This window comes from Pseudomonas sp. Z3-8, assembly GCF_051131975.1.
Classification (GTDB): domain Bacteria; phylum Pseudomonadota; class Gammaproteobacteria; order Pseudomonadales; family Pseudomonadaceae; genus Aquipseudomonas.
The window spans coordinates 3,790,809-3,903,192 of the sequence record NZ_CP071643.1 but is presented as its reverse complement, the minus strand read 5'-3'; the positions used below and the strand labels follow the sequence as shown (position 1 = coordinate 3,903,192).

Genomic DNA, 112,384 nt, shown 5'->3' with positions numbered 1-112,384 from the left:
ATGCCGAGGATTTCGCCGATGGCATAGAGCGCGCCATCGGGCACCCAGCCACGTTCCTTCTGGACGATCTTCAGGGCTTCGATCGACGCCGCGCGCGGGTCTTCGTAGTGATGCAGCTCGTGCTCGATGGCCGAGCGCTCGGTTTCGCTCAGGGCGAAACGGTCTGTCTGGATAAGCGTGCTGTTCATGCTTAGCGGTCCACGTCGGCCATAACGAAATCGATACTACCCAGGTACGCGATCAAGTCCGCGACCATGCTGCCTTTGATCACCGAAGGGATCTGCTGCAGGTGCGGGTAGCTTGGGGTGCGAATCCGGGTGCGGTAGCTCATGGTGCCGCCATCGCTCGTCAGGTAATAACTGTTGATGCCCTTGGTCGCTTCGATCATCTGGAAGGATTCGTTGGCCGGCATGACCGGGCCCCACGAAACCTGCAGGAAGTGCGTGATCAGGGTCTCGATGTGTTGCAGCGTGCGCTCTTTTGGCGGCGGCGTGGTCAGCGGGTGGTCCGCCTTGTACGGGCCTTCCGGCATGTTGCGCATGCATTGCTCGATGATCTTGACGCTCTGGCGCATTTCCTCGACGCGAACCAGGCAGCGGTCATAGGCATCGCCGCTGGACGCCAGCGGGACTTCGAACTCGAAGTTCTCGTAGCCAGAGTACGGGCGCGCCTTTCGCAGGTCGAAATCAAGGCCGGTGGCGCGCAGGCTCGGTCCGGTGACGCCCCATTCCAGCGCTTCCTTGGTGTTGTACGCGGCGACGCCGACGGTACGCCCCTTGAGGATGCTGTTCTGCAACGCAGCCTTGGTGTATTCGTCCAGGCGCTTGGGCATCCACTCGACGAAATCCTTGACCAGTTTTTCCCAGCCGCGCGGCAGGTCGTGGGCAACGCCACCGATGCGGTACCACGCCGGGTGCAGGCGGAAACCGGTGATGGCTTCGATCACGGTGTAGGCTTTCTGGCGGTCGGTGAAGGTGAAGAACACCGGCGTCATGGCGCCCACGTCCTGGATATAGGTACCCAGGAACAGCAGGTGGCTGGTGATGCGGAAGAACTCGGCCATCATGATGCGGATCACGTTGACTCGGTCCGGCACCGTGATGCCCGCCAGTTTTTCCACCGACAGGACGTACGGCAGGTTGTTCATAACACCGCCGAGGTAATCGATGCGGTCGGTGTACGGAATATAGCTGTGCCAGGACTGACGCTCGCCCATCTTCTCGGCGCCACGGTGGTGGTAGCCGATGTCCGGGACGCAATCGACGATCTCTTCACCGTCCAGTTGCAGGATGATACGGAACGCACCGTGGGCCGAAGGGTGGTTCGGGCCCAGGTTGAGGAACATGTAGTCCTCGTTGGCGCCGGAACGCTTCATGCCCCAGTCTTCCGGCTTGAAGCGCGCGGATTCTTCCTCGAGCTGCTGTTTGGCCAGGGTCAGGCTGTACGGGTCGAACTCGGTGGCGCGGGCCGGGAAATCCTTGCGCAACGGGTGACCTTCCCAGGTCGGCGGCATCATGATGCGGGTCAGGTGCGGGTGGCCGGGGAAGTCGATGCCGAACATGTCCCAGACTTCACGCTCGTACCAGTTGGCGTTCGGCCAGATGCCGGTCACGGTCGGCACGCTGAGGTCGCTCTCGGACAAGGCGACCTTGATCATTACGTCACTATTACGCTCGATCGACAGCAGGTGGTAGAACACGGTGAAGTCGGCGCCCGGCAGCCCCTGGCGCTTGGTGCGCAGGCGCTCGTCCACGCCGTGCAGGTCATAGAGCATGACGTACGGCTTGGGCAGGTTGCGCAGGAAAGTCAGGACTTCGATGAGCCTGGCGCGGGCAACCCAAAGCACCGGCATGCCGGTGCGGGTGGCCTGGGCGGTGAACGCCTCGGCGCCAAAGCGGTTGTTCAGTTCGACGACCACATCCTGGTCGTCTGCCTTGTAAGGCGGGATGTACAGAGCACTGCCTGTAGTCATGGTTATTTATCGCTTTCGGTCAACGTAAAGAATGAAGCCAGGTTCTCGTTTCTTCTACAGAACAGAGCTGGATCAGACTTCGTCGGGGCTGCGCAGGTTGGTGACTGCGATTCGCTGTTCGCGGCGCTGTTCCTTTTGCGACGGCATGTCGGCGCGATAGACGCCTTGATCACCGACGACCCAGGACAGTGGGCGACGCTCCTGGCCGATGGATTCCTGCAGCAGCATCAGGCCTTGCAGGAACGCTTCGGGGCGGGGCGGGCAGCCGGGCACGTAGACATCCACCGGGAGGAACTTGTCGACTCCCTGGACCACGGAATAAATGTCGTACATGCCGCCGGAGTTGGCACACGCGCCCATGGAAATGACCCACTTGGGTTCCAGCATCTGTTCGTACAGGCGCTGGATGATGGGAGCCATTTTCAGGAACGGCGTACCGGCGATAACCATGAAGTCCGCCTGGCGCGGCGATGCCCGGATCACCTCGGCGCCAAAGCGCGCGATGTCGTGGGGCGCCGTGAAGGCGGTGGTCATTTCCACGTAGCAGCACGAAAGGCCGAAGTTGTACGGCCACAGGGAGTTCTTGCGACCCCAGTTGACCGTGCTGTTCAGCACGTCTTCGAGCTTGCCCATGAAGATGTTCTTGTGAACTTGATCCTCTAACGGATCGGAAACGGTTTCCCGCTTGCCGATCGGATATTGCTCGTTAGGAGCATCGGGGTCGATCCTGGTGAGATTGTATTGCATTGCCAAAGCCTCATTGTTTCAGCTTCGCCTGCCGCTTGCGCCGAGCTTCCGGAGCCCAATCAAGAGCCCCCACCCGGTAAAGGTAGACAAGACCTGCCAACAGAATTGCTATGAAAACGAGAGCTTCGACGAATCCGGTCCAGCCGCTTTCGCGGACGGACACAGACCATGCAAAGAGAAAAAGGGCTTCGATATCGAAGATCACGAAGAGCATCGCGACCAGATAGAATTTGGCTGAGAGCCGCAAGCGGGCGCCACCGGTAGGCAGCATGCCGGACTCGAACGGTTCATTCTTGCTGCGGCCCCAGGCTTTTGACCCGAGCAGGCTCGACACGCCGAGCATGAAGGCACACAGGCCGACAACACCCAGAAGGAAAATGGCAAAGCCCCAGTTGTGGGCCATGAGTCCTGTCGCTTCGGGCATGCTGGAAATCCTTAACAGAGAGCAAAGGCCTCTGAGCTTGAAAAGAAATAACGCAGTGACGATATGTCGCAGCAATCAATCGCGGTGATTTTATGGCTAAACACCGGGCAAGTAAAATTCCTATAGCGAAATTATTTATTGGAATAAGGACATAGCGCGCCTCCACGACCTCGCGAGCCCGGCCCCGTGGGGATTGGCCGTCGAATGCACAATGGAATTTCGTTTTGGATGTAACAATGAAAACGCCCTTCAAATGATAATTATTATTGTTTGGCCTGTGATCGCCGTATGGGCTCGATGCAACAACTGAGAACATGTCTTATATAGCGGAGACCGCAGTTGTCAGCGCCGGCCGTTTTACTCTTTTTCAGACTGCCCGTTACTGCGTTCGATCAATTTTTCTGCGTATGCACTCATTTCCCTGTGGGAGCGAGCTTGCTCGCGATAGCGGTGTGTCAGTCATCTGCATTTCAACTGGCCTGACGCTATCGCGAGCAAGCTCGCTCCCACAAAGGTAGGGGGCAGTCTGCGAAGCATAGGCAAAAAAAAGCCCCGAACCAGTCGGGGCTTCAAATCGTCGGCTTTGCGGTTAGCTTTTATTCGGTCCGCAAGGGCCGTTTACGCGTGCAATCAGTGGAACTGTTCTTCTTCGGTCGAGCCGGTCAGTGCGGTCACCGACGAGGTACCGCCCTGGATCACCGTGGTCATGTCGTCGAAGTAACCGGTGCCGACTTCCTGCTGGTGGGCCACGAAGGTGTAGCCTTTGGCGGCGTCAGCGAACTCCTGCTCTTGCAGCTTCACGTAGGCGGTCATGTCGTTGCGGGCGTAGTCGTGCGCCAGGTTGAACATGCTGTGCCACATGTTGTGGATACCGGCCAGGGTGATGAACTGGTGCTTGTAGCCCATGGCGGACAGTTCGCGCTGGAACTTGGCGATGGTCGCGTCGTCCAGGTTCTTCTTCCAGTTGAAGGAAGGCGAGCAGTTGTACGACAGCAGTTGGTCCGGGTATTCCTTCTTGATCGCTTCGGCGAAGCGACGAGCCTCGTCCAGGTCCGGCTTGGCGGTTTCGCACCAGATCAGGTCGGCGTACGGGGCGTAGGCCAGGCCACGGGCGATGGCCTGGTCGAGACCGGCGCGCACCTTGTAGAAGCCTTCCTGGGTACGGGTGCCGGTGACGAACGGCTGGTCGTACGGATCGCAGTCGGAAGTCAGCAGGTCAGCGGCGTTGGCGTCGGTACGGGCCAGAATGATGGTCGGTACGCCGGCAACGTCGGCGGCCAGGCGCGCGGCGGTCAGCTTCTGTACGGCTTCCTGGGTAGGAACCAGTACCTTGCCGCCCATGTGGCCGCATTTCTTGACCGAGGCCAGTTGGTCTTCGAAGTGCACGCCGGCGGCGCCTGCCTCGATCATGCTTTTCATCAGTTCGTAGGCGTTCAGTACACCGCCGAAACCGGCTTCGGCGTCAGCCACGATTGGCGCGAAGTAGTCGATGTAGCCTTCGTCGCCCGGGTTCTTGCCGGCTTTCCACTGGATCTGGTCGGCGCGACGGAACGAGTTGTTGATGCGCTTGACCACGGTCGGAACCGAATCCACCGGGTACAGCGATTGGTCGGGGTACATGGACTCGGCGGAGTTGTTGTCCGCGGCCACTTGCCAGCCCGACAGGTAGATGGCCTGGATACCGGCCTTGACCTGCTGCACAGCCTGGCCGCCGGTCAGGGCGCCCATGCAGTTGACGAAGTCTTTCTCGGGACGGAAGGCTGGCTTGGCGCCCTGGGTGACCAGGTTCCACAGCTTCTCGGCGCCCATTTTCGCGAAGGTGTGCTCAGGTTGCACCGAGCCACGCAGACGGACGACGTCAGCAGCCGAATAATTGCGCTTCACGCCTTTCCAGCGCGGGTTTTCAGCCCAGTCTTTTTCAAGGGCTGCAATTTGCTGTTCGCGTGTCAGTGCCATGGAAATAAACCTCGTCGCGTCTTGTATGGATGGTCGTTCCGGGCTGGAAGGTTCCAGCTCGTCAATCGCACCAATCATTGGTGTGAAGGGCTGCTCGCTGACCAGGAGGCTGGCGTACAAGTCGGTTGAGGCGGGGAGGCGACGGGATGAACGATGGGCTCGAGGGGAAAGTGAGCAGGTAGGGGCGAGCTGCGGGCGCATTCGGGCGTCGTGGGCCTTCATACGAACTCAGAGTGATGCCGGGTTACCTAGTTACGCTTCCGTCCCTCGGGACAACTTCGTTCCAGTCGCAACCTCGTCAAACACACCTTGTGGGCGGTACAGACACGAATCGGCTCGCAGGGTAGTTGCAAGCGTCGACCCGAAGGCCCTTGCCAGGGCCCCTGATTAGCGGGAGCGAGGCCATCATGCCTTCGGTTTTTTGGCTCGTCAAACGTTTTGTAGTGCTTTTTTTCAGGCACTACATCTTTGGTCTAATACGACTTATCAGTCAGTTTCTGGTGCTTCAGTTCAGCGTATCGACCTTGACCCGCAAAATCATGTCATCCCGGCCTTGGGTCGAGTAGCTGCGGGTCAGGCCTTGTTTATCGGCCTGATTCTGCCGATTCACCCCGGCCAAGGTGATCCACTCGCCCAGGCGCCCGCTGACGGTTGTGTCGGTGCTTTGCACGTTCACTACATCGGGACGTTCCTGGCTCATGCGGTCACGGTTGGTGCTGATGCTCAGATGAACGGTCTCGCCGGTGACGCTGGCCGTTACGTAAAAACCCTGGGTGACGTTGCGGTATTCGGTCTGGCTTTGCATGCGCCCATAGCCGTCGGTCTGGTTGCTGGTGAAGGGCACGCTCTGGCCCACCTGGATCAGCGCCGGCTGGCCCTCGCTGGCCTGGATCTGCTGCACGCCGCCGTCACGGCTGGCGGTGCTGCGGTTGATGATGCGGGTCTGGCTGGGTGCGGCTCCGTTGATCGAGTAACCCTGGTCGCCTTGCAGGTTGTTTTCATTGGTGTCGACCGTGATCAGCAAGCGCTTGGGAGCCACGTCGAGCTGCGCCAGGAATTGTCGAAGTTCTTCGATCTTGCCGGGTTCGGCGTTGACGATCAGTTGGTTGCCGTAAGCGCTGACCTGGCCATCCTTGCCGATGAAGTTCTGCGCCACCGGCAGCAAGTCCGCGCTGGTGCGGTAGTTCAGCGGCACGATTTCGGTAGCCGCCATGACTGACAGGCTGCAACCGAGCAGCAGGGTGGTCAGCAGGGTACGTAGGGACATGTCCATTTCTCCGCGAGACAAAAGCTGGATATTGCCAGTTTGTCGGCCCCGGGTGGGGCAAGTTGAATGGTAGACGGCAAAACGCCCCGGCATCGGTGGATGGCGGGGCGTTTTGGGCGTTGCAGGATGTTGTTGCAGGCTGCCTTTGTGGCGAGGGAGCTTGCTCCCGCTGGGTCGCGAAGCGACCCCAAAAAGCGGGGGCCGCTGCGCAGCCCAGCGGGAGCAAGCTCCCTCGCCACAGGGGTATTAGGTCGAATGACGGACCATGTCCACATGAGGAATCCCCGCTTCGAGGAACTCCTCGCTGACCACCGCAAACCCCAGTCGCTCGTAGAACGGCGTGGCGTGCACCTGGGCGCTGAGCATCTGCTGCTTGAGCCCGCGCTTCTCGGCCTCGGCGATTGCTGCGTGCATCAGCGCATCGCCGACTTTCAGGCCGCGCCAATCCTTCAGGACCGAGACGCGGCCGATATGGCCATCGGTCAGCAGGCGCGCGGTGCCGATGGGGAAGTCGCCTTCGAAGGCCAGGAAATGCACGGCGTCCTGGTCATCCGAATCCCACTCCAACTCCGGCGGCACGGATTGCTCGGCAATGAATACCGCTTCACGAATGCGCCGGATCTCGGCGTTATCCTTTTGCCAGTCTGCGACACTAACGTGAATTTTATTCATCGGCGAACCCCAGGCTACCTTGCTTGACCAATTCATGAATGAGGCCGCGACCGTCCTCGTCGGCCAGCCATGGGCCGAGGTTTTCGATGTGCAGCGCGTCGGCGGCACAGATCATCTTCAACAGGTCGCGCAATTTGCCCGGCAAATAACGGCTCTGGCCGCTGGCGAACAGCAACAGGTCTTCATCGACTTCCGACCAGGCCAGGCGAGCGCTCGGGTTGCGAATGATCACTGCGCCCTGTTCCAGGCCGGCCAGCAGATCGTCCTCTTCCAGCTCCGGGCCGACGACCAGTTCCGGATAGCGCGGCTCGGTCATGAACTGGCCGAACCAGGTCAGCAGCAGGCGCTCGTCGCTCATGTGCTCGGCCAGCAGGCCCTTGAGTCGGTCCAGGGCGTCATGCTGGATCTGATGCGGATCGGCGACAGGCCGCGCATCGGCGTCGGTGTAGCGCTCTTCGTCCGGCAGGAACTGGCTGAGGAAATCGGTGAAATGGGTCAGCACCTCGGCGGCGCTCGGTGCGCGGAAACCCACCGAATAGGTCATGCAGTCATCCACGGCGACGCCGCAGTGGGCCAGGCGCGGCGGCAGGTAGAGCATGTCGCCAGGTTCCAGGACCCATTCCTCGGTCGCCTCGAAATCGGCGAGGATGCGCAGGTCTGCATGGGGCAGCAGCGGGCTTTCGGAGTTGCACATCTGGCCGATTTTCCAGTTGCGCTTGCCGTGGCCCTGCAGCAGGAACACATCGTAGTTGTCGAAATGCGGGCCGACGCCGCCACCTGGGGCAGCGAAGCTGATCATCACATCGTCGATGCGCCAGCTCGGCAAAAAGCGGAAATGCTCCAGCAGCTCGCTGACTTCCGGTACGAACTGGTCGACCGCCTGCACCAGCAGGGTCCACTCGCGCTCCGGCAGTTTGCTGAATTCGTCTTCGGCGAACGGGCCGCGACGCAATTCCCAGGGACGCTCGCCGTGTTCGATCACCAGGCGTGACTCGATCTCTTCCTCAAGCGCAAGGCCGGCCAGTTCGTCGGCGTCGATCGGGCTTTCGAAGTCAGGAATGGCCTGGCGGATCAGCAGGGGTTTCTTCTGCCAGTAGTCGCGCAGGAACTCCCGTGCCGTGATACCGCCCAGGAGTTGCAGTGGAATGTCAGAATTCATGTGTAACCTATTGAAAAAATATACTTTTCAGACGCGAATAAAAACGCCCGGCGCGGCCGGGCGTCTCAAAGGTGAAGCGATGTGTCAGATGCGCTTGGCTTGTGCCGCCGCGTTGCCGATGTAGCTGGCCGGGGTCAGTTTCTTCAGCTCTGCCTTGGCCTCGGCAGGCATGTCCAGGCCCTCGATGAAAGTCTGCAACGCGTCCGGGCTGATGCCCTTGCCACGGGTCAGTTCTTTCAGCTTTTCATAGGGGTTTTCGATGTTGTAGCGACGCATCACGGTCTGGATCGGCTCGGCCAGGACTTCCCAGCAGGCATCCAGGTCGGCGGCGATTTTCTGCTCGTTCAGTTCCAGCTTGCTGATGCCCTTGAGGCTGGCCTCGTAGGCGATGACGCTGTGGGCAAAACCTACGCCCAGGTTGCGCAGCACGGTGGAGTCGGTCAGGTCGCGCTGCCAGCGGGAAATCGGCAGCTTGCTCGCCAGGTGCTGGAACAGCGCGTTGGCGATGCCCAGGTTGCCTTCGGAGTTTTCGAAGTCGATCGGATTGACCTTGTGCGGCATGGTCGAGGAACCGATTTCGCCGGCGATGGTGCGCTGCTTGAAGTAACCCAGGGAGATGTAGCCCCAGATGTCACGGTCGAAGTCGATCAGGATGGTGTTGAAGCGCGCGATCGCGTCGAACAGCTCGGCGATGTAGTCATGCGGTTCGATCTGGGTGGTGTACGGGTTGAAGCTCAGGCCCAGCTCGTCTTCGATGAAGGCGCGGGCGTTGGCTTCCCAGTCGATGTCCGGGTAGGCCGACAGGTGGGCGTTGTAGTTGCCCACGGCGCCGTTGATCTTGCCCAGCAGTGGCACGGCGGCCACCTGGGCGATCTGGCGCTCCAGGCGATACACCACGTTTGCCAGTTCCTTGCCCAGGGTGGTCGGCGAAGCCGGTTGACCGTGGGTGCGCGACAGCATCGGCACGTCGGCGAAGCGGATCGCCAGTTCGCGGATGGCCTGGGCGGTCTGGCGCATCAGGGGCAGCATCACCTCGTCACGGCCTTCGCGCAACATCAGAGCGTGGGACAGATTGTTGATGTCCTCGCTGGTGCAGGCAAAGTGGATGAACTCGCTGACGTTGGCCAGTTCCGGCAGCTTGGCCGCCTGCTCCTTGAGCAGGTATTCAATGGCCTTGACGTCGTGGTTGGTGGTGCGCTCGATCTCTTTGACGCGCTCGGCGTGCTCCAGCGCGAAATCGTCGGCCAGGGCGTTCAGTACCGCGTTGGCTTCGGCGGAAAAGGCCGGTACTTCGCCAATGCCAGGGTGAGCGGCCAGGCGCTGGAGCCAGCGCACTTCAACCAGAACGCGGGCACGGATCAGGCCGTACTCGCTGAAAATAGGGCGCAGGGCCTGGGTTTTGCCGGCGTAGCGGCCGTCTACAGGGGAAACCGCAGTGAGCGAAGAGAGCTGCATGGGGTGTTCTCGGACAGTCGGGCAACGAAATGGGGCGCGTATCATACATGAAATCCAGCGCCGGTCCGTTGCCAACTGACCGACGTGTTGCGCGTATCGAGATAAAACTGTTCATTACCTGTGGCGAGGGCGCTTGCTCCCGCTGGGCTGCAAAGCAGCCCCTCAATGTCCACAAGCAGGTCGAGGCGACTTATTCGTTGCGCATCAACGGGTAAAGCTCTTTCAGCAATTTGCGCCGGCTGATCACCAGTTGCCAGCGATGCCCGCCCAGTTGTCGCCACAGCCGCGCCGAGCGAATCCCGGCCAGCAACAGGGCGCGGATCTTTGAAGCGTTACTAGGCTGCTGCAGGTTACGCATGTCGCCATGCACCTGGATGCGCTGGCGCAGGGTACTCAAGGTGTCCTGGTACAGCGCGCCGCAAGCAGCGATCACGTTTTCGTGGGACGGGCCGAAGTGTTCGACCTGGGACTGGATCTGCGGCAGGCGTTTGCCGATGGTCTCCAGCAGGTCGTCGCGCTTGGCCAGCTGACGCTCGAGGCCCAGCATCGACAGGGCGTAGCGCAGCGGCTCGCGTTGCAGGGCACTGGGGTCGCGCTCCAGGGCGCCGATCAGCGCACGATAGCCTTCGCGCAGGTTCAGGTCATCGCCCCCGTAGACTTCCAGGGTGTCCTTGGGGTCGCGCACCAGCAGGCTGCCGAGCATGCAGCCCAGGCCAGCTTCGGTGGCCTGGCCGGTCTTGGCGATCCGGTCCACCAGCACCGCGGCGAGAAACACCCCGCCGAGTGCCGTCAGTTGTTCCTGGATCGGCGTCATGCCTGGCTGCTCCATGGCTCGGCGACTTCTATCACGCCGCCGCCGAGGCAGACTTCACCGTCGTAGAACACCACGGACTGGCCGGGCGTGACCGCGCGCTGCGGATCATCGAACGTGGCGCGATAGCCGCTGGCGGTTTTTTCCAGGGTGCAGGGCTGGTCGCTCTGGCGGTAGCGAACCTTGGCGGTCAGGCGGCGCGGTTCGCTGAGGTCGATCGGGTTGACCCAATAGATGTCGGAGGCGAGCAGGGCGCGGGAAAACAGCCATGGATGGTCATTGCCCTGGCCAACGATCAGCTCGTTGTGCTCCAGGTCCTTGACCAGCACGTACCAGGGCTCTTCACCGGCATCTTTCAAGCCGCCGATGCCCAGGCCCTGGCGCTGGCCGATGGTGTGGTACATCAGACCGTGGTGGCGGCCGATGACTTCGCCTTCGGTGGTCTTGATCTCGCCCGGCTGGGCCGGCAGGTATTGCTTGAGGAAATCGCTGAAGCGCCGTTCGCCAATGAAGCAGATCCCGGTGGAATCCTTCTTCTTGGCGGTGGCCAGGTCATGTTTCTCGGCAATTGCGCGCACTTCGGGTTTTTCCAGCTCGCCCACCGGGAACAGGGTCTTGGCGATCTGTTCACCGCCGACGGCGTGCAGGAAATAACTCTGGTCCTTGTTCGGGTCCAGGCCCTTGAGCAGCTCGGTACGACCGTCGATGTCGCGGCGGCGCACGTAGTGACCGGTGGCGATCAGGTCGGCGCCGAGCATCATGGCGTAGTCGAGGAACGCCTTGAACTTGATTTCGCGGTTGCAGAGAATGTCCGGGTTCGGCGTGCGACCGGCCTTGTATTCGGCGAGGAAGTGCTCGAACACGTTGTCCCAGTATTCCGCGGCGAAGTTGGCGGTGTGCAGCTTGATGCCGATCCGGTCGCAGACGGCCTGGGCGTCCGCCAGGTCGTCCATGGCGGTGCAGTATTCGGTTCCGTCGTCTTCTTCCCAGTTCTTCATGAACAGGCCTTCCACCTCGTAACCCTGCTCGATCAGCAGAAGGGCGGAAACGGAAGAGTCCACGCCGCCGGACATGCCGACTATGACGCGTTGCTTGGGGGTGTTCGAAGAGGCTGGATCACGCATAGGAATTCAATGAGTGTCTTGAAAAAGGACGCGATTCTATCAGGCCCGGGCGTGCAAGGCTAAAGAGAAGGGCGGATAAGCTCCAGGCTGTGGCGATGGCCGGCCAGGTAATCGTCGATGCAGCGGATGACCAGCTCGCTGCGCCAGCGGTCGCGCTGTGCCAGCAATTCGTCGCAGGTCAGCCACTTGGCGCCGAGGATGCCGTCGTCCAGTTGATAGTCCGGGTGGTGTTTCAGGGCTTTGGCGGCGAAGCAGACCCGCTGGTAGGTCACGCCGTTGCTCGGGGCGGTGTAGAGGTAGATGCCGGTGATGCTGGTGGGTTCGACGTCCCAGCCGGTTTCTTCGAGGGTTTCACGTATGGCGGCTTGGATCAGTGTTTCGTTCGGGTCCAGGTGGCCGGCGGGCTGGTTGAGCACTGCTCGTCCGCCCTTGGATTCTTCGACCATCAGGAAGCGGCCGTGGTCTTCGACGATGGTGGCGACGGTGATGTGGGGTTGCCAGTTCATGAGATTCCTCTATTTCTCGGATTTGGTTGGCTGAGTACATATCCATTGCTGCGGTCACGGCTGCTTAGGGTTCCGCCCTTACGGCGGGTCACTTTTTTCAGACGCCAAAAAAGTAACCAAAAAGGCTTTGCCCCACCACTCGGTGCCTCGCCTAGGCTCGGCATGCCCTCACTCCGGCATTGCTCCGTGGGCCGCCGCGAAGGGCCATCCATGGCCCAGCGCGGCTAACCCGGCATCCATGCCGGGTTGCCCACTGCGCAATGCCTGCGTTCGGCCATCGTGGTTAACGGGGCGCCCCAGATCAAGATCAAGATCAAGATCAAGATCAAGATCAAGATCAAGATCAAGATCAAGATAAAAGCGAGGCGGCCTGATAGCCGGCCTGGTTCTTGGTGAGAGCGCGTTTCTCCTGTGGGAGATTCTATGGTGCAGGACTAGCCCCTAAATGCCTTTTGGTAAGTATTCGCTCTGGTTCTTCAACAGAGCGAATACCACTCGGGCAAGCTTGCGGGCCAGCGCTACCAATGCCTCGGTTGTGCTGAGCCCTCGGGACCTCAAACCCTCGTAAAATCCCTTCCACGCCGCCGTGCGACTCGCCGACATCGCGGCGTTGTGCATCAATCGGCGTGCCTCCGGATCACCTCGCTTAGACAGGCAGCGGCGTCCCTTCTTTTTTCCCGAGTCCGATATGCGCAGGTCCAGACCCAGAAAAGCGATGAAGGCATCGGCATTTCTGAAATCTCCACGCTGGAACGACGTGAGCAAACGGGCACCGCTTAACAGACCGATGCCTTCGACTTTCATGCAGCGCTTGAGCTGACTGCCCAAACCGGCTGCATCCAACTGCGTCTGGATTGTTTTCTCAAGCAAAATTTCGAGTCTTTGCATGGCCTTTATCTGGTTCTCAAAGGCCGTTTTGAGCAACGGTTCGTTTGACCAGCTTTGCTTGAGGCTGACACGCGCCTGAACCAAGGCTGCCCGCCGCCGGAAAAGGCTTATAAGCCTGCAATACAGGGGCGATGGCGGGGACCAAGGGTGCAACTGGTGGCCTTCGTTGTTCAAGTAGCGAGCCAACAACCGAGCATCCAGCGCATCGGTTTTAGCGCGCATTTTCACACCTTTGCGGTAATGACTGAGTTCGTAACCGCCGATCATATAAATCACACAGCCATGCGCATAAGCCAGATCGGCGAAGTCCTGGTGATAGATATTCGTGGCTTCGATGGCGACATCCATTGGCGCAGGTAATGCCTTGAGCCACTTCTTGATATCAGCTTTGGTGTTGGGGATCGTTTCGAGTCGATCGGATTGGGCGTGATAAATCACCAACTCATCTTTGGCGACATCCACACCTACGATCGGCTGGGCGGTGGCGACGGGCATTGCCATTGAAAATCCTCCGGGCTAAGGTTTGAACACTTGAAGGGTTCACCCAGAGGCGCAGGCTTGTTCCTATCGTCGGTCTAGGCCAGATGCATTCTTTATCGGCGCTTGGGTGAAAGGAGGAGGGGTGAAATCTCCCACGGTCTGTACTGCGGCTAACAGTCAGAATCGAGCCTAGTCCCTCCTCCTCCCTTCAAGTCCTACCATACAAGCGAGCCTGCTCGCGAAGGCGGCCTGGCAGCCGACCTGTCTCTGGCGGCTGTACTCCAATCCAACTGTGGGAGCGAGCTTGCTCGCGATAGCGGTGGGTCAGTCAATATTTGAATTGAATGATGAATTGCAATCGCGAGCAAGCTCGCTCCCACAGGGTCGGGTGCTGTCTGACGGATAGTGTAAATGCCAGAAACACAAACCCCGGCACAGGGCCGGGGTTTGTGGTGTTTCCTTGCAACCTTATATCAGCGCAGCAATCGCCGCGTTGAAGGTGTTGCTCGGGCGCATGGCCTTGCTGGTCAGCTCGGGGTTGGCGAAGTAGTAGCCGCCGATGTCCACTGGCTTGCCTTGGACCGCGTTGAGCTCGGCAACGATTTTTTCTTCGTTGTCGGTCAGGGTCTTGGCCAGGGTGGTGAACTGCGCCTTGAGGGCTGCGTCGTCATCCTGGGCCGCCAGTGCCTGGGCCCAGAACAGGGTCAGGTAGAAGTGGCTGCCGCGGTTGTCGATGCCGCCGACCTTGCGCGAAGGCGACTTGTTGCGGTCCAGGAATTCGCCAGTCGCCTGGTCGAGAGTCTTGGCCAGCACCAGTGCTTTCGGATTGTTGTAGGTCACGCCCAGGTGTTCCAGGGATGCGGCCAGGGCCAGGAACTCGCCCAGGGAATCCCAACGCAGGAAGTTCTCTTCCAGCAATTGCTGCACGTGCTTGGGTGCCGAGCCGCCGGCGCCGGTTTCGAACAGGCCGCCACCGTTCATCAGTGGCACGATCGAGAGCATCTTGGCGCTGGTGCCCAGTTCCATGATCGGGAACAGGTCGGTCAGGTAGTCACGCAGTACGTTGCCGGTCACCGAGATGGTGTCCTTGCCTTCGCGGGTACGCGCCAGGGTGAACTTCATCGCGTCGACAGGCGACATGATGCGGATCTCCAGGCCGCTGGTGTCGTGATCCTTCAGGTAAGCCTGGACCTTCTCGATCATCACGCCATCGTGGGCGCGCATCGGGTCGAGCCAGAAGATTGCCGGGGTGCTGCTGGCGCGGGCGCGGTTGACGGCGAGCTTGACCCAATCCTGGATCGGCGCGTCCTTGGTCTGGCACATGCGGAAGATATCGCCAGCCTCGACGTTCTGCTCCAGCAGGGTGCGACCGTTGCTGTCCGAGACGCGGACCACACCGTCAGTCTTGATCTGGAAGGTCTTGTCGTGGGAGCCGTACTCTTCGGCTTTCTTGGCCATCAGGCCGACGTTCGGCACGCTGCCCATGGTGGTCGGATCGAAGGCGCCGTGTTGCTTGCAGTCTTCGATCACGGCCTGGTAGATGGTCGCGTAGCAGCGATCCGGGATCACGGCCTTGGTGTCGTGCAACTGGCCGTCGGTGCCCCACATCTTGCCGGAGTCACGGATCATGGCTGGCATCGAGGCGTCGACGATGACGTCGCTCGGCACGTGCAGGTTGGTGATGCCTTTGTCGGAGTTGACCATCGCCAGTGCCGGACGAACGGCATAGACCGCCTGGATGTCGGCTTCGATCTGCGCCTGCTGCTCGGCCGGCAGGGCCTTGATGCGGGCGTACAGGTCGCCGATGCCGTTGTTCAGGTTGAAGCCGATCTGCTCCAGTACCTGGGCGTGCTTGGCCAGCGCGTCCTTATAGTACTCAGCCACAATCTGGCCGAACATGATCGGGTCGGAGACCTTCATCATGGTCGCTTTGAGGTGAACCGACAGCAGCACGCCTTTCTGTTTGGCGTCTTCGATTTCGGCGGCGATGAAATTGCGCAGGGCATTTTTGCTCATGACCGCGCAATCGAGGATCTCACCGGCTTGGACGGTGGTTTTTTCCTTCAGGACGGTGGCAGTACCGTCCTTGGCGATCAACTCGATCTTCACGCTGCCCGCGGCGTCGATCAGGGCGGCTTTTTCGCTGCCGTAGAAATCGCCGGTGCTCATGTGGGCCACATGGGATTTGGAGTCGGCAGCCCAGGCGCCCATCTTGTGCGGGTGCTTGCGAGCGTAGTTCTTCACCGACAGCGGCGCGCGGCGGTCGGAGTTGCCTTCGCGCAGGACCGGGTTCACGGCGCTGCCCTTGACCTTGTCGTAACGGGCGCGGACTTCTTTCTCGGCGTCGGTGGTCACGGTTTCCGGGTAGTCCGGCAGTGCGTAGCCCTGGGCCTGCAATTCCTTGATCGCGGCCTGCAGTTGCGGCACCGAGGCGCTGATGTTCGGCAGCTTGATGATGTTGGCTTCAGGCGTGACGGCCAGGTCGCCCAGTTCGGCGAGGTGGTCGGCTACGGCTTTGTCACCCAGTTGCTCGGGGAAGCTGGCCAGGATGCGCCCTGCGAGGGAGATATCGCGGGTCTCCACGGCGATATCGGCCGAAGCGGTGAAAGCTTCGACGATCGGCAGCAGCGAATAGGTGGCGAGGGCAGGCGCTTCGTCGGTGAAGGTATAGATGATCTTCGAGCGGGTGGGCATATTCGGATTAACTCTCTTCTTTGCTAAAGCATGCGCAGAAACTCGAGGGGCGCCGGGTAAGCGCGTTCGTTCAAAGTCATCCGTGAGCCGAATGTCGAGGTTTCTTCGCGGTGATGTTGGGTGCATCAGTCGAGCGTCAAGCGGTCGGGCCGCGGTAACGGTCCGGCTTTCAAATTGGCGGAAAGTCTCGTGATAGAGCCGTCAGCCGTCGTGACCCTGTGGTCAGCGGCGGCATTATACATAGGTAGCTGGCGATCTGCCGACGGTTCATAGACTTCCGTACACGTCCATTGGTCTAAACGTCGCAGGCCGCGGGGCTGGACTATGCTCAAGTTTGGCGCTTTTCCCTTGGTTTTCAGGCTTGTACGCGGCGAACTCGGTTTATTTGCCGAGGATGGGCCGAACGTAGGGTTTGCGTGCCGATACAACTGGGGTACGCTCGAACGCAGCCAGATGTTCAATCCAAGCAATGGAGTTCAGCATGGGGTATCAAAAGATTCAGGTTCCAGCCGTCGGTGACAAAATCACCGTCAATGCAGACCATTCTCTTAATGTTCCCGACAATCCGATCATCCCTTTCATTGAAGGTGACGGCATTGGCGTTGATATCAGTCCGGTCATGATCAAGGTCGTCGACGCCGCGGTCGAGAAGGCTTATGGCGGCAAGCGCAAGATTTCCTGGATGGAAGTCTATGCCGGTGAAAAAGCCACCCAGGTCTACGACCAGGACACCTGGCTTCCCCAGGAAACCCTGGACGCGGTCAAGGACTACGTGGTTTCCATCAAGGGCCCGCTGACCACGCCGGTCGGTGGCGGTATCCGCTCGTTGAACGTCGCGCTGCGCCAGCAGCTGGACCTGTATGTCTGCCTGCGCCCGGTGCGCTGGTTCGAGGGTGTGCCAAGCCCGGTGAAGAAACCTGGCGATGTCGACATGACAATCTTCCGCGAGAACTCCGAAGACATCTATGCAGGCATCGAGTGGAAGGCTGGTTCGGCCGAGGCCACCAAGGTCATCAAGTTCCTCAAGGAGGAAATGGGTGTCACCAAGATCCGCTTCGACGAAGATTGCGGTATCGGCGTCAAGCCGGTTTCCAAGCAGGGCACCAAACGTCTGGCGCGCAAAGCCTTGCAATATGTTGTCGACAATGACCGCGATTCGCTGACCATCGTGCACAAAGGCAACATCATGAAGTTCACCGAAGGTGCCTTCAAGGAATGGGCCTACGAAGTGGCGGCCGAAGAGTTCGGCGCGACCCTGCTCGACGGCGGGCCCTGGATGCAGTTCAAGAATCCGCGGACCGGCAAGAATGTCGTGGTCAAGGATGCCATCGCCGACGCCATGCTCCAGCAGATCCTGCTGCGCCCGGCCGAGTACGACGTGATCGCGACCCTGAACCTCAACGGCGACTATCTCTCCGACGCCCTGGCGGCCGAAGTGGGCGGTATCGGTATCGCGCCGGGCGCCAACCTGTCGGACACCGTGGCGATGTTCGAGGCCACCCACGGCACCGCGCCCAAATATGCCGGCAAGGACCAGGTCAACCCGGGTTCGCTGATCCTGTCGGCGGAGATGATGCTGCGTCACATGGGCTGGACCGAAGCGGCCGACCTGATCATCAAGGGCACCAACGGCGCGATCTCGGCCAAGACCGTGACCTATGACTTCGAACGCCTGATGGACGGAGCCAAGCTGGTATCGTCTTCCGGCTTTGGTGATGCACTGATTTCGCACATGTAGGCGGATCGTTACGCAACTGAAAACGCCCGGCTCGAGTGATCGATCCGGGCGTTTTGCCTGAGGAGGGGCGGGTGTGTCAGCCTTTTTCAGAGGCGGTGACGTGCTCCAGGGCGTTGACGGATTCGGGCGTGGCGTCGGGGTTATCCTGCGCGACGGGCGTAATGGCGACTGCGTGGACGCCCTTGGGACCCTGGATCATGCTGAACGACACGGCTTGCCCGGCCTTCAAGGTCTTGTAGCCGTCCATCAGGATCGCCGAGTAGTGAGCGAACAGGTCTTCCTTATTCGGATCGCCATCGCGATTGATAAACCCGAAGCCCTTGGAGTTGTTGAACCATTTGACCTTGCCCTTGAATGTCATTCCGGTACCCGGCATACCAATATCCCTCTGCAACACACCCCGCCATGGGAGTATCATCCTGACCATCCGCCGTCGATCATTGAAATCGGATTGACTTCACGGACCTTTTTAACCCACGGTGGGCTCTATTGGTTGTAACACCGATTTGCCGATAGTCAAGGTGATCGGGCAGTAGCGGTTGAAATCGCCTGCAAGCGGCCCCATCACTGTATTCGCCAACTAAACGAACCTTTCTTTCCATGCATGCAATCAGCCAGATTCGACTAACATTCAATCAGGATCGCCCGGATCTACATGACGACGATTCAGCGGGTATTGCTGTTCAGGAATCAAAGCCCGCTTTACAGGCTCCACCGATGTACAAGGTGGTTTTGTTCAACGATGACTACACACCGATGGATTTCGTCGTCGAAGTGCTCGAGGTGTTTTTTAACCTGAATCGCGAGCTGGCGACCAAGGTCATGCTGGCCGTCCATACAGAGGGACGGGCAGTATGTGGAGTGTTTACCCGCGACATCGCCGAGACAAAGGCCATGCAGGTCAACCAGTACGCCCGGGAAAGCCAGCATCCGCTACTCTGTGAAATCGAGAAGGACGGTTAACGCCGACCACTTGGGTATGAGGTGAAGCTATGTTAAACCGCGAGCTCGAAGTCACCCTCAATCTTGCCTTCAAGGAGGCTCGTTCGAAGCGTCATGAATTCATGACCGTCGAACACCTGCTGCTGGCCCTATTGGATAATGAGGCTGCCGCCACCGTTTTGCGTGCCTGCGGCGCAAACCTCGATAAACTCAAGCATGATCTGCAGGAGTTCATCGACTCCACCACGCCATTGATCCCCGTTCATGACGAGGATCGCGAAACCCAGCCAACCCTGGGCTTCCAGCGTGTATTGCAGCGTGCTGTCTTTCACGTACAGAGCTCGGGCAAGCGCGAAGTCACCGGCGCCAATGTCCTGGTCGCGATCTTCAGCGAGCAGGAAAGCCAGGCGGTCTTCCTGCTCAAGCAGCAGAGCGTGGCGCGTATCGATGTCGTCAACTACATCGCCCATGGCATCTCCAAGGTGCCCGGGCATGGCGATCATTCCGAGGGTGAGCAGGATATGCAGGACGACGAGGGCGGTGAGTCTTCTTCTTCAGGCAATCCCCTGGATGCCTATGCCAGCAACCTGAACGAACTGGCGCGCCAGGGCCGTATCGACCCGCTGGTCGGGCGCGAGGCGGAAGTCGAACGCGTGGCGCAGATCCTGGCCCGGCGTCGCAAGAACAACCCGTTGCTGGTAGGCGAGGCGGGCGTGGGCAAGACCGCGATCGCCGAAGGCCTGGCCAAGCGCATCGTCGATAACCAGGTGCCGGACCTGCTGGCCAACAGTGTCGTCTATTCCCTCGACCTGGGTGCCTTGCTGGCCGGTACCAAATACCGCGGCGACTTCGAGAAACGCTTCAAGGCGCTGCTCGGCGAGCTGAAGAAACGTCCGCAGGCGATCCTGTTCATCGACGAGATCCACACCATTATCGGTGCTGGTGCTGCGTCGGGTGGCGTCATGGATGCCTCGAACCTGCTCAAGCCGTTGCTGTCCTCGGGTGATATCCGTTGCATCGGCTCGACCACGTTCCAGGAGTTCCGTGGCATTTTCGAGAAAGACCGTGCTTTGGCCCGGCGTTTCCAGAAAGTCGACGTCTCGGAGCCGTCGGTGGAAGACACCATCGGCATCCTGCGCGGCCTGAAAGGGCGTTTCGAGCTGCACCACAGCATCGAATACAGCGATGAAGCGTTGCGCGCCGCCGCCGAGCTGGCCTCGCGCTACATCAATGATCGGCACATGCCGGACAAAGCCATCGATGTCATCGACGAGGCGGGTGCCTACCAGCGCCTGCAACCGGTGGAGAACCGCGTCAAGCGCATCGACGTGCCACAGGTCGAGGACATCGTCGCGAAGATCGCGCGGATTCCCCCAAAACACGTCACCAGTTCCGACAAGGAGCTGCTGCGTAACCTGGAGCGCGACCTGAAGCTCACGGTGTTCGGCCAGGATGCGGCCATCGACTCGCTGTCGACCGCTATCAAGCTGTCGCGCGCCGGTCTCAAGTCGCCGGACAAACCGGTCGGTTCGTTCCTGTTCGCCGGGCCTACCGGTGTCGGTAAGACCGAGGCGGCACGGCAGTTGGCCAAGGCGATGGGGATCGAGCTGGTGCGCTTCGACATGTCCGAGTACATGGAGCGTCACACCGTATCGCGGCTGATCGGTGCGCCTCCAGGTTATGTCGGGTTCGACCAGGGCGGCCTGCTGACCGAGGCGATCACCAAGCAGCCGCACTGCGTGCTGTTGCTCGATGAGATCGAGAAGGCGCATCCGGAAGTCTTCAACCTGCTGTTGCAGGTCATGGACCACGGTACGCTGACCGACAATAACGGACGCAAGGCGGATTTCCGCAACGTGATCATCATCATGACCACCAACGCCGGCGCTGAAACCGCTGCGCGCGCTTCGATCGGTTTCACCCATCAGGACCACTCGTCCGATGCGATGGAAGTGATCAAGAAGAGCTTCACGCCTGAATTCCGTAACCGCCTGGACACTATCATCCAGTTTGGTCGCCTCAGCCATGAAGTCATCAAGAGCGTGGTGGACAAGTTCCTTACCGAACTTCAGGCGCAGCTCGAAGACAAGCGGGTGTTGCTGGAGGTTACCGATGCGGCCCGCAGCTGGCTCGCCGAAGGTGGCTACGATGTGACGATGGGAGCGCGGCCAATGGCTCGCCTGATCCAGGACAAGATCAAGCGTCCACTGGCGGAGGAAATCCTCTTTGGCGAACTGGCCGAGCATGGCGGTGTGGTCCACATCGACATCAAGGATGGCGAGCTGACGTTCGACTTCGAAACCACGGCAGAAATGGCCTGATCGTTAGTTGTAACAAAGTAAAAAGGCGCCGAAAGGCGCCTTATTGCTATATGCGACACCGCAATCCCATGTGGGAGCGAGCTTGCTCGCGATGGCTGCGGCACATTCGGCATCGATGCAAGCTGACCCACCGCTATCGCGAGCAAGCTCGCTCCCACAGTGTTTCGGGGCAGCCATCAAATCCCAGGCAAACAAAAACGCCCGACATGAGCCGGGCGTTTTGTATTGACTTGTTAGCGAGCGCGGTAAGTGATGCGCCCTTTGCTCAAGTCATAGGGCGTCAGCTCGACGCGCACTTTGTCACCGGTAAGAATACGAATGTAGTTCTTGCGCATCTTGCCGGAGATATGCGCGGTTACGACGTGCCCATTTTCCAACTCCACACGAAACATGGTGTTGGGCAGGGTGTCGACGACAGTGCCTTCCATTTCGAAGCTGTCTTCTTTCGACATGCAGTAAAGCCCTCGGTATCCAGTGAATGGCCCGGTGCAACTGCGCCAGGCAAAAGCGGCGTGCATTGTGCCCGAAAAAGGGGGGGCAAGCCAAGGGGTTCTTGGGATACTCGACGAGTCGGGTACTTGCATCGGGGCACTCATTGCGAGCGAGCCCTTAGTTCAGGACAACCCACCGCTGGTTGATCAGCAATTCAATGGGCCGATATTGGGTCTTGTAGTTCATTTTTTTGCAGTTCTTGATCCAGTAGCCCAAGTACACCGCATCCAGGCCCAGGCGCCGGCATTCGTTGATCTGCCAGAGAATCGCAAAACGCCCCAGGCTGCGTTTTTCTTCGTCGGGCTCATAGAAGGTGTACACCGCCGAAAGCCCATTGGGCAGCAGGTCGGTGACGGCGATGGCGACCAGTCGGTCATCGAGGCGGAACTCGTAGAAGCGCGAGAACGGCAGGTCGCGCACCAGGAACGTCGAGAATTGATCCCGGCTGGGCGGGTACATGTCGCCATCGGCGTGGCGTTGCTCGATATAGCGCTGGTACAGGTCAAAATATTCTTCGGTAAATTGCGGCTTGGCCGGGCGCACCTGCAAGTCGGCGTTGCGCTTGAAAATACGCTTTTGCTGGCGATTGGGTGTGAATCGCGCCACGGGAATGCGCGCCGGAACGCACGCATTGCAGTGCTGGCAATGGGGCCGGTAAAGATGATCGCCACTGCGCCGAAAGCCCATTTCCGACAGGTCTGCGTAAACATGCACATCCATGGGCTGGCTCGGGTCGAGGAACAGGGTCGTGGCCTGCTCCTCCGGCAGATAACTGCAAGAGTGAGGTTGAGTGGCATAGAACTTCAAGCGCGCCAACTCGGTCATGATCAACCCTCGGGATAAAACTTCAATTCAAGTGTAAGCCAGTCGCGCGAATATCGCTCAGCAAAGCCAAGTGGCCTGGTTGGGCTGGTCCAGGTGCGCCTTCAAGTAGTCGGCAAACGCTGCGCGGGGAATCGACCGGGCGCCCAGGCTGTGCAGGTGCTCGGTGGGCATCTGGCAGTCAATGAGCACGAAACCCGCTTCCTTGAGATGTTGGACCAGGGTTGCGAAGCCGAATTTCGACGCATTGTCGGCCCGGCTGAACATCGACTCACCGAAAAACAGCTGCCCCATCGCCAGGCCATACAAGCCGCCCACCAACTGGTCCTGGTCCCAGACCTCCACCGAATGGGCGAAGCCACGCCGGTGCAGTTCCAGATAAGCGGTCTGCATGGCGTCGGTGATCCAGGTGCCGTCGGCATAATCGCGGGGTGCGGCGCAGGCCTTGATGACCGCCGCGAAGTCCCGGTCGAACGTCACTTGATAGCGCTGCTTGCGCAACAGCTTGTTCAGGCTACGGGAAACATGCAGTTCGTCGGGAAACAGCACGGTGCGCGGGTCCGGTGACCACCACAGGATCGGCTGTCCTTCCGAGAACCATGGAAAGCAGCCGTGGCGATAGGCCTGGATCAACCGATCGGCGCAAAGATCTCCGCCGGCGGCCAGCAGGCCATTGGGGTCGCGCATGGCTTTTTCCAGCGGTGGGAAATCGAACGTGTTGCGTTGTAACCAGGTCAGCATCGTTATCCGGACTTGCAGAAGGGGAGGGGAGCGGGCCCTGTCATAGGCCCGCCCTAGAGGTTAACCGTCAAACGGCCGGGATGTCATCGAGATACTTCTCTGCATCCAGCGCGGCCATGCAACCGGCGCCAGCGGACGTAATGGCCTGGCGATAGACGTGGTCAGCCACGTCGCCGGCGGCAAAAACACCTTCGATGTCAGTGGCGGTGGCATTGCCTTCGCTGCCGCCACGCACAATCAGGTAGCCGTCGCGCATCTGCAACTGGCCCTGGAACAGATCGGTGTTGGGTTTATGCCCGATGGCGATGAACACCCCGGCCAGGGATAACGTGCTGGCATCGCCCGTCTCGCTGTGCCGCAGGCGCGCGCCGGTCACGCCGCTGGCGTCACCCAGCACTTCATCCAGGTTCTGGTTCCAGTGCAGGCGGATATTGCCGTTGGCTGCCTTTTCGAAGAGCTTGTCCTGCAATATCTTTTCCGCGCGCAGCTTGTCGCGGCGGTGAATCAGGTGAACTTCCCTGGCGATGTTCGACAGGTACAAGGCTTCTTCAACCGCCGTGTTACCGCCACCGATAACGGCCACCACCTGGTTTCGATAAAAGAAGCCATCGCAGGTCGCGCAGGCGGACACGCCTTTGCCGGCGAAGGTTTCCTCCGAAGGCAGGCCCAGGTATTGAGCCGAGGCGCCGGTTGCGATGATCAATGCGTCGCAGGTATAGGTGCCGCTGTCGCCGACCAGTTCGAACGGTCGCTGTTGCAACTTGGCGGTATGGATATGGTCGTAGACGATCTGCGTGTCGAAGCGCTCGGCGTGCCGCTGCATGCGCTCCATGAGTACGGGGCCGGTCAGGCCTTCGACATCGCCGGGCCAGTTATCGACTTCGACCGTGGTGGTGAGCTGGCCACCGGCCTGTATGCCGGTAATGACAACGGGTTTGAGGTTGGCGCGGGCCGCATAGACAGCCGCGCTGTACCCTGCAGGGCCGGAACCGAGAATGATCAGGCGTGAATGCTTCGCTTCGCTCATAAAAAACACCTCATAAGCCTTTGTCACAAAAGAGAATGCATGCTCAAATTGGCGCCCGATGACCCGTTTCTGGCCAGGTTGTCGCCGGGCGCACGGGCAATGCCTCGGGCAAGACAAACCCGTACAATGCTTGAGTTTTGAACGCAGGACGGGCAAAAGGTCAAATCTTCGGCAACACCTGCGGTTTTCCGGACGCATGCCACAGTGGTAAAACATGCCTCAGTGGTAAAAGTAGTACCGGTTGAGCACATTCACTTTTTTTACCTGCTCCCCGTGGGCAGTTTTTATAGTCATTCAACAGATGGACGCGCCATTGGCGCAGGAAAAGAAGCGTTTTGAAGAAATCCACCGCAGCACCCAAGACAGTCGTTCCGCTCTGGCGCCAACAATTGCACTACCGGCTCAAGGAAGGTGCGTTGATCGCCATTGGGGCCTTGTGCCTGTTCCTGATGATGGCCTTGCTGACCTACGGCAAGGACGATCCGGGCTGGAGCCACAACAGCAAGATCGAAGACGTGCAGAATTTCGGCGGGCCGGCCGGTTCCTACAGCGCTGACATCCTGTTCATGGTGCTGGGCTATTTCGCCTATATTTTCCCGCTGCTGCTGGCGATCAAGACCTATCAGATTTTCCGCCAGCGCCATGAGCCCTGGCAGTGGAGCGGCTGGCTGTTCTCCTGGCGCCTGATTGGCCTGGTGTTCCTGGTGTTGTCAGGCGCCGCGCTGGCGCATATCCATTTCCACGCACCCACCGGCCTGCCGGCCGGGGCGGGTGGTGCGCTGGGCGAGAGCCTTGGTGATCTGGCGCGCAATGCCCTGAATATCCAGGGCAGTACGCTGCTGTTCATCGCCCTGTTCCTCTTCGGCCTGACGGTGTTCACCGACCTGTCCTGGTTCAAAGTCATGGACGTGACCGGCAAGATCACGCTCGACCTCATCGAATTGATCCAGGGTGCGCTGAACCGCTGGTGGGCGGCGCGCAACGAACGCAAGCAACTGGTGGCGCAACTGCGTGAAGTGGACGATCGGGTCCATGACGTCGTGGCGCCCACCGTTCCGGACAAACGCGAGCAGGCCAAGGTCAAGGAACGCCTGATCGAGCGCGAGCAGGCCCTGAGCAAGCACATGTCCGAGCGCGAAAAGCAGGTGCCGCCGGTTATCACCATGGCCCCGGCCAAGCCGCCGGAGCAGAGCAAGCGCGTGCAGAAGGAAAAACAGGCGCCGCTGTTCGTCGACAGCGCGGTGGAAGGGACCTTGCCACCGATTTCGATCCTCGATCCTGCCGAAAAGAAACAACTCAATTATTCCCCCGAATCCCTGGCGGCCGTCGGTCACCTGCTGGAGATCAAGCTCAAGGAGTTCGGTGTCGAGGTATCGGTGGATTCGATCCATCCGGGTCCGGTCATTACCCGTTACGAAATCCAGCCGGCCGCCGGCGTCAAGGTCAGCCGTATCGCCAACCTCGCGAAGGACCTGGCGCGCTCCCTGGCGGTCACCAGCGTGCGGGTGGTGGAAGTGATCCCGGGCAAGACCACCGTGGGCATCGAGATCCCCAACGAGGATCGCCAGATCGTGCGCTTCTCCGAGGTGCTCTCGACCCCCGAGTACGATAATCACAAGTCACCGGTCACCCTGGCCCTGGGCCACGACATCGGTGGCAAGCCGGTCATCACCGACCTGGCGAAGATGCCTCACCTGCTGGTGGCCGGTACCACCGGTTCGGGTAAGTCGGTGGGGGTGAACGCGATGATTCTGTCGATCCTGTTCAAGTCCGGCCCGGAAGACGCCAAACTGATCATGATCGACCCGAAGATGCTCGAATTGTCGATCTACGAAGGTATCCCGCACCTGCTGTGCCCGGTGGTTACCGACATGAAGGACGCGGCCAACGCCCTGCGCTGGAGCGTTGCCGAGATGGAGCGCCGCTACAAGCTGATGGCGAAGATGGGCGTGCGCAATCTGTCGGGTTTCAACGCCAAGGTCAAGGAGGCGGAGGAAGCCGGCACGCCGTTGAGCGACCCGCTGTACCACCGCGAAAGCATCCACGACGAAGCGCCGCTGTTGCACAAGCTGCCGACCATCGTGGTGGTGGTGGACGAATTCGCCGACATGATGATGATCGTCGGCAAGAAGGTCGAAGAACTGATCGCCCGTATCGCCCAGAAAGCCCGTGCGGCCGGTATTCACCTGATCCTCGCCACCCAACGGCCGTCGGTAGACGTGATCACCGGTCTGATCAAGGCCAACATCCCGACCCGCATGGCGTTCCAGGTGTCGAGCAAGATCGACTCGCGGACCATCATCGACCAGGGCGGCGCCGAGCAATTGCTCGGCCACGGTGACATGCTCTACATGCCGCCCGGCACCAGCCTGCCGATCCGTGTCCACGGTGCGTTCGTCTCCGATGACGAAGTGCACCGCGTGGTCGAAGCCTGGAAGTTGCGTGGCGCGCCTGAATACAACGACGACATCCTCAACGGTGTCGAAGAGGCCGGCAGCGGTTTCGAGGGCAGCAGTGGCGGCGGTGACGACGATGCCGAGACCGATGCGCTCTATGACGAAGCAGTGCAGTTCGTCCTGGAGAGTCGCCGTGCCTCGATTTCCGCCGTACAGCGCAAGCTGAAGATCGGCTACAACCGCGCCGCACGCATGATCGAGGCCATGGAAATGGCCGGGGTCGTGACGGCCATGAACACCAACGGCTCGCGCGAAGTGCTGGCGCCGGGCCCGATGCGCGACTGACAACCCGGGCGGCGTAATGACGCGCCGCTCGCCCCCCACGAATTCATGAGGACTCCCATGCGCCTGATTCGCATGCTGTTGTTGCCCGTATTGGCTTTGTCTACCTTGTCGGCCCATGCCGGCGAGAAAGATGTGGCCCGCCTGACCCAGTTGCTGGGCGGCTCCCAGACCCTGACTGCGCGTTTCTCCCAGCTGACCCTCGACGGCAGCGGCACCCAGTTGCAGGAAACCGCTGGCGACATGGCCCTGCAGCGCCCTGGCCTGTTCTACTGGCACACCGATGCACCCGCCGAACAGCTGATGGTGTCCGATGGCAAGAAAGTCTCCCTGTGGGACCCGGACCTCGAACAAGTGACCATCAAGACCCTCGACCAGCGCCTGACCCAGACGCCGGCGCTGTTGCTTTCCGGCGATATCTCGGAGATCAGCCAGAGCTTCGACATCACCTCCAAGGAGGCCGGTGGCGTGATTGACTTCACTCTCAAGCCGAAGACCAAGGACAGCCTGTTCGACAGCCTGCGCCTGTCGTTCCGCAACGGCCTGGTCAACGACATGCAACTGATCGACAGTGTCGGCCAGCGCACCAACATCCTGTTCACCGGGGTCAAGGCCAACGAGCCGATCGCCGCGTCCAAGTTCAAGTTCGACATCCCCAAGGGTGCGGATGTGATCCAGGAATAAATAAAGGCAAGCCCCCCTGTAGGAGCGAGCTTGCTCGCGATGGCGTCATATCAGTCAACATTGATATTGAATGTAATGCCGCTATCGCGAGCAAGCTCGCTCCCACAGGGGGCGGTGTTCAACAGGACCCAGCGGAGGTTGTGTAAGTAATCATGGACCTGTTTCGAAGCGCCCCGATTGCCCAGCCATTGGCCGCCCGCCTGCGGGCCACCAACCTGGATGAGTACGTCGGCCAGGAACATGTACTCGCCCGCGGCAAGCCCCTGCGCGAAGCCCTGGAGCAGGGCGCCCTGCATTCTATGATCTTCTGGGGCCCGCCGGGGGTCGGCAAGACCACCCTGGCGCGGTTGCTGGCGGAAGTCTCGGACGCGCATTTCGAAACGGTGTCGGCCGTGCTGGCCGGCGTCAAGGAAATCCGCCAGGCGGTGGAAATCGCCAAGCAGCAGGCCGGCCAGTACGGCAAGCGCACCATCCTGTTCGTCGATGAAGTGCATCGCTTCAACAAGTCGCAGCAGGACGCCTTCTTGCCCTATGTCGAAGACGGCACGCTGATTTTCATCGGTGCCACCACCGAGAACCCTTCGTTCGAACTCAACAACGCCTTGCTGTCCCGCGCGCGGGTCTACGTGCTCAAGAGCCTCGACGAGGCGGCGATGCGCAAGCTGGTGCATCGCGCGCTCACCGAAGAGCGCGGCCTGGGCAAGCGCCACCTGAGCCTCAGCGACGAAGGTTTCCAGATATTGTTCAGCGCTGCCGACGGCGATGGCCGACGCCTGCTCAACCTGCTGGAAAACGCCTCGGACCTGGCCGAAGACGACAGCGAGATCGGTGTCGAACTGCTGCAAAGCCTGCTGGGCGATACCCGGCGCCGCTTCGACAAGGGCGGCGAGGCGTTCTACGACCAGATTTCGGCGCTGCACAAGTCGGTGCGCGGCTCCAACCCGGACGGCGCGTTGTACTGGTTTGCGCGGATGATCGATGGCGGTTGTGATCCGCTGTACCTCGCACGCCGTGTAGTACGCATGGCCAGCGAAGACATCGGCAATGCCGATCCGCGCGCGCTGAGCCTGTGCCTGGCAGCCTGGGACGTGCAGGAACGCCTCGGCAGCCCGGAAGGCGAGCTCGCCGTGGCCCAGGCCATTACCTACCTGGCCTGCGCGCCGAAAAGCAACGCCGTCTACATTGGCTTCAAGGCGGCGATGCGCAGCGCCGCCGAGCACGGCTCCCTCGAAGTGCCGTTGCACCTGCGCAACGCGCCGACCAAGCTCATGAAACAGTTGGGCTACGGCGAGGAATACCGTTACGCCCATGACGAGCCTGACGCTTACGCCGCCGGCGAAGACTATTTTCCCGAGGAACTCGACCCCCAACGGTTCTATCAGCCGGTGCCCCGTGGCCTGGAGCTGAAGATCGGCGAGAAGCTCAACCACTTGGCGCAATTGGACCGATTGAGTCCACGGCAGCGGAGAAAACCGTGATCCCCTTGATTCTTGCAGTCTCCGCCGGCGGCGTTGCCGGTACGTTGTTGCGTTTCGCCACGGGCAACTGGATCAGTGCAAATTGGCCGCGGCACTTCTATACCGCGACGCTGGCCGTTAATATCGTGGGCTGTCTGCTGATCGGCGTTCTTTACGGCCTGTTCCTGATTCGCCCCGAAGTGCCCATCGAGGTGCGCGCGGGGTTGATGGTCGGCTTTCTTGGCGGCCTGACGACTTTTTCATCCTTTTCACTGGATACGGTGCGCCTGCTGGAAAGCGGGCAGGTGCCGCTGGCCCTGGGCTATGCGGCCATCAGCGTGTTCGGCGGGCTGCTCGCCACCTGGGCCGGCCTGTCCCTGACCAAACTTTGATAACGAGAGACCGACATGCTCGATTCCAAACTGTTACGTAGCAACCTTCAGGACGTAGCGGACCGCCTGGCATCCCGTGGCTTTGCCCTGGATGTCGCGCGCATCGAAGCGCTGGAAGAACAGCGCAAGACCGTCCAGACCCGCACCGAAGCCCTGCAGGCTGAACGTAACGCGCGCTCCAAGTCCATCGGTCAGGCCAAGCAGCGCGGCGAAGACATCGCGCCGCTGATGGCCGATGTCGAGCGCATGGCGGGCGAGTTGAGTGCCGGCAAGACCGAACTGGACGCGATCCAGAGTGAGCTGGATTCGATCCTGCTGGGCATCCCGAACCTGCCTCACGAATCGGTGCCGGTGGGTGAAGACGAAGACGGCAACGTCGAAGTACGTCGCTGGGGCACGCCGAAAGCCTTCGATTTCCCGGTACAGGACCACGTCGCCCTGGGCGAGAAATTCGGTTGGCTGGACTTCGAAACCGCCGCCAAGCTGTCGGGCGCGCGTTTCGCCCTGCTGCGCGGGCCGATCGCCCGCCTGCATCGCGCACTGGCGCAGTTCATGATCAACCTGCACGTCACCGAGCACGGCTACGAAGAGGCCTACACGCCATACCTGGTCCAGGCGCCGGCGCTGCAAGGCACCGGTCAGTTGCCGAAGTTCGAGGAAGACCTGTTCAAGATCGCTCGCGACGGCGAAGCCGACCTGTACCTGATCCCGACCGCCGAAGTCTCGCTGACCAACATCGTTGCCGGCGAAATCGTCGACGCCAGGCAACTGCCGATCAAGTTTGTCGCCCACACGCCGTGCTTCCGCAGTGAAGCCGGCGCATCTGGCCGTGACACCCGCGGCATGATCCGCCAGCACCAGTTCGACAAGGTCGAGATGGTACAGATCGTCGAGCCGTCGAAATCCATGGAAGCCCTGGAAAGCCTGACCGCCAACGCCGAGAAAGTCCTGCAACTGCTCGAGCTGCCGTATCGCACCCTGGCGCTGTGCACCGGCGACATGGGCTTCAGCGCGGTCAAGACTTACGATCTGGAAGTCTGGATCCCGAGCCAGGACAAGTACCGCGAGATTTCGTCGTGCTCCAACTGCGGTGATTTCCAGGCCCGCCGCATGCAGGCGCGTTTCCGCAACCCGGAAACCGGCAAGCCGGAACTGGTCCACACCCTCAACGGCTCCGGCCTGGCGGTGGGTCGTACGCTGGTCGCCGTGTTGGAAAACTACCAGCAGGCCGACGGTTCGATCCGGGTGCCTGAAGTGCTGAAGCCGTACATGGGCGGCATCGAGGTCATCGGCTAAATGGACTATCTGCCACTGTTCCACAACCTGCGCGGCAGCCGCGTGCTGGTGGTCGGCGGCGGCGAGATTGCCCTGCGCAAGTCTCGCCTGCTGGCGGATGCCGGTGCCCTGCTACGGGTGGTCGCACCCGACATCGAACCGCAGTTGCGGGAACTGGTCAGTGGCAGCGGCGGCGAATGCGTGCTGCGTGGCTACGTCGAGGCGGATATGGACGGCTGCGGCCTGGTCATCGCCGCCACCGACGACGAGCCGCTCAATGCCCAGGTTTCGGCCGACGCCCACAAGCGCTGCGTGCCGGTCAACGTGGTGGACGCGCCTGCGCTGTGCAGCGTGATCTTCCCGGCGATCGTCGACCGCTCGCCGCTGGTTATTGCGGTGTCCAGCGGCGGCGACGCGCCGGTGCTGGCACGGCTGATCCGCGCCAAGCTGGAAACCTGGATTCCATCGACCTACGGGCAACTGGCCGGCCTGGCGGCGCGCTTTCGCAATCAGGTCAAGCAACTGTTTCCCGATGTGCAGCAACGGCGGGCATTCTGGGAAGAGGTTTTCCAGGGCCCGATCGCCGACCGTCAACTGGCCGGGCAGGGCGCCGAGGCCGAGCGGCTGCTGCGCGAGAAGATCGACGGCCAGGCGCCGAACGCGCCGGGGGAAGTCTACCTGGTAGGCGCCGGGCCGGGTGACCCGGACCTGCTGACCTTCCGCGCGCTGCGCCTGATGCAGCAGGCGGACGTGGTGCTTTACGACCGTCTGGTGGCCCCGGCGATCCTCGAGCTGTGCCGGCGCGACGCCGAGCGGGTTTACGTCGGCAAGCGCCGGTCCGAGCACGCGGTCCCCCAGGACCAGATCAACCAGCAATTGGTCGACCTGGCCCGGCAGGGCAAGCGTGTGGTGCGGTTGAAGGGCGGCGATCCGTTCATCTTCGGTCGTGGCGGCGAAGAAATCGAAGAACTGGCGGCCCATGGCATCCCGTTCCAGGTGGTCCCGGGCATCACCGCCGCCAGTGGTTGCGCGGCTTACGCCGGGATCCCGCTGACCCATCGCGACTACGCCCAGTCGGTGCGTTTCATCACCGGCCATCTCAAGGACGGCAGCAGCGATTTGCCCTGGGCGGACCTGGTATCGCCAGCGCAGACGCTGGTGTTCTACATGGGCCTGGTGGGGCTGCCGGTGATTTGCAACGAATTGATCAAGCACGGTCGAGCGGCGGACACGCCAGCGGCGCTCATCCAGCAAGGCACGACTTCAAACCAGCGGGTGTTTACCGGTACCTTGGCGGACCTACCGCGGCTGGTGGCCGAGCACGAGGTGCATGCGCCGACACTGGTGATCGTCGGGGAAGTGGTGCAGTTGCGCGAGAAGTTGGCTTGGTTTGAAGGGGCTCAGGGGCAGGTCTGAAGACCGCGCCGCGCCCTTCGCGAGCAGGCTCGCTCCCACAGGGATGAGTGTAACCATTGTGTTTCAACACTCATCAACTGTGGGAGCGAGCCTGCTCGCGAAGAGGCCCTCACCAATTACACAGATTCCAGATCAATCCCGCGCTCCGCGCCAGATCCCTTTCCCACTCAACCTCCCTCGATCATGCACCACCCTGAAGTCCTGCTTCGGCCCCTTGGGCACGATCCCATTGGGGTTGATGGTCTTGTGGCTGCCGTAGTAATGCCCCTGGATATGGGTGAAATCCACTGTCTCGGCAATGCCTGGCCACTGATACATCTCCCGCAGCCAGTTCGACAGGTTCGGATAATCGGCGATGCGTCGCAGGTTGCATTTGAAGTGGCCGAAGTACACCGCGTCGAAACGGATCATCGTCGTGAACAAGCGGATGTCGGCCTCGGTCAGGTACTCGCCAGCCAGGTAGCGGCGGGTGTCCAGCAGGGCTTCCAGATGGTCCAGCTCGGCAAACAGCTGATCAAAGGCTTCTTCGTAAGCCGCCTGGGTGGTGGCGAAGCCGGCGCGGTAGACGCCGTTGTTCACCGCCGGATAGATGCGCTCGTTCAACCCATCGATTTCGCCGCGCAGGTGCTCTGGATAGAGATCCAGGTCGTTGCCAGTCAAACCATCGAAGGCGCTGTTGAACATGCGGATGATTTCCGCTGATTCGTTGTTGACGATGCGCTGCTGCTGTTTATCCCACAGCGCGGGCACAGTGACACGGCCGGTGTAGTTCGGTGTATCGGCGGTGTAGCGCTGGTGCAGGAAGTCGAAGTGGTCGAGCTTGTCGCCCGTCGAGCCGTGAGCCTGATCGAAGGTCCAGCCGTTTTCCAGCATCAGGTAGCTGACCACTGAAACATCGATCAGCTCTTCCAGGCCCTTGAGCTTGCGCAAGATCAGCGTGCGGTGGGCCCAGGGGCAGGCGAGGGACACATAGAGATGATAACGACCGGCTTCGGCGGCGAAGCCGCTCTCGCCGGAAGGACCGGCGCTGCCGTCGGCGGTTATCCAGTGGCGGCGTTGCGCCTGTTCACGCTGGAAACTGCCGTCCTTGCTTTCATACCACTGGTCCTGCCAGCGGCCCTCGACCAACAAACCCATCTCGATCTCCTCAACCTGGTAAACGTTGGAGAAGAGTCTATGCCGATAGGTTCGAACAAAAAGCGCAAAGGTTGGTCGCTGATGATCGACTAAATCGATCTGTTCCGCGCGTCCCAATACTGCCGGGCTTTGTCGAACGCTTCTTCGCGAGACAAACCCAGGCCGCGCAAGGCCAAAGCCATCGTGGCGATCAACGCCAGTTGCGGGTAGCTGTCCTCGACGTCGCCGCGCCAGACGGCTTTCATATGCTCAGGGTCGAGGCGCTCCGGCTTGACGTGGCGCTGCTCCGACAGGCGTGGCCATTCTTCGTCCCAACTGGCGCCACCGGTGGTGCCGTACAGATGGCTGTCGGCGTCCGGATTGATTTCGATCTCGCCGCCGTCGCCCTTGATCACGATGGCGGTGTCGCCCAGCAACCCGCTGGCCTCGCGATGCACGGCCTGGTAGCCAGGATGGAAGATGCTTTGCAGACCGCAACGTGCGCCCAGTGGATTGAGGATCCGCGCCAGGGAATGGATCGGCGAGCGCAGGCCGAGGGTGTTGCGCAGGTCGATCATCCGTTGCATCTGCGGTGCCCAGTCCACCAGCGGCATGAAGGCCAGGCCGCCGGTGTCCAGCGCCGTGCCGACCTGTTGCCAGTCGCGGCACAAGGGAATATCCAGCAAACCCAGCAACTGTTCGGTGTAGAGCCGACCCGCCGTGTGGGCACCGCCGCCGTGCATGAAGATCCGCACGCCGTTTTGTCCCAGGCATTTGGCCGCCAGCAGATACCACGGCAGGTGGCGCTTCTTCCCGGCGTAGGTCGGCCAGTCGAGGTCTACCGCCAGTTGTGGAACCACCAGGCGTTGACGCAGGGCGTCGGTGAAGCCGGCCATTTCCTCGGCGCTTTCTTCCTTGTGCCGCAACAGCATCAGGAAGGCGCCGAGCTGGGTCTCTTCGACCTGCTCATCAAGCACCATGCCCATGGCCTCGCGGGCTTCTTCACGGGTGAGGTTGCGGGCGCCACGCTTGCCTTTGCCAAGGATGCGCACGAATTGGGCGAACGGATGTTCGGCCGGGGTCTCAAGGGTCAGCGAAGGAAAGTCGGTCATAAGCAATTCGTCGGTTTGGGCAGGCCCGCCAGTTTGGCGGCGAGTTTGGCGGGAGTGCCTTTGAACAATCGGTTCAGGTGCAGGCTGTTGCCCTTGTCCGCGCCGAGTTTCAGCGCGGTGTACTTGATCAGCGGCCGAGTGGCGGGGGACAGCTGGAATTCATCGTGGAAGGCCCGGAGCAGTTCGAGGATTTCCCAGTGCTCGGGGCTCAGCTCGATGTCTTCGGCGGCGGCCAGGGCTGTGGCCACTTCCGTTGACCAGTCATTGAGATCGGCCAGGTAGCCGTCCTTGTCCAGCGCGATGCTGCGCGCGCCCACGGTCAGCACGTTCATAGCCAGGAGTTGACCTTGTCATGCTCGATTGAAAGCTCGACGAAGGCCGGATAATCAATGGCTTCGGCCCAGTCCGGAATGTGCAGGGCACGGCCCTGGGCGTCTTCGGCAAGGACGAACACCTTGCGAGCGGCGGCCTGGAGTGCAGCGAACGGTTCGGTGCCAGGTTGCAGCGCGTAAGTCGCGTCGCCGCACAGCAGCAGCGCATCGTGGCTCCCCAGTATCCGCAGGCAACTGGCGAGGCGGTTATCACCGAACGGCGAATGGGACAACACATGCAGAGTCGACATCAGAGGGTGATCACCTGGTCGTAACGGTCAATGAGCGCGGCGATGTCCGCTGCACCCAGCACTTTCAAAGCGTCCAGTGCCAGGGCATCGGTGGCGATGCCACGCTCGGCGGCGCTGTCGGCGCAGACAAACAGGTCTTCGACGCCGAACATCGGCAATGCCTGCAAATTGGCGCTCAGGTCTTTTTGCTGGAGGGCCTTGGCGTTTTGCCCGGCGCTGAGCTGGAACACGCCGTCATCGAGAAACAGCAGGCCAATGGGCAGGTCGAACGCACCGCCGGCCAGCACGATGTCCAACGCTTCCCGGGCTCCGGGGCCAGACCACGGAGACTGACGGCTGATGAGCAATAACGACTTGGCCATCATGCGCCTCCAAAACAGATCAAGCGGTCGGCGTCCTGGATCGCATCGTGCAGCTGACCCAGTCCGGAAAGGGCCCAAGGCGCTTCGACGCTGATTGCCGAACGCTGATAGCGCTGGGCCTCTTCAGCGTCGAGCACACCACGGCGCAACGCCGCCGCGATGCAGACGACGCCGTCGAGCTGATGGTCGCTGACGAAGGTTCGCCATTGCCGGGGCAGATCCTGCTCATCCTGAGGCGTGACGATGCTGTTATCGGCGTTGTAGACGCCGTCCTGGTAGAAAAACAGCCGCACGATCTCATGCCCACCGGCCAGCGCGGCTTGCGCAAACAGCAAGGCGCGGCGCGAGGAGGGCGCATGGGCGGCGGAAAACAGCGCGATGGCGAACTTCATGACAGACCCGATCCGTAAAACTGCGGCCATGATAAAGCTTTATGGGCGTCGGGGCGATTCTCGGAACGGCTGGAGCTTTCGTGGCGAGGGAGCTTGCTCCCGCTGGGCTGCGAAGCGGCCCCTGGATCGTGCTGCTCGGTGTGTCAGGTGAGTTGAGTCGCCTTTTTGGGCCTGCTGCGCAGGCCAGCGGGAGCAAGCTCCCTCGCCACGGGGTTCACTTCAGTCCATGAGACCATGTAACTGGCAGTACTCAGCCCACTCCATTCCCGCCATCTCCGCGACCTCCCTGTGCACTTCCATGCGCTGGGCCTGGTAGTCCTCGGCGGAGGCCGCCGTCAGCGACAGCGTCAGCTCCCAGGCAAACAGACCCAGGCGCTCGGCCTCGGCTTCGAACGCCTCATGCAAGCGCTCGGCGCGATACTGCGCAGCGGTTTCGCCCTTGGCCTGGGCCAGCAGGGGGTTGAGGTTGTCCAGCTCGACACGCAACTGCGGGCGTTCGTCGAGAAAGATCTCCAGGGCTCGTTCGTGCTGCTGTCCGGTTGCCGCCATGGTTGCTCCTTGAGTCAATGTCCCGACAGGTTGCGTGAATCGATAGCCATTGTCGCGGGCAAATTTCAGTAAAGCCGCACGTAGGCGCGGATCGCAGTGCTAAAGTCGGTTTTTTTCTCGATGAGTGAACGCGATGCGAATGCTGATGGTGGCCGTGGCCGCAACCCTGCTGGCCGGCTGCGCGGGTTCGGCGATGGAACAGGCCCGGACCCAAGCCCCCTACAAGACCCTGGCCTCGGACAAGCCGGAGCAGAATGTCGCCCAATGCGTGAAGTTCGCCTGGGAAGACGAAGCGGTGTTCGGCGTCGATGCCGGTGCCTACCTGCAACCCGGCAAGCAGGGTGGCTCGACGGTGTACACCCGCTCGGCCGAATCGTTTGTCGATATACAAGCCAGTGCCACCGGCACGGCGTTGAACTACTACGCCAAACAGGATGATTTTGTCGCCAAGCGCCGGTTGGCGGCGTTGGCGACTTGCCTCTGAACACCTGATCCTGGTGTGGGAGGGTATGGGAGGTCAGTCAGCGTTCGGCAGGCGTTTCTGGAAAAAGAAACGCTGATGCCCCGGCGGGTAGTCGTCGATCTGCCCACACTCGGTAAAGCCATGCCGGCGGTAGAAGTCCGGGGCCTGGAAGTCGAAGGTGTCGAGCCAGATACCTACGCAATCCTTCTCCCTGGCCAGCTGTTCGGCCATCTGCATCAGTTGCGAACCCGTGCCTTGGCCCCGGGCCTGTTCAGGCACTACCAGCAGTTCGATATAGAGCCAACGAAAAAATACTCGGCCGTAGAGTCCGCCGACGATTTCGCCGTGCTCGTCCCGCACCAGCCAGGCGACCAGTTCCGGCGCGCTTCCACCGGTCTGAGCCGTGTTATAGGCGCGTAGTGGCGCGAGGATGGTCTGGCGTTGTTCATCGGTTGGAGCGTCCGTGCGTTCGATTCGCAGCGTCATCGGCGATGTCCTTGTGCGAGGATGATCAAGCACACGAGCCTACAGTAAACAGGCATATTGTTTAAACCGAGCCATACTCGTGTGTGCTTTTGAAGCGATCCCGACCCTAAAACAAGAAGAGACCGACTCATGAAGTTCGAATCCCTGGCCCGGACCCTCATCGCCACTTCGCTCTCCCTTTGCTGCCTGACTGCCCACGCTGCGTCCCAGGCCCCGGTTGCCGCCGAGAACGGCATGGTCGTCACCGCCCAGCACCTGGCGACCCACGTCGGCGTCGACGTGCTCAAGAACGGTGGCAACGCGGTGGATGCGGCAGTCGCGGTGGGCTACGCCCTGGCGGTAGTCTACCCGGCGGCGGGCAACCTTGGCGGTGGCGGCTTCATGACGCTGCAGATGGCGGATGGCCGCAAGACATTCCTGGATTTCCGCGAAAAAGCGCCATTGGCCGCCACCGCCGACATGTACCTGGACAAGGACGGCAACGTCATTCCCGAGCTCAGCACCCGCGGGCACCTGGCGGTGGGCGTGCCCGGCACCGTGTCCGGCATGGAACTGGCGCTGAAGAAATACGGCAGCAAGCCCCGGGAGGAACTGATCGCCCCGGCGATCAGGTTCGCCGAGGAGGGTTTTGTCCTTGAGCAAGGTGATGTCGACCTGCTGGAGACCGCCACGGACGTGTTCAAAAAGGACATGCGCGACTCCGGCGCGATCTTCCTGCACAACGGCGAGCCGATGCAGGCCGGCCAGAAACTGGTGCAGAAAGACCTCGCCAGGACCCTGCGGGAAATTTCCGCCAAAGGCGCCGACGGCTTCTACAAAGGCTGGGTGGCCGACGCCCTGGTGACTTCCAGCCAGACCAACAAGGGCATCATCACCCAGGCCGACCTGGACAAATACAAGACCCGCGAGCTGGCCCCGGTGGAATGCGACTATCGCGGTTATCACATTATTTCCGCACCACCGCCCAGTTCCGGTGGTGTGGTGCTGTGCCAGATCATGAATATCCTCGACGGGTATCCGATGAAAGACCTGGGCTTCCATTCGGCCCAGGGCATGCACTACCAGATCGAAGCCATGCGTCACGCCTATGTCGATCGCAACAGCTACCTGGGCGACCCGGACTTTGTGCAGAACCCCATCGACCATCTGCTGGACAATAACTATGCGGCAAAACTGCGCGCCGCGATCGAGCCGCAAAAGGCCGGCGATTCGCACAAGATCAAACCCGGCGTGGCGCCTCACGAGGGCAGCAACACCACCCACTATTCGATCGTCGACCAATGGGGCAACGCCGTCTCTGTCACCTACACCCTCAACGACTGGTTCGGCGCCGGCGTGATGGCGAGCAAGACCGGGGTGATCCTCAACGATGAAATGGACGATTTCACCGCCAAGGTCGGCGTGCCCAACATGTACGGCCTGGTACAGGGCGAGGCCAACGCCATCGCACCGGGCAAGGCGCCGCTGTCGTCCATGAGCCCGACCATCGTCACCAAGGACGGCAAGACCGTGATGGTCGTCGGCACGCCGGGCGGCAGCCGCATCATTACCGCGACCCTGCTGACCATCCTCAATGTGATCGACTACGGCATGAACCTGCAGGAAGCGGTGGACGCACCGCGCTTCCACCAGCAGTGGATGCCGGAGGAGACCAACCTGGAAACTTTCGCCGCCAGCCCCGATACGCTCAAGCTGCTGGAAAGCTGGGGTCATAAGTTCGCCGGCCCGCAGGACCCCAACCACATCGCCGCGATCCTGGTGGGCGCGCCGTCACTGGGTGGCAAGCCCGTGGGCAAGAATCGCTTCTACGGTGCCAACGATCCGCGCCGCAACACCGGGTTATCGTTGGGCTACTGAGCGCTCGGAGAGGCAAGCATGAGCAGCGCATTGCTGATTATCGACGTCCAGGCCGGGCTGTGCACGGGCGAAGAGGAATGCTTCGACAGCCCACGCCTGCTCGGCACCATCAACGACCTCAGTGCCAGGGCTCGGGCTGTCGGCTTGCCGGTGATCCTGGTCCAGCACGAAGAACCTGAGGGCTCGTTGGCTTATGGCAGTGCCGCCTGGCAATTGGCCGACGGCCTGCTCACCGCCGCGGATGACTTGCGGGTGCGCAAGACCACGGCGGACGCGTTCTACCAGACCGACCTGCTGGCGCTGTTGCAGGCCAGGAGTATTGACCGCGTGGTGATCTGCGGGCTGCAGACCGATCACTGCATCAATGCCACCGTGCGCCAGGCCCATGCCCTGGGGTACGAAGTGGTGTTGGCCGCCGATGCGCATTCGACGGTGGACAATGGCAGCCTGTCGGCCGAGCAGATCATTGCCGATCACAACCAGCGACTGGGGCGGCTGAGCAGCGCGGTGTCGCGCATTGATGTGGTACGGGCCGCCGGGATTCGCCTGTAGCCGATACTCACTGCCTGGCCTGAGGAGCAGGCCGGGCTGGCACTCCAGTGCGCAGCGACCGCAAGATTTTCAGGCCCGCTTCGCAGGCCAGCGGGAGCAAGTTCCCTCGCCACAAGGGCCGTCGTTTTATGGATTACGCGATCAGCATAGCAGCGCGAGCATTGGCGGCAGGCGATCCAGTAGCGGCGCTCAATCGCATCGCCTTGCGCACCGATGCCCCGGCCCTCGCGCTGCGCGGCATCGCCATGGCGCAGCTGGGGGATCTGGACAAAGCCAGGAGCCTGATGCGCCGGGCAAGTACGGCGTTCGGGTCCAAGGCGGCCGTGGCGCGAGCACGGTGTATCGTGGCGGAGGGCGAGATCGCCTTGGCTTCCCGTGACCTGGCGTGGCCCATGAAGCGCCTCGACGCCGCGCGGACGGTACTCGAAGCCTGTGGTGACCGGGCGAACGTCGGTCACGCTCATGCGATCGAAATCCGCCGCCTGCTGTTGCTCGGTCACCTTGGCGAGGCCGAGGGCAAGCTTGCTGATCTGAATCTTTCCAGCTTGCCTGTGGCGTCTCGAGCCGCTTGTGAACTGGTGGCGGCGGGGATCGCCATGCGGCGCCTGCAAGCGCAAACCGCTCACGCCGCTCTGGAAAGGGCCGGCCAGGCCGCACGGCAAACGGGCATCAGCGCGCTGAACGCCGAAGTCGAAAGCGCCTGGCGCATGCTGAGCTCACCGGCGGCGCGTCTGATCAGCCGGAACGAAGAGCGCTTGCTGATTCTTGAAGAGGTACAGGTGCTGCTGGCCGGTGCGGCGCTGGTAGTAGATGCATGCCGGTATGGCGTCAGTAGCGCTGGCAGCCAGGTTTCCCTCGCCCGGCGCCCGGTGTTGTTCGCCCTGGCCCGCGGGCTGGCCCAAGCCTGGCCGGGCGATGCATCGAGGGAAGCGCTCATGGCCGAGGCCTTCGGCTTGAAACTGACGGATGAGTCCCACCGCGCCCGGCTGCGGGTCGAGATGGGGCGGTTGCGGGTGGCGCTGCGGTCATTGGCCGAGGTGAAGGCAACCCGCAGCGGTTTTATCCTGATTCCCAGTCAGGCCGACGAGGTCGTGGTGCTGGCGCGCGTCATCGAAGAACCTCACGGCGCGGTGCTGGCGCTGCTTGCCGATGGCGAAACCTGGTCCAGTTCGGCCCTGGCGCTTGCCTTGGGCAACAGCCAGCGCAGCGTGCAGCGGGCCTTGGAAACCCTCGCCGCCTGCGGCAAGGCGCAAGCGTTCGGTCGTGCCAGGGCCCGGCGCTGGATGGCGCCAACGATGCCTGGATTCGCGACGGCATTGTTACTCACTGCGTTGCCAGTGGCTGGTTAGGATGCAATCACACCCCACTGATGAGGCGAGTGAAATGAAACGTTCAGAAGCACAGATCCTGCGTGAGTACGGCCCTTTTCCCGGCGTCGAGTGTGTCCACGGCGTAAGCCATGACGGCGAGCGCGTCTGGTTCGCCTCAGGCGAAAAGCTCCACGCACTTGATCCCGCCAGTGGCCAGACCGTGCACTCGTTCGACGTGCCGGCGAACGCTGGCACGGCGTTCGACGGTGAGCACCTGTTCCAGATTGCTGGCGACAGCATCCGCAAGATCGATCCACGCACCGGCGAGGTACTGGCGACGATTCCGGCGCCCAACAGCGGTGATGATTCAGGGTTGGCGTGGGCCGAAGGATCGCTCTGGGTCGGCCAGTACAAGGCGCGCAAAATTCTCCAGATCGACCCGGCCGACGGAAAAGTCCTGCGCACCATTAAATCCAATCGCTTCGTCACGGGCGTGACCTGGGTCGACGGAGAGCTTTGGCACGGGACCTGGGAAAACGACGAGAGTGATCTGCGGCGTATTGATCCGCAGACAGCACAAGTGCTGGAAAGCGTGACGATGCCGCCCGGGACCGGTGTGTCGGGGCTGGAATCCGATGGGGCCGAACGGTTTTTCTGTGGCGGCGGTGGCAGCGGGAAGGTGAGGGCGGTGCGTCGGCCGGCGTGAGGACGCCAGGCTCGCATAAACCTCCGTGGATACCCGTCCGTTACATCACGGGGCGCCAAGCACCATTGTCCAATACACTCCGGCATCGCTGCGCGAGTCACTGGCCGACGCCGCACCGACCTGGGTGAACATCGGGTTCATCAGGTTGGCGCAATGCCCGGGGCTGGCGAGCCAGTCGTGCATGGCCTGGCTTGGCGAACGTTGTCCGGCGGCAATGTTCTCGCCGAGTTTGCGTCCGCGAAAACCGGCGCTCCTGGCGCGCTCGGATGTGGAGCGACCGTCCGGGTCGCGATGGGCAAAATAGTTGCCCCGGGCCATTGACCGACTGTGACCCTGGGCAGCGCTTCCCAGCGCGGCGTTCCAGCTCAGCGGCCGAGCCGCCGCAAAGCGCTGGCGCCCGCACATGCGGGGCTTGGCCCTGGCGGCGTTGACCTGGGCGAGCAGCGTTTTGTCCGGCGCGCCGATGTCGCGCGTGTCGCTGATCCGCGTTCCGCCCATGGGTTGAGCGAGCACAACGCGCCATTCATCCCCGACCCGATTGACGCCAATGTCGGCGTACTGGCCGTCCAGCAGCGCTGCGCAATGCTCGTCCGCCAGCCTCTCGAACGCTTCTTCGGCGTCCCGCGCATCGGTCAGGCGAATGCTGCGCACTGACCGGGCCTGATAGCCGGATCTGCTCAGGGTTTCGCGCAAGCCACCGCTGAAGCCGATGGGCAAGGCCAGGCTGGAGCGCAACACCAAAGGTTGGGCAGCACGCACTGTTTGCCATTCACAGCGGTGGGGCTGGCTGCGGTAGTCGTTGATGGCGCTCACCAGTTGTCCTTCGCCTCGGGCGTGAGCCGGGCTGGGGAACAACGGAAACAGGATCGTGAGGCACAGCGCAGCGAAACGGCGAGAGCGAACGAGGTGGCGCATGGATGGACAGCTCTGGAAGGGAATTGCCTGAGCGCCGGGAGACGGCGCCAATCAGCCCGAAACGTTTCGTTCAGGGCTGGGGTAGGACTGTGGCTTTTGAAACTAGTTTCCGGCGCACCCAGACATAAACGCCTGACCGCACATTGCTTTTGTGGCGAGGGAGCTTGCTCCCGCTGGCCTGCGAAGCAGGCCCAAGAAATTCGCGACTGCGTCGCAGCCGAGCGGGAGCAAGCTCCCTCGCCACAAAAGAGCGTTCAGTCAGTTCAATTGCGTGCAGCCACCGGCGCCTTGACCCGCTCAGCCTTGCGCCAGGTCAGCAACACAATACCCGTCACCACGATCGCGCCGCCGAGCACCTGGCCCGGGTTGAGCATCTGGTCCAGCACCAGCCAGCCAATCAGCAGGGTCGCCAGCGGTTCGATGTTCATCACCGGGGCATTGCGTGGCATGTCCAGGCGTGGCACGCACATGAACAACACGATGAACCCGGTGCCGTAAAGCACCACCAGGGTGGCGAGCGCGAGCCAGCCGGTGTTGCTGGCGGGCAGGTCGAGGCCGCCGGGCAGGGCGCCGGTCAGGCCCGCGAGGTTGACGCTGCTGAACACAATGAAAATCGTCAGCAGGCTGCGCACCGAGCCGCGCACCTGGGACAGCTTGTGATCGGTGATCCACAACGCGCAAGCGAACACGCACGCGGCGCAGAATGCCAGGCCAACCCCCAACAGCCATTGCGGGCCGACGTCCGCCTGCGACGATAACCGCGCCGGCACTTCCAGCACGAACACCAGGCCCACCAGGATCATCCCCATCAACATCGCCGTACGCGCAGTGGGGCGCGGCCCGCCGAGGGCCCAGGTCAGCAGCGCCAGCAGGATCGGGAACACGTTACCCACCAACAGCGCCAGCGCCACAGGCACCCGCGCCACGGCCGAATACAGGCACAGGCTCTGGGCGCCGATCAACAGGCCCAACACCAACTGCCAGCGCCAGGCCCCGGCGGGCAGGCGCAGGCTCTGGCGTTGCCACAAGACCATCGCCGCCAGCACCAGCAACGTCCCGCCCGAGCGCAGCAGGATCGCCAGCAGCACGCCGGCACCGTCATCGAACGCCGCCCGCGCGGCGACGTGGTTACCGGCAAAAGCGCAGCCCATGCAAAGCAGGATGAGCACAGCGACAGGGCGGGAAAAAGGAATAGGAACATCGGCGGCAACGGTGGGGCGGGTCATGGCAGCAATCTCAAAGGTGTACCACCGCAGCAGCGAGGCTTCGGTGGTTTATTTTTTAGTTATAGGTTGTCGTACAACAAGGAGGATTTGTACCGGATCCAGCAGAGAGAGACAAGCGCCGGCTCCCGCCCGTCAACCGTTCTCCCCAGATGTTCACAGCTCACCCGTGGCGAGGGAGCCTGCTCCCGCTCGGCTGCAAAGCAGCCGCCAGCTCCACCAGCTCAACCAATCCAGAGACTGGCACATCCCCCAGCGATTTGCTGTACAACATCTGACCGCTGTGTTGTTTCCGGCACCGATCCCCCTGAGTTTCCCGCGGAGCAACCCATGCGCCTGGCTGATTTCATTGTCGACAACATCGAACCGATCCTCCAGGCGTGGGAAGACTTCGCCAGGACCATCACCCCGGCTTCCATCGGCATGGATGCGGTAGCGCTACGCGACCATGCCGAGCAGATGCTGCGCACCATCGCCATTGATCTGCGCACCTCTCAGACCCCGGAGGAGCAGATCGCCAAATCCCAGGGCGAAGCCCCGGCGGCGGAGGCCGAGACCGCGGCGGAAACCCACGCTGTCATTCGCCAGTCTTCCGGTTTTACCGTGGAACAGATGGTCTCGGAGTACCGTGCGTTGCGCACCAGCGTGCTGGTGTTGTGGATGCCCCATGCCCAGCTGGACCAGGCGCGGGCGATGTCGGATGTGATCCGCTTCAATGAAGCCGTCGACCAGGCCCTGGCGGAATCGGTGGTTAGTTATTCCGGCGCGGTCGATGCAGCGCGCAATATCTTCCTCGGGATCCTGGGACATGATCTGCGCAGCCCGCTGGGGGCAATCCTGCTGAGTTCCGAAGTGCTCCTGCGCGCCGGCGATCTGCCTGCCAAGGCCACCAAGATTTCCTCGCGCATCTACACCAGCGTCAAACGGGCGAACAAGATTGTCGGCGACCTGCTGGACTTCACCCGTACCCAGCTGGGCGCAGGCATACCGGTACAGCGTTTCAACGGCGACCTGGTGGCAGCGTGCGAAGGCATGGTGGAAGAGGCGCGTGCCTATCACCCGGAAAGCAGGATTATTTTCGAGCACCACGGTCCGCTTGAAGGACTGTTCGATCCGGCGCGGATGGAACAGGTTTTTTCCAACCTGATCGGCAATGCTGTCCAGCATGGCGCGGAGGGTGCGCCGATCACTGTGTCGCTCAACCGAAAAGCGGACGAAGCCGTCATCGCGATCAACAACCAGGGCAAGCCTATCGAGAAGGACGCCATCGCCAGCATCTTCAATCCCTTGATCCGGCAGCTGCGCAGCGGCGACCTGCAATACGGCCCCACGGCCGGCCTGGGACTGGGCCTTTACATTGCCTCGGCAATCGTCGCGGCTCATCAGGGGACCATCGAAGTCCACTCGAAGGCGCGCGGAGGCACCACGTTCACCGTTCGGATCCCACTCCTTCCCGAGTGATAGGGCCGGGCGAGGATAATAACTTGTACGATGTCCTATCAGAGGGTAAAACAAACGTCCCCGTCCAATAATAATTAACGGAGACGTACTATGGATGCTTCGCAACCTGCAACCGCCGATCAGGCGCGCCGGACCTTCCTCAAGAAATCCCTGGTGGTCTCGGCCGCGGCCGCGACCCTTGGCAACCTGCCCGGCCTGACCCAGGCCGAACCGCTGAGCCAGCGTTATCCGGACCCTCTGGTCAATATCCTCGACCCCAGCTTCATGGACCTGCGCATCTTCAACGCCAGCGTGGAAAAACTCGCCAGCGGCCTGCGCTGGGCCGAAGGGCCGGTGTGGATCGGCGACGGTCGGTACCTGCTGGTCAGTGACATCCCCAACAACCGCATCGTGCGTTGGGACGAAGTCACCGGTGGGCTGTCGGTGTATCGGGAGAATTCGAACTTCTCCAACGGCATGTGCCGTGATCGCCAGGGGCGTTTGCTGGTCTGTGAAGGCTCGACCACGTCGACCGAAGGGCGGCGTATCACCCGCACCGAACACAACGGCACGATCACTGTGCTGGCCGATCGTTTCGACGGCAAACCGTTGAACTCGCCCAACGACATCGTTTGTAAACGGGATGGCTCGATCTGGTTCACCGACCCGCCTTTCCAGACCGGCAACAACTACGAGGGGCACAAAGTCACCCCCGAGCAGCCGCACGCGGTGTACCGCATCGACGGTGAAACCGGCAAGCTCAGCCGGGTCATCGACGACCTGGCGGGGCCGAACGGCTTGTGCTTTTCCCCGGATGAAAAAACTCTCTATGTGGTCGAAGGCCGGGCCAAGCCCAACCGCCTGGTCTGGGCAATCACGGTCAAGGATGACGGCACCTTGGGCGAGCGCCGCAAGCATATCGAAGGCCTGGATTACGCCGCCATCGACGGCATCAAGTGCGATGAGAGCGGCAACCTCTGGTGCGGCTGGGGCGGCAACGGCGACCCCAAAGCCGACCTGGAAAAACTCGACGGTGTGCGGGTGTTCAACCCCGAGGGCAAGGCCATCGGGCATATCTCCCTGCCGGAACGTTGCCCCAACATCTGTTTCGGCGGCAGGGAGGGCAACCGGCTGTTCATGGCCGGCAGCCACTCGTTGTACTCATTGTTCGTGAACACCCGCGGGGCGACGTTTGCCTGATCCAGGCCTCGCGAATAAGAATAACCGTGGCGAGGGAGCTTGCTCCCGCTCGATTGCGCAGCAATCGCAAAGCAAGCTTCCCAACCCTCAAGCCAACTTCACATTCATGGTGATCCGCGCCGTGAACACCTTCTTGCCATCCACGTCATGAATATCCACCGGCACGATCTTGTCGCCCTCGGTCTGCCAGTCCACCTCATCGCCGTTCGCCACCGCCGTCACGTCGCTCTTGGCCTTGGCCAGGTATTCTACGGTCATGCCTTTGGGGATCCACCGGGCGCCGTCGGGAATCGAGACGTTGGTCATCATCCCGGCGGCCAGCTCGGCGGCGTTGCACATGGCAATGGCATGCACGGTGCCCAGGTGATTGGTGATTTCCTTGCGAAACGGTACCTGCACAGTCGCCGCGCCCTGGCGCAGCTCCGTGACCAGCGGATTGATAGTGGAGAAGTAAGGTGCCATCTGACAGGCCATTTTGCTGAACGCATCGGGACCTGCGCTGTTGAACATACCGAGAACCTGATTCATGTGAAGCCTCACTGACAAGGGATTTACGGAACGATCTTCCGTTACAGAATATTATTCTGTGACGGAACGGTATTCTGTTGTTGGCGAATCTGTCAAGCTGCGCTCACTTCGTCATGGGCAGTCGTCTGCCTGATCCTTCAACGAACCGGTTTAAGCCCAGCATGCAAACAACGGAATTACTCGAACGTGCCTTTCCCGGCAGAAGGGCCGAGCTCAAGCGCGATATCTTCAGAAAGGCCCTGGCGCTGTTCAACGAACAGGGCATTGAGGCGACCACCATTGAAATGATCCGCACCGAATGCCAGACCAGTGTTGGCGCGATCTACCACCACTTCGGCAACAAGGAAGGCCTGGTGGCGGCGCTGTTCTTCACCGCGCTGGACGACCAGGCGCACTTGCGCGAGCAATACCTGGCCGAGGCGACGACGGCCGAACAGGGCGTGCAAGCGTTGATCTTCAGCTATGTCGATTGGGTCGACAGCCAGCCGGAATGGGCGCGTTTCCAGTATCACGCGCGTTTTGCCGTGACCAAGGGACCGTTCAAGGACGAACTCGCCAGCCGCAACAGCACGCGCAACGGCCAGCTCTGGCAGTGGCTGAGCGCGGCGGCGCAGGGCGAGGCGCTCAAGCGTTACCCGGCCGAGCTGATGTTTTCGCTGATCATCGGCGCGTCGGAAAGTTATTGCCGTGCCTGGCTGGCGGGGCGCGTGCCGACCAGCCCGAAGGCGCATCGGGAATTATTGGCGCAGGCGGCGTGGCGGTCGATCAGCGCTGAATGATCGAGCGCCGTTCGCAGCTCCACAGTTCTACCGAGGGGTGTTCCAAGGTGGGCGGTCCCAGCCAATGCGCCATGGGCTGGCAATGGCCGGCATGACACAGTTGGTAATCGCCGGCCTGGGGCGTGCGGCCCAGCTTCAAGGGTTGCAGCGGCGGCAGTTGTCGATAGTAGTGCCAACTGCCGTTTTCCAGCCGGGCATTTTCCGGAATCTCCATGCCGGCACCGTTGCCCTTGATCCTGGCTTCGCCCAGGGCCAGGCCCGTTTCGGTGACACGGTAGTCTTCCTCCCAACGGATCTTCTCGATGGTGTGATCCCACGCCAAGGTGAACTCGCTGAGTTCAAGCTGCGCCCAGATCACTCCGGACAGGCCCAGGCACAAGCCGATCACGCCAAGGCCTGTCCGCTGCGACGTGCGCGCCACAGATGCTGCCCGATCAACAGCGCCGCCAGGACAAAGCCGATTTCATCGGTCAGCGGCAGCGCCACCACCAACAATGCCCCGGCGGCAAAACACATCAGCCGTTCCCAGACCGGCATCTTCTGTTGCAGGAAACCGGTAGACGCCATGCCCCACAGGCCGACCGCGAGCAAGGTCTTGATCAGCATGTACGCCGTCATCCAGAGATCGTCGCCCTGGAGCATCAGCGCCGGGTTGTAGACCGTCATGAACGGAATGACGAAGCCGGCGAGGGCGATGCGCACGGCCCAGAAGCTGATCTTCAGGCCACTCTCCCTGGCGATGGGCGCGGCGGCGAAACAGGCCAGGGCCACCGGAGGGGTCAGGTCGGCGAGGATGCCGAAATAGAACACGAACATGTGCGACACGATCAGCGGCACGCCCAGTTCCAACAGGGCTGGCGCGGCGATCGAGCTGGTGATGATGTAGTTCGGGATGGTCGGGATGCCCATGCCCAATACCAGGCAGGTAAGCATGGTCAGGATCAGCGACAGCAGCAGGTTGTCCTTGCCGATGGCCAGGATGTAACCGGCGAAAGTGGACGCCACGCCCGTCAGCGAAACCACGGCGATGATGGTGCCGACCAAGGCGCAGGCGATCCCCACCGGAACGGCGTGCCGGGCACCATCCACCAATGCATGCAGGCAGATGACCAGGGTTTCCCGCGTGCCTTGCATGAACCAGCAAGCCACCACCAGCACGCCGATCACCGCGAACACGATACCGATGCCGAGCCGGAAGAAGCCGACGCAGAGGATCCCCAGTGCTATCCAGAATGCGCAGCGCAAGGCGTAGTTCGATACTTTGAGGATGATTGCCGAGCCGAGGATCACGATGGCCGTCAGGGCCAGACCGACCATGCCGGAGAACAGCGGCGTGCGCCCGGAAAACAGCAGATAGACCAGCACTGCCAGTGGAATCAGCAGATACCAGTTTTCCTTGACCGCGCCCCAGGCACTCGGGCACTGATCCTTGGGTAAACCTCTGAGGTTCGAACGCTTGGCCTCCAGGTGCACCATCCAGAACACCGAGCCGAAATACAGGCAGGCGGGTATCAAGGCCGCCTTGGCGATTTCCACGAACGGCACGTTGATGGTCTCGGCCATGATGAACGCCACCGCACCCATGACCGGCGGCATGATCTGGCTGCCCATGCTCGATGTCGCTTCCACACCGCCGGCGAACGCGGCCTTGTAGCCAAAACGTTTCATCAGCGGAATAGTGAACTGGCCGGTCGTCACCACATTGGCGATGCCCGAGCCGGTAATGGTGCCCATCAGCGCCGATGACACCACCGACACCTTCGCCGGACCGCCCAGCTTGTGGCCGAACAGGCCCATGGAGAAATCGGTAAACAGCTTGATCATGCCGGCCTTTTCCAGGAAAGCGCCGAACAGGATGAAGAGGAAGATATAAGTGGCCGATACGTAGGTCGGCGTGCCGTACAACCCTTCGGTGCCAAACGCCAATTGGTTGATGATCTGGTCCACGCCGTAGCCGCGATGCGCCAGGTCGCCCGGCAGGTGTTCGCCGAACAGGCCATAGGCGAGGAACAGGCCGCAGATGATTGGCAAGGCGATGCCCATCACCCGCCGCGCCGCCTCGAATACCAGCACGATCAGGACGATGCCGATGACCATGTCGGCACTCGTCAGGTCGCCGGAGCGCTGGATCAGGTCGGCCTCGAATACCCACTGATAGAGCGCGGTCGCCATCCCCGCCAGCCCCAACGCCCAGGCCATGGGTTGCCAGGGCCGTTGATTGCCATGGGCCGGGTAACTCAAAAACACCACCCACAGCAAAAAGCCCACATGCACCGCCCGCAGCACGATGCTGGATACCGGGGAGAAGGCTGCGGTGACGATCTGGAATATGGAAAACAGCAACGCTACATAGAACAGCGTCTTCGGCCAGTCCCGTGGGTCCGAGGCGATGCCGTGCTGGTCTTCACTCATAAGGTGCCTGCCTGTTGTCTGTAGCCGGTGCGAAACACGACACGGCAACGGCGGTTTACGCCGTTGCCGCCCCAGGGGTCTACAGCGCGCCCACTTCCTTGTAGTAGCGTTCGGCGCCAGGGTGCAGGGCTATCGGCAGGTTCTTCGCGGCGTTTTTCAGGGAAATGTCTTTCGCCGCCGAATGGGATGTGCCCAGGCGATTGAGGTTGTCGAAGAGCAGCTTGGTCATCTGATAGGCCACTTCGTCCGGCACATCCTCGCGGGTCACCAGGATATTGGTGATGGCGACGGTGGGCACGGCGTCAGTTTGTCCGTCGTACGTGTTGGCCGGGATTTGCGCGCTCAAATAGGCCGGGTTACCGATTTTTGCCACGACATCGGTGGGAATCGATACGTAGTTCAATGGCATGGTCGACGCCAGGTCACGAATCGCGGCCATGCCCAGGCCGGAAGATTGCAGCGTGGCATCCAACTGGCGGTTCTTGATCAGATCCACCGACTCGGCGAATGGCAGGTATTGCACCTTCATATCGCTGTAGGTCAGGCCCGCGGCCTTGAAGATTGCCCGGGCGTTGAGCTCGGTGCCGGATTTCGCTGCGCCGACCGAAACGGTCTTGCCCTTGAGATCGGCCAGGGTCTTGATGCCCGATTCCTGACTGGCGACGATTTGTATGTAGTTGGGGTAGGCGCCAGCGATGGCCCGCAGCTTGGTCAAGGGCGCCTTGAAGCCGGCGTCTTCCACCCCATTCTTGGCGTCCGCCACAGAGTCGCCCAAGGCAAACGCCAACTCCCCGCGTCCGGCTTGCAGCAGGTTCAGGTTTTCCACCGAAGCCTTGGTGGCCTGGACCGACGTCTTGGAATCCTTGATGCCACTGCTGTAGATCTGCGAGAGCCCGACGCCAATCGGGTAATACACCCCGCTGGTGCCTCCGGTCAGAATGTTGATGTACGCTGGCGCAGCATAGGCCGTGGTCGTGACCATCACGGCTGCGGCGGCGGCCAGGGAAATGAAGCGTTTGCTGATTGGCATGGCGACTCTCCGTCTTGTTATGGCTTTTGCAGAGTCCTTCCACTGTAGTCGAAACGGGCCTGATGGCGAGTCGACAACTGCGATGTGCCTGATCAGGCCATGCTGGAGCCTGGCGCTGCGCTGCTGCCGCGTACGGTCAGCTCGAACGGCAGGAGCACGTGCCGCTGGGCGATGGATCTTTTCTCGATCAGGGCGATGAGCATTTCTACGGCTTTGTGACCAAAGGTTTCAGCCGGCTGGGAAATGGTGGTCAGCGGCGGATCGCAATAGGCGGCAAACGGGATGTCATCAAAACCCACCAGGGAGATGTCCTCGGGCACCCGCAGGCCCATTTGCTTGATGCGCTTGAGCGCGCCGATGGCCATCTCATCGTTCTCGCAGAACAGCGCGCTGGGACGCTCGGCCAGGGCGAGCATGGCGCTGGCGCCGTCGAAGCCGGCCTTGAGGGTGAAGTCGCCGTGGCAGATCAGCTCGGGGACGATGGCGATGCGGGCGTCTTGCAAGGCGTCCTGGTAGCCGGCCACGCGATCGAGGGTCAACGGGCTGCTGCGAGGGCCCTTGATGATGCCGATGCGTCGGTGGCCGAGGCCGATAAGGTGCTCGGTCATGGCGCGGGCGGCGCTGCGGTTGTCCAGGCTGATGGTCGGGTAGGGCGCGTCCTTGACCACTTCGCAGGCATTGACCAGCGGCAACGCGTCGGCGCCGGGCGGCAATGAAACAAAGGGGTCGCTGGCGCGCAATTGAATCACCCCGTCGGCCTGGTGGGCATAGACCAGCGCGGCGAATTCCTGCTCGATGGCTTCGCGGCCCTGGGTATCGCACAGCAGCAGTCGATAGCCGGCCGCTTGCGCCGCCTGTTGGGCACCGCTGATGACCCGGGCGAAAAAGGTATTGGCGATCGCCGGCACCAGGATCACCAGGTTGCCGGTACGGCGGGAACGGAACTGCACCGCCATCAGGTTCGGTCGATAACCGGCCTGTGCCACCGCGGCGTTGACCTTGTCGCGGGTTTCCGGCAGCACGCGTTCAGGCGACTTCAGCGTCCTCGACACCGTGGCCACGGAAACACCGGCCAGCCGGGCCACTTCACGGATATTCGACAAGATCACCTCGATTCGGCGCCTGGAGACGCAGGCATGGCCGCGAGCTTACCGCAGGTTCGAAGCCTGACAAATGCTCATCGGCATCTTCCAGGGTTTGACACAAAGCTAAACCAGGCCTAGATTTCCGCTCATGATGTAACCGGTTACATCATCAGTCCGGACAAAAGAGAATCGCGATGAAACCTGTAGCACCAAAAATAAGAATGGGCTTCGTCGGCGGTGGGGAGGGCGCGTTCATCGGCCAGGCCCATCGTCAGGCCGCGGGCCTGGACGGTGGTTTCGAGTTGGTGTGCGGCGCGTTCAGCCGCGACCCGCAGAATAACCGGCAGACTGGAGAAGCCCTGGGGCTGGCCGCGTCCCGCTGTTATCACGACTGGCAGCAAATGCTCGACGCCGAGGCGCTGCTGCCGCTGGACCAGCGCATGGAACTGCTGGTGATTGTCACCCCCAATCATCTCCACGCGCCCATTGCCCGCCAGGCGCTGGCGGCGGGTTTCCATGTGTTCAGCGAAAAGCCCGCGGCACTGAACCTCAAGGAATTGCTCGCGCTCAGGGACGTGCTGCAGGGCAGCCGCTGTCTCTACGGCCTGGCCCACACCTATCTTGGCTACCCGATGGTCTGGCAGGTCCGGGAAATGGTGCGTTCGGGCGTGATCGGCCAGGTGCGCAAAGTGTTCGTCGAATACCCTCAGGGCTGGCTCAGCCAGGACGTCGCCGCGCAAGGCAACAAACAGGCCGAGTGGCGCGACGATCCGGCACAGTCCGGGTTGGGCGGCTGTATTGGTGACATTGGCACCCATGCCTTTTCCCTGGCGGAGTTCGTCGCCGACCAACCGATCCAACAGCTTTGCGCCACGCTGGGCACCCATGTCGCCGGTCGGCAACTGGATGACGACGTGGCGATGTTGTTCCAGATGCAACGCGGCGCCAGCGGCGTGTTGCTGGCCAGCCAGGTCTGCACCGGCGAAGAGAACCCGCTGAAAATCCGCGTCTACGGCGACAAAGGCGCCCTGGAGTGGCGCCAGGAAGCACCATCGAGCCTGATCCATCGCGCCTTCGATCAACCCCTGCGCATCCTGCGTAGCGGAGTTGGCCAGCCGTGGTTGTGCGAGGCCGCGACGCGCCGCATGCGTCTGCCCGCCGGGCATCCCGAGGGTTATCTGGAAGCGATGGCCAACCTCTACGGCGATTTCGCCCGGGCCATTCGCGAACGCGTCGAAGGCCCCGATGTGCCTGGCGTACCCGGCATCGAAATCGGCTTGCGCGGCATGGCGTTCATCGAGGCCGCCATCATCAATCACCGTGGCGAGGCGAAATGGACCACGCTGAAAACCGGAGAATCGCAGTTGTGAGCACCCCCGACGTAACACCGAGCGGCCTGCGCGGGCCAGCGATTTTCCTGGCGCAGTTCATGTCCGATGAAGCGCCGTTCGACACCCTGGCCGACATTGCTCGATGGGCCGCGTCGCAGGGCTACAAGGCGATTCAACTGCCGACCCTCGGCACGCGTTACATCGACCTGGCCCGGGCCGCCGAGAGCCAGGATTATTGCGATGAGCTCAAGGCCGTCTGCGCATCGGCCGGCGTCGAGATCAGCGAGTTGTCGACGCACCTGCAAGGGCAGTTGGTGGCGGTGCACCCGGCATTCGACGCGCTGTTCGACGACTTCGCCCCGGCCCACCTGCGCGGCCAGCCTGAGGCGCGCACCGAGTGGGCCATCGAGCAACTGAAACTCGCCGCCCGTGCCAGCCAGCGCCTGGGCCTCAAGGCCCACGCGACGTTTTCCGGTGCGTTGCTGTGGCCTTATATGTACCCGTGGCCGCAACGTCCGTCCGGCCTGGTCGAGCAAGGGTTCGCCGAACTGGCCCGGCGCTGGTTGCCGATCCTCGACTGTTTCAACGCGGCCGGCGTCGACCTGTGCTACGAGATCCACCCCGGCGAAGACCTGCACGACGGCGCCTCGTTCGAGCGTTTCCTGGAAGCCGTCGATTACCATCCACGGGCGGCGATTCTCTACGACCCCAGCCACCTGTTGCTGCAACAGATGGACTACCTGGGCTTCATCGATCGCTACCACGACCGCATCCGCATGTTCCACGTCAAGGACGCCGAATTTCGCCCCGATGCCCGCTCCGGTGTCTATGGCGGCTACCAGGGTTGGGTTGATCGCCCCGGCCGGTTCCGTTCCCTGGGCGATGGGCAGATCGATTTCAAGGCGATCTTCAGCAAGCTGACCCAGTACGGCTTCGACGGCTGGGCGGTGCTGGAATGGGAATGCTGCCTGAAGGATTCGCAGCAGGGCGCGGCCGAAGGCGCGGCGTTCATCCAGCGGCACATGATCAGCAAGACCACCAAGGCGTTCGATGATTTTGCCGGTGTCACGGCGGATGAAGCGTCCAATCGGCGGTTGCTGGGGTTGCCCCCGGAGCAATGACCTGACCCCGTGGCGAGGGAGCTTGCTCCCGCTGGATGGCGAAGCCGCCCCTAGCATTGTTCCAGCCGGACCGCGTCGCCTGGTTTTACGACTGCTGCGCAGCCGAGCGGGAGCAAGCTCCCTCGCCACAAGGGCAGGGCCATAAAAGCAGGGCACGGCTTTGTTTCAACAAGAACAACAATAAAACGGTGACTACCATGACCACGATGAATGCACGCCTGAGCGTGATGATGTTCCTGCAGTTCTTTATCTGGGGCGGCTGGTTCGTCACCCTTGGCACGTTCCTGTCCACTACGCTGAGCGCCAGCGGCGGGCAGATCGGCATGGCCTTCGCCACCCAATCCTGGGGCGCGATCATCGCGCCGTTCGTCATCGGGCTGATTGCCGACCGCTACTTCAACGCCGAGCGCATCCTGGCGGTGCTGCACCTGGTGGGCGCGGTGTTGTTGTATCAGCTGTACTCGGCGGTGGATTTCAACGCGTTCTATCCGTACGTGCTGGCCTACATGGTGATCTACATGCCGACCCTGGCCCTGGTCAATTCCGTGGCATTCCGGCAGATGCGCGATCCGGCGCTGGAGTTCTCGCGTATCCGCGTCTGGGGTACGGTCGGCTGGATCGTCGCCGGCGTGGTGATCAGTTTTGTCTTTGCCTGGGACTCACGCGAGGCGATCTCGGCGGGCGGCCTGCGCAATACGTTCCTGATGGCGGCCATCGCCTCGCTGCTCCTTGGGCTCTACAGCTTCACGCTGCCGGGCACCGCGCCGCTCAAGGCGCAGGCGAGCGCTGGCGCCGTCAAGCAGTCGCTGGGGCTCGATGCGTTAGGCCTGCTCAAGGACCGCAGCTACCTGGTGTTTTTCATCGCCTCGATCCTGATCTGCATCCCGTTGGCGTTCTACTACCAGAACGCCAACCCGTTCCTGGCGGAAACCGGCATGACCAACCCGACGGCGAAAATGGCTATCGGGCAGGTGTCCGAAGTGCTGTTCATGCTGCTGTTGCCGCTGTTCATCCAGCGCTTCGGCATCAAGCTGGCGCTGTTGGTGGGCATGCTGGCGTGGGCGTTGCGCTACGTGCTGTTCGCCTACGGCGACAACGGCGGGCTGGCGTTCATGCTGTTCACCGGCATTGCGCTGCATGGCATCTGCTACGACTTCTTTTTTGTCTCGGGGCAGATCTACACGGACGCCAAGGCGCCCGCGCACCTGCGCAGCTCGGCCCAAGGGCTGATTACCCTGGCGACGTACGGAGTAGGCATGTTGATCGGTTTCTGGGTGGCGGGGCAGGTGACCGATCACTTTGTGGTGGAAGGCGGCCACGACTGGAAAAGCATCTGGCTGTTCCCGGCCGGTTTTGCCCTGGTGGTATTTGTCTGCTTCCTGCTGACCTTCAGTGGCCGGCAAGCGGTCGTGGCGCCGTCCAAGGCTTGAGCGAACGTGGGAAGAACGCCAGTCACTTGTGGCTGGCGCTCAGTTTGGTGTAGGTCACTTTTCCGCCTTCACTGGTGCTGCCCTTGTTATCCAAGGTGTAGACGCCGGCCTTGAAGTAGAAATCGTAGCCTTGCCAGGACTTGTCCAGTTTCACCTGGGTGCCATTGTTGCCGATCAGCACCGACAGTTGGCCTTGCTTGTCCATTTGCAGCGTGTACGAGAACGATTTGTTCAACGGCACCTTGGGCACGGTCATGATCACCGGGCTTTTTTTGTCCTTGGGCTTGAAGCGGTATTCCACATCGATATTGCCGACGCCCTTTTCATAGCGATAAACCAGTTTCAACAACGGCGTTGGCGCCTCCTTGGCGTGAATCTGCGCCACCACCACACGGCCTTCCGAAGGCACCTGGTTCACCGACAATTCCCCCTTGAGGGTGTTGGTGCCGCTGTTGTAGCGCCAGTTGCGATGTTTCCCGTCTTTGCTGGTTTCCCGCAGTTCGGAACGCGGGTAATCGCTGTTACCGGTATGTGAGCCGGTGACAGGCGCCCAGAAGATGATCCTCTGGCCGTTATTGTCGAAATACTTGTTGTTCAAACTCGGCATGGCTTTGGTCGCCACGACCTGCGCGGGCGTTTGCACCGGCAGGGTAACGCTCCAGACAGTCACGTCAATCATGATGAAATCCTCCAACGGGACCGGCCGTATCTGGCGGTCGTCAAGACAATGAATTGCCTTCCGTGGCGTAGTTTTCATGCTATCGACGGGAGTCTGTTTCGCTGGAGGCCCAACTGACGGATGGCTCTGCGATGAGCCTCTCGGGCCCGAAATTGGGGGGAGATGACGTTGTGTCTTTTTGTTGCTGATCGGTTAGAGTACGCGCCGCCCGAGAGACGGATCCCGGGCGTTTTCCCATGGAGCATCAAATGAAACAATTCAGCAAAGTTGTCGCCTGCGCACTGTTCGGCCTGGTCCTGGCGGGTTGCACCGGCACCCCGATGAAAACCCAGCAATACGACAGCAGCCAATACACCGTGGTTGGCCACAGTGAAGCCAAGGCCACCGGCCTGTTGCTGTTCGGCGTGATTCCGATCCGCCAGAACAACCGTTTCGTGCGCGCCCAGACCGCCGCGATCAAGGCCAAGGGCGGCGACGCCATGATCAACACCCAAGTCCAGGAAAACTGGTTCTGGGCCTGGGTCCTGACCGGCTACACCACTTCGGTGTCCGGTGATGTGGTCAAGCTGAAGAACGTTCAGTAAGTCCGACCACGTCAGTACGCAGACCCGTGGCGAGGGAGCTTGCTCCCGCTCGATTGCGCAGCAATCGCAAAAACAGGGGCCGCTATACGCAGCCCAGCGGGAGCAAGCTCCCTCGCCACAAAAGCTGGTTCATTTCCAGGTTACTTTCCTCCCACCACCATGTGACTGAAAGGCTCGACATACGCCTGCAACGTCACCAGCCCGCCCACCAGAATCGCCAGCACCACCGAGTGGAAAAACACGTAGCGCAGGATTTCCCCTTCGTGGCCGTACCAGCGGGTCGCGGTGGAGGCGACCACGATCGACTGGGCGTCCACCATCTTGCCCATCACCCCGCCGGAACTGTTGGCGGCGGCCATCAACACCGGGCTGATTCCCAACTGCTCTGCCGTGACCCGTTGCAAACCGCCGAACAGCACGTTGGACGCCGTGTCCGAACCGGTCAGCGCCACGCCGAGCCAGCCCAGCAGCGTGCCGAACATCGGGTAGAAGATGCCCGTCGCGGCAAACGCCAGGCCCATGGTCGCGTCCAGGCCCGAATAGCGGGTGAGAAAGCCCAACGCCAACATGGCGACAATGGTGATCAGCGAATAGCGCACCACCCACAGCGTTCGCAGGTATTGGCGCGCCAGTTGCGGGATCGAATAGCCCATCAGCAAGCCGCCGAGAATAGCCGCCAGGAAGATGCCGCTGCCGGTGGCGGTGAACCAGTTGAACTTGTAGACCGCTTCCTCGGTTTTCGGCTGGGGCACTACCGGCGGGACCTTTTCGATCTGCTGGTGGATGGTGCCGAAGGTCAACAGCGGCGAGAAGATCGGATTCGCCTCGCGCATTGGCTTGCCCTGGGGATCGAGCCTGGCCGATTGGGTCTGCGGGTCGATGGCCGGGCGGGTGTCGAACAGATTCTTGAAGCCCTGGGTGCCCCAGGCAAACACGAAGACCGTGAGGATGATCCACGGCATCCACGCCCGCAGCACGGCGGGGCGGTTGTCGCTGGCGAAGGCGCCGCTGGCCACCGGCGTCTGTTGCTCGCTGGGGTCGATCTTCGAATCATCGTGCCGGCCTGACAACGCCGCCGAGGTATGCACTGTGGCCGGTTTCCAGACCTTGAGGAAACCGGTCAGGCAGGCCATGGAAATCAGCGCGGCAATCACGTCCACCAGCATCGGGCCGTGGTAGTTCGATACCAGGAACTGCGGGATGGCGAAGCTGACGCCGGCCACCAGGATCGCCGGCCAGACTTCGAGCATCTTGCGCCAACCGGCGAATGCCCAGATCAGCCAGAACGGCACGATCACCGAGAAAAACGGCAACTGCCGGCCGACCATCATCGACAGCTCCATTTCATCCAGCCCGGTGACCTTGGCGAGTGTGATGATCGGCGTACCCAGCGCGCCGAACGCCACTGGCGCAGTGTTGGCGATCAGCGCCAGGCCCGAGGCGGCGAGGGGCGAAAAGCCCAGCCCGATGAGGATCGCCCCGGTCACCGCCACTGGCGTGCCGAAGCCCGCCGCGCCCTCGAAGAAGGCACCGAAACAGAAGGCGATCAGCAGCAATTGCAGACGCCGATCGTCGGTGATGCGCGCCAGGGAATCCTGCAGGACCTTGAACGAACCGTTCTCGGTGGTCAGCCGGTGCAGGAAGATGATGTTGAGCACGATCCAGCCGATGGGCAGCAGGCCGTTGGCCGCACCATAAAGGGCCGCCGAACCGGCCATGTCGGCGGGCATGCCGAAGGCGAAAATTGCGATGAGCAACGCCGAGGCCAGGGCGTACAACGCCGCCAGGTGCGCCTTGACATGAAAGAACGCCAGGGCCGCCAGCATCACCACCACCGGAACCGCCGCCAGGAGCGTCGACAGCACCGCATTACCGAAGGGATCGTAGACTTGTTGCCAGACCATGTTCCACCTCTGCTTTTTATTGTTGGAAGTGCAGGCCCCGGGGGGATTGGCAGAGAAGTATAGGCGGGGATCAGAGGATGGGATTGGGACCTTCTGGTCCTGCTTACCCAATGTGGGAGCGAGCTTGCTCGCGATGGCGGTGGGTCAGTTGGAGGTGATGCTGACTGTGCCACCGCTATCGCGAGCAAGCTCGCTCCCACAGGGTTTCGGGTGATGACGGCTAGCGGGCTTCGACGTTATCCAGCGCGCGGTTCGCCAGCAGCCCGCTCAGCTCGATCAGTTGCTGGATGCCCAGCTTTAACAACCCCGTGGCGAGGGAGCTTGCTCCCGCTGGGTGGCGAAGCCGCCCCAAAAATTTCTGCCCTGGCAAAAAGCTTGGGCCTGCTGCGCAGGCCAGCGGGAGCAAGCTCCCTCACCACGAGAGTGATTCGTAAGACCGTGCGCTCAGCCCTTCGCCGCCATCGCCGTCACTTCCACTTTCATGCCTTCCACCGCCAGCGCCGCCACGCCCACCGCGGCGCGCACCGGCCAGGGCTTGGCGAAGAAGCGTTTGTAGACTTCATTGAAAGCCGCGCGATCGGCTATGTCGGTCAGGTAGATGGTCAAGTGCAATACGCGGTCCATGGAGCTGCCGGCGCGTTCGAGGGCGCTCTTGAGCGCCTGCAACGTGCATTCGCTCTGCGCCGTGATGTCGCCCAGCTCCAGGCTGCCGTCCGCGCGGGTCGGGATCTGGGTGGAAACCAGCAAGCCGCCGAAACCGGCGACGTCGGAGGAGATGGAGTCTGCGTCCGGGTCGGGGGTAAACGTAATGTCTTGGTTCGCCATGGAAGTCTCGTGCTCGAAAAGAAAGGAGGCCAGTCGCGTCAAAACGACTGGCCTGCCAGTTTAGCGCCGATCTTCGGGCTGTCAGCCACTTCCTCCGGTTCGAGCCGCCGTCACCGTCGGCCCTGGACCATTCGCTTGGCGGTCAGCACGTGCTCCAGTTGCGGTTCGGCGACCGCTACGTGGGCGGCCATGTCGCGGGCCTGTTCCCAATCCAGCTCCGGGCGCAACCATTCGAGGGCGTTCTCGCCGGTGAAGGCCAGCAGTCGCTGCTGTTGATTGACCATGTCGCCGTAGGTCACCAGGGCCAGCCCGTCACAGCCGTTGGGCGTTTCACTGGCCTGGGCCAGGGCGGCGAGGAAGATCGGTGAGGATTGCCGCGACGTCGTATAGCTCAGGCGCTTGGACTGGGCGTGCGCGCCAGTCTCCGCGGCGGCTTCGTACCAGCCATCCACCGCCACCAGGACGCGACCGTCGCGCTTGATCCGGTCGAACACCTTGGAGCGCATCACCAGGTGCAAGGGCAGGTGGGTCAGCGGCGGCATCGTGCCCATCGACCACACGGGCGACCACCCCCAGCGCACCTTGATGCACTCCAGGCGCCCGCCACGGTTGCGTATGGCGCTGACCTGCATGTTCGGCTTGATCACGCTTTGTCGCTCATGCAGCGCGGGCTCCGCCGCGGCGTGAAGACTGTCGGCGGACCAGCTCGATGAGTTGGCACCGAAGGGGTCGCGCTGGGCGAAAAACGCCAGGGAATCCTTGGAAGAAACGGGCTGAACGAAACATTCACACATCGCGAAAACTCCAGGCAGATATTGACTATAACCCGCCGTTGAAGCCGCAAAAAACGAGTCGTCTTCAGTCGGTTGCGGCGGTGTTATGTAGCTCCGAGCCGGCGCGCCAAAGCTTGGTTCGAAAATCCTTATCGTCACCGGATGAGCGGAAAATCAAGCGGCATTTCATCCACTTATGCGACCGCTCATCGTCTGCACGGAGAGCCGCGCAATTTCCCAAGGTCGTTCGTTTTGTCCCCGCTGCTGTTGCATCGACGGCGTATCGGGAGGCCTCTGATGAAGGAGAAATGACCCATGACCAGAATCGACAACCTGCTGGATAACAAAGGGACGCCGCTGGACAAGCAGACGTTTACCTGGCGTGACCTGGCCGGCAAACCCATCAGCAAACTGGACGACGATGCGTTCACCCGAGTGCGGGTGATCCTGATGAACGGCGTCGAATCCGACGCGCTGCGCCTCAAGCATTTCGGCGCGCGTTTCCACAAGGAATTGCAACTGCCCCTGGCCCAGGTAAGGCGCGCCGAGCAGCATCAGATGACCGCGATAAACTGGCTGCTGTCGGCTGATCATTCGCCGCTTGAAACCACCGTGGCCTACGAACAGGTCGCCATCGAAGTGACTGCCGCCGTCGCCCAGAACGAGCCCGACCCTTATCAGGCGCAGACCTATCGTTTCGGCCTGCTGGAAGATTTCGACCACCTCTATCGTTACTCGGCCATGCTTGATCGGTTGGAAGGCAAAGACGCCAACAACATCCTGCAAGGCTATACGGACATCGTGCCCGGCAGGCCCACTAGCGAGCACCACCGTGCCCCCGGCGATGACCTGCGCGACAACTACAAGAAGGAGAACGCCGCGCTGATCACCAAGATCCATGCGGCGCTGATCACCGGTGCGGAATACCAGACCCACGATTACTACATGAACATCGGCCCGCTGTTTGCCGACCCGGTGGCGCGCGCGTTGTATGCCGAAATCGCCTCGGTGGAAGAGCAGCATGTCACCCAATATGGCTCGTTGCAGGACCCCAGCGAAACCTTCATGGAGAAGTGGCTGGTACATGAAGCGATGGAGGTCTACACCTACGCCAGTTGCGCCGAGCAGGAAGAAAACCCACGGATCAAGGCGATGTGGGAACGCTTTGTCGACTACGAGCTGGGGCACTTGAACCTGGCTTGCGAATTGTTCAAGAAGTACGAGCGACGCGACCCCGCCGAGGTACTCAGCGGCCAGCTGCCGCGCATGATCGAGTTCAAGAGCCAGCGTGATTTTGTCCGTGAGACGCTGTCCCGCGAAGTGGACCTGCGCGCCCACGGCATCGACTACGTGCCCAAGGAACGCGAAGGCCACGCCTCCCTCGACTACCGCGCCCAGCTCAACAGCGAAGGCGTGCCTGCCAACATCGTTTCCGCCGGCTACACCTTCAAGCCCGGCACCGAACTCAACCCAGTGGGAGAACAGCAATGAGCGAACGCCAAGTCACTATCGGCATGAATCGTACCGGCGTCCAGATGTCTCCCGAAGACACCGCTCGCCAACTGGAAGCCACCCGTCTGTTTCCGGCGGATGTGCCGGGCGACGTGAGCGCATTTACCGCCGAGCGCGAGCGTGCCATTCGCGAGGCCGACCTGATCGGCTCGGTACCGGCACCGGGTTCGGTCAAAGGCGTGGTCAAGACCGCATTGGACAAAACCATCGGCAAGGCGCCGGAAGTGCTGCTGGACAAGCTCGGCGAACGCCTGGCCTTCGAGCGCACCGGCGTGCGCCTGTATGAGGCGATGGTCGCCAAGGCCACAGCCGCGCCCGGGGCCGATCCGGCGTTGGTGGAGACCTTACGGCAGATCCAGGCCGAGGAGCTTGAGCACATGAACATCGTGCGCGAAGCCATCGAAACCCTCGGCGGCGATCCGACCGCGATGACGCCATGCGCGGACGTGGCGGGAGTCAAGGCGATGGGCGTGCTGCAAGTATTGACCGACCCACGCACCACCGTTTCCCAGTCGATGAGCGCGATCCTGACCATCGAGTTGGAAGATAACGCTGCCTGGGAATTGCTGATCGAGCTGGCGAAGAAGGGCGGGCACCCGCTGATCGCCAAGCGCTTCGGCCATGCCCTGGAACAGGAGGAAACGCACCTGGCCACGGTGCGCGACTTCATCAGGCAAGACCTGCTCGCGCAAGTGAGTTGAGGCTTGTTTCACTGCGGGCTCCACCCTGTGTTTTTTCGGGGCGGAGCCCTTGGCTCGAACTTTTGAAGGACACCCGCCCGTGAGTGAAACCGACCTTGAGATGGAATTGAAAGCCTGGCGGCTGTTGCTGGAAGACGATGCATATCGCCTGGACTTTCCCGAAGATTATTACGACACGTTGATCCGGCGCGCGGATGAACTGGTGTTGCATGAATTGATCAGTCTGGAGGATTGGCAATTGCTCAAGGACGCGGCGGACCAGGCTTACCAACTGACGGTGGAAATGCTGGCGCGCAATCAGCGCGATTGTCTGAATGTTCAGGGGATGCGCTTGCCTCGGGCTTGATTTTCGTTGCGCCGCCAAACCCACGTGGGAGCGAGCCTGCTCGCGAAGACGGCGGCACAGGCGATGAAGATGTTGGATGTGCCGGCCTCTTCGCGAGCAGGCTCGCTCCCACATTGGATCTACGGCAGATGGCAGTTCTCGGACACTCCGCAAAACCTATGTGGGAGCGAGCCTGCTCCCACATTCGGATCTGCGGCGGACGCCATATCTCGGACACTTCGCCAAACCCATGTGGGAGCGAGCCTGCTCGCGAAGGCGGCGGCACAGGCGATGAAGGTGTTGGATGTACCGGCCTCTTCGCGAGCAGGCTCGCTCCCACATTTGGATCTGCGGCGGACGTCATATCTCGGACACTTCTCCAAACCCATGTGGGAGCGAGCTTGCTCGCGAAGGCGGCGGCACAGGCGATGAAGATGTCGGATGTGGCGGCCTCTTCGCGAGCAGGCTCGCTCCCACACTTGGATCTACGGCAGACATAAATTTTGTATACGCCGCAAAACCCATGTGGGAGCGAGCCTGCTCGCGAAGGCGGCGGCGCAGGCAATGAAGATGTTGGATGTACCGGCCTCATCGCGAGCAAGCTCGCTCCCACATTTGGATCTACGGCAGACATAAATTTTGTATACGCCGCAAAACCCATGTGGGAGCGAGCTTGCTCGCGAAGGCGACGGCACAGGCAATGAAGATGTTGGATGTACCGGCCTCTTCGCGAGCAAGCTCGCTCCCACACTTGGATCTACGGCAGACATAAATTTTGTATACGCCGCAAAACCCATGTGGGAGCGAGCCTGCTCGCGAAGGCGGCGGCACAGGCAATGAAGATGTTGGATGTACCGGCCTCTTCGCGAGCAGGCTCGCTCCCACACTTGGATCTACGGCGGACGCCCGATCTCGGACACTCCGCAAAACCCATGTGGGAGCGAGCCTGCTCGCGAAGACGGCGGCACAGGCGATGAAGGTGTTGGATATGCCGGCCTCTTCGCGAGCAGGCTCGCTCCCACACTTGGATCTACGGCGGACGCCATATCTCGGACACTTCGCCAAACCCATGTGGGAGCGGGCTTGCCCGCGAAGGCGACGGCACAGGCAATGAAGATGTTGGATGTACCGGCCTCTTCGCGAGCAGGCTCGCTCCCACACTTGGATCTACGGCGGACGCCAGATCTCGGACACTCCGCAAAACCCATGTGGGAGCGAGCCTGCTCGCGAAGACGGCGGCGCAGGCGATGAAGGTGTTGGATGTGCCGGCCTCTTCGCGAGCAGGCTCGCTCCCACACTTGGATCTACGGCGGACGCCCGATCTCGGACACTCCGCAAAACCCATGTGGGAGCGAGCTTGCTCGCGAAGGCGGCGGCACAGGCGATGAAGATGTTGGATGTACCGGCCTCTTCGCGAGCAGGCTCGCTCCCACAGATGTTGAACAATCCAGCGATCATCCCTGCTCGATACTCCGCAAAACCACCTCCCGCGGCTCGACCCGAGGAAAATTCAGGCGCTGCCAGCGCCAGGCATCCTCCAACATCCGCTCAAGCACATGACGTGCAGTCCAGCCCAACTGCTCGGCTGCCTTGCCCGGATCCGCCCAGCACCGTGCAATGTCTCCCGGACGACGCGCTTCAAAAGCCAGCGGCACGGTCGCCCCGGTCGCCCGCTCGAAAGCACTGACCACCTCCAGCACCGAATAACCACGCCCGGTGCCCAGGTTCCAGACATGCACACCCGTCTGTTCGCGCAAGAACGCCAGAGCTTGCAAGTGCCCCTCGGCCAGATCCACCACATGTACATAATCCCTGATCCCGGTGCCATCCGGCGTCGGGTAGTCGGAGCCGAAAATCCGCAGCACCTCGCGCTCGCCGTTGGCCACCTGCAACAGGTATGGCAAAAGGTTGTTGGGGGTCTGCGTCGGCGTCTCTCCCAGCAGGCCTGAACAATGGGCGCCGATGGGGTTGAAGTAGCGCAGCAAGCCGATCGACCAGCGGGCGTCGGAGGCGGCGGTGCTGCGCATGACGTGTTCGGCCATCAGTTTCGACTGGCCGTACGGGTTGGTCGGCTGCCCGGTCGGGCAGGTCTCGGCGATGGGCATCTGGGCGCAATCGCCATAGACCGTCGCCGATGAACTGAACACCAGGTTGAACACGCCGGCTTCGGCCATCGCCTGGCACAGCGTGACGCTGCCGCTGACGTTCGTGTCGAAATACCTCAGCGGCTCACGCACGCTTTCACCCACGGCCTTGAGCCCGGCGCAATGAACGACGGCCTCGATGGGGTACTCCCTGAAGACCTTGTCCAGTGCGCGACGGCTTCTCACGTCGGCATGGACAAAAACCGGCTCCCGCCCCGTCACGTCCGATATGCGCTGCACGGTTGCCCGGGAGCTGTTGCAAAGGTTGTCGAGGATCAACACCTCGTCGCCCTGGTTCATCAACTCGACCGCCACATGGGCGCCGATATAACCCGCACCACCTGTCACCAGAATCATCATTCAGTCCCCCTCGATTATCCCTGTCCTGGTGTCTCTTGGACGAGACACTCGGCGTTGTCCGGCGGTCTCTTTCGGCAGTGGTGCGCGTTGGAGACATCAGCCTGTTCTGTTGAGTGTGGTGGCGGGTTCCAGGAGTTCAGAGCAGTTGACTGACCGGTGTGTGCACTTGGTCGGCTGGCTGGAAGAAGATTTGGAACGGCATCGGAACCGGCTTTCTCAAACGTCCACAAGGCCAGGCGTGAGAGGAGTTACCAGGTCTTGTTTGCCAGGCGCGGCAGCGCCGGATCGCGGTAGGCCCAGCATCGATCTACAAACATCGATCTTCAGACATCGATCTTGAGAAAAGGAACGTCACATGAATCAACAAGAACATCTTCATCCCGATCACAGCGCCGCGCCCGCCACGAGCTTGCGACCTACGCTGTTGTGCCTGTCGCACCTGCGCTGGGGCTTTGTCTATCAGCGGCCGCAACACGTGATGTCGCGATTGGCCAGGGATTACGACGTACTGTTTTTCGAAGAACCGATATTCGAAGGCCGGCAGTCCTCGCATCTGGAAAGCTATGCAGTGGCGGAGGGCGTGACAGTGCTGGTGCCAAGGCTCCCCGAGGGGCTGGATGAAGCCCAGGTGATCGCCACCCAGCGCGAATTGCTCGATGCCTGGCTGGCAGAGCACTGGCCGAGTGAGTTGATGCTCTGGTACCTCACGCCCATGAGCCAGGCCTTCACCGATCACCTGGAGGCCAATGTGGTGATTTTCGATTGCATGGACGAGCTCTCGGCCTTCAAGTTCGCGCCGCCCGCGTTGGTAGAGATGGAGCGGCGGTTGATGGCCAAGGCCGATGTGGTGTTCACCGGCGGATACAGCCTCTGGGAGGCCAAGCGCGAGCATCACGCCAACGTCCACGCCATGCCCAGCAGCGTTGATATCACGCACTTTGCCGCGGCCAGGCAGCCGATTCCCGACCCGGCGGACCAGGCCGATATCGGTCATCCGCGCCTGGGTTTCTTCGGCGTTATCGATGAGCGTTTCGATATCGAGCTGGTACGTGAACTGGCAACGCAGCGGCCGGACTGGCACATCGTGTTGATCGGGCCGGTGGTGAAGATCGATCCGCAGACGTTGCCGCGCCTGGCGAATATTCACTACCTGGGCGCCAAGCAATATGAAGAGCTGCCGGCGTACCTGGCGGGTTGGGACGTGGCGTTGATGCCATTCGCGTTGAACGAATCCACTCGCTTCATCAGCCCCACCAAAACGCCTGAATACCTGGCGGGCGGATGCCCGGTGGTGTCCACGCCGATCCGCGATGTGGTCAATGGCTACGGTGAGAGTGGTGTGGTCGCGATTGCCGATTCGCCCCAGGGATTCATCGACGCGATCCAGGCCGCGCTCGACCTGCGGACCCAGCCAGGAATGGTAGCGCAGTACGCCGACAAAGCGCTGGACGGCATGTCCTGGGACAAGACCTGCGCGCAGATGAAGGAGCAGATCGAATGCCAACGATAACCCTCGATTCCCTTGATAACTCCCAGGGCGGCGCGCCGTACGACTACCTGATCGTCGGTGCCGGTTTCGCCGGCAGCGTGCTGGCCGAGCGGCTGGCCGAAGGGTTGGGCAAGCGCGTGCTGCTGGTCGATCGTCGCGATCACATCGGCGGCAATGCATACGACCATTTGGACGAGGCGGGCGTGCTGGTCCATCGCTACGGGCCGCACATCTTCCACACCAATGCCCAGCGCATTGTCGATTACCTGTCGCGGTTCACCGAATGGCGCCCGTACGAGCATCGAGTGCTGGCCCAGGTCGATGAGCACCGGGTGCCGATTCCCATCAACCTGACGACGCTCAACACGCTGTTCGGCTTGTCCATGGATGAAACGCAGGCCGAGGCCTTCCTGGCGCAGCGGGCGGAGCCGGTCGAGTCGATCCGGACTTCGGAGGACGTGGTCATCAACCAGATCGGCCGCGAGCTGTATGAGAAATTCTTTCGTGGCTACACCCGCAAGCAGTGGGGCCTGGACCCTTCCCAGCTGGACAAGTCGGTGACCTCGCGGGTGCCGACACGGACCAATACCGATGATCGGTATTTCACTGACCAGTTCCAGATGATGCCGCTGCACGGCTATACACGGATGTTCGAGCGCATGCTCGCCCATCCGAACATCGATATCTTGTTGGCGACCGATTTCAAAGAGGTTCGCCAGCGCATCCCCTATCGGGAACTGGTCTATTGCGGGCCGATCGATGAGTACTTCGATTACTGCTTCGGCCATCTGCCGTATCGCTCGTTGCGCTTTCAGCATGAAACGCTGGATGCGCCGCAGTTCCAGCCGGTGGCAGTGGTCAACTATCCGGACGAGCGCGTGCCCTATACACGAATCACCGAGTACAAGCACCTCACCGGGCAGGAGCATCCGCGCACCAGCATCAGCTACGAGTTTCCCTGCGCCGATGGCGACCCTTACTACCCGGTTCCGCGCCCGGAAAACGCCGAGCTGTACAAACGCTACAAGGCCCTGGCCGACGAAACACCCGGGGTGACTTTTCTCGGTCGGCTCGGCACCTACAAGTACTACAACATGGATCAGGTGGTGGGTCAGGCGCTGGCGCTGTATCAGCGCATTGCCGAGGGCGAAGGGGTCGTGGCGAGGGCTCACGAGGTCGAGCCGGGTTGATCCCGGCTTCATCCAGACACTGGGAGACAGCAGCGTGCGGGAGAGGATCTTCAACAGTTTCGTGATGGCCGGCTACGAGTGTTCCACCCATCGCCGTGCCGATGGACGTCGGCTGGATATGCTCGCCGCGACTCGCCATGACCGCTGGGCCGAGCAGGATTACAACCGGCTCGCCGACCTGGGCATTCGCTGCGCCAGGGATGGCTTGCGTTGGCATCTGATCGAACAGCAGCCGGGTCGTTATGACTGGAGCAGTTTCCTGCCGATGCTGCGCGCCGCCCAGCGCTGCGATGTGCAAGTGGTGTGGGACCTGTGCCATTACGGCTACCCCGACGATCTGGACATCTGGCGGCCGGCCTTCGTCGAACGGTTTGCTCGCTTCTCCGGTGCCGTCGCGCGGCTGATGCGCGAGGAGGGGATCGAGACCGCGTTCTACTCGCCGATCAACGAGATCTCTTTCTGGAGCTGGGCCGGCGGCGACGTCGGCTACTTCAACCCCACCGCCCGACAACGGGGCATGGAGCTCAAGCACCAGTTGGTGCGCGCAAGTATCGCGGCGATCGAGGCGATTCGCGAGGTAACGCCCGCGGCGCGATTTGTCCAGTGCGACCCACTGATCAACGTGCGGTCCTTATCGCGGCGGGCCGAAGATATCGAGGCCGCCGAGGCGTATCGGCTGTCCCAGTTCGAGGCATGGGACCTGCTCACCGGCAGAAGCTGGCCGGGGTTGGGCGGGCGCGAGGAGTACCTGGATATTGTCGGCGTCAATTTCTATCCGCATAACCAGTGGTTCCTGCACGGCAATCGGATCGAGCCGGGCAGCGCGGATTATCGCCCGTTGGTGGGCATGCTCAGCGAAGTCCACCAGCGTTATCGAAGGCCGCTTCTGCTCTCTGAAACGGGCGCCGAAGATACCGCTCGGGTGCCCTGGCTGCACTACATCGGCGAGCAGTTGGCGCTGGCGGTGGAGCGCGGCATTCCGATAGCAGGCATGTGCTGGTACCCGTTTCTCGACTACCCGGGTTGGGACGATGATCGCTACTGTCCCACTGGCGTGTTTGGCTATGCCGACAGCGAAGGCAGCCGCGCATCTTTCCATCCACTGACGTTGGCAATGAAGTCCCTGCAGGCGCGGTTTGCCTCGTCCGTGGCCACGGTGCAGATGCCATGAACAGCCATCAGTCGCATGGCGCGCCGTTGCCGAATACCGCCATCGCGTTTTTGTGGCGATACGTCACCCTCAGGCCGTGGCATTTCGCGACGTTGTTTGTGCTGATTGTCGGTGCCGCCAGTTGCGCGGTGGCGGTGCAGTTCGGCATGAAGCTGCTGGTCGACGCGATGGCCCAGGGCAGGGAGGCGGCCGGGCATGTGTGGCTGCCGTTCACCGTGTTCATCGCGCTGATTGTGGTGGAAAACCTGTTCTGGCGTTCCGGTGGCTACTTGGGCTGCCGGACGGTCGTCGCCAGTTGCGCGGACCTGCGGATCGACCTGTTCAATCACCTGACCGGACACCCGATGCGCTATTTCTCCGAGCATTTCGCCGGAGCCCTGGCCAACCGGATCTCCTCGGCGGGCGCGGCAGCGGGTTCCATCTACGGTGGCCTGGCCTGGAAGATTATTCCACCTTGCGTGGATTTCATCGGTGCGGTCGTGGTGCTGTTTACCGTGCGGCTTTCCATGGGGTTAGCCTTGATCGGCGCGGTGATTGTGGTGGCTTCGCTGATCACCGTGATGGGGCTGCGTGGCCGCAGCCGGCATATCGATTTCGCTTCCCAGGCCGCACGCGTCGGTGGCGAGTTGGTGGACCAGGTCTCCAACGTCTGGACGATCAAAGCATTCTCCGCCCGACACCGCGAGCGGCGCCGGCTCGAACAGGCGATCGGCGTCGAGGCCAAGGCCCAGCGCCGCAGCTGGATCTACCTGGAAAAAGCCCGGGTCTTGCACGACATCTGCTTGTCGATCATGGCCGGCGGCATGCTCGGCTGGTCGATCCTGCTGTGGCAGGGCGGGCAGATCACCCCGGGCGATGTGGTGATGGTCAGCGCGTTGTCGTTTCGCATCCTGCATGGCTCCCGCGACTTGGCGCTGGCTTTGGTGGACACTTCGCAGCAGATGGGCGTGATTGCCGAGACGTTGCGCATCATCGTCCAGCCACACGCACTCAGCGACACCCCGGCGGAACTGGAACCTGGGCGCGGCAATATCCGTTTCATCGACGTCAGCTACAGCTATGCCGACGGGCGCGGCGCGATCAGGCATCTGTCCCTGGACATTCCGGCCGGCCAGAAAGTCGGCATCGTCGGGCCGTCGGGCGCGGGCAAGTCGACATTGGTCAGTCTGGTCCAGCGCCTGGACGATGTGCGCAGCGGGGTGATCCTGATCGATGGCCGCGACGTGCGCTCGGTCAGTCAGGACAGCCTGCGCAGCCAGATCGCCGTGGTGCCTCAGGAGCCGGCGCTGTTCAATCGGACCATCTACGAAAACATCGCCTATGGCCAGCCCGATGCCACCGAGGCACAAGTCATCGACGCGGCCCGCCATGCCTATTGCGAAGAATTCATCCGCGACCTGCCGGAAGGCTTCAACACGTTGGTGGGCGAGCGCGGCGTGATGCTCTCGGGCGGCCAACGCCAGCGCCTCGGGCTGGCGCGGGCGTTCCTCAAGAACGCACCGATCCTGATCCTCGACGAAGCCACCTCGGCACTGGATTCGGAATCCGAAGCCAAGGTGCAAATGGCCCTGGACGACCTGATGCGCGGTCGCACCGTGCTGGCAGTGGCGCACCGGCTGTCGACGGTCGCGCGGTTCGACCGGATTTTGGTCTTGCAGGGCGGAAGAATCATCGAAGACGGCTCACCCGATGAACTGCGCCAGCGTGAAGGGCCGTTCCAGACCCTGTGGCAGGCGCAGGGGCTGGAGTTGGGCAAGCGTTAGTTGCCGATATTGGACGTGCCGCCGCCTTCGCGAGCAGGCTCGCTCCCACAGTGGAAATGAGGTTGGGCGCTGGATGTGCATGCGCCGCAGGACCCCTGTGGGAGCGAGCTTGCTCGCGATAGCGGTGGTTCAGTTTATGAAGATGCTGGATCTGCCGCCGCCTTCGCGAGCAGGCTCGCTCCCGCAGTGGAAATGAGATTGGGCGTTGGATGTGCATGCGCTGCAGGACCCCTGTAGGAGCGAGCCTGCTCGCGAAATCGGTGGTTCAGCTATGGAGATGTTGGACGTGCCGCCGCCTTCGCGAGCAAGCTCGCTCCCACAGTGGAAATGAGATTGGGCGTTGGATGTGCATGCGCCGCAGGTCTCCTGTGGGAGCGAGCTTGCTCGCGATAGCGGTGGTTCAGTTTATGAAGATGCTGGATCTGCCGCCGCCTTCGCGAGCAGGCTCGCTCCCACAGTGGAAATGAGATTGGGCATTGGATGTGCATGCGCCGCAGGTCTCCTGTGGGAGCGAGCCTGTTCGCGAAAGCGGTGGTTCAGTTTATGGAGATGTTGGATGTGCCGCCGCCTTCGCGAGCAGGCTCGCTCCCACAGTGGAAATGAGGTTGGGCGTTGGATGTGCATGTGCCGCAGGTCTCCTGTGGGAGCGAGCTTGCTCGCGAAAGCGGTGGTTCTGATGGCGGAGATGTTGGGGTTTGCGGTCGCGCAGCAAGCGCCTCAGTCACCCCGGTTTTGAATGAAGTCCACAAACGCCCGCAGCGGGGAAGGCAGGTAGCGGCGGCCGGGGTAGTAGAGGAATGGTCCGGTAAAGCGCTGCCACCAGGGTTCGAGTACCGGTTCGAGGACGCCGCTGTCCAGGTAGGGGCGCAGCCAGTCCTCGAACAGGTGGACGATCCCGAGTCCATCCACCGCGGCCTGGACGGCCAGGTCCATGGCGCCGCCAATGCGCACCAGCAATGGGCCGTTCGGCTCGACGCTGATGGTTTCGCCGTCACGCTCATACTCCCACAGCGGCAAGGCGCCGCTGGGGAACTTGCCGGCCAGGCAAGCGTGTTGCAGCAGGTCCCGTGGATGCTCGGGGCGGCCCCGGGCGTCGAGGTACGCCGGTGCGGCGGCGGTTGCGAAGCGTTGAAAGCGCGGGCCGATGGGGATCGCGATCATGTCCTGTTCGAGGCGTTCGTCGTAGCGAATACCTGCATCACACCCGGCCGCCAGCATGTCGACAAAGCTTTCTTCGGTAACCACTTCGAGGCGGATGTCGGGGTAGCTTTTCAGGAACGGCGCGATGATCGACGGTAGCACCAGTCGGGCGGCGCTGACCGGCACGTTCAACCTGAGGGTGCCGGAAGGGCGGTCGCGAAAATCGTTGACCACGTCCAGCGCGGATTCGACTTCGCCAAGGGCCGGCACGATGCGTTCCATCAACCGTGCGCCGGCCTCGGTCGGCACCACGCTGCGGGTGGTGCGGTTGAGCAGGCGCACGCCGAGTCGGCTTTCGATCCGGCGTACCGCGTCGCTGAGGCTGGAGGCGGATTTGCCGCTGAGCCGGGCGCCTTCGCGAAATCCCCGCGCATTGACCACCGCCACAAAGGCCAGCAAGTCTTGAATGTCCGTCGCCATTGTTCTCTCCCTCGTACAACCCGTTCGGATTGCACCTGATTATCAGTGGAGTGGTCAACGCCTATAGTCGGCTCACACAGACTGATTCAAGGGGTACGCGATGAGCAGGGCAGACAAGGCAGGGACTTTTTTACTGGGTGATCGTACGGTCAACCGCATGGGCTACGGCGCGATGCAACTGGCGGGGCCGCAGGTCTTCGGACCGCCCAAGGATCCGGCGGCGGCCATCGCCGTGCTGCGCGAAGCGCTGGCCGCTGGGGTCAACCACATCGACACCGCCGATTTTTACGGGCCTCATGTCACCAACCAACTGATCCGCGAGGCGTTGCACCCTTACGCCGACGACCTGGTCATCGTGACCAAGGTCGGTGCGGTTCGTGGCGCCGATGCGTCATGGAACGCAGCCCAGAGCCCCGCCGAGCTGACCCGTGCGGTGCACGACAACCTGCGCAACCTCGACGTCGAGGTGCTGGACGTGGTCAATCTGCGGGTCATGGGCGATGTGCATGCGCCCGCTGAAGGATCGATTGAAGAGTCCTTCACAGCATTGGCTGAGCTGCAGCGCCAGGGCCTGATTCGCCAACTGGGCCTGAGCAACGTCACGGCGGCGCAGGTCAAGGAGGCCCAGGGTATCGCGAAGGTGGTCTGCGTGCAGAATCACTACAACCTGACCCATCGCGACGACGAACAACTCATCGCCGACCTGGGCCGCCAAGGCATTGCCTACGTGCCGTTCTTCCCGCTGGGTGGCTTTACGCCGCTGCAGTCGGAAGCGTTGTCGAACGTTGCCGCGCGCCTGGAGGCGTCGCCGCTGTGCGTTGCGCTGGCATGGCTGCTGCAACGTGCGCCGAATATCCTGCTGATTCCCGGTACGTCGTCAGTGGCTCACTTGCGGGAAAATATCTCGGCCAGTGAGCTGCAGATTCCGGCGCCTATGTTGGCTGAGCTTGACGCCATGGTTTAGCCGCAGCCCCTTTGGGCAGTCTCCATTCGCCTGAAAAATCGAACAGGGTCCAGCCGGGCGATGTCCCAGACATATCGTTGTCAGGCAAGGATTTCGTCATGGCAGACCCTTCTATTCCCGGCTACCGCTGGGCTGATTCGACCTTGGCATTCTTGCGCGAGGGCTACCCGTTCATACGCAAGCGTTGCGTTGCCTATGGCAGTCCGGTTTTCCAGACCCGACTGCTGGGACGGCGCACGCTGTGCCTCAGTGGGCTGGAAGCGGCGGAGCTGTTCTACGATGCGCGGCGCTTCGTCCGGACCCCCACGTCGACACCGGCGCCGCTACGCAACATCCTGTTGGGCGCGGGCGGCGTCCAGGGCCTGGATGGCGCACCTCATGCGCGACGCAAGCAGCTGTTTCTCGACGTGCTGGACAAGGAAAACGTAAACCGCCTGGTCGGCCTCTACGAGGCTCACTTGAGCGAAGCGGCGACGAAGCTTGCGGCGAACCAGCCGATCGAATTCCTGCCTTGGATCGAGGCGCTGCTGTGTCGATCGGTCTGCGAGTGGGCCGGTGTGCCAATGATGAGTGATCGGCAAATGCACCGGTTGACCCGTCGGCTCGCCTCGCTGATCGATGGCAACGGCCGCGTCGACTGGCGGATGCCGGCCGCCTGGATGCGGCGCAAGGCCTGCGAGGCCCAGGCGGCGCGCTGGATAAAAAACTGTCGGCAAGACCCGGCGCCAGCATCGCTGCAGACCCCGTTGCAACAACTCGCATGGCATCGCGATGAGCAGGGCCAGTTGCTCCCACCGCGGATAGCGGCAGTGGAGCTGCTAAATATCTTGCGTCCAGTGGTGGCGGTGGGGCGCTTTCTGTTGTTCGGGCTGATCGAGTTGGAACGCCGGCCGCAATGGCGCGCCAGCATTGGTCGCGATGACGCTGCGGCTTGGGCTTTTGCCGAGGAAACGCGGCGCTTTTACGCGTTCTTTCCGATGGTGGCGGCGTTTGTGCGCGAGAGTTTCGAGTGGCGAGGCTACCGCTTCGAAAAAGGCACTCGGGTGCTGCTCGATCTGTTTGGCTCCAACCGCGATCCGGCGCACTGGAAAACCCCGGAAAGCTTTGCGCCCGAACGTTTCGGCCAGTGCCCCATGAGAACCTCTGTCATCAGCCAGGGCGGCGGGGAATACACGTATCACCGCTGCCCGGGCGAGCCGCTGACGTTGGCCCTGATGCAGAAAACCTTTGAACATCTGTGCCGCCACGTGCAATGGCGACTGGTGGTGAAAGAAGTCGATTTTCAACGCCTGCCCATGTTGCCCAGGGAGCCGGTGCTGATGTCAGTGGTGACCGGCTAGCCACGCGCCTCATCCGTCTCGTTTCGATGGTGTTCCGGCCAGCTGTCGACGGGACGGGCGCGGTCTTCGTTGAACATCTCGGTGAGCAACGCGTTGGCGCGTCGGTAGGCGTCGTGCCGGAACGTGAGGTCATCTTCCGGTTGGGCGACGATTTCTTCGAGCATTTGCAGATTCAAGCGGCGAAACTGATCGGCGCGTTCGCGCGCCTCGTAAGCGCCGACACCCATCTGCACCAGTGCCCGGCGACCCAACGCCAGCGCGCTTTCGAAGGTTTCCCGCTCGGCAACCTCGACGCCCATCTGCCGCAGGTTGATCAGGTGGCCCATGTCCCGCGCGCGGACGACGAGTTTCAACGTGGGGAAGTGCTCCTGGGCCAACCGGGTCAGCGTCAGGTTGTCTTGCTGATCGTCGATCGCGTTGATCAGCACCGCCGCCTGTGCCGCGCCGGCAGCGTGCAACAGGTCGAGGCGCGTGGCGTCACCGTAGAACACTTTCACACCGAATTTGCGCAGCGTCTCGATGTTGTCGGGGTCGTGGTCCAGAACCACTACCTCGACGCCGCAGGACATCAGCAAACGTCCAGCGATCTGTCCGAAACGGCCGAAGCCGGCAATGATCACCCGCGGGTTCTGCTGGTCGACGAGGTCGGATTCCTGGCGGTCTTTCTTGCTGGCCGACTCGATTCGCTCCAGCAGCAGAATGAGCAGCGGCGTCACGCACATCGACAGGGCCACCGCCAGGGTCAGGCTCTTGCCCCACTGGTCGGTCAGGATGCCCGCCAACGTCGCGGCGCCGAACACCACAAAGGCGAACTCGCTGCCCTGGCCGAGCAATACCGCCTGCCAGGAACGCTGGCCGGCGGGGACATTCAGGAAGCGGCTGACGGTCTTGATCACCAGCAGTTTGATCAGGATGAACCCGACGGTCAGGGTGATGACTTTCAGCGGTGCGTCGATCAGCGTGCCGAAGTCGATCGACATGCCGACGCCGATGAAAAACAGCCCCAGCAGCAGGCCCTTGAACGGTTCGATGTCGCTTTCCAGGGCATGGCGGTATTCGGAACTCGCCAGCAACACGCCGGCGAGGAATGCGCCCATGGCCATCGACAGGCCGGCCTCTTCCAGCAGAAAGCCGAAGCCGAATACCAGGAACAGCGCCACGGCACTGAAGATTTCACGCAGGCCCGAGCGCGCGGCGAAGCGCAACAGCGGCCGTGTCACGTAGCGCCCGAGCAGCACGACGACGCTGATGGCGGCGACGATCTTGACGATCGACAACGCCAGGGCCATGCCCGAGGGGGTGTCGCCATGGGCCGAGAGCAACGGGATCATGGCCACCAGGGGAATGGCCGCGATGTCCTGGAACAGCAGGACGGCAAAACTGCTGCGGCCCACGGCGGTAGCGTTCAGGTTGCGTTCGCTCATGGCCTGCATGGCGATGGCCGTGGACGAAAGGCTCAGGGTCAGGCCCACCAACAACGCCGCCGTCCAGCCCAGGCCCAGCGCCGTGCAGAACGCAGCAATGGCGGCACCGCAAGCGAGCATCTGCAGCGCGCCGCCACCGAATACCATCCGGCGCAGCGCCCAGAGGCGCTTGGGGTCGAGTTCAAGGCCGATGATGAACAGCATCAGCACGACGCCGATTTCGGCGAATTCCAGGATGGCCTTGACGTCGGTAATGAGCTTCAGCCCCCACGGGCCGATCACGCACCCGGCCAACAGATAACCGAGCACCGGGCCCAGGCCCAACCGGACGGCAATCGGTACGATCAGTGTCGCCGAGGCCAGGTAGATGAGCATTTCGATCAGGCTGTGAGTTTCCATATCAATCTTCCTTCCAGGCGGCCAGGCGTTCGCCATAGTGTTCGATTTGCTCGCGTTGGGCCTCGGCGTTGCCGGCAAACGCACCATGCACGACCAGCGGTTCCAGCCAGCGCATATGACAGTAGAGCGCCGTGGCCTGGAGCGGCTGCGCCAGCACGGCAAAGCCGGGGTAGGCGCCCATCTGGAAATGATCGTGTTCGCCACCCGTGGTGACGGCCCACAGCAGGCTTTTGCCGATCAGGGCCGTGGCGCCTTTGCCGTACGCCCAGCCATGGGTGAAGACTTTGTCGATCCACAATTTGAGCAGGGGCGGCATGCTGTACCAGTACATCGGGTGCTGCAGGACGACCAGCTGTGCCTGTTCGACGGCGCGCTGTTCCGCCTCGACGTCGATGTCGAAATCCGGGTAGAGATCGTAGAGCGAGCGTATGACCACGTCCGGATTGGCGCTGGCGCGCTTGAGCATCTGCTGGTTGACCCGCGACTGGTCGGGGTAGGGATGGGCGTAAACGATCAGGATCATCGGGGCAGTTCCAGGCGGCTGGGTCCGGGTCGAAAGGCCGGACATCCTACCGGGGAAGGCGCGTGATGTTTAGGAGATTGTTCCCGGGCGAGCCTTGCCAGGGTCAATTGAGCGGCAGCGAGACCCTGACCTCCAGGCCGCCGCCCCGGCGGTTCCTGAGCGTCAGTGTGCCGCCGTGCTCCAGCACCGTCGCCCGAGCCGCCGACAGGCCCAGGCCGACGCCGCCGGTATTTTTGTTGCGTGAACCCTCGATGCGAAAGAACGGTGCGAAGACCTGCTCATGATATTCGGGCGCAATGCCCGGGCCGCGATCCTGGATGCGGATCTCGATGCGATCGATGAAGGTCTTGAGTTGAACCCTCGGTTCGCTGGCGTATTTGACCGCGTTGTCGATCAGGTTGGTCAGCGCGCGCTTGATCCCGATGGGGCGGCCCACGTAGACCAGGCGCTGGGCGCCCTCGAAAGACACTTCGATGCCGCCGTCCCTGAAATCATCGACGATGGTGTGCAGCAGCTCCGCCAGGTCGAACGCGGTGGCGTGTTCGAGGCGCGCTTCGTCGCGGAAGAATTCCAGCGCGGCGTTGACCATCGCCTGCATCTCGTCGACGTCCCGGAACAACCGCGATTGCTGTTCGGCGTCCTCGATGAATTCGCCGCGCAGGCGCATGCGGGTCAACGGTGCCCGCAGGTCATGAGAGATGGCCGCCAGCATTTGCGTGCGGTCCTGGACGAAATGTTTGAGCTGGGCCTGCATGGCATTGAACGCCAGGATCGCCTGGCGGATCTCGAAGGGGCCGACGACCGGGATCGGCGGCGCCCGGAAGTCCACGCCGAAGCGCCGGGCACCCTCGGCGAAACGCTCCAGCGGGGTTGCCAGGTGCCGCGTGGCAATCAGGGCGACGATGAAGGTCGACAGCAGGATCAACGCGATGATGATCAGGTTGCGCTGCCATTCCCCCAGCCCCCAGCTGCGCGAGCCCACGGAGAAGATGACCCAGGTGTGGTCAGACAGCTCGATGATCACGGCGTAGCGTCTGCCCCGGTCATCAGCGGCCGGCCAGTCGTTGGGCTCGTAGGCCTCGATCCGGGCGTCGGGCCTGTTCAATTGCTGGTGCAGGAACGCCGAGCCTTCGCTGAACTCCGGATCCCCGATCACCGGCAGATGCGCCTCCTCATAGCGCTGCAGCCACTGTACGTTGATCCCGGGGTCGCTGGCGATACGGGCAATGGCGTGCCGTTGGCCGGGATCGGCCGCGTCGATGATGCGCGTGATCGCCGCAGCCTTGTCCATCAGGCCGGTTTCCATCAGGGGAGGGCGCGCCCACGCACCGGCCACCAGGCTGAACAGTTCATTGAGGGCCAGCAGCGTCAGCATCGAGACCATGGTGGTCAGGGCGATCCAGCGCGCCACGGTGTCCCTGGGGCGAGGCATCTTCGGGGGGGTGGCGGTCATCGCTTCACCACGTGAGGGCTGAACAGGTAGCCGCTGTTGCGGATGGTACGGATCATCGACGGCCCCGTGACGTCGGTCTCCAATTTGCGCCGCAGACGGCTGACCTGCACGTCGATGCTGCGGTCGAATGCGTCGAAGGTTTCGCCCCGGGCCAGGTCCAGCAGTTGCTGGCGGGTGAGGACGCGGCGCGGATGTTCGGCGAAGACCAGCAGCAGTTCGAACTCGCCGGTGGACAGCGGAATCATGACCTTGTCGGGGGAGCGCAGCTCGCGACGGGTGACGTCCAGCTGCCAGCCCTCGAATTCCAGCACCGGCCGGGAGATATCGCCCAGGCTGCCCCTGGCTTCGCCGGTACGCCGCAGGACGGCGCGGACCCGGGCCAGCAGCTCGCGGGCGTCGAAGGGCTTGGTCAGGTAATCGTCGGCGCCCATTTCCAGGCCGACGACGCGGTCGCTCAGTTCGCCCATGGCGGTGAGCATGATGATCCCGACCCGATGTTCGGCCCGCAGCCGCTGGCAGAGCACCAGGCCGTTGTCGCCCGGCAGCATGACGTCGAGGATGATCAGGTCGGGCATCCGCCGCTCGACCGCCTGCCACAGCGCCGCGCCGTCGGCGGCCACTTCGACGCTGTAGCCATGTTGTTCGAGGAATTTGCGCAGGAGGGCGAGGACTTCGAGGTCGTCGTCCACCAGGAGTAGGTGGCTCACAGGGGTCACGTCGGGCAATGGATACAGGAGGCGATACTAGGGTCAATCCGCCGCTTGCGTCATATATTTCAATCCGGAAATAAAGCGACCGGCGCGCAACATTGCGGAAATCTTCGGGCAAGAAAACCGCGGCAGGATTGCCTCGATGCCGGCCCGTGAAGCTGTGCACTGAACCTGTGGCGAGGGAGCTTGCTCCCGCTTGAGTGCGAAGCGCTCATGGATTTTTAGGGCCGCTTCGCGACCCAGCGGGAGCAAGCTCCCTCGCCACGGGTTTGGTGTTCGGCTTTCAACTGGCAGGCAGCCCTTATTCCTCGCCGAGATAATTCTGTATGCCGATCGCCAGACCCGCGCTGCTTGTTCGATCCACCGTCGTCGTTGCGCTGGCGGCGTTTGCCAGCGGTTGCAGCAGCACGCCGCCCGCGACACCGGGTAGCTGCGAGAATATGCCCTATGCCGTGCATGATCCGGCGGAACCGGTGAACCGCGGCATCTTCGCCTTCAACCGTACGGTGGACGACTATGCCCTGGCCCCCATCGCCCGTGGTTATCGCAAACTGCCAGAGATGTTCCAGAGCGGCGTGCATAACTTCGTCGCCAACTTCGGCGAGCCCAAGGTCTTCATCAACGATTTGCTGCAAGGCAACGGCGAGCGCTCGGTCACCACCCTGGGCCGTTTTGTCATCAACACCACGGTGGGCATCGTCGGGCTGATCGACGTGTCGGGCAAGATGGGCATCGCCCGTCACGAATCCGATTTCGGCCAGACTTTCGGCGTCTGGAATATCGCTCCGGGGCCGATCGTGGAATTGCCATTGTTCGGCACTGGCAACCTGAGGGACGCGACTGGCAAAGTGGTGAGTTTCGCGGTGGACCCGTTCGGCAGCAACAGCGACACCGTCGAAACCCTGGGCACGATCAAGACCGTGGGCGGCGTCGTCGATGGCCGCGCCGAGGCGTTGCCGCTCACCGATAAACTGCAGACCCAGGCCGATTACTACGTGGCGCTGCGAGATGCGGTCGCGCAACGGCGCGCCGATTTTGTCGCCGACGGGAAACTGGGTGCGGTCCAGGACAGCCCGCGATGCCAGGAACAGGGTGCCGAGGATGAATAGCCAGGCGTTGGTCCTGCATCGCCGGGTGAAGACACTCGACCAGGGTGCGTTGCATTGCCGCGAAGTCGAGTTGCGGCTCGCCGAGGATGGCCGGCATGTGCTGCTCAGCCGCTACGTCGAATGGTACGACCCCGAGCAAGCGGGCTTGTGCGCTAGCCAGCACTATCGTGTGCCGCTGGCGAGCATGATTCGGTGGATGATCAATAACGGCGAACGAGGGGAGGGCCACTGACAGCGGGCTCAATAATGGCTGTTTGCCGCCCGAGCAGTGACGAAACATTTTTACATACTCTCGATAAATTAGAGTTGTACGATGTCGTACGAAATATGGTCGACTGTGTCCGTTTCTCACAAAAAAAACAACGGAGACTCCATCCATGTCGAGCATACCTTCCGTCGAAGGGCAGGCTGCAGCCCCCGCGCAAAGCCGCTTCGTACGCCTGTTGAAGCTTCTAGGCCCGGGCATCATCGCGGTACTTTCCTGGCTGGGCGCAGGCGACCTCATCACTTCTTCCGTGGCCGGGGCCAACTACGGCTACGCCATGATGTGGGTGCTGGCGGTGTCTCTGCTGCTGCGCTACCTGATCGTCAACATCATCGCGCGCTTCCAGCTTTGCAATAACCAGGGCATGACCATCCTGCAGGGCTACGCGCAACTCAATCCGTTTTTTGCCTGGTTCATGCTGGTGTATGCGCTGCTCATGGGGCACCTGATGAATGCCTACATGATCAAGGGTGCCGGCGAGGCCTTGGCGATGCTGCTCAAGACCGATTATCCGCTGCTCTGTTCGGTGGCGGTGGTGCTGGCGGTGTGGATGCTCGTCGGGCGCAATATCTATTCGATGATCGAAGGCGTGATGAAGGCGCTGCTGGCGATCATGACTTTGGCGTTCCTGGCCCTGGCGGTGATGTCCGGCCCGGATGTCGCCGGTATCGTCAAAGGCACCATCGGCTTCAGCATTCCGCCGGATGAAGGTGTGCACGGTGCGCTGCTGGTGGCGGTCTCGGTGATCGGCGCGGTGGCGGGTTCCATCGCCAACTTCGTTCATCCCTACGTGATGCGCCAGAAAGGCTGGGTGGGTCCTGAGCACAAGCGCATCCAGCGCAACGACCTGCTGTTTGCGGTGTTCGTCGGGATCATCATCAACCTGGCGATCTGGATCGTCGGCGCGGAGATCCTGCGGCCCTACGGCATCGAAGTCAAAACCCTGGGTGACCTGGGCAAGGCCCTGGAAATCTTCTTCGGCCCGATTGGCTGGTATGTGTTCTTCATCGGTGTCTTCGCCACGCTGTTCGCCAGTATTTCCGGCAAGACCACGGCGTTCCCGATGCTCATCACCGACGCCTTCCAGCACGTACGCCCCGAGCGTCGTGAGCGCTATGGCAAAGAGTTCCACCGTGACCCGATGCACAAGTGGTTCATGCTGTTCATCCTGGTGACGCCGCTGATCTGGTCCTTGCCCGGCATGCCGGACTTCGTGACCCTGACCATCGGCGTCAACGCCCTGAACATCATCGGCCTGCCGGTGATCTCCCTGGGCCTGTTGATCATGTCCAACCAGAAGTCGCTGCTGAGCAAGGAATACCGCAACAACCTGTTCGAGAATATCGCGCTGGTATTCGCCACTGGCCTGGCGTTGTGGGTCGCGTTCCAGCTGGGCGTCGATCTGTTTACCTGAGGTCTGCTCATTCATCTCTGGAGGGGCTGCTAGACTTCACGGTCCAGCCCCTTGCGGAGAATCCGAATGAACAACAAGAACAGGATCTGTCTCTGGTATGACGGCACCGCTCAGGAAGCTGCGCAGTTCTACGCGGCTACCTTTCCCGACAGTGCGGTGAACGCCATCCACCACGCGCCCGGCGACTACCCGGCGGGCCAGGAGGGCGACGTGCTCACCGTGGATTTCACCGTGATCGGCATCCCCTGTATCGGCCTGAATGGCGGGGCGATGTTCAAGCACAACGAAGCGTTTTCTTTCCAGGTGGCCACCGATGACCAGGCCGAAACCGACCGCTTGTGGAATGCAATCATCGACAACGGCGGCCAGGCGAGCGCCTGCGGATGGTGCAAGGACAAGTGGGGCGTGTCGTGGCAGATCAGCCCGCGGGTGCTGGTCGAAGCCATCACCAGCGCCGACAAAGCCGCCGCCAGGCGCGCCTTCGAAGCCATGATGAGCATGACCAGGATCGATATTGCAGCGATTGAGGCGGCGGTGAGGGGCTGACCGGCAGTACCGCCATTGATGCAAGCTGAACTACCGCTATCGCGAGCAAGCTCGCTCCCACATGGGCTCCATGGGGAGACCGAACATTGAGTTCACACCTCTTCCCTGTGGGAGCGAGCTTGCTCGCGATGGCGCCGGTACTGTCGATACAGCTATCAGCTTCCGGTGGTTTCCGGCAACCGGGCAATCACCTTGATCTCGAACTGAAAACCATACAACCACGTCACGCCCACCGCCGTCAGCGTCGGGTGCGGCGCGTTGCCCCAGAATTCCGGCACGACGCTCCAGACTCGCTCGAATATTGCCTGCGGATCGACCATGAAGACCGTCACGTCAACCACATCGTCAAAGCTGCAATCGGCAGCCGCCAGGATCGCCTCCAGATTGTTGAACGCACGCCGGACCTGATCCTCCAGGAGCGGCTCCGGTGAACCGTCCCCGGTGCTGCCGACCTGCCCGGAGACGAACAGGAAACCATTGGATCGAATCGCCGGCGAGTAACGGTTGCGTTCGTAGAGCGCCTGGCGGCCGGGTGGGAAAACAACGTCGCGCTGTGTCATGGGTGTCTCCATCAAATGAGCCGCAAGCAGCGGGAAATCAACGATGAAGTCACTCTAGGGGCTTGTGTCCGGGCGATAAACGAGCAACCTTGGCGATCACTGTTTGTAGAACCCAAACAATCCGAGGCACCCATGGATCGTTTCGATGCGATGCAGGCGTTCGTACGTGTCGTGGAGGCGGGCAGCTTCACCAAGGCCGCCGAGACCCTGCACATGAGCAAGACCACCGTGACCCAACTGGTGCAGCAGCTGGAGGCGCGGCTGCGCGTCAGGCTGCTCAACCGCACCACCCGCAAGGTCAATGTCACCGCGGACGGCGCGGTTTTCTACGAGCGGGCGATTCGCCTGCTGGCCGACCTGGACGACGCCGAAACCAGCTTGTCCACTGCCCAGTCGCTGCCCCGTGGCCGGCTGCGGGTGGACGTGCCGAGTCCGCTGGCCGCGATGATCCTGGTGCCAGCATTGCCGGGTTTCTATCAGCGCTACCCGGACATCCAGATCGACTTGGGCGTCAGCGATCGCATCATCGACATGCTCGACGAAAATGTCGATTGCGTGGTGCGCGGCGGTGAACTGAAAGACCAGTCATTGATCGCCCGGCGCGTCGGCGACCTGGCCCTGGGCGTGTTTGCGGCGCCGAGTTACCTGGCGCGCGAGGGCATCCCCCTGCATCCCCGGGAGCTGGAAGATTCCGCGCACCGCATCGTCGGTTTCCTCTGGGCGCGCACCGGCAAGGCGCTGCCTTATGCCATGCACAAGGATGACGAACACCTTTATATCAAGGGCCGCCATGCGCTTGCGGTCGACGATGGCAACGCTTACCTCGCAGCCGGCCTGGCGGGGCTGGGCGTGTTATGGCTGCCCCAGTACATGTCCCGCCCACACGAAGCGCAAGGCGCGCTGGTGCCGCTGTTCGAAGGCTGGCGCCTGGAGTCGATGCCGCTTTACGTGGCTTACCCGCCGAACCGGCACATCAGCGCCAAGCTGCGGGTATTCATCGACTGGGTGGTGGAGCTGATGGCGCAACATGCGCCTATTATTGATCGGCCTGTGTCATGAAAATTTTCTCGAATGCAGAGGAGATCGACGATGGACCGATTCACTGGCGGTTGCCTGTGCGGCAACGTGCGCATTGAAGCTTCAGGGCGCCCATACCGGGTTGGCCTGTGCCACTGCCTGGATTGCCGCAAACACCATGGCGCACTGTTTTTCGCCGCCGCCGTGTTCCCCCGGGACGCGGTGACCGTCAGCGGTGAAACCCGGGATTACGCCGGACGTTTTTTCTGCCCCCACTGCGGTTCGTCCGTCTTCGCCCGCAGCGGCGACGAGGTCGAAGTCAACCTGGGCACGCTGGATGCGCCCGACCAACTGATGCCCACCTACGAAAGCTGGACCGTGCGCCGCGAATCCTGGTTGCCGGCGTTTCCACTCTCACGGCGCTATGAACATGATCGCGAGGGCACGGGGCGGTTCGAGGGGTAGGGTGCTCCTGGCCAGGCAGAGCCTCAGGCTGGCTCCCCTATGCACCACTGTTGGACTTTGTTTTCGTCGTAAGGTCGAGTGACCTCATGTCCATGCTCGATGAAGTGCGTTGGAACGTGCAGGGCGAGCTTGTCGCTGAGCCGTTGCGGTTCCAGCGCGTTAGCCTCGCCCAGAAAACGCAGGTAGTAGTCCTGGTCATAGAAAATCATGACTTCGCTTTCAAACACCCATGGCCATGTCAGCAGGCACGCGACTCGGTAGTAGCCCTGTGAACGGTCGGCGGCACTGGACAGATGCGTTGCAGCTTCAAGCAGTTGCTGGATACAAAAGGCCTGGGCTTCGATCCTGGCTCGATCGCCTTCGACCAGGAGTTCGTGGACCGGAATCTTCCAGTTTGCATAGCGCCTGTCTTCCGGCCTCGGATAAAAATTGCCTTCAAAGCCCGATGCCCAGCGCTCGATCGAGCGAAGGCGACGGTGGAGGCCCCTGAGTGGTTTTCCGTTGATGCTGATTTGCCGCATTGTTAAGCCCTGCCGAATTTGGGCGATCATTCTCTGGGGCCGGATGGGACAATCCAAGGCCTACATCGAGGAATCAGTGTCATTTGATTTCGCTCAATGACTGGGTCAGGTAGCCGTAGTGCAACGCGAAGGCTGAACGGGGCTTGTTTGCTTACCGGTGTTACGCCATCGCGAGCAGGCTCGCTCCCACAGGGGTTTGGCGGTGGACATAGGATCAAAGGCCGCCCCGAATCCAGTGTGGGAGCGAGCCTGCTCGCGATGGCGGCCCAGAACCTTGCCCATCCTCTGTGGTCAGCCCAAATACGCCTTGGGAACCGAGGAACGGGAAATGGACCTGGCCGAGCAATACCGCAATTACATCGACTGCCTGAATGACCGTCGCTGGCAGGAACTGGGCAATTTTGTCGACGATAGCGTGCAATACAACGGCGAACCGGTGGGTTTGAAGGGCTATCGGGCGATGCTGGAAAACGACGTGAGGACCATTGCGGACTTGCGTTTTATTATCGACCTGCTGGTGGTCGAACCGCCGAATGTCGCGGCCCGGCTGCTGTTCGATTGCTCGCCGCGCGGCCGGTTTCTCGGGCTTGAGACCGATGGCCGGCGGATTCGCTTTTCCGAGAATGTGTTCTACGCCTTCGATGGCGGAAAAATCGTTCGCGTGTGGTCGGTCATCGACAAGACGGCGGTGGAAGCGGCGCTCCAACGCGAAAGCCCTTCCGGAGAAGGGCTATGAACATCAAACAGTGTGGGAGCGAGCTTGCTCGCGATGACGGTGTGTCAGCTAACACATGGGTAAACTGGTCCACCGCCATCGCGAGCAAGCTCGCTCCCACAGGGGTGTGTTTCACACAGCTATTTGGATTTATTCCTTGAGGAAAGTCAGCAGGTCCTGGTTCAGGCGATCCTTGTGCGTCTCGGTCAAGCCGTGCGGCGCGCCTGGGTAGACGATCAATCGAGCGCCCTTGATCAGCGCCGCCGAAGCCCGGCCTGAGGCATCGATGGGCACGATCTGGTCGTCGTCACCGTGGATCACCAGCGTCGGCACGTCGAATTTTTTCAAGTCGCCGCGAAAGTCGGTCGCCGAGAACGCCGCGATCGAGTCATAGGTGTTCTTGCTGCCGCCTTGCATGCCCTGCGCCCAGAACGACTGGATCAAGCCTTGGGATGGCTTGGCACCCTTGCGGTTGTAGCCATAGAACGGGCCGGAAGCGATGTCCAGATACAGCTGCGAACGGTTCTCCAGGGACGCTTTGCGCAGGCCGTCGAAGACTTCGAGTGGCAAGCCGCCGGGGTTGGTGTCGGTCTTGAGCATCAGCGGCGGCACCGAGGACACCAGCACGGCTTTCTTGACTCGACCAGTGCCGTGGCGACCGATGTAACGCGCCACTTCGCCGCCCCCCGTCGAGAAACCGACCAGGGTCACGTCCTTCAGGTCCAGCGCTTCAATGACCGCCGCCAGGTCGTCGGCGTAGTGGTCCATGTCGTTGCCTTCCCACGGCTGGCTGGAGCGACCATGACCGCGACGGTCGTGGGCAATCACGCGGTAGCCCTTGGAGGCGAGGAACATCATCTGGCCTTCCCAGCTGTCGGAGTCCAGCGGCCAGCCGTGACTGAAGGTGACGACCTGGCCGTTGCGCGGGCCCCAATCCTTGTAATAGAGCTGCACGCCATCCTTGGTGGTGATGTAGCTGGACGACTGCACCACGCTGCCGACGGCCGAGGCCGGGGCACCGGCTTGTACGGGCGTCGCCGCCTCGGCGCCGAGGGTGGCCAGGGCCAGGGTTGCGACAGCCAGGGTGCGGTTGAAGGTGTTCATCGTTTCTCTCTCCATAAGGGGTGTTTGATCTGCCGGGATCGTCATCGATCGCGTTGGTGGGCAGATTAGAGAGAGCGCAGCGCAACGAGAACGGCGCTGGCGTTGATAGCAACTATGGGGAATTCAGATACCTGCGGAATCTCAGGAGACCTCAGGGCTCCAGATACCTGCAAGATCACCGTGGCGAGGGAGCTTGCTCCCGCTGGACTGCGTAGCAGTCCCAATGGGCTGGATGCGGTTTTGCAGGTATACCGCGTGTTCGGTATTACGACGGCTGCGCCGCCGAGCGGGAGCAAGCTCCCTCGCCACAGAAGCAGTAAAAATTGCAGGTGTGATCACCCAAACGAAGGCATCGGCCCCAACGATTTGATCACCCAGGCGATCACCGCTGCGGCAATCAGCACCGCTGCCAGCAGCCCGATAAACAGCCACTTGACGACTTTCACCCACCTCGGCGTCCCGGAACTCGGCGGGAGCGTTTCGGCCGCCGCCTGCCTCATCGACTCGGAGCAGCGTTTGCACTCACCGTTATCAGCGAGAATAAGGGCTCCGCAGTAAACACAATTTTTCATGGTATATCCGAGGCTCGAGGACGTTTGTGCGACGACGAAATATCGCCGCACCAGAGGCTTAGTATTTATAGACGATGCCCAGCCTGCCGAGGATTTCCAACGCATTGACCAGGCCCAGGCCGTTCATGGGCAGGCAGGCAAATGCCTGGTATTCATCGAAATGGGTGCCGATGGCCAGCAGCTTCAAATCGTGGGGTTCCAGCTGCGCGTTGAAGTACTGCAGCAGTGCGCGCTCCCAATCGTCGGCGCGGTTCACGGCGTCAACGGTCTTGCTGTCCGGGGCAGGGATTTCGATGCTCAGTTGCTTTAACGGGGCGAGGGCATTGATGGCGTAGACGCCTGAGGACGACCACTCCTTCCATTCGAATTCAGCCAGCTGCCCGGCCTCGGAAAGCGCCGATTGCACTTGCGTCCAGGCCCAATTCCACTCGCCGGTAGGGGCCGGCATGTTGTCGATCAGCGCTTGCGCCTGCGCCTCGTCGAAAAGTCCATCGAACAGGTCGGCCAGCGTATCGGCCAGATCCACGGGTGGCCCGTTGCCTTGGGTGTCGAGGTCGAGGCTCAAACGCTGCCAGAGACTGCCAAGTTCGGCCCAATCGTCATCGTCCATGTCGTCATCGATCACTTGGGCCTTGTGGCCCCGGTGGTAATTGTCCAGCCGCGTCTTGCGCACCCGGACCGCGCCTTCGACGACATCCACTGCATAACTGCTGTGGTCCAGGTAGTTGGTCTGGAAAACGATGCGATCGGGAAACAGGTCATGGACCAGGCTTTCTTCCGCGTCGAAGTACGACGCACCCTCAAGGGTGCCGTGGGCGGCGGTGATGCGCTGAAGCGCCAGTGGATCGATGGGGTTGGTGGTCATCTACTTCACACTCTTGATGTGCATGTCGATGGAAGTGGAGTCGCTTTTGTCGGTACTGGCATGGAAAAAGAAGCCGTAGTCGACCAGATAGTAATAGTGATCGAAGGGGACGGGGCCGGGGCTCGGGCGCTGTTCCTGGCAGCTCATGGCCTTGGCCTGGCCGCTCAGCGCCGGGTTCAGTTGTTTGGCCGGCAATTCGCGGTCGATGCGACAGTCGACGACTTTCGGCTCCGTGCCCAACGTGCCGATGATGTTGCTGGTGACACTGCCTTGCCGAGTGAAACCCAATTGACCGCCCACCGGCATGTGTTGCCAATCACCCCGAAAAGTCAGGCTGTCGATCACTGCGGTGTTCCGAGACGCCTTGGCCTGCTCCAGGCCTGACAACGTGAGCAGGCCACGCCAGCTGATCATGCGGCCGTCGAGATTTTCGCTTTTGTGTGTAATGCGCAGTTGGCGGGTGGCAGGGTCGCTCGACAGAAAATATTCGGTACGCTCCGGCCGGCTTTCCTTGGGGTAGTTGACAGTGCCGGCCAGTTCCACGTAGCTCAGCGTCTTGACCGGCGCGGGCATGTTCAGTTGTTCGATACTTTTCAGCACGTCCGGGTTGATGACCGGAAGACCATCGGCCGCCAACGGTACGCTGCGGAACGTGAAGACCGGCGCGTTGAGCGGTTTTGTCCGGGACTGCTGGCTGGCACAAGCGGCCAGTGCGATGCAGGCGATGCCAAGGATAAGACGTTGCACAGGTGTCTCCGGGAAGTCCATTCGAGGGAGGCGTGACGGGGTGCTGATGCCTGTCACAGGCAGGGATCAGCTTTCAGGGGAAACGGTCGTCTCTAGATCGGCTTCAGCCGCCTTGAGTCGGTCGGCTTTGCTGATGTATCGGTCCTTGCTCTTCGGCGCCAGCTTGGCACTGGCCTTTTTTGCATTGGCCTTGAGTAGCTGGTTGATCTTTTTACGGCGATTCATGTTTTCTACTCGGCTTGTCCGATTGGGGAGCGGCTGCGGTGACGTATCGTAAGTGCGAAAGGGGGCGGTGGCTAGGGTTCGGGTTCCCGCGTCGTCTTTTGTGAACGGCTGCGCCTATCCCTTGAGCATCAACGACATGTCCGGGTATCTGGCGCAGAGGAAGTCGACGAAGGCGCGGACCTTCGGCGCCGCCAGGCGCCTGGATGTGTGCAGGACCCAGAGTTGCGGTTCGACGCCGGTCACGGTGCCCCACTGGACCAACTCACCGCGGGCCAGTTGGTCCCACGCGATCGATTGGGGAATGAGCGCAGCACCACCGCCGGCGATCGCGGCGTCGCGGATCATCAGGAATGAGGAAAACTGCAGATTGGGGATGGGCTCCAGCACCAGTTCCCCTCCATCGAGCGTCCAGTGGGTGGGCTGGAAGCTCGGCATCACGATGGCGGGAACCGGGCAGATCGCGCCGGGTTCTGGCCTGGGTATGCCTGGGGCGGCCACGACCACCAGCCGGTCCTTGGCGAAGCAGCGCCCGACCAGGCTGCTGTCCGGGCTCGGATTGATCCGGATGGCGACGTCGAATTGATCCTCGACGAGGTCCACCAGCCGATCTTCCGCCACCACTTCGAGGGTGACTTGCGGGTAGGCCGCACAAAACTCGGCACCGATCCGCCCCATCGCCAACTGCGAGAACAGCACCGGGGAGGCGACACGCAGGCGTCCTCGTGGCGTCGACCCTCCGTCACGCGCGGCCGTCAACGCCTCCGCCACCTCGGCCAGCGGCCCCTCGGCCCGGGCCAGCAGTGTTTCGCCGGCTTCAGTCAGCTTCAGGCCTCGCGCGCTGCGCTCGATCAGCCTCACACCCAATTGCTCTTCGAGCTCGGAGATGCGCCGCGACAAGGTCGCCTTGGACCGGCCGCTTGCTCTGCTTGCCTTTCCCAATCCCTCGCTGCTGGCGACGAGTGTGAAATCGATCAGTGCATTCAGGTTCATCGCTGTTCCAGATTTGAGACATGGCGTCTACATATTGTGGTCTTCGTTTTGCGGATGCAACGGCTTATCTTTTTTCTAACGCGGTTCGATTCATCCACTTGCATCCACTCCTGGAGATTCACATGAGCATTCTCGTCATCGGCGCCACTGGCACCATCGGTTCACTCGTCACGCAAGGCCTCGCCGACGCGGGCGCCGAGGTGAAAGCCCTGGTGCGCCAAACGGGTAAACGCGCCTTTGCGGCCGGTGTCACGGAAGTTGTCGCGGACCTCACCGATGTCCCGTCGCTGCGCGCTGCGCTGTCGTCGGTACGTACGCTGTTCCTGCTCAACGCCGTGACGCCCGATGAGGTCACCCAAGCCCTGATCACCCTGAACCTCGCCCAAGAGGCAGGCATCGAGCGCGTCGTCTACCTCTCGGTGATCCACGCCGACCGGTTCACCAACGTCCCGCATTTCACCGGCAAGCACACGGTTGAACGCATGATCGAAAGCCACGGCATCGCCGCGACGATCCTGCGCCCGGCCTACTTCATGCAAAACGAACGCATGGTCCAGCAAACGATCCAGGACTACTCGGTGTACCCGATGCCGATCGGCTCGGCGGGCGTCTCGATGGTCGATGCGCGCGATATCGCCGATGTCGCCGTGGCCGAGTTGCTGCGCCGTGACAGGGCTTCTGCACCGCTGGAGCGGATCACCCTGGATCTGGTCGGCCCGCAAGCGCTGACCGGGGCGTCGGTGGCGAAGATCTGGAGCGCCGCGCTGGGGCGCGAGATTGCCTACGGCGGTGACGATGTGGCGGCCTTCGAAGCGCAGATGGCTTCGTTCGGTCCCGCCTGGTTGGCTTATGACATGCGCCTGATGATGGCCGGCATCCAGCAGTTCGGCATGACCAGCGAAGGCACCGTCGACCGGTTGCAGGCCATCCTCGGCCGTCCGCTGCGCAGCTATGGGGCATTTGTTCGCGAGGCGGTTGCCGGAGAGTAGGCAGCCGGAGCAAAGCGTCATTGCTGCATGTTGTGCAGCAATGATCTGCAATCCGCCTGTCTTGTTCATTTCGGGATCGCTTCTCACACTGGCTCCGTCTGGTGAAGTCGATTTCCAACCGAGGGAGAAATGAACATGGCAGCTGCGATCCGGTTCAACCAATTCGGCAGCCCCGATGTACTGACGCTGCAAGCAGTGCCCGAACAGTCGCCAGGGCCGGGCGAGGTCTGGCTCGAGCAGGAAGCGATCGGGGTGAATTTTCTCGACGTTACCCAGCGCAAGGGCGCGGTGCCGATTCCCTTGCCTTCCGGCCTTGGGCTTGAAGGTGCTGGGCGTGTGGCGGCTGTGGGTGCCGATGTCAGCAACGTAAAAGTCGGTGATCGCGTCGCCTACGCCATGGGCCCGATAGGCGCGTATGCGTCGGCTCGGCTTTATCCGGCCCAGCGCCTGGTCAGGATTCCCGATGCGCTGTCGTTCGATGATGCGGCGGCGCTGATGTTCAAGGGCATCACGGCGCAGTACCTGCTGAAAAGCACCTATCCCGTCGGGCCGGGCAGCACCCTTCTGCTTTACGGAGTGGCAGGCGGGCTGGGGGCGATCATGGTGCCGTGGGCCAAGCACTTGGGCGCGTTTGTGATCGGCGTGGTCTCCAGGCAAGCCAGCGTCGAAAAAGCCAAGGCATTGGGCTGCGACGAGGTCCTGGTGTTCGACGCCGACAGCCTGGCTTCCGATGTCGCACGTATCACCGGCGGGCAGAAAGTCGACGTCGTCTACGACCCGATCGGGCGGGTCTCTTTCCAGGCCTCCCTGGACAGCCTGCGACCCCGAGGCCTGCTGGTGTCGTTCGGCGCTTCATCGGGCGCGCCGGCAGCCGTGGAACTGGCGACACTCAATGCCAAGGGTTCGCTGTTCCTGACCCGTCCCTCGCTGGCCGCGCATACCGCGTCTATCGAGGAATACCAGTTGCGGGTGCAGGATGTCCTGGCCGCGATCGATTCGGCTGTTATCCAGCCGCGAATCTGGGCAAGCTATGCGCTGGCTGACGCAGCATCGGCCCATGCCGATCTGGAGTCGGGGCGTTCATCGGGGACGATCATCCTGAAACCATGAATCTTGATGTCTTGAATAACCAGCACAGCGACGAAATCGCTGCGTTCCTGGCCGTGGCCGCGCAGGGCTCATTCGTGGCGGCCGGCCGGCTGTTGCAACGGCACCCGACCATCATCTCGAAACGGCTCGCGGCGATGGAAAAGCGCCTGGGCGTGCGGCTGGTGGAGCGCTCCACCCGGCAGGTGCGGATTACCGAAGTCGGGGCCAAGCTGGAACAGCGCCTGCGCTCGGCCATCGAGCTGATGAATGAAGCTCAGGCGCAAGCGGCCGAGGGCGCCAGCGAGGTTCGCGGCACGTTGCGACTGGCATTGCCCGCGGCCATGGGCAGGCGTTGGCTCGGCCCGATATTGCCGGGGTTTCTTGAGGCATATCCGCAGGTTTCGATCATCGCGGATTACAGCGAGCGCCTGGTCGACATCATCGATGAAGGTTTTGACGCGGCGATCCGGATTGGCGAACTGGATGACAACCGGCTGATCGCCAAGAAACTGAGCGATCACCGGCGCATCCTCTGCGCCTCACCGACCTATCTCGAAAAACATGGCATGCCCCGGACGCCGCAGGACCTGGCCAGCCATAACTGCCTGCGCTTCAGCGGCCTGGCGTCTTTTCCTCAATGGCGGCTCCATCGTGGCAACGAACTGCAGACAGTCACCCCGAAAGGCAACCTCACCGCCAACGACAGTGAGTCACTGCTGGCGGCGGCCTGCGCCGACGCCGGGATACTCGGCGCCGGCGACTGGTTGATGAGTCGTGAGATCGCCGCTGGCAGGCTCTTGCATGTACTCCCCGATTGGCACCTGGACACCGCCGGCGGGGTTTATCTGGTCAGGCCGTCGGCCAAGTTTCCGAGTGCCGTGGTGGTCGCTTTCAAGCAGTGGATCGAGGCGAGGTTCAGCCCGGCGCCGCCTTGGGGCCTGTGACCCTACGAATCAACGCACCCGATCGCGACTCTGTACCGACAGATCCAGGGCCTTTTGCATGTCCAGCCGCGCCGAGCGGCCTACGTCCTTGTCGTTGAGCTGGTAGTTGCGCTCCGATGGCAGGATAGGCGCGGTGAGGTCTTCGCCATCCATTTGTTCGAAGTCGTGATTATCGCCGATGGTCATGGCGCTACGGCGCAGAAGCATGCGCAGTTGCTCGGGATGAAGCTGCGGATTGATCGACAGCATCGCCGCCAGCAGGCCGGTAACCATTGGCGTGGCGTAGGACGTGCCGCAATGTACCGCGCCGTCTTCGCCGGCATTGACCGTCGAGGCGTGGGTGCACGCGGCGGCGGTGATGTCGACGCGCATGTCGACGTTCGAGGAGTCGCGCTTGACTGCGTAGGCCGGATCATCGACCGCAACCCCGGCGCGTTCGCTGCGCTGATGCCCGCCGACCACCAGTAATTGTTCGGTGATGAACGAGGAGGGCAGGCGGTATTCATCAGTGCCCGAGTATGACGAGCCGTTGCCGGCGGAATTCACCACCACCACGTCAGGATGTACCTTGCGCAGCCACAGGAAAAACTCCTCCAGCAACTCCTCGTAGCCGCTCATGGCAATGCCCGAGCGCAGCAACGAATCGACCTCGTCACCCTTGACGTTTTTCGCGCCAACGCGATGAATGCCCCAGCTCCAGTTGAGCACCCGCACGCCGTCCTCGACGAGGTTCACCGAAGCGGCGATGTTGGCGGTGATCCCGGCGTCGGAATTGCGCTCGACAATCACCTCGAAGCCGCCGCTGGCCTTGTCCAGGCCCCTTAGGAACCCGCTGTTGCCGCCATCGTTCCAGCGCGCGGCGAGGATGCCGGCGACCGTCGTGCCGTGGTCGTCCGGCTTGTCCGCATCGCGGGCATAGACGCAGGTTCGCGGCATTGAGCAGGCGCCGAGGTAATCGGCGAAATCCGCCGTGTCGAAATCCACGTCGCGCTCGATCAGGCCGATGCGCACCGGTTGCGGTCGGATCGGCGCCTGCTGCCCAGGGATGCGCCGCTGGTAATAGTGCACCGCATCGAGGAAGCGATTCGCCGCCCATTCATCGGAGTCCTTGGCCGGCTTCTTCGGCTCTTCTGGCTGGGCGGGCGCTTGCTCGGTCTCTTCGGCGGCGGACTCCTCTATCACCACCGCATCGACATTGGTCTCGCCGCCCAGGCGCAGCACCAACGCATCGCGCTCGACCAGGTCCTTGGCCGGCAGGCGCAGCTGATAAACGTTCAGCGGGGCGATGCTGCCGACCACCGTCGCCCCGTATTTGGCGGCAAGACGTTCAGCCTCCTGGCGACCGTCGTGACTTTCCTCGATGAGCACGCTCACCAGATCCACATAGGTGGTCAGGCCGTCCATGTTCTTCGCCACTTCGTTCGGCCCGGCGGCGACCACGTGGCTGGTGCGTAACGTCAGCCAGGCGGCGTTGCTGGCCCGCGGGCCGTCCTCCAGCCAGAGCGGGCCGCTCTGGTAGTCGGCGTTGTTCAAGCGCAGGCGCAGGTTGTTCCCGTCACGCTCAACGCTGCCGGCCGGAATCATTTTCTCGCCCAGTTTCAGTTGCGGTGTTGCGTCACCCAGCCCACGCGCGGTCAGGCACCATTCCTGGCGCTGGTTTTCCAGCAAGTCGCCGCAGCGTTTCAGGCCTTCCAGGCGTAGCGGTTCCTGCGCCACTGCAAGGGTGCTGGCAGACAGGGCGAACAGCGTTACGAGGGCGGCGGATCGTATGGGCATGGGGTGAGTTTTCTTGGTCGGGGATTGCTGTTCCGACCGTTGTGTCGCGAGCTTCGTTCAGCCCTGGGATTCGATCCGTGGCGGTCGTCATCGAAATGGAACAACCGGACCCGCGCGGCAATCGGATTCTTAAACGTCTGAGGCTCGAAAAAGAGGGATCCCATGTCTCGTCCACCCATGATCGGAATCATCGCCTGCTCAGGCAAAGTCGGCCCACACACCGTCCAGCTCAGCAACGACAAATATGCCCAGGCCGTGGCCACCGCCGCCGACGCGTTGCCGGTGATCCTGCCGGTGTTTCCGGCGCTGCTCGATCCGGCCCACATCATCGCCGGCCTGGACGGCCTGCTCTTCACCGGATCGCCGTCCAATATCGAACCCCATCACTACGACGGCCCACCGAGCCCGCCGGGCACCGAGCACGACCCGGCCCGCGACAATTTGGCGCTGCCGCTCTGGCGCGCCGCCGTCGAGGCCGGCCTGCCGGTGCTCGGCATCTGCCGCGGCTTCCAGGAAATGAACGTCGCCTTTGGCGGCTCGCTCCATCAACAACTCGACGGCCCGGGCGCCGAACATGAACCGCCGAGCAATGAACCGGTCCAGGAACAGTACGCCCGCAACCACGCCTTGACGGTGCGACCCGGTGGCGTACTGGCGCGGCTGGGCCTCAAGGACGTGATCGAGGTCAACTCAGTCCACGGCCAGGGCATCGCAAGGGTGGGGCAGGGCTTGCGCGTCGAGGCCGTGGCCGAGGATGGGTTGGTGGAGGGCCTTTCGGTGGAGGGCAGCCGGGCGTTTGCGTTGGGGGTGCAATGGCATCCGGAGTGGGAGGTTATGGATAACGCGGATTATCGGACGATTTTCCGGGCGTTCGGGGACGCATGTCGGGAGCGTGCGGAAAAAGACGCTTGACGCTTGGATCTGGTTTCTAGATGCTGTAGCGGTCAAGTATCTGGAAGGTAGGGCTGCCCTGAATTGGTACGGGTTGCCGTTCGGTCCTCTGGGTGCAGGCAAATCCACGTTCACCTGGTAACTGGAAGCCGGGTCGATCTGATGTCTTTCCCCTAGTGCTGGAGCGTTTTGCAATGTCTGTAAATTCACCTACTGAACCGACCGCGAACGGATCGATGCTTGATCGCTGTATCCGCTTGTCACGCGCCTACACCTCAGCCGCGCGGCGGGTCGATGCCAAGCTTTCCGCGGTGCATGGCCTGAGCTTCAGCGACTTCATGATTCTTTACCACCTCAAGCATGCCCACAACTCCCGGCTTCGACGCGCTGACCTGGCCGATTGCATGGGCCTGACTGCGTCGGCGGTGACCAAGTCCCTGCTGTCGCTTGAAAAAATAGGCTTGGTTTCCCGACAAAGCGATCCTCGAGATGCGCGCGTGGGCTACGCCTGTCTGACCACGACTGGCGAACAGGTGTTTGCCGACGCGCAGGTTTCTGCGGAGTTTGCTTGCCAGGAGGTTTATGAGGCGATGGTTGGTGAGTGGAACAAGGCCGGTTGAGATTGCTGTTTAAGCGCCTGGCCTGGACCCAATTCTCTGGATCTGACCTTGTCGGATGCTGAACCCGATCAGGATATCGAAGAGTGCTTGCTGCCCGGCCGGCAGGACGGGGAGCAGGGTTGCGCGGCGCTTCTCGACATCGAACCAGGATTCAACCAGCCATCCCACCAGGTAAAGCGCGGCAAGGCATCCGCCTGCCGTGGCGACATTCCCGTGGCAGACCAGCGGCTGATCCACGGGCTCGATTCCCAGGGCCAGCAGGCCTGATCGAGCCTCCGGGTGGGTGGTTGCCCGGCCGTCGGGCAGCAGCCCAAGACGCTGGAGAATAAAGGCCCCGGCGCAGATCGAGCCGATTCGCTGGCGTCGGGCATCGAGTTCAAACGACGGTAGGAAGTCCGCAGCTGCAAGCGCGGCAGGTATGCCTTGTTTGCCACTGACGAACAATACCGCGTCCGCGCCATTGGCCTCGCACAGAGGACCGTGCACCGAAACCGCCAAGCCGTGCGCCGATGTCACGACAGGGCTGGAGGCCAGAATTCTTACGTGCCAGTCTTGCGTATTGCGGCCTAAGATGTCCCACATCAGGAACAGGTCGATGTCGGTGAACTGGTCGAAAGCGATCAGGGCGATTTGCTTCAAGGCGAACTCCATGAAAATGCTGGCGTGCAAAACGCAACGGCCTTCTATGCAGGTGTTCGCAGCGTATCGATCGGTTTGGCACCCTACACAGTCTGTACGGTGCATTGAGAGGGAGCGAAGTAACCATGGAAAAACTGACTCGTCACCGTTGGATCGCGGCAGGCTTCGAGGCCCTCGACCAGGCAGGCCACGCAGGCGTCTCGGCCGAAAGCCTGGCGCGTCGATTGAATGTGACCCGTGGCTCGTTCTATCACCATTTTCGCAATCGCGAAGACTTTGTCCGCGCTTTGCTGGCTGCCTGGGAAGAGGGCTACACGGGGCGCATGCTTGCTTATGCGGGCCAGGGTCGGAGCGCGCGAGAGACGTTGCAGCGCTACCTGGAAATCGCCGCGCAGAAACAACCTGGGCGGGAAGTGTCCATCCGCGCCTGGTCGCTGCATGATCCGTTGGTTGCCGAGTTCCAGCAGCGTGTCGACGCAAGACGATTGGCCTTTGCGATACAGGCGTGTCGCCGCTTGGCCCCGGCGCCCGGTCAGGCGGAGGTCATCGGGCAGATGGCCCATCTGTGCCTGATTGGCGGGCAACAGGCCGGGATACGGCGTGATGCGGCGCGCTTCAATGGTTTTGTGAGCCGGGCTTTTGCCTTGGTCGAGGGCGTTATTGCGCCGTGGAGAGGCTGAGTGGTGGGCTGAGTTCTTTGAAAGTGAAAATCAGGCACGGCGATACGGAATTAGGCTTTAATGCCCCGCGCAACTCAACTGTTTGTCTGATCAAGGAAGACGACATTGAACAATGCTTTTGCGGCTCTGTTTCTGGCTTGCCTGGCCGCCTCCGTATTTGCTGACGAAAACCCTGTCGGCTTTCGCTCTTCGACAGTGTCGAATCCGCAGGATGACCGGCCGTTGGAAATGGTCGTCTGGTACCCCGGCGCAACTGCCGCACCCCCGCAATTGATCGCCGATAACGCGGTATTTGTCGGCGCATCTGCCGTTCGTGACGCGCCGCCGTCTGCCGGTGATCATCCCTTGGTGGTGCTTTCTCATGGATACAGGGGCAACTGGAGCAATCAGGTCTGGCTTGCCAGTGCCTTGGCCCGTAAGGGGTACATCGTCGCGGCCGTCAATCATCCTGGCACCACCACCCATGACCGCAGTCCGCAAGCAGCGGCGCAGTTATGGCAGCGCTCCGTTGATCTGCGCCGAACCATCGATGAGGTCACGACCCAACCGGAAAAATTCGGCCAGGTTGCCAATCATCGCGTCGCAGTCGTGGGCCATTCACTCGGTGGCTGGACCGCCCTGGAAATTGCCGGCGCCCGTTTTGATCCGGACCGCTTCGCCGATGATTGCAAAACCCATCCGCAGCTAGCCAGCTGCACCGTCTACGGGCAGATGAATCCGGCGAGTAGTCCGGACTCGAAAGCCGCGCTGGCCGCCGACTGGCGCGACAAACGCGTCACGGCCATGATCACTCTCGATCTGGGCCTGTCGCGAGGCCTGACCGATGAAAGCCTCTCCGCGCTGCCGGTGCCCGCCCTGGTGATTGCTGCCGGCGTGCCCTCACGCGAACTTCCCGCCGAGTTGGAGTCCGCCGACCTCGCCAGGCGCCTGCCGCCGGCATCCACTCGTTATGTGGAAATCAGCGACGCCAGCCATTTCAGTTTCATGTCGATTTGCAAACCTGGCGCGCAGGCAATGCTCGAAGAAGAAGTGCCAGGCGATGGCATCATTTGCCGGGACGGCGAAAACGGGCGTGATCGCGGGGTGATTCAACAGGAGGTCGTATCGTTGATAGCGGATTTCCTGGCGGGAGCGCCTGCGTCCAGTGGAGGCGGGTTGTAAGTTGCCTTGATCCGCCGTCCCCAACTTCATCAAGGTCATCCGATGGAAATATCGCCTCGCTTTGTCGTTCATGAATCAGAGCATTGGCTCATCAATCACCGCGTGGACAGTGCACTGCCCGGCTACCTGATGCTCAGCGCAAAACAGATGACGAATGCCTTGGCATCGCTGTCGGCTGAAGCGCTGGCGGAGTTGGGTGTATTGCAAGCGCGAATCCAGCACGCCATCGAAACCTGCCTGCAACCAAGACGACTGTACATCGGCCGTTTTGGTCATGACGCTGGTTACTCCATCCACTTCCATTTCATTCCGGTTTATCACTGGGTCGAAGCGCTGTTCTGGGACGACGACAGGTACCGGCTGCTGCAGACTTTCGGCTCGATCGACAGCAGTTTGCCTCAGACCGATGGTGCGGAATTGACGCTCTTTGTCTGGCGGGAATTTTGCGAGCGTCCTGATCCTCCGCCGATACAGGGGCCATCTGTCGAGCAGGTCGTGGCGGTGTTACGGCGGGAATTCGGTTTTCGGCTTGTTGATGAATAGCGCGGACCGTTAGCCCTGCTCGCGATGGCGGTGTGGCAGTCAGCAATGTGTCGAGCATACGAGCGCTTTCGCGAGCAGGCTCGCTCCCACAGGTTTTTCTGGTGCTCAGAAATAATCAATCCACCTCAGCCCCCGTGGCGAGGGAGCTTGCTCCCGCTGGGTCGCGTAGCGGCCCCAAGCTTTTTGCTGCCGCTACGCAACCGAGTGGAATCAACCGCCCTCAACGATCGGACTTCATCCGCCCCTCGATCGCCACGCGCAAACAACCCCAGGCGATGACCCCAATGACCAGCAGCTCGGCGACGCCGATAAGCATGTGAAAGGAAAAGGTCATCGGCTCCTCGGCCCAGTAGAAGGTCGTCGGGCGACTGATGCCAATGCGCAGCCGTCCGGTAAACAGCGAAGGCACCAACGTGATGATACGGGTCAGCTCATACACAGCCAGGAAGGCGCCAAGCAGGGCGAGCAGGGCGCGGACGGGGGTGCCCAGTTGCTCGGTCGTCTCAGCCGCAGGCGTCGGCGCCTTTGCTTTGCGCTGCCTGGCGATCTTCGCCGGGGTTGGAGCAGGCCGGTAGGCTGCCTTCGCAACGGCCGTCGAACCGATCATGACCTCGCTGGGCACTGTCACTTGCAGGTAGTCGGCCAGCTCACGCAGCCACAGGTCAGTGCGTTTGCTTCCAGGCACTACCGGAACGTTGTGCTCGTCAGGCGGTGTTCGGTGCCATCGCGCAGCACCAGCCATAGCTGGGTGCGGGCTGGCTCGGCCTCCGGGTGGCGGCGAAGTTCGAGGTATTTGACGGCGTCGATCCTGAACACCGATCGCACCCGCTCACGGCGTCCAAAAAAGTTTCGGGTGCGACGCTTGCCTTCAGCGTCGACGCGCGACAGCAGCAGGGTTTCGCGGGTGCCGGTGTAGACCAGCAGCGCCAGGCCCAGGGCAGGAATCAACAGCAGCCCGAGCACCATCAACAGCAAGGTCAGTGGGTCCAGGCCCACCAGCGACGAGTCTGCAGTGGCAATCGCCAGCACGGCTCCCACGGGAAAGATCAAGGCCAGCGCACTGGTAAACAACACGAATACGCTCTGCACCCGGTTGAGCGAGTGGATGTGCAAGTCACCCCGCGCGGTGCGCTCGAACCGATATCCAATCAAATGCACATCTCCTGAAAGCCGCCAGCCCAAAGCAGCGGTGGATTTGAACGAGGTGGAACAACCGCCGAGTCGGCTGAATGATTGGTCGACAGCAACCTGACCGATTATTGGGCATCAGCCTCTGGCGCATCATCGGTATCCGGTGGAGCTCCATAAGGTTCGCCAATCTGTACCCGGTCTGCCTTCACCCAACCGGTGTAGTCCTCGCCATCCTTGGCGATGTAGTTCACTTCCAGCCAGGACTCGTCTTCAAGACTGGCGTAAACGGTGAGGGAGTCGCCGGGTATCACGAAAATCTTCTTGTTGGCGCAAGCCGCATCCGGCGCTTCGTGGAAATGCAGGCGCCCGGTGCCAATGACCTTGCCTTGCACTGACGGATGAAATTCAGGGACCGTTCCCGAGAGCTTTTCCGTCAGGGCAGAACAGTCGACAGCGGCCTGGCCAAGGCTGCTGAAAAGGCACAGGCACAACAAGCTTGAACGCAGATGCATCTAGGCAAAGTCCGTTTGGGTTGGATGCGTAGGATAGTGAACTCGCAAACTGTTGGGAAAGACTCATAAGCAGCTTTGTGCGGTTCCGCTAATTATTTCGACCCCGGCCCTCTGGCGTTTGAGGAAAACGGAGTAGCCAATCCAAGACGCGTCCTACATCGCCGCGCTTACCCCTTGCGTTAGCGTCCGTCCTGGATTTTCAGGATGAGATTCGCGACTCGTGACCACACGCCCCAAAGACCTGCCCAAAATTCGCAATCCACCTTCTGGAGAAGGGCACCGCGTTTCCTATCGAGACATGACCTCCAGCGAGGTGGCCGAGTACGAAGCACTCCAGCGTGGCCACAAAGCCATGCTTGCCCGACAGGCTGCTTACGAAAAACAACGTTGGGCCAAGGTTGAAAGGACGCCTCTCGTCATCACCGGGTCGGTGTTCGCCAAAAGCTGCGCGCTGCCCAACGGAATCATTGACTACAACAACCCCAACGGCTTTGTTCCGCCGGACCTGATCAAGCAGTACGGCGATCTGATGTGGCTTGGCGCCAGGAGCCCCGACGCGTCGGGAACCCTTCCCCTGAAGCAGATCGGCTCAAGCGCGATACCCGCCGCAATGGGCAGACTCGCGCTGGGCGGGTCCGCAGTATCAAGCGCCGGAGCCGTCGGCGGCACGGTCGGCGCGGCGCTGTTGACCGGCATCGTGGCCTTGCTCTGGCCCTCCAGCCTCGGCGACAGCGCACTCTACAGCGAAGACCAACTGCGCAATCTCAAACAGGCCCGCAGCCGCATGCGCCTGAGCATCGAGCAGCAGGCCGATGGCAGCCTCAAGGGCTATGGGTTCTACACCGGCCAGAACCGTGACTGGGAAATGGTCGACGTCATCCAGCTGACGCCGCGTGCCGACCAATACGTCGCCGACCTTGGCGACGGCATCGAACTGATCTGGACCCCAGCCATCGACCCCTCCGACACCCTCGGCATCCCGGCCTTGGAAGCCGCCCCTCAGACGCCACACATCTGGATTTATCCGCCGACGCCCGTGGCGGACAGCATCATCGTCAACCCGATCTATCCGCCGGAGTACAAGGATTTCATTCTGGTGTTTCCGGTGGATTCGGGGGTTCGGCCGGTTTATGTGGTTTTGAGCACCGCACATCATGTCTACTTCCCAAAACCGGACTTCCTTCCGGCATTTCCAAGTGCAAAATGGGCCCCACCTAAGACGCGTATGAAAGGCGGAGGATTGCGTCCGCGCTGGAAGGACAAAAACAAATTTATTTATGAATGGGATTTTCAACACGGCGCAGTGGAGAAATATAACAAGCGTGGAAAACACTTGGGCGAGTTTGATCATGTTACGGGCGCCCAAAAGAAACCAGCCAACCCAGAAAGGTGGATTGAACCATGAAGCATAAGATAATGGGTGTGATTGACGGGGATGATTTTGCTTCTTATGAAGTAGTGCTCTGTATTGAAAGCGAAGATTTAGCGAAAATAATGAACTGGGTAAGAAAGGAGCAGTATGTATACGATTACGCATTGACTGCGCTTCAACTCCAAGAATTGGAAGAGGCTTGCTCGATAAAGTTGCCAAAAAACTTAACGTTTTTTCTTACCGCTAGCAGCTAATGGCCCGAGACAGATGCGCTGAAAGCGATAGCCGAGCGAGTTCGCTACCAGGAGGAAATTTGTTTGGAGGTCAAATGGGACTCAAACTGAGACTCGAGTGGTATGGCAAACAAATCGAATCTTTCGAGGGGGAGGAGTACTCAGGCGACCTCGGTGATGACGGTGCTGTCATCGACGCTTTGGGCATTCCTTTCGAGAATAATATAAATAACGGTGGATTCAATGTTCCCTTGGAATGGGTAGAAATTCTGCGGCCCTATTTTCAACATCCAATTGATTGGGATCGTTATGACTATCAAGTAGCCTTCGATTATCGAGACAGCTGGTAATCATCCTTGCGCTAGAAGGTAGCTTCCAAATATGGCGATGGTCCAATGGGTTTAAAGTTAAGGATGGATTGGTATCATCCGGAAACCGAGCTGGGTGAAGGTAAAGAGTATTCGGAAGACTTACGGGAGGATATGTCAGCAATCGCCGCACTGGGCCTGGAGAACGAACCAAACATCTATGACGGTGGCTTTGATGTGTTGGAAGAATGGATTCCGATTCTTCAACCCTTCTTCAGTCACCTGATCGTCCCCGAAGAGTTTGATTACCAAATCTCATTTCGTTATCGAATCGCTTGGTAGCATAACCAATTAGTCTCGTTCTGGAATAGGCGCAAACCTGTTCCAGGACTAGACGGGTTTCTTTAGAAACTGTACTTGCGAATACCATATGCGTCCCCTCCAAACTCGCCGAGTTGGTAATAGTCGAATAATAACGGCCGCCAAAATTGTTAGCAATTCACCTGCAGATCCAGGTCTGGTTGACCCGGTACCCGGCCATCAAATCCGTAGTGGCGCAACACCAGCTTCGGCAAAGCGAATTCAATTCGGTTGATTGACTAGCGATTAAATCGCTCCACCAACGAGTACTGAGTCATGGCTGTTCGCGTCAGTTCCTTGCTCAACTCCGCGGAGTGCCTGGCCTGTTCGGAGGTCTGGTCTGCCAGGTTCGCGATAGTGGTGATATTGCGGCTGATTTCGTCGGCCACCGCAGTTTGCTCTTCTGTCGCAGCGGCAATCTGGGTCGTCATGTCGGTGATGTGTGCCACGGCTTCGCTGATACCGATCAGTGCTTTGTCTGCCTCAAGCACCCAGGCGACGCCTTCCTCAGCTTGTCGGTGGCCGCTTTCCATGGTTTTCACGGCGTTGTTGGAGGAGACCTGCAACTTGGAAATCAGGCTATGAATCTGAGTGGTGGACTGAGTCGTGCGCTGCGCCAGCTGGCGCACTTCATCGGCAACCACCGCGAACCCTCTGCCCATGTCTCCGGCGCGCGCGGCTTCGATGGCGGCGTTCAACGCCAGCAGGTTGGTCTGGTCGGCAATGCCTTTGATGACATCGACCACCGTCCCGATTTCGTTGCTGTCCTTGGCCAGCTGCGCAACCGTCAGCCCTGTTTCGCCCACGACCTCGGAGAGACGCTGAATCGCCTGGCGAGTGTCTCGGGCTACGTCGCGTCCACGCCCGGTCAGCACGTTGGCTTCCTGGGTAGCGTCAGCCGTGCGCTGGACATGACTGGCGACCTCTTGGGTGGTCGCCGACATCTCATTCACCGCGGCCGACACTTGCTCAGTCTCGACGCGTTGGCGATCAAGCCCGCGTGAACTGTCGGCGGCCAGGCCGTCGGACCTGCCGGCCAAACCGGTCAGTTGCTCGGCGGTGTCCTGCAGGCGAGTGAGGCACGTCTTGAGCCGGGATGCCTGGCTCTCGAAAGCTGTTTCAAGGCGAGCCTGAAGGCCGCGCTCGTCGCTGTACATTTTCGCCAGCAACGCATCCGAGGTGGAAGCCTCGGCCATTTCCAGCAGACGCAGCGCGCCTTTGTTCTGCTGGCGCGAGATGATCAACCCGACCGGAATCGATATTCCGACAGCAAGCAGCATCGCCATGGCGGTATTCAGAAAGGCGCCGCCCACTGTGCCCAATAAACCCATCAACAGGACCGGTACCCAACTGAGCAGGAAGGGGTACCACCGATCAACACCCGGGACAGCTGCCTTGCCGAGCCTGATGCGTTTGTAGAGCGCTTCGGCGCGGCGGATCTGGCTGGCCGTCGGCTTGACTCGGACCGACTCGTAACCGACGACCTGGCTCCCTTCGTAAACAGGCGTGACGTAGGCATTGACCCAATAATGGTCGCCGTTTTTCGAGCGGTTCTTGACGATCCCCATCCACGGTTTGCCTTGCTTGAGCGCGGCCCACATATGCGCAAACACGGCGGGCGGCACATCCGGATGACGAACGATATTCTGTGGTGCGCCGATCAGGTCCACCTTGTCGAATCCGCTGATCTCGACGAAGGCGTCATTGCAATACGTGATGACGCCTCGCGTATCCGTGGTGGAAATCAGCTTCTGCTGAGGTGCGAGCGAAATCTCACGTTGCGTGACCGGCTGATTGTTTCTCATTTCTGAACTGCTCCCTGGAATCTGTAAGTCCATCGACTGCCGTTCAGAAAAGTTGATGAAATGCCGCTGAAATACTTTGGTAACAATTAGCTGTGGCATTCTTTCCACGGATTCAATCATCAGCCCAGGCTGCGGAACGCACCCCCTCCAGAAGCTACGAAGCTGGCGACATGGAGCGATCTCTAAAGTTGGATCCAGCACCGCCGATAACCTGAACGAACCCGCCCATCATGGACAGATGAAAAATGGTACTCACCGTCAGTTCCGCTTACATCCCGCCGGCCAATACCAACCTCACGCGCTCCGAACAGGCGCTCGTGACCAAGGCGCCGACAGACGCTGCGAAAGAACTCCTGGCAAACGCCAGCCCAGCGGCCATCTTCCATCCCAGCGAAGAAGCCCAGGCAACGATGCCGATGCCTGTGGCGATCGAGACCTGGATCGGGCGCTCGCAATCACCGGACTTTCCTCGATACGCCGAGACCCTCAAAGGGGCAACCAGTACGCTGAAGTCCTCGTTCGAGGAGTTTCAATCCGCACTCTCAGCGACCCACCCGGACTTGGCCGGCAAGAAATACGGCTTCACTGTCGAAGCCGACGGCAGCCTGAAGGTGCTCAACACCGCCGGCAAGCTCAGCAACTCCGATATCCAACGGCTGACCGATCTGCTCAACGACTCCAAGGACCTGAAAGCCGCCGCCATCGCAGTCCGCGACGCCTCCATCGACCTGGTCGACGCCGACTCGCCATGGTCCGGCAGCTACCTGGGCCTCTACAGCCTGACCAAGGAAAACTTCGCCAAAACAATCGATCTGGCCCCGCTGCTGAAAGACCGTGGGTCGGTGTCCATACAGGAATATTCCGACGGGTTGTTTTTCAATCAGCTGGCATACAAGGGCGAGCGGGCGACGCGGGAGACGGAACAGGCGATGTTCGAGAGGCGGGCGGCGGAGCGGTTTTCGGTGCGGGTTTGAGTGTTAATGGCATTGACGAAAAAGGGACAGATTTATACAAATTCTGAGGCTGCTCAGGCAGTTCAGATCAGAGCTGCCCGGTACGCTCATAGCAGGGCTTAACACTGTCGCTCTGGAGATCTATAAGGGCGTGCCGCGAACGTTTGGGCCGGAACAGTAAAAGCCGTCTATCGTTGACCTTCGTGTAACACATCTTCGGGTGGCAATCGTTTTGCTCTGGAGGCAAATGACATGGAAAGTAGAGTGCTCGTGGGTGGTAAGTACGACGTTATCTTGGTTGTGACATTTAAAAAGAACCACACCGACAGCGAGATGATTGCCAGCGATTTGTCCATGAGAGAGAAATATCAGGGGAGCGGCAAAGCAAAATTTTTTTTATGCGAAGTAAACGATATTGACGTAAATGATGCGCTTACTCTTGCGTATTTGATGTACAGCGTTATTGGAGAAGGCGTAGAAGGTCGGCGTCTGGGTATATACGTCGGTACACACTGTGATGTGGCGTCGTTAAATCCGGAAGTTCCGGCCAAAACGATGGGTAACGCGATTGGCTATTTGGCTACACGTTACAAATTCATCATTTCTAAAGTCTGTGTTGATGCGTGTTATTCAGCCGGCGCTGAAACTTCAATGCCGCACGAGGATTCTTTGGCCAAGCAGGTCGGTAGGGCTATCGCGGAAATTGTCTCGGTGGACGAGGCTGATGAAGAGACAGAGCTTACCCTGCAAACTCGAAAAGCCCGGGTAATTGGCTGCCGAATTGCCGGATATTGCGTGATCATCAAACGTTACACGCCGAATCACGAATATTTTTCGAATCATCCGAAGAACTATCCTGAAAATATAACGGCGCAGGCTGTGTACGGAAAGGGAACAGCAAAGGTTTTTAGGCCAAAAGTGGTGGCAGGTAAATATGATATAAAAGCAAAAAATAAAAAGATAGAGTTATTCAAGGAGGAGGAAGAGGAGATAGCCAATCTTGACCAAGGGTCGCCGCTTTACAAGTTTATCAAGAGCTTGAATGCTTATTTCGCCCTGAAAAAAGCCTGGAAGATTGACGAAAACCTTGCGATTGTTTCCATCCCTTTACATCAATACACGGACAGCCCGCTGTTTAGTCGGTTCGCCTATGACCCGCAAGGACAAATAGTGAAGTTTCGGCGCGGCGATGTGCTGACCAAATAAGCTGCGAGCAGGTGGTGTGAACGACAACAGACTTCATCATGCACGGTAGGGGGGAGTTGATGGGGCCGTCGGTCGCGGCCTTAGCGTTACGAATCTTTTTTCTATATGACTGCGTTCCACGTTTCCACCGTAATCGCCCAGAAACGGATGTTCCTGCAAAATTGGAGCGAAAAAGGGACGGAGCGAAAAAGGGACAGATTTATTTGCCAAAGAAACCTGTCCCTTTCCATTTAGAACTCCAGCGAAGCCCCATCTTCCGGAATGTCCACACGCCCCTCAATCCCTTGCTTCTTGACGTAAGCGCGCAATTCTTCACGATTCAGGGACATATGGTTGATCGCGTCCATGTGCACCGCGACAATCTGTGCGTTTTTCGCGGCTTTCGAGGCGCGAAGCACATCTTCCTCACCCATGATGATCGAGCCGTCGAATCCCGCCATTTTTGCCTTCCCGGCGTTGAGCACGATAACTTCCGGGCGGTACTGGCTGATGGCTTGGTCGACCTCTTTACGCCAGATCGTGTCACCCGCAAGGTAGAGCGTCTTGTAACCCGGTGCTTGGAAAACCACGCCCATGGCTTCGCCTAGCGGTTTTGCGAGCGCTGGCACGGCATACATTTCGTCAGTGCCATGCTGGCCGCCGGTCTTGGTGATCTTCACGCCGCCGAATTCGGCTTCATCCGTCAGCACGCGTACGTTCTTGAAACCCTGGGAACGAATCAGTTGAGCATCTTCTTCATGTTGGGCGAACAGCGGAATGTCTTTAGGCAGCGCTTTCTGCGCGGCATCGTCCCCAGTGATCCAGGTGCGTATGGGTGACGATGACGGCATCGACTCCGGCGATAACTTTCTCCGGTGATTCCGTCAGATCAACCAAGGGGTTGCGCAGGTTGCTTCGATAGGTGTTTTCAAAACCCGGATAAGCGCCTTTTTTTGCCAGCATCGGATCAACCAGGAAAGTGGTGTCACCGTAGGTGATTTTCACCGTGGCGTTACGAACCTGCTGCAAATCCAACTTGTGAGAGGCGTCCGGCGCTTTGGGAGCATTCGAACTGGCGAACGCGGGGGCAGCGGCTACGGCACAAGCCATGCTGACGGCAAGCGGTAAAGTTGTGAGTTTCATAAGAATTGATCCTGTTGTTTACATCGAGGCATCCATTCTTGCCGAATGTCTCGCGAGCCAACAGTGGCCCGAATGACATATTTCGCTATAATCGGGCCAACTGCTCGACGTGGTTCGGCTTGGGCCCCACAGGGCGAATCGAGGCCTCCTCATGCTCCCCATACGCGTTGCTGTTCTAGCTTTCGAAGGCGTCAGCCTTTTCCATCTTTCCGTGCCAGGAATGGTATTGGGAACCGCCCAACCCGCGCCCGATGGGCCTCGGTATGAAATCAATTACTGCGCAGAAGTGCCCGGAGTAATCAGTGCCGACCAGGACATTGGACTGTCGGTAAGCCTCGGCCTGGAGCTGATGGAAACTTCCGACGTCATCATCATCCCCGCGTGGGGCGATCAATCCCTTGTTGCATCGCCCCAACTCGTAGAAGCGCTGCAGCTCGCCAATACGCAAGGCAAGCTCATCGTGGGATTGTGTTTGGGTGCGTTCGTCCTCGGCGATGCCGGGCTGCTCGATGGAAAGGAAGCAACCACCCACTGGGCCGTCCGTGACCAGTTTGCGCAACGTTTTCCCAAGGTTCGATTCAAGCCCGAAGTGCTCTATGTCAGCGCCGATAACATCGTGACGTCCGCCGGAACGGTCGCGGCAATCGATTGCTGCCTGCACCTGGTACGCGAGCGACTCGGCGCAGACGTGGCGAATCGCACCGCGAAAATGCTCGTGACGCCACCCCACAGGCCCGGAGGCCAGGCGCAGTATGTTGAACACCCGGTGCCGCAATTATCTGGCGAGACTCACCTCTCCGACGTCCTGACGTGGGCCCGAATGAACCTGTCCAGCGACCTGTCCCTCGACGTTCTGGCAGACATGGCAAAAATGAGCAGACGGACTTTTACCCGTCGGTTCAAGGAGGCGACTGGTACAACTGTGTCGAAATGGTTGACCGCTGAACGGGTGGCCAGAGCGCAGGCGTTGCTGGAAACGACTGAGTTGCCTATTGAGTGCATCGCGGGGGAGGTGGGGTTTGGGACGTCGTTGTCGTTGAGGCAGCATTTCGGTGCGCATCTGGGGACGTCGCCTTCTGATTATCGGAAGATGTTTTGTCTTGGGGTGGGGCGGAAGGGTTGATGGTATTGGAGGGCGCGTCCGGGGGCGGCGCGGGAGACAGAGTTGGTCTTTGGGGGACACCACCCATTTCTGGTGGGCAGCAATCGGCCAAGATCGGACGTTTGGAAAGTGGGATTATGACGAACAGCAATAAGCCGGAATACTGCACGATCTGCAGACGCTTACTCGACAACCCAGCAGATCCGCTATCAGGCAATTGCGGCGGAGATTGCTGGGGATGCATAGGCGCTATCGAGGCGAAAATGGGATGCGCAGAGTCGCTCGCCTACGTACGCAAAGAATACGAGGCAGGACTTCGGCCTAGCTGGATTGATCCGTTCAAGCCCTGACTTGGAGCTGCGTTACGGCCGCTTTGGGTCGATAGCGGTCGTTCGCGACCGGCAGCTATCGACCCAGAGCAGTCATTTGGCGAAACCTTAGACCGACGCCAGAAGCGGTCATCTGGATCGGGTTGAAGCGGGGCCGAGAATTACGCTCTCAGCCCCATAAATGCCGGTCAGACAGTTACTACGATTTTGCCGATTTGTTGATTGGCTTCAAGGAAACGGTGGGCATTCTGGATGTCGTTAAGCGCGAATGTCTTGGCGATGATCGGGCGCAACGCACCAGACTCCAGCCCTTGTAGAATAAAAGCCTTCGCTCTTTCCAAGGCTTCAAGGTCGGCCACAATTTCTGCGTAGAGATAGCCCTTCAAGGTCAAGCTTTTGCCCAGCACGGTGAACAGTGGAAATGGCGTCGGCTCAGAGCTAAGTGCACCGTATTCCAGCAGGATTCCGCCTCGCGCCATGCTCTGCGTGAGGGGTTCAAAGGACGGCCCGCCTACAGGATCGAACACAACACGGGCGCCTTGACCAACAGTTATCGCCATAACACGCTCGACGATGTCCTCTTCATCACTGACGATGACGTGCGCAGCGCCAGCATCAATTAGGGCCTGCTTCTTCGCGCTGGTTCGAGTGATCGCAATCGATGTGGCTCCGACCATACGAGCAAGTTGGAAGGCAGCCAGGCCAACACTGCTTGATGCAGCGGTGACGATGATAAAGTCGTCCTGCCGCAGCTTCGCTTGTTCGATCAATGCGCCCCAAGCGGTGACGTACTGCATCCAAGACGCAGCAGCCTCTTCAAAGGATAAGTTCTCAGGACTCTTTACCACCAGGTGAGCCGGTACATTGGCCAGCTCGCCGTAAGTGCCCCATCGAGCGATATCCAAAGGCGGGATTACAGCGACCTTATCACCAATCTTGATCTCCGTTACGTCGCTACCAACTGAAACCACGATGCCTGCGGCCTCGTAGCCTAAGCGGCTGGGGAACTCGGCGTCCTGTAGATAGGCGTGATTGCGAAACATCACTTCGGCCCGGTTCAAGCCAATAGCTTTAACGCCAATCTGCACCTCGTTCGGTGCCGGTGCCGGAACTTCCATATCTTCCAGCTTCAGAACGCTGGCATCACCGTATTCGTGGATTCTGACAATGCGTGCCATGTTGGATACCTCGTTTATTAATGGGTCTCGATGTAAATCCGGAATGTACTCCGGCCACTCAAGGGTGACGAGAATTTAGACATTGGTAAGGAAGGGATAAAGGCCTACGATGGCTCATTACTAGAAACATGGTGTTTATAATGGATCGCCTAACGCAGATGGCTACGTTCGTCAAAACGGTTGAGCTGGGTTCATTCAGCGCCGCTGCGGACGATCTGAACTTGTCCCCTCAGTTAGTAGGGAAACAGGTGA

The 112,384-nt window shown here is 61.2% G+C and carries 109 protein-coding genes and 4 pseudogenes (2 of these 113 only partly in view); 53 read left to right on the top strand and 60 right to left on the bottom strand.

Annotated elements, in window-relative coordinates; all coding sequences use genetic code 11:
* From nuoE to J3P94_RS17650, 14 genes are all read right to left on the bottom strand, one after another.
* A protein-coding gene (nuoE, locus tag J3P94_RS17715) for an NADH-quinone oxidoreductase subunit NuoE (protein ID WP_003180060.1) crosses the window boundary here: on the bottom strand, positions 1–188 show its 5' portion. The gene continues 310 nt to the left of window position 1, outside the view; 188 of the gene's 498 nt are visible here — the first part of the coding sequence; it begins with the start codon at positions 186–188; its stop codon lies off the left edge, out of view.
* Between the two features lie 2 nt (positions 189–190).
* A complete protein-coding gene (nuoC, locus tag J3P94_RS17710; protein WP_434569023.1) occupies positions 191–1,972 on the bottom strand; it encodes an NADH-quinone oxidoreductase subunit C/D in 1,782 nt (593 codons plus the stop codon).
* Positions 1,973–2,044: 72 nt separating this feature from the next.
* Entirely contained in the window at positions 2,045–2,719 is a 675-nt protein-coding gene (locus tag J3P94_RS17705; protein ID WP_186609323.1) for a NuoB/complex I 20 kDa subunit family protein, read from the bottom strand.
* Positions 2,720–2,729: 10 nt separating this feature from the next.
* Positions 2,730–3,143, bottom strand: coding sequence for an NADH-quinone oxidoreductase subunit A (locus tag J3P94_RS17700; RefSeq protein ID WP_030141323.1), 414 nt, complete (start codon positions 3,141–3,143; stop codon positions 2,730–2,732).
* Between the two features lie 630 nt (positions 3,144–3,773).
* Entirely contained in the window at positions 3,774–5,099 is a 1,326-nt protein-coding gene (gene aceA, locus J3P94_RS17695; protein ID WP_014337679.1) for an isocitrate lyase, read from the bottom strand.
* Between the two features lie 505 nt (positions 5,100–5,604).
* Positions 5,605–6,366 carry a secretin N-terminal domain-containing protein gene (locus J3P94_RS17690; protein ID WP_434569022.1) on the bottom strand — a complete coding sequence of 254 codons (762 nt, stop codon included), beginning with the start codon at positions 6,364–6,366 and terminating at the stop codon, positions 5,605–5,607.
* A 246-nt stretch (positions 6,367–6,612) separates the two neighbouring features.
* The gene (locus J3P94_RS17685; RefSeq protein WP_434569021.1) at positions 6,613–7,038 is read right to left on the bottom strand and encodes a GNAT family N-acetyltransferase; all 426 of its coding nucleotides are present in this window, start codon (positions 7,036–7,038) and stop codon (positions 6,613–6,615) included.
* Positions 7,031–8,197 carry a JmjC domain-containing protein gene (locus J3P94_RS17680; protein ID WP_434569020.1) on the bottom strand — a complete coding sequence of 389 codons (1,167 nt, stop codon included), beginning with the start codon at positions 8,195–8,197 and terminating at the stop codon, positions 7,031–7,033. The genes J3P94_RS17685 and J3P94_RS17680 overlap by 8 nt, the downstream gene beginning before the upstream one ends.
* Before the next feature lie 84 nt (positions 8,198–8,281).
* Entirely contained in the window at positions 8,282–9,652 is a 1,371-nt protein-coding gene (purB, locus tag J3P94_RS17675) for an adenylosuccinate lyase (RefSeq protein WP_434569019.1), read from the bottom strand.
* A 190-nt stretch (positions 9,653–9,842) separates the two neighbouring features.
* On the bottom strand, positions 9,843–10,466 hold the full coding sequence (gene hflD / locus J3P94_RS17670) for a high frequency lysogenization protein HflD (protein WP_305495552.1): 624 nt from the start codon (positions 10,464–10,466) through the stop codon (positions 9,843–9,845).
* Positions 10,463–11,587, bottom strand: coding sequence for a tRNA 2-thiouridine(34) synthase MnmA (mnmA, locus tag J3P94_RS17665; protein ID WP_434569018.1), 1,125 nt, complete (start codon positions 11,585–11,587; stop codon positions 10,463–10,465). The genes hflD and mnmA overlap by 4 nt, the downstream gene beginning before the upstream one ends.
* Before the next feature lie 59 nt (positions 11,588–11,646).
* The gene (locus J3P94_RS17660) at positions 11,647–12,093 is read right to left on the bottom strand and encodes an NUDIX hydrolase (protein WP_434569017.1); all 447 of its coding nucleotides are present in this window, start codon (positions 12,091–12,093) and stop codon (positions 11,647–11,649) included.
* Positions 12,094–12,534: 441 nt separating this feature from the next.
* Positions 12,535–13,482, bottom strand: coding sequence for an IS110 family transposase (locus tag J3P94_RS17655; protein WP_434568586.1), 948 nt, complete (start codon positions 13,480–13,482; stop codon positions 12,535–12,537).
* Positions 13,483–13,929: 447 nt separating this feature from the next.
* Complete coding sequence (locus tag J3P94_RS17650) at positions 13,930–16,155, bottom strand: NADP-dependent isocitrate dehydrogenase (RefSeq protein ID WP_434569016.1); 2,226 nt, start codon at positions 16,153–16,155, stop codon at positions 13,930–13,932.
* Positions 16,156–16,636: 481 nt separating this feature from the next.
* Here J3P94_RS17650 and icd point away from each other — a divergent pair, with 481 nt between their 5' ends.
* Entirely contained in the window at positions 16,637–17,893 is a 1,257-nt protein-coding gene (gene icd, locus J3P94_RS17645) for an NADP-dependent isocitrate dehydrogenase (protein WP_305495545.1), read from the top strand.
* A 76-nt stretch (positions 17,894–17,969) separates the two neighbouring features.
* Here icd and J3P94_RS17640 read toward each other — a convergent pair whose 3' ends face one another.
* Complete coding sequence (locus tag J3P94_RS17640; RefSeq protein WP_434569015.1) at positions 17,970–18,269, bottom strand: cold shock domain-containing protein; 300 nt, start codon at positions 18,267–18,269, stop codon at positions 17,970–17,972.
* Between the two features lie 224 nt (positions 18,270–18,493).
* Between J3P94_RS17640 and clpS the strand changes: the two genes are divergently transcribed.
* Both clpS and clpA read left to right on the top strand, forming a co-directional pair.
* Positions 18,494–18,856 carry an ATP-dependent Clp protease adapter ClpS gene (gene clpS, locus J3P94_RS17635; RefSeq protein ID WP_305495541.1) on the top strand — a complete coding sequence of 121 codons (363 nt, stop codon included), beginning with the start codon at positions 18,494–18,496 and terminating at the stop codon, positions 18,854–18,856.
* A gap of 29 nt (positions 18,857–18,885) precedes the next feature.
* Complete coding sequence (gene clpA / locus J3P94_RS17630) at positions 18,886–21,156, top strand: ATP-dependent Clp protease ATP-binding subunit ClpA (RefSeq protein ID WP_434569014.1); 2,271 nt, start codon at positions 18,886–18,888, stop codon at positions 21,154–21,156.
* 233 nt (positions 21,157–21,389) lie between these two features.
* Here clpA and infA read toward each other — a convergent pair whose 3' ends face one another.
* From infA to trxB, 4 genes are all read right to left on the bottom strand, one after another.
* Entirely contained in the window at positions 21,390–21,608 is a 219-nt protein-coding gene (gene infA, locus J3P94_RS17625; protein ID WP_002553999.1) for a translation initiation factor IF-1, read from the bottom strand.
* A gap of 157 nt (positions 21,609–21,765) precedes the next feature.
* Positions 21,766–22,473, bottom strand: a complete 708-nt coding sequence (locus J3P94_RS17620; protein WP_434569013.1) for an arginyltransferase — start codon at positions 22,471–22,473, stop codon at positions 21,766–21,768.
* 57 nt (positions 22,474–22,530) lie between these two features.
* Positions 22,531–23,211 carry a leucyl/phenylalanyl-tRNA--protein transferase gene (aat, locus tag J3P94_RS17615; protein WP_434569012.1) on the bottom strand — a complete coding sequence of 227 codons (681 nt, stop codon included), beginning with the start codon at positions 23,209–23,211 and terminating at the stop codon, positions 22,531–22,533.
* Positions 23,212–23,278: 67 nt separating this feature from the next.
* Positions 23,279–24,238, bottom strand: a complete 960-nt coding sequence (trxB, locus tag J3P94_RS17610; RefSeq protein WP_434569011.1) for a thioredoxin-disulfide reductase — start codon at positions 24,236–24,238, stop codon at positions 23,279–23,281.
* A gap of 335 nt (positions 24,239–24,573) precedes the next feature.
* On the opposite strand from trxB, the gene J3P94_RS17605 reads away from it, so the two are divergent.
* The 6 genes from J3P94_RS17605 to cysG all read left to right on the top strand — a co-directional run bounded on the left by J3P94_RS17605 (position 24,574) and on the right by cysG (position 32,200).
* Positions 24,574–26,979: a DNA translocase FtsK gene (locus J3P94_RS17605; RefSeq protein ID WP_434569010.1), complete on the top strand. Its 2,406-nt coding sequence runs from the start codon at positions 24,574–24,576 to the stop codon at positions 26,977–26,979.
* A gap of 57 nt (positions 26,980–27,036) precedes the next feature.
* On the top strand, positions 27,037–27,660 hold the full coding sequence (gene lolA / locus J3P94_RS17600; RefSeq protein WP_186710180.1) for an outer membrane lipoprotein chaperone LolA: 624 nt from the start codon (positions 27,037–27,039) through the stop codon (positions 27,658–27,660).
* 152 nt (positions 27,661–27,812) lie between these two features.
* Positions 27,813–29,138: a replication-associated recombination protein A gene (locus J3P94_RS17595; RefSeq protein WP_434569009.1), complete on the top strand. Its 1,326-nt coding sequence runs from the start codon at positions 27,813–27,815 to the stop codon at positions 29,136–29,138.
* Positions 29,135–29,509 (top strand): fluoride efflux transporter CrcB, encoded by a 375-nt coding sequence (gene crcB / locus J3P94_RS17590; RefSeq protein ID WP_207961507.1) that lies wholly within the window; start codon positions 29,135–29,137, stop codon positions 29,507–29,509. The genes J3P94_RS17595 and crcB overlap by 4 nt, the downstream gene beginning before the upstream one ends.
* Before the next feature lie 15 nt (positions 29,510–29,524).
* Positions 29,525–30,805, top strand: coding sequence for a serine--tRNA ligase (gene serS, locus J3P94_RS17585; protein WP_434569008.1), 1,281 nt, complete (start codon positions 29,525–29,527; stop codon positions 30,803–30,805).
* Positions 30,806–32,200: a siroheme synthase CysG gene (gene cysG, locus J3P94_RS17580; RefSeq protein ID WP_434569007.1), complete on the top strand. Its 1,395-nt coding sequence runs from the start codon at positions 30,806–30,808 to the stop codon at positions 32,198–32,200.
* A gap of 132 nt (positions 32,201–32,332) precedes the next feature.
* Here cysG and J3P94_RS17575 read toward each other — a convergent pair whose 3' ends face one another.
* The 7 genes from J3P94_RS17575 to J3P94_RS17545 form a co-directional block, all read right to left on the bottom strand.
* Entirely contained in the window at positions 32,333–33,337 is a 1,005-nt protein-coding gene (locus J3P94_RS17575; protein WP_434569006.1) for a glutathione S-transferase family protein, read from the bottom strand.
* Between the two features lie 89 nt (positions 33,338–33,426).
* Positions 33,427–34,428 (bottom strand): glycosyl transferase family protein, encoded by a 1,002-nt coding sequence (locus J3P94_RS17570; RefSeq protein WP_434569005.1) that lies wholly within the window; start codon positions 34,426–34,428, stop codon positions 33,427–33,429.
* Positions 34,425–34,760 carry a TusE/DsrC/DsvC family sulfur relay protein gene (locus J3P94_RS17565; RefSeq protein ID WP_305495521.1) on the bottom strand — a complete coding sequence of 112 codons (336 nt, stop codon included), beginning with the start codon at positions 34,758–34,760 and terminating at the stop codon, positions 34,425–34,427. The genes J3P94_RS17570 and J3P94_RS17565 overlap by 4 nt, the downstream gene beginning before the upstream one ends.
* The gene (gene tusB / locus J3P94_RS17560; protein WP_434569004.1) at positions 34,757–35,050 is read right to left on the bottom strand and encodes a sulfurtransferase complex subunit TusB; all 294 of its coding nucleotides are present in this window, start codon (positions 35,048–35,050) and stop codon (positions 34,757–34,759) included. Before tusB ends, J3P94_RS17565 begins: the two co-directional genes overlap by 4 nt.
* Positions 35,050–35,412, bottom strand: a complete 363-nt coding sequence (tusC, locus tag J3P94_RS17555) for a sulfurtransferase complex subunit TusC (RefSeq protein ID WP_434569003.1) — start codon at positions 35,410–35,412, stop codon at positions 35,050–35,052. The genes tusB and tusC overlap by 1 nt, the downstream gene beginning before the upstream one ends.
* The gene (gene tusD / locus J3P94_RS17550; protein ID WP_434569002.1) at positions 35,412–35,804 is read right to left on the bottom strand and encodes a sulfurtransferase complex subunit TusD; all 393 of its coding nucleotides are present in this window, start codon (positions 35,802–35,804) and stop codon (positions 35,412–35,414) included. Before tusD ends, tusC begins: the two co-directional genes overlap by 1 nt.
* Before the next feature lie 219 nt (positions 35,805–36,023).
* On the bottom strand, positions 36,024–36,353 hold the full coding sequence (locus J3P94_RS17545) for a DUF6388 family protein (RefSeq protein ID WP_434569001.1): 330 nt from the start codon (positions 36,351–36,353) through the stop codon (positions 36,024–36,026).
* A gap of 133 nt (positions 36,354–36,486) precedes the next feature.
* Between J3P94_RS17545 and J3P94_RS17540 the strand changes: the two genes are divergently transcribed.
* Positions 36,487–36,837, top strand: a complete 351-nt coding sequence (locus J3P94_RS17540; RefSeq protein WP_434569000.1) for a hypothetical protein — start codon at positions 36,487–36,489, stop codon at positions 36,835–36,837.
* Positions 36,838–36,870: 33 nt separating this feature from the next.
* On the opposite strand, the gene J3P94_RS17535 is transcribed toward J3P94_RS17540, so the two are convergent.
* A complete protein-coding gene (locus J3P94_RS17535; protein WP_434568999.1) occupies positions 36,871–37,302 on the bottom strand; it encodes a GNAT family N-acetyltransferase in 432 nt (143 codons plus the stop codon).
* A gap of 129 nt (positions 37,303–37,431) precedes the next feature.
* On the opposite strand from J3P94_RS17535, the gene ggt reads away from it, so the two are divergent.
* From ggt to J3P94_RS17515, 4 genes are all read left to right on the top strand, one after another.
* Entirely contained in the window at positions 37,432–39,159 is a 1,728-nt protein-coding gene (ggt, locus tag J3P94_RS17530; RefSeq protein ID WP_434568998.1) for a gamma-glutamyltransferase, read from the top strand.
* A gap of 18 nt (positions 39,160–39,177) precedes the next feature.
* A complete protein-coding gene (locus tag J3P94_RS17525; protein ID WP_434568997.1) occupies positions 39,178–39,711 on the top strand; it encodes a cysteine hydrolase family protein in 534 nt (177 codons plus the stop codon).
* A 128-nt stretch (positions 39,712–39,839) separates the two neighbouring features.
* Entirely contained in the window at positions 39,840–41,060 is a 1,221-nt protein-coding gene (locus J3P94_RS17520; RefSeq protein WP_434568996.1) for a helix-turn-helix domain-containing protein, read from the top strand.
* A 34-nt stretch (positions 41,061–41,094) separates the two neighbouring features.
* Positions 41,095–41,727 carry a Vgb family protein gene (locus J3P94_RS17515; RefSeq protein ID WP_434568995.1) on the top strand — a complete coding sequence of 211 codons (633 nt, stop codon included), beginning with the start codon at positions 41,095–41,097 and terminating at the stop codon, positions 41,725–41,727.
* 45 nt (positions 41,728–41,772) lie between these two features.
* Here J3P94_RS17515 and J3P94_RS17510 read toward each other — a convergent pair whose 3' ends face one another.
* Together J3P94_RS17510 and J3P94_RS17505 are read right to left on the bottom strand one after the other, a co-directional pair.
* Positions 41,773–42,642: a CAP domain-containing protein gene (locus tag J3P94_RS17510; protein ID WP_434568994.1), complete on the bottom strand. Its 870-nt coding sequence runs from the start codon at positions 42,640–42,642 to the stop codon at positions 41,773–41,775.
* 263 nt (positions 42,643–42,905) lie between these two features.
* Positions 42,906–43,868, bottom strand: a complete 963-nt coding sequence (locus J3P94_RS17505; protein ID WP_434568993.1) for an EamA family transporter — start codon at positions 43,866–43,868, stop codon at positions 42,906–42,908.
* Positions 43,869–44,195: 327 nt separating this feature from the next.
* Here J3P94_RS17505 and J3P94_RS17500 point away from each other — a divergent pair, with 327 nt between their 5' ends.
* Both J3P94_RS17500 and J3P94_RS17495 read left to right on the top strand, forming a co-directional pair.
* Positions 44,196–45,326 carry a sensor histidine kinase gene (locus tag J3P94_RS17500; protein WP_434568992.1) on the top strand — a complete coding sequence of 377 codons (1,131 nt, stop codon included), beginning with the start codon at positions 44,196–44,198 and terminating at the stop codon, positions 45,324–45,326.
* Between the two features lie 90 nt (positions 45,327–45,416).
* A complete protein-coding gene (locus J3P94_RS17495) occupies positions 45,417–46,505 on the top strand; it encodes an SMP-30/gluconolactonase/LRE family protein (protein ID WP_434568991.1) in 1,089 nt (362 codons plus the stop codon).
* A gap of 87 nt (positions 46,506–46,592) precedes the next feature.
* Here J3P94_RS17495 and J3P94_RS17490 read toward each other — a convergent pair whose 3' ends face one another.
* Entirely contained in the window at positions 46,593–47,033 is a 441-nt protein-coding gene (locus J3P94_RS17490) for a hotdog fold domain-containing protein (protein WP_434568990.1), read from the bottom strand.
* 161 nt (positions 47,034–47,194) lie between these two features.
* Here J3P94_RS17490 and J3P94_RS17485 point away from each other — a divergent pair, with 161 nt between their 5' ends.
* Entirely contained in the window at positions 47,195–47,812 is a 618-nt protein-coding gene (locus J3P94_RS17485; protein WP_434568989.1) for a TetR/AcrR family transcriptional regulator, read from the top strand.
* Here J3P94_RS17485 and J3P94_RS17480 read toward each other — a convergent pair.
* The 4 genes from J3P94_RS17480 to J3P94_RS17465 form a co-directional block, all read right to left on the bottom strand.
* Positions 47,799–48,200, bottom strand: coding sequence for a DUF1850 domain-containing protein (locus J3P94_RS17480; protein ID WP_434568988.1), 402 nt, complete (start codon positions 48,198–48,200; stop codon positions 47,799–47,801). The two genes, J3P94_RS17485 and J3P94_RS17480, sit on opposite strands and share 14 nt — an antisense overlap.
* Entirely contained in the window at positions 48,197–50,224 is a 2,028-nt protein-coding gene (locus J3P94_RS17475) for a TRAP transporter permease (protein ID WP_434568987.1), read from the bottom strand. Before J3P94_RS17475 ends, J3P94_RS17480 begins: the two co-directional genes overlap by 4 nt.
* A 79-nt stretch (positions 50,225–50,303) precedes the next feature.
* The gene (locus tag J3P94_RS17470) at positions 50,304–51,254 is read right to left on the bottom strand and encodes a TAXI family TRAP transporter solute-binding subunit (RefSeq protein ID WP_434568986.1); all 951 of its coding nucleotides are present in this window, start codon (positions 51,252–51,254) and stop codon (positions 50,304–50,306) included.
* Positions 51,255–51,346: 92 nt separating this feature from the next.
* The gene (locus tag J3P94_RS17465; RefSeq protein WP_434568985.1) at positions 51,347–52,357 is read right to left on the bottom strand and encodes a LacI family DNA-binding transcriptional regulator; all 1,011 of its coding nucleotides are present in this window, start codon (positions 52,355–52,357) and stop codon (positions 51,347–51,349) included.
* A gap of 176 nt (positions 52,358–52,533) precedes the next feature.
* Here J3P94_RS17465 and J3P94_RS17460 point away from each other — a divergent pair, with 176 nt between their 5' ends.
* From J3P94_RS17460 to J3P94_RS17450, 3 genes are all read left to right on the top strand, one after another.
* Complete coding sequence (locus J3P94_RS17460; protein WP_434568984.1) at positions 52,534–53,709, top strand: Gfo/Idh/MocA family protein; 1,176 nt, start codon at positions 52,534–52,536, stop codon at positions 53,707–53,709.
* A 59-nt stretch (positions 53,710–53,768) separates the two neighbouring features.
* On the top strand, positions 53,769–54,791 hold the full coding sequence (locus tag J3P94_RS17455) for a sugar phosphate isomerase/epimerase family protein (RefSeq protein ID WP_434574239.1): 1,023 nt from the start codon (positions 53,769–53,771) through the stop codon (positions 54,789–54,791).
* 197 nt (positions 54,792–54,988) lie between these two features.
* Positions 54,989–56,221 carry a nucleoside permease gene (locus J3P94_RS17450; RefSeq protein WP_434568983.1) on the top strand — a complete coding sequence of 411 codons (1,233 nt, stop codon included), beginning with the start codon at positions 54,989–54,991 and terminating at the stop codon, positions 56,219–56,221.
* A gap of 22 nt (positions 56,222–56,243) precedes the next feature.
* Here the strand turns inward: J3P94_RS17450 and J3P94_RS17445 are convergent, their stop codons facing one another.
* Entirely contained in the window at positions 56,244–56,900 is a 657-nt protein-coding gene (locus J3P94_RS17445; RefSeq protein ID WP_434568982.1) for a polysaccharide lyase family 7 protein, read from the bottom strand.
* 248 nt (positions 56,901–57,148) lie between these two features.
* On the opposite strand from J3P94_RS17445, the gene J3P94_RS17440 reads away from it, so the two are divergent.
* The gene (locus J3P94_RS17440) at positions 57,149–57,484 is read left to right on the top strand and encodes a hypothetical protein (RefSeq protein ID WP_434568981.1); all 336 of its coding nucleotides are present in this window, start codon (positions 57,149–57,151) and stop codon (positions 57,482–57,484) included.
* Between the two features lie 140 nt (positions 57,485–57,624).
* On the opposite strand, the gene J3P94_RS17435 is transcribed toward J3P94_RS17440, so the two are convergent.
* From J3P94_RS17435 to J3P94_RS17420, 4 genes and pseudogenes are all read right to left on the bottom strand, one after another.
* The gene (locus J3P94_RS17435; protein WP_434568980.1) at positions 57,625–59,388 is read right to left on the bottom strand and encodes an L-lactate permease; all 1,764 of its coding nucleotides are present in this window, start codon (positions 59,386–59,388) and stop codon (positions 57,625–57,627) included.
* A gap of 220 nt (positions 59,389–59,608) precedes the next feature.
* Positions 59,609–59,683 (bottom strand): annotated as a pseudogene (locus tag J3P94_RS17430) (DUF6124 family protein); the annotation flags it as partial.
* 149 nt (positions 59,684–59,832) lie between these two features.
* A complete protein-coding gene (locus tag J3P94_RS17425; RefSeq protein WP_434568979.1) occupies positions 59,833–60,213 on the bottom strand; it encodes a RidA family protein in 381 nt (126 codons plus the stop codon).
* Positions 60,214–60,323: 110 nt separating this feature from the next.
* Positions 60,324–61,007, bottom strand: a complete 684-nt coding sequence (locus J3P94_RS17420) for an SOS response-associated peptidase family protein (protein WP_434568978.1) — start codon at positions 61,005–61,007, stop codon at positions 60,324–60,326.
* Positions 61,008–61,301: 294 nt separating this feature from the next.
* Here J3P94_RS17420 and J3P94_RS17415 point away from each other — a divergent pair, with 294 nt between their 5' ends.
* The 3 genes from J3P94_RS17415 to J3P94_RS17405 all read left to right on the top strand — a co-directional run bounded on the left by J3P94_RS17415 (position 61,302) and on the right by J3P94_RS17405 (position 63,545).
* Positions 61,302–62,477: a hypothetical protein gene (locus tag J3P94_RS17415; RefSeq protein WP_434568977.1), complete on the top strand. Its 1,176-nt coding sequence runs from the start codon at positions 61,302–61,304 to the stop codon at positions 62,475–62,477.
* A complete protein-coding gene (locus J3P94_RS17410; protein WP_434568976.1) occupies positions 62,474–63,199 on the top strand; it encodes a ferritin-like domain-containing protein in 726 nt (241 codons plus the stop codon). Before J3P94_RS17415 ends, J3P94_RS17410 begins: the two co-directional genes overlap by 4 nt.
* 79 nt (positions 63,200–63,278) lie before the next feature.
* Positions 63,279–63,545 (top strand): hypothetical protein, encoded by a 267-nt coding sequence (locus J3P94_RS17405; protein WP_434568975.1) that lies wholly within the window; start codon positions 63,279–63,281, stop codon positions 63,543–63,545.
* Positions 63,546–64,978: 1,433 nt separating this feature from the next.
* On the opposite strand, the gene galE is transcribed toward J3P94_RS17405, so the two are convergent.
* Positions 64,979–66,025 carry a UDP-glucose 4-epimerase GalE gene (gene galE / locus J3P94_RS17400; RefSeq protein WP_434574238.1) on the bottom strand — a complete coding sequence of 349 codons (1,047 nt, stop codon included), beginning with the start codon at positions 66,023–66,025 and terminating at the stop codon, positions 64,979–64,981.
* Positions 66,026–66,383: 358 nt separating this feature from the next.
* Here galE and J3P94_RS17395 point away from each other — a divergent pair, with 358 nt between their 5' ends.
* The 4 genes from J3P94_RS17395 to J3P94_RS17380 all read left to right on the top strand — a co-directional run bounded on the left by J3P94_RS17395 (position 66,384) and on the right by J3P94_RS17380 (position 71,641).
* A complete protein-coding gene (locus tag J3P94_RS17395) occupies positions 66,384–67,538 on the top strand; it encodes a glycosyltransferase family 1 protein (RefSeq protein ID WP_434568974.1) in 1,155 nt (384 codons plus the stop codon).
* Positions 67,526–68,707: a UDP-galactopyranose mutase gene (gene glf / locus J3P94_RS17390; RefSeq protein WP_434568973.1), complete on the top strand. Its 1,182-nt coding sequence runs from the start codon at positions 67,526–67,528 to the stop codon at positions 68,705–68,707. The genes J3P94_RS17395 and glf overlap by 13 nt, the downstream gene beginning before the upstream one ends.
* 64 nt (positions 68,708–68,771) lie before the next feature.
* Positions 68,772–69,878 carry a beta-glucosidase gene (locus tag J3P94_RS17385; protein WP_434574236.1) on the top strand — a complete coding sequence of 369 codons (1,107 nt, stop codon included), beginning with the start codon at positions 68,772–68,774 and terminating at the stop codon, positions 69,876–69,878.
* Positions 69,875–71,641 carry an ABC transporter ATP-binding protein gene (locus J3P94_RS17380; protein WP_434568972.1) on the top strand — a complete coding sequence of 589 codons (1,767 nt, stop codon included), beginning with the start codon at positions 69,875–69,877 and terminating at the stop codon, positions 71,639–71,641. The genes J3P94_RS17385 and J3P94_RS17380 overlap by 4 nt, the downstream gene beginning before the upstream one ends.
* 717 nt (positions 71,642–72,358) lie before the next feature.
* Here the strand turns inward: J3P94_RS17380 and J3P94_RS17375 are convergent.
* The gene (locus J3P94_RS17375) at positions 72,359–73,261 is read right to left on the bottom strand and encodes a LysR family transcriptional regulator (RefSeq protein WP_434568971.1); all 903 of its coding nucleotides are present in this window, start codon (positions 73,259–73,261) and stop codon (positions 72,359–72,361) included.
* A 100-nt stretch (positions 73,262–73,361) separates the two neighbouring features.
* On the opposite strand from J3P94_RS17375, the gene J3P94_RS17370 reads away from it, so the two are divergent.
* Together J3P94_RS17370 and J3P94_RS17365 are read left to right on the top strand one after the other, a co-directional pair.
* A complete protein-coding gene (locus tag J3P94_RS17370) occupies positions 73,362–74,225 on the top strand; it encodes an aldo/keto reductase family oxidoreductase (RefSeq protein ID WP_434568970.1) in 864 nt (287 codons plus the stop codon).
* Positions 74,226–74,323: 98 nt separating this feature from the next.
* The gene (locus J3P94_RS17365) at positions 74,324–75,565 is read left to right on the top strand and encodes a cytochrome P450 (RefSeq protein WP_434568969.1); all 1,242 of its coding nucleotides are present in this window, start codon (positions 74,324–74,326) and stop codon (positions 75,563–75,565) included.
* Here J3P94_RS17365 and kefC read toward each other — a convergent pair.
* From kefC to J3P94_RS17345, 4 genes are all read right to left on the bottom strand, one after another.
* Positions 75,562–77,388, bottom strand: coding sequence for a glutathione-regulated potassium-efflux system protein KefC (gene kefC / locus J3P94_RS17360; protein WP_434568968.1), 1,827 nt, complete (start codon positions 77,386–77,388; stop codon positions 75,562–75,564). The two genes, J3P94_RS17365 and kefC, sit on opposite strands and share 4 nt — an antisense overlap.
* Position 77,389: 1 nt before the next feature.
* Positions 77,390–77,911, bottom strand: a complete 522-nt coding sequence (gene kefF / locus J3P94_RS17355) for a glutathione-regulated potassium-efflux system oxidoreductase KefF (protein WP_434568967.1) — start codon at positions 77,909–77,911, stop codon at positions 77,390–77,392.
* 103 nt (positions 77,912–78,014) lie between these two features.
* Positions 78,015–79,364: a sensor histidine kinase gene (locus tag J3P94_RS17350; RefSeq protein ID WP_434568966.1), complete on the bottom strand. Its 1,350-nt coding sequence runs from the start codon at positions 79,362–79,364 to the stop codon at positions 78,015–78,017.
* Complete coding sequence (locus J3P94_RS17345) at positions 79,361–80,071, bottom strand: response regulator (RefSeq protein ID WP_434568965.1); 711 nt, start codon at positions 80,069–80,071, stop codon at positions 79,361–79,363. The genes J3P94_RS17350 and J3P94_RS17345 overlap by 4 nt, the downstream gene beginning before the upstream one ends.
* Before the next feature lie 329 nt (positions 80,072–80,400).
* Here J3P94_RS17345 and J3P94_RS17340 point away from each other — a divergent pair, with 329 nt between their 5' ends.
* From J3P94_RS17340 to J3P94_RS17325, 4 genes are all read left to right on the top strand, one after another.
* A complete protein-coding gene (locus tag J3P94_RS17340; RefSeq protein WP_434568964.1) occupies positions 80,401–81,183 on the top strand; it encodes an MlaA family lipoprotein in 783 nt (260 codons plus the stop codon).
* The gene (locus J3P94_RS17335) at positions 81,176–81,415 is read left to right on the top strand and encodes a hypothetical protein (protein WP_434568963.1); all 240 of its coding nucleotides are present in this window, start codon (positions 81,176–81,178) and stop codon (positions 81,413–81,415) included. The genes J3P94_RS17340 and J3P94_RS17335 overlap by 8 nt, the downstream gene beginning before the upstream one ends.
* Positions 81,416–81,560: 145 nt before the next feature.
* Complete coding sequence (locus J3P94_RS17330; RefSeq protein ID WP_434568962.1) at positions 81,561–82,862, top strand: Nramp family divalent metal transporter; 1,302 nt, start codon at positions 81,561–81,563, stop codon at positions 82,860–82,862.
* 66 nt (positions 82,863–82,928) lie between these two features.
* Entirely contained in the window at positions 82,929–83,408 is a 480-nt protein-coding gene (locus tag J3P94_RS17325; protein ID WP_434568961.1) for a VOC family protein, read from the top strand.
* A gap of 155 nt (positions 83,409–83,563) precedes the next feature.
* Here J3P94_RS17325 and J3P94_RS17320 read toward each other — a convergent pair whose 3' ends face one another.
* Positions 83,564–83,968: a RidA family protein gene (locus J3P94_RS17320; RefSeq protein ID WP_434568960.1), complete on the bottom strand. Its 405-nt coding sequence runs from the start codon at positions 83,966–83,968 to the stop codon at positions 83,564–83,566.
* Between the two features lie 132 nt (positions 83,969–84,100).
* Here J3P94_RS17320 and J3P94_RS17315 point away from each other — a divergent pair, with 132 nt between their 5' ends.
* Both J3P94_RS17315 and J3P94_RS17310 read left to right on the top strand, forming a co-directional pair.
* Positions 84,101–85,027 carry a LysR substrate-binding domain-containing protein gene (locus J3P94_RS17315; protein WP_434568959.1) on the top strand — a complete coding sequence of 309 codons (927 nt, stop codon included), beginning with the start codon at positions 84,101–84,103 and terminating at the stop codon, positions 85,025–85,027.
* Positions 85,028–85,057: 30 nt separating this feature from the next.
* Positions 85,058–85,450 (top strand): GFA family protein, encoded by a 393-nt coding sequence (locus J3P94_RS17310; protein ID WP_434568958.1) that lies wholly within the window; start codon positions 85,058–85,060, stop codon positions 85,448–85,450.
* 23 nt (positions 85,451–85,473) lie between these two features.
* Here J3P94_RS17310 and J3P94_RS17305 read toward each other — a convergent pair whose 3' ends face one another.
* A complete protein-coding gene (locus J3P94_RS17305; RefSeq protein ID WP_434568957.1) occupies positions 85,474–86,001 on the bottom strand; it encodes a DUF3916 domain-containing protein in 528 nt (175 codons plus the stop codon).
* Positions 86,002–86,299: 298 nt separating this feature from the next.
* Between J3P94_RS17305 and J3P94_RS17300 the strand changes: the two genes are divergently transcribed.
* On the top strand, positions 86,300–86,707 hold the full coding sequence (locus J3P94_RS17300; protein ID WP_434574234.1) for an ester cyclase: 408 nt from the start codon (positions 86,300–86,302) through the stop codon (positions 86,705–86,707).
* 129 nt (positions 86,708–86,836) lie between these two features.
* On the opposite strand, the gene J3P94_RS17295 is transcribed toward J3P94_RS17300, so the two are convergent.
* From J3P94_RS17295 to J3P94_RS17275, 5 genes are all read right to left on the bottom strand, one after another.
* Positions 86,837–87,790, bottom strand: a complete 954-nt coding sequence (locus J3P94_RS17295; RefSeq protein ID WP_434568956.1) for an alpha/beta fold hydrolase — start codon at positions 87,788–87,790, stop codon at positions 86,837–86,839.
* A gap of 630 nt (positions 87,791–88,420) precedes the next feature.
* Entirely contained in the window at positions 88,421–89,227 is an 807-nt protein-coding gene (locus J3P94_RS17290; protein ID WP_434568955.1) for a DUF6630 family protein, read from the bottom strand.
* Entirely contained in the window at positions 89,228–89,974 is a 747-nt protein-coding gene (locus tag J3P94_RS17285; protein ID WP_434568954.1) for a hypothetical protein, read from the bottom strand.
* A gap of 66 nt (positions 89,975–90,040) precedes the next feature.
* On the bottom strand, positions 90,041–90,199 hold the full coding sequence (locus J3P94_RS17280; protein WP_434568953.1) for a DUF2986 domain-containing protein: 159 nt from the start codon (positions 90,197–90,199) through the stop codon (positions 90,041–90,043).
* 114 nt (positions 90,200–90,313) lie between these two features.
* Positions 90,314–91,189: a LysR family transcriptional regulator gene (locus J3P94_RS17275; protein WP_434568952.1), complete on the bottom strand. Its 876-nt coding sequence runs from the start codon at positions 91,187–91,189 to the stop codon at positions 90,314–90,316.
* A 122-nt stretch (positions 91,190–91,311) separates the two neighbouring features.
* Here J3P94_RS17275 and J3P94_RS17270 point away from each other — a divergent pair, with 122 nt between their 5' ends.
* The 3 genes from J3P94_RS17270 (at position 91,312) to J3P94_RS17260 (ending at position 94,211) form a co-directional block, all read left to right on the top strand.
* On the top strand, positions 91,312–92,178 hold the full coding sequence (locus J3P94_RS17270; RefSeq protein WP_434568951.1) for an NmrA family NAD(P)-binding protein: 867 nt from the start codon (positions 91,312–91,314) through the stop codon (positions 92,176–92,178).
* 135 nt (positions 92,179–92,313) lie between these two features.
* Positions 92,314–93,288: a quinone oxidoreductase family protein gene (locus J3P94_RS17265; RefSeq protein ID WP_434568950.1), complete on the top strand. Its 975-nt coding sequence runs from the start codon at positions 92,314–92,316 to the stop codon at positions 93,286–93,288.
* Positions 93,285–94,211 (top strand): LysR family transcriptional regulator, encoded by a 927-nt coding sequence (locus tag J3P94_RS17260; protein ID WP_434568949.1) that lies wholly within the window; start codon positions 93,285–93,287, stop codon positions 94,209–94,211. Before J3P94_RS17265 ends, J3P94_RS17260 begins: the two co-directional genes overlap by 4 nt.
* A 9-nt stretch (positions 94,212–94,220) precedes the next feature.
* Here the strand turns inward: J3P94_RS17260 and J3P94_RS17255 are convergent, their stop codons facing one another.
* A complete protein-coding gene (locus J3P94_RS17255) occupies positions 94,221–95,987 on the bottom strand; it encodes a S8/S53 family peptidase (RefSeq protein WP_434568948.1) in 1,767 nt (588 codons plus the stop codon).
* 162 nt (positions 95,988–96,149) lie between these two features.
* Here J3P94_RS17255 and J3P94_RS17250 point away from each other — a divergent pair, with 162 nt between their 5' ends.
* Together J3P94_RS17250 and J3P94_RS17245 are read left to right on the top strand one after the other, a co-directional pair.
* Positions 96,150–96,899 (top strand): gamma-glutamyl-gamma-aminobutyrate hydrolase family protein, encoded by a 750-nt coding sequence (locus J3P94_RS17250; protein ID WP_434568947.1) that lies wholly within the window; start codon positions 96,150–96,152, stop codon positions 96,897–96,899.
* A gap of 155 nt (positions 96,900–97,054) precedes the next feature.
* Positions 97,055–97,498, top strand: a complete 444-nt coding sequence (locus J3P94_RS17245) for a MarR family winged helix-turn-helix transcriptional regulator (RefSeq protein WP_434568946.1) — start codon at positions 97,055–97,057, stop codon at positions 97,496–97,498.
* A 9-nt stretch (positions 97,499–97,507) separates the two neighbouring features.
* Here J3P94_RS17245 and J3P94_RS17240 read toward each other — a convergent pair whose 3' ends face one another.
* Positions 97,508–98,137: a DJ-1/PfpI family protein gene (locus tag J3P94_RS17240; RefSeq protein ID WP_434568945.1), complete on the bottom strand. Its 630-nt coding sequence runs from the start codon at positions 98,135–98,137 to the stop codon at positions 97,508–97,510.
* 125 nt (positions 98,138–98,262) lie between these two features.
* On the opposite strand from J3P94_RS17240, the gene J3P94_RS17235 reads away from it, so the two are divergent.
* The 3 genes from J3P94_RS17235 to J3P94_RS17225 all read left to right on the top strand — a co-directional run bounded on the left by J3P94_RS17235 (position 98,263) and on the right by J3P94_RS17225 (position 100,521).
* Entirely contained in the window at positions 98,263–98,817 is a 555-nt protein-coding gene (locus J3P94_RS17235) for a TetR/AcrR family transcriptional regulator (protein ID WP_434568944.1), read from the top strand.
* A gap of 105 nt (positions 98,818–98,922) precedes the next feature.
* Entirely contained in the window at positions 98,923–99,978 is a 1,056-nt protein-coding gene (locus tag J3P94_RS17230) for an alpha/beta hydrolase family protein (RefSeq protein ID WP_434568943.1), read from the top strand.
* A gap of 42 nt (positions 99,979–100,020) precedes the next feature.
* A complete protein-coding gene (locus tag J3P94_RS17225) occupies positions 100,021–100,521 on the top strand; it encodes an HIT family protein (RefSeq protein WP_434568942.1) in 501 nt (166 codons plus the stop codon).
* A gap of 220 nt (positions 100,522–100,741) precedes the next feature.
* Here J3P94_RS17225 and J3P94_RS17220 read toward each other — a convergent pair.
* Positions 100,742–101,673 (bottom strand): annotated as a pseudogene (locus tag J3P94_RS17220) (hypothetical protein).
* 104 nt (positions 101,674–101,777) lie between these two features.
* The gene (locus tag J3P94_RS17215; RefSeq protein ID WP_434568941.1) at positions 101,778–102,164 is read right to left on the bottom strand and encodes a hypothetical protein; all 387 of its coding nucleotides are present in this window, start codon (positions 102,162–102,164) and stop codon (positions 101,778–101,780) included.
* A gap of 220 nt (positions 102,165–102,384) precedes the next feature.
* On the opposite strand from J3P94_RS17215, the gene J3P94_RS17210 reads away from it, so the two are divergent.
* The 4 genes from J3P94_RS17210 (at position 102,385) to J3P94_RS17195 (ending at position 104,419) form a co-directional block, all read left to right on the top strand.
* A complete protein-coding gene (locus J3P94_RS17210) occupies positions 102,385–103,569 on the top strand; it encodes a colicin E3/pyocin S6 family cytotoxin (protein WP_434568940.1) in 1,185 nt (394 codons plus the stop codon).
* Complete coding sequence (locus tag J3P94_RS17205) at positions 103,566–103,790, top strand: DUF7683 domain-containing protein (RefSeq protein WP_434568939.1); 225 nt, start codon at positions 103,566–103,568, stop codon at positions 103,788–103,790. Before J3P94_RS17210 ends, J3P94_RS17205 begins: the two co-directional genes overlap by 4 nt.
* A 74-nt stretch (positions 103,791–103,864) precedes the next feature.
* Complete coding sequence (locus tag J3P94_RS17200; RefSeq protein WP_434568938.1) at positions 103,865–104,119, top strand: colicin E3-like toxin immunity protein; 255 nt, start codon at positions 103,865–103,867, stop codon at positions 104,117–104,119.
* Between the two features lie 45 nt (positions 104,120–104,164).
* Positions 104,165–104,419: a colicin E3-like toxin immunity protein gene (locus J3P94_RS17195; protein WP_434568937.1), complete on the top strand. Its 255-nt coding sequence runs from the start codon at positions 104,165–104,167 to the stop codon at positions 104,417–104,419.
* 257 nt (positions 104,420–104,676) lie between these two features.
* Here J3P94_RS17195 and J3P94_RS17190 read toward each other — a convergent pair whose 3' ends face one another.
* Positions 104,677–105,768 (bottom strand): methyl-accepting chemotaxis protein, encoded by a 1,092-nt coding sequence (locus J3P94_RS17190; RefSeq protein WP_434574233.1) that lies wholly within the window; start codon positions 105,766–105,768, stop codon positions 104,677–104,679.
* A gap of 195 nt (positions 105,769–105,963) precedes the next feature.
* A pseudogene (locus tag J3P94_RS17185) lies at positions 105,964–106,242 on the bottom strand (PAS domain-containing protein); the annotation flags it as partial.
* Positions 106,243–106,487: 245 nt separating this feature from the next.
* On the opposite strand from J3P94_RS17185, the gene J3P94_RS17180 reads away from it, so the two are divergent.
* Complete coding sequence (locus J3P94_RS17180) at positions 106,488–107,216, top strand: hypothetical protein (RefSeq protein WP_434568936.1); 729 nt, start codon at positions 106,488–106,490, stop codon at positions 107,214–107,216.
* Positions 107,217–107,447: 231 nt separating this feature from the next.
* Entirely contained in the window at positions 107,448–108,401 is a 954-nt protein-coding gene (locus tag J3P94_RS17175) for a hypothetical protein (protein ID WP_434568935.1), read from the top strand.
* A 230-nt stretch (positions 108,402–108,631) separates the two neighbouring features.
* Here J3P94_RS17175 and J3P94_RS17170 read toward each other — a convergent pair.
* Positions 108,632–109,523, bottom strand: a pseudogene (locus J3P94_RS17170) (MBL fold metallo-hydrolase).
* Positions 109,524–109,674: 151 nt separating this feature from the next.
* On the opposite strand from J3P94_RS17170, the gene J3P94_RS17165 reads away from it, so the two are divergent.
* Positions 109,675–110,646: a GlxA family transcriptional regulator gene (locus J3P94_RS17165; RefSeq protein WP_434568934.1), complete on the top strand. Its 972-nt coding sequence runs from the start codon at positions 109,675–109,677 to the stop codon at positions 110,644–110,646.
* A gap of 496 nt (positions 110,647–111,142) precedes the next feature.
* Here J3P94_RS17165 and J3P94_RS17160 read toward each other — a convergent pair whose 3' ends face one another.
* A complete protein-coding gene (locus J3P94_RS17160; protein WP_434568933.1) occupies positions 111,143–112,132 on the bottom strand; it encodes a zinc-dependent alcohol dehydrogenase family protein in 990 nt (329 codons plus the stop codon).
* A gap of 140 nt (positions 112,133–112,272) precedes the next feature.
* On the opposite strand from J3P94_RS17160, the gene J3P94_RS17155 reads away from it, so the two are divergent.
* On the top strand, positions 112,273–112,384 hold the 5' portion of the coding sequence (locus tag J3P94_RS17155; RefSeq protein WP_434568932.1) for a LysR family transcriptional regulator. 785 nt of this gene lie beyond the right edge of the window; only the first 112 of its 897 coding nucleotides appear in the window; its start codon is at positions 112,273–112,275; its stop codon lies off the right edge, out of view.

Excerpts from the sequence above, each read along its gene's own strand:
- nuoC (WP_434569023.1), bottom strand. The coding sequence starts at position 1,972 with ATGACTACAGGCAGTGCTCTGTACATCCCGCCTTACAAGGCAGACGAC.
- J3P94_RS17705 (WP_186609323.1), bottom strand. The coding sequence starts at position 2,719 with ATGCAATACAATCTCACCAGGATCGACCCCGATGCTCCTAACGAGCAA.
- J3P94_RS17700 (WP_030141323.1), bottom strand. The coding sequence starts at position 3,143 with ATGCCCGAAGCGACAGGACTCATGGCCCACAACTGGGGCTTTGCCATT.
- aceA (WP_014337679.1), bottom strand. The coding sequence starts at position 5,099 with ATGGCACTGACACGCGAACAGCAAATTGCAGCCCTTGAAAAAGACTGG.
- J3P94_RS17690 (WP_434569022.1), bottom strand. The coding sequence starts at position 6,366 with ATGTCCCTACGTACCCTGCTGACCACCCTGCTGCTCGGTTGCAGCCTG.
- J3P94_RS17685 (WP_434569021.1), bottom strand. The coding sequence starts at position 7,038 with ATGAATAAAATTCACGTTAGTGTCGCAGACTGGCAAAAGGATAACGCC.
- J3P94_RS17680 (WP_434569020.1), bottom strand. The coding sequence starts at position 8,197 with ATGAATTCTGACATTCCACTGCAACTCCTGGGCGGTATCACGGCACGG.
- purB (WP_434569019.1), bottom strand. The coding sequence starts at position 9,652 with ATGCAGCTCTCTTCGCTCACTGCGGTTTCCCCTGTAGACGGCCGCTAC.
- hflD (WP_305495552.1), bottom strand. The coding sequence starts at position 10,466 with ATGACGCCGATCCAGGAACAACTGACGGCACTCGGCGGGGTGTTTCTC.
- mnmA (WP_434569018.1), bottom strand. The coding sequence starts at position 11,587 with ATGCGTGATCCAGCCTCTTCGAACACCCCCAAGCAACGCGTCATAGTC.
- J3P94_RS17660 (WP_434569017.1), bottom strand. The coding sequence starts at position 12,093 with ATGAACTGGCAACCCCACATCACCGTCGCCACCATCGTCGAAGACCAC.
- J3P94_RS17655 (WP_434568586.1), bottom strand. The coding sequence starts at position 13,482 with ATGGCAATGCCCGTCGCCACCGCCCAGCCGATCGTAGGTGTGGATGTC.
- J3P94_RS17650 (WP_434569016.1), bottom strand. The coding sequence starts at position 16,155 with ATGCCCACCCGCTCGAAGATCATCTATACCTTCACCGACGAAGCGCCT.
- icd (WP_305495545.1), top strand. The coding sequence starts at position 16,637 with ATGGGGTATCAAAAGATTCAGGTTCCAGCCGTCGGTGACAAAATCACC.
- J3P94_RS17640 (WP_434569015.1), bottom strand. The coding sequence starts at position 18,269 with ATGCCGGGTACCGGAATGACATTCAAGGGCAAGGTCAAATGGTTCAAC.
- clpS (WP_305495541.1), top strand. The coding sequence starts at position 18,494 with ATGCATGCAATCAGCCAGATTCGACTAACATTCAATCAGGATCGCCCG.
- clpA (WP_434569014.1), top strand. The coding sequence starts at position 18,886 with ATGTTAAACCGCGAGCTCGAAGTCACCCTCAATCTTGCCTTCAAGGAG.
- infA (WP_002553999.1), bottom strand. The coding sequence starts at position 21,608 with ATGTCGAAAGAAGACAGCTTCGAAATGGAAGGCACTGTCGTCGACACC.
- J3P94_RS17620 (WP_434569013.1), bottom strand. The coding sequence starts at position 22,473 with ATGACCGAGTTGGCGCGCTTGAAGTTCTATGCCACTCAACCTCACTCT.
- aat (WP_434569012.1), bottom strand. The coding sequence starts at position 23,211 with ATGCTGACCTGGTTACAACGCAACACGTTCGATTTCCCACCGCTGGAA.
- trxB (WP_434569011.1), bottom strand. The coding sequence starts at position 24,238 with ATGAGCGAAGCGAAGCATTCACGCCTGATCATTCTCGGTTCCGGCCCT.
- lolA (WP_186710180.1), top strand. The coding sequence starts at position 27,037 with ATGCGCCTGATTCGCATGCTGTTGTTGCCCGTATTGGCTTTGTCTACC.
- J3P94_RS17595 (WP_434569009.1), top strand. The coding sequence starts at position 27,813 with ATGGACCTGTTTCGAAGCGCCCCGATTGCCCAGCCATTGGCCGCCCGC.
- serS (WP_434569008.1), top strand. The coding sequence starts at position 29,525 with ATGCTCGATTCCAAACTGTTACGTAGCAACCTTCAGGACGTAGCGGAC.
- cysG (WP_434569007.1), top strand. The coding sequence starts at position 30,806 with ATGGACTATCTGCCACTGTTCCACAACCTGCGCGGCAGCCGCGTGCTG.
- J3P94_RS17575 (WP_434569006.1), bottom strand. The coding sequence starts at position 33,337 with ATGGGTTTGTTGGTCGAGGGCCGCTGGCAGGACCAGTGGTATGAAAGC.
- J3P94_RS17570 (WP_434569005.1), bottom strand. The coding sequence starts at position 34,428 with ATGACCGACTTTCCTTCGCTGACCCTTGAGACCCCGGCCGAACATCCG.
- J3P94_RS17565 (WP_305495521.1), bottom strand. The coding sequence starts at position 34,760 with ATGAACGTGCTGACCGTGGGCGCGCGCAGCATCGCGCTGGACAAGGAC.
- tusB (WP_434569004.1), bottom strand. The coding sequence starts at position 35,050 with ATGTCGACTCTGCATGTGTTGTCCCATTCGCCGTTCGGTGATAACCGC.
- tusC (WP_434569003.1), bottom strand. The coding sequence starts at position 35,412 with ATGGCCAAGTCGTTATTGCTCATCAGCCGTCAGTCTCCGTGGTCTGGC.
- tusD (WP_434569002.1), bottom strand. The coding sequence starts at position 35,804 with ATGAAGTTCGCCATCGCGCTGTTTTCCGCCGCCCATGCGCCCTCCTCG.
- J3P94_RS17545 (WP_434569001.1), bottom strand. The coding sequence starts at position 36,353 with ATGGCGGCAACCGGACAGCAGCACGAACGAGCCCTGGAGATCTTTCTC.
- J3P94_RS17540 (WP_434569000.1), top strand. The coding sequence starts at position 36,487 with ATGCGAATGCTGATGGTGGCCGTGGCCGCAACCCTGCTGGCCGGCTGC.
- J3P94_RS17535 (WP_434568999.1), bottom strand. The coding sequence starts at position 37,302 with ATGACGCTGCGAATCGAACGCACGGACGCTCCAACCGATGAACAACGC.
- ggt (WP_434568998.1), top strand. The coding sequence starts at position 37,432 with ATGAAGTTCGAATCCCTGGCCCGGACCCTCATCGCCACTTCGCTCTCC.
- J3P94_RS17525 (WP_434568997.1), top strand. The coding sequence starts at position 39,178 with ATGAGCAGCGCATTGCTGATTATCGACGTCCAGGCCGGGCTGTGCACG.
- J3P94_RS17520 (WP_434568996.1), top strand. The coding sequence starts at position 39,840 with ATGGATTACGCGATCAGCATAGCAGCGCGAGCATTGGCGGCAGGCGAT.
- J3P94_RS17515 (WP_434568995.1), top strand. The coding sequence starts at position 41,095 with ATGAAACGTTCAGAAGCACAGATCCTGCGTGAGTACGGCCCTTTTCCC.
- J3P94_RS17510 (WP_434568994.1), bottom strand. The coding sequence starts at position 42,642 with ATGCGCCACCTCGTTCGCTCTCGCCGTTTCGCTGCGCTGTGCCTCACG.
- J3P94_RS17505 (WP_434568993.1), bottom strand. The coding sequence starts at position 43,868 with ATGACCCGCCCCACCGTTGCCGCCGATGTTCCTATTCCTTTTTCCCGC.
- J3P94_RS17500 (WP_434568992.1), top strand. The coding sequence starts at position 44,196 with ATGCGCCTGGCTGATTTCATTGTCGACAACATCGAACCGATCCTCCAG.
- J3P94_RS17495 (WP_434568991.1), top strand. The coding sequence starts at position 45,417 with ATGGATGCTTCGCAACCTGCAACCGCCGATCAGGCGCGCCGGACCTTC.
- J3P94_RS17490 (WP_434568990.1), bottom strand. The coding sequence starts at position 47,033 with ATGAATCAGGTTCTCGGTATGTTCAACAGCGCAGGTCCCGATGCGTTC.
- J3P94_RS17485 (WP_434568989.1), top strand. The coding sequence starts at position 47,195 with ATGCAAACAACGGAATTACTCGAACGTGCCTTTCCCGGCAGAAGGGCC.
- J3P94_RS17475 (WP_434568987.1), bottom strand. The coding sequence starts at position 50,224 with ATGAGTGAAGACCAGCACGGCATCGCCTCGGACCCACGGGACTGGCCG.
- J3P94_RS17470 (WP_434568986.1), bottom strand. The coding sequence starts at position 51,254 with ATGCCAATCAGCAAACGCTTCATTTCCCTGGCCGCCGCCGCAGCCGTG.
- J3P94_RS17460 (WP_434568984.1), top strand. The coding sequence starts at position 52,534 with ATGAAACCTGTAGCACCAAAAATAAGAATGGGCTTCGTCGGCGGTGGG.
- J3P94_RS17455 (WP_434574239.1), top strand. The coding sequence starts at position 53,769 with ATGTCCGATGAAGCGCCGTTCGACACCCTGGCCGACATTGCTCGATGG.
- J3P94_RS17450 (WP_434568983.1), top strand. The coding sequence starts at position 54,989 with ATGACCACGATGAATGCACGCCTGAGCGTGATGATGTTCCTGCAGTTC.
- J3P94_RS17445 (WP_434568982.1), bottom strand. The coding sequence starts at position 56,900 with ATGATTGACGTGACTGTCTGGAGCGTTACCCTGCCGGTGCAAACGCCC.
- J3P94_RS17440 (WP_434568981.1), top strand. The coding sequence starts at position 57,149 with ATGAAACAATTCAGCAAAGTTGTCGCCTGCGCACTGTTCGGCCTGGTC.
- J3P94_RS17435 (WP_434568980.1), bottom strand. The coding sequence starts at position 59,388 with ATGGTCTGGCAACAAGTCTACGATCCCTTCGGTAATGCGGTGCTGTCG.
- J3P94_RS17425 (WP_434568979.1), bottom strand. The coding sequence starts at position 60,213 with ATGGCGAACCAAGACATTACGTTTACCCCCGACCCGGACGCAGACTCC.
- J3P94_RS17420 (WP_434568978.1), bottom strand. The coding sequence starts at position 61,007 with ATGTGTGAATGTTTCGTTCAGCCCGTTTCTTCCAAGGATTCCCTGGCG.
- J3P94_RS17415 (WP_434568977.1), top strand. The coding sequence starts at position 61,302 with ATGACCAGAATCGACAACCTGCTGGATAACAAAGGGACGCCGCTGGAC.
- J3P94_RS17410 (WP_434568976.1), top strand. The coding sequence starts at position 62,474 with ATGAGCGAACGCCAAGTCACTATCGGCATGAATCGTACCGGCGTCCAG.
- galE (WP_434574238.1), bottom strand. The coding sequence starts at position 66,025 with ATGATTCTGGTGACAGGTGGTGCGGGTTATATCGGCGCCCATGTGGCG.
- J3P94_RS17395 (WP_434568974.1), top strand. The coding sequence starts at position 66,384 with ATGAATCAACAAGAACATCTTCATCCCGATCACAGCGCCGCGCCCGCC.
- glf (WP_434568973.1), top strand. The coding sequence starts at position 67,526 with ATGCCAACGATAACCCTCGATTCCCTTGATAACTCCCAGGGCGGCGCG.
- J3P94_RS17385 (WP_434574236.1), top strand. The coding sequence starts at position 68,772 with ATGGCCGGCTACGAGTGTTCCACCCATCGCCGTGCCGATGGACGTCGG.
- J3P94_RS17380 (WP_434568972.1), top strand. The coding sequence starts at position 69,875 with ATGAACAGCCATCAGTCGCATGGCGCGCCGTTGCCGAATACCGCCATC.
- J3P94_RS17375 (WP_434568971.1), bottom strand. The coding sequence starts at position 73,261 with ATGGCGACGGACATTCAAGACTTGCTGGCCTTTGTGGCGGTGGTCAAT.
- J3P94_RS17370 (WP_434568970.1), top strand. The coding sequence starts at position 73,362 with ATGAGCAGGGCAGACAAGGCAGGGACTTTTTTACTGGGTGATCGTACG.
- J3P94_RS17365 (WP_434568969.1), top strand. The coding sequence starts at position 74,324 with ATGGCAGACCCTTCTATTCCCGGCTACCGCTGGGCTGATTCGACCTTG.
- kefC (WP_434568968.1), bottom strand. The coding sequence starts at position 77,388 with ATGGAAACTCACAGCCTGATCGAAATGCTCATCTACCTGGCCTCGGCG.
- kefF (WP_434568967.1), bottom strand. The coding sequence starts at position 77,911 with ATGATCCTGATCGTTTACGCCCATCCCTACCCCGACCAGTCGCGGGTC.
- J3P94_RS17350 (WP_434568966.1), bottom strand. The coding sequence starts at position 79,364 with ATGACCGCCACCCCCCCGAAGATGCCTCGCCCCAGGGACACCGTGGCG.
- J3P94_RS17340 (WP_434568964.1), top strand. The coding sequence starts at position 80,401 with ATGCCGATCGCCAGACCCGCGCTGCTTGTTCGATCCACCGTCGTCGTT.
- J3P94_RS17335 (WP_434568963.1), top strand. The coding sequence starts at position 81,176 with ATGAATAGCCAGGCGTTGGTCCTGCATCGCCGGGTGAAGACACTCGAC.
- J3P94_RS17330 (WP_434568962.1), top strand. The coding sequence starts at position 81,561 with ATGTCGAGCATACCTTCCGTCGAAGGGCAGGCTGCAGCCCCCGCGCAA.
- J3P94_RS17325 (WP_434568961.1), top strand. The coding sequence starts at position 82,929 with ATGAACAACAAGAACAGGATCTGTCTCTGGTATGACGGCACCGCTCAG.
- J3P94_RS17320 (WP_434568960.1), bottom strand. The coding sequence starts at position 83,968 with ATGACACAGCGCGACGTTGTTTTCCCACCCGGCCGCCAGGCGCTCTAC.
- J3P94_RS17315 (WP_434568959.1), top strand. The coding sequence starts at position 84,101 with ATGGATCGTTTCGATGCGATGCAGGCGTTCGTACGTGTCGTGGAGGCG.
- J3P94_RS17310 (WP_434568958.1), top strand. The coding sequence starts at position 85,058 with ATGGACCGATTCACTGGCGGTTGCCTGTGCGGCAACGTGCGCATTGAA.
- J3P94_RS17305 (WP_434568957.1), bottom strand. The coding sequence starts at position 86,001 with ATGATCGCCCAAATTCGGCAGGGCTTAACAATGCGGCAAATCAGCATC.
- J3P94_RS17300 (WP_434574234.1), top strand. The coding sequence starts at position 86,300 with ATGGACCTGGCCGAGCAATACCGCAATTACATCGACTGCCTGAATGAC.
- J3P94_RS17295 (WP_434568956.1), bottom strand. The coding sequence starts at position 87,790 with ATGAACACCTTCAACCGCACCCTGGCTGTCGCAACCCTGGCCCTGGCC.
- J3P94_RS17290 (WP_434568955.1), bottom strand. The coding sequence starts at position 89,227 with ATGACCACCAACCCCATCGATCCACTGGCGCTTCAGCGCATCACCGCC.
- J3P94_RS17280 (WP_434568953.1), bottom strand. The coding sequence starts at position 90,199 with ATGAATCGCCGTAAAAAGATCAACCAGCTACTCAAGGCCAATGCAAAA.
- J3P94_RS17275 (WP_434568952.1), bottom strand. The coding sequence starts at position 91,189 with ATGAACCTGAATGCACTGATCGATTTCACACTCGTCGCCAGCAGCGAG.
- J3P94_RS17270 (WP_434568951.1), top strand. The coding sequence starts at position 91,312 with ATGAGCATTCTCGTCATCGGCGCCACTGGCACCATCGGTTCACTCGTC.
- J3P94_RS17265 (WP_434568950.1), top strand. The coding sequence starts at position 92,314 with ATGGCAGCTGCGATCCGGTTCAACCAATTCGGCAGCCCCGATGTACTG.
- J3P94_RS17260 (WP_434568949.1), top strand. The coding sequence starts at position 93,285 with ATGAATCTTGATGTCTTGAATAACCAGCACAGCGACGAAATCGCTGCG.
- J3P94_RS17255 (WP_434568948.1), bottom strand. The coding sequence starts at position 95,987 with ATGCCCATACGATCCGCCGCCCTCGTAACGCTGTTCGCCCTGTCTGCC.
- J3P94_RS17250 (WP_434568947.1), top strand. The coding sequence starts at position 96,150 with ATGTCTCGTCCACCCATGATCGGAATCATCGCCTGCTCAGGCAAAGTC.
- J3P94_RS17235 (WP_434568944.1), top strand. The coding sequence starts at position 98,263 with ATGGAAAAACTGACTCGTCACCGTTGGATCGCGGCAGGCTTCGAGGCC.
- J3P94_RS17225 (WP_434568942.1), top strand. The coding sequence starts at position 100,021 with ATGGAAATATCGCCTCGCTTTGTCGTTCATGAATCAGAGCATTGGCTC.
- J3P94_RS17215 (WP_434568941.1), bottom strand. The coding sequence starts at position 102,164 with ATGCATCTGCGTTCAAGCTTGTTGTGCCTGTGCCTTTTCAGCAGCCTT.
- J3P94_RS17205 (WP_434568939.1), top strand. The coding sequence starts at position 103,566 with ATGAAGCATAAGATAATGGGTGTGATTGACGGGGATGATTTTGCTTCT.
- J3P94_RS17200 (WP_434568938.1), top strand. The coding sequence starts at position 103,865 with ATGGGACTCAAACTGAGACTCGAGTGGTATGGCAAACAAATCGAATCT.
- J3P94_RS17195 (WP_434568937.1), top strand. The coding sequence starts at position 104,165 with ATGGGTTTAAAGTTAAGGATGGATTGGTATCATCCGGAAACCGAGCTG.
- J3P94_RS17190 (WP_434574233.1), bottom strand. The coding sequence starts at position 105,768 with ATGGGTTTATTGGGCACAGTGGGCGGCGCCTTTCTGAATACCGCCATG.
- J3P94_RS17180 (WP_434568936.1), top strand. The coding sequence starts at position 106,488 with ATGGTACTCACCGTCAGTTCCGCTTACATCCCGCCGGCCAATACCAAC.
- J3P94_RS17175 (WP_434568935.1), top strand. The coding sequence starts at position 107,448 with ATGGAAAGTAGAGTGCTCGTGGGTGGTAAGTACGACGTTATCTTGGTT.
- J3P94_RS17165 (WP_434568934.1), top strand. The coding sequence starts at position 109,675 with ATGCTCCCCATACGCGTTGCTGTTCTAGCTTTCGAAGGCGTCAGCCTT.
- J3P94_RS17160 (WP_434568933.1), bottom strand. The coding sequence starts at position 112,132 with ATGGCACGCATTGTCAGAATCCACGAATACGGTGATGCCAGCGTTCTG.